Genomic DNA, 115,343 nt, shown 5'->3' with positions numbered 1-115,343 from the left:
GCACGCCGAGCTCCCGAACACCAGCAAAATCGGATGTTATTTCGTTAAACGAAGAATGTGGAAAGAAGTTATGATTATTTAAAGACAATATAAAGATTTGTCTTTTATGTTTGAGAGTCCGTATACTACAGTCAGGGAGCTTAAATATAGATCATGATGTGAGGAGATTGCGCGAATGAGAACATTAGAAGATTTGGATAAAGTCATGTCAACACCTTCACCTGCTTTAATACAGTTTATGCAGGAATTAGAGGGAGATATTATGCTGCTTGGTGTCGGTGGGAAAATGGGACCGAGTCTAGCTAGGTTAGCGATGAATGCCATTCGGGCAGCAGGTGTTGATAAAAAGGTGTATGGTGTTTCGAGATTCTCCGAAAGTGGCTTGCAGGAAGAACTACATTCCTTTGGGGTAGAAACAATTGCCTGCGACTTGTTAAATGATGAAGCTCTTCAGGCATTGCCAGACGTTCCTAATGTGATTTACATGGCTGGCACGAAGTTTGGGACTACGGGTAAAGAGCATTTCACTTGGGTGATGAATGCCTACCTGCCAGGTCGTGTAGCTGAGAAATATAGCAAGTCCCGTATCGTCGTATTCTCAACAGGGAATGTATATCCGTTCACACCGGTTGCGTATGGCGGGGCTCATGAAGCCATTAGTCCAGCTCCAATTGGGGAATACGGACAGTCCTGTCTGGGACGCGAGCGGATGTTCGAGCATTATAGTCACAAGAATGGAACGCCTGTCTTAATCTATCGTTTGAATTACGCCATTGATTTGCGTTATGGCGTTCTATTGGAAATTGCGAAGTCCTTGAAAGAAGGGCGCGCCATCGATCTTTCCATGGGGCATTTCAATTGTATTTGGCAAGGGGATGCAAATGAAATTGCGATTCGCTCCTTGTTGGCGACACAGAGTCCAGCTAATTTCTTGAATGTGACGGGACCAGAAACCGTATCCGTGAAATATGCGGCACAGCAACTGGGGCAAAGGCTTGGGATTGAACCAATCTTCAAAGGTCAAGAGTCGGAAACAGCGTTGCTTAGTAACGCGGCGAAGAGTATGCAGCTATTTGGATACCCGCGTGTATCACTTCTCCAGATGCTGGATTGGGTTGCGGAGTGGATCGAGCATGGGGGCAGTATGATTAATAAACCTACTCATTTTCAAGAGCGAGAGGGGAAATTCTAACTATGACGCAACGTAGGGAATTAAGTAATGAGCAACGCATAGCGTTGCATGATGGGCTTGTCATTCCTGCACATCCGCTTGCTTTAACCGCAGATCGTCTACTCGATGAGCAAAGTCAACGGGCATTGACACGTTACTATATGGCTTCGGGATCAGGTGGTATTGCAGTTGGTGTACATTCCACACAGTTTGAAATTCGTGATCCGAAATATAATTTGTACGAAAAAGTGCTTCGAATGGCTGCTGAAGAAGTGGATCGTGCAGGACTTACTCGACCATTTATTAAGGTTGCAGGCATCTGTGGACCTACCGAACAAGCGGAGCAAGAGACAGATATCGCAATATCGCTGGGCTATGATGCTGCCTTATTATCCATGGGAGGCTTGACCGGCTGGACAGAAGCACAAATCTTGGAACGTACAGCTCGTATTGCTGAGAAGATGCCTGTCATCGGCTTCTATCTTCAGCCATCTGTTGGAGGTAAGGTATACAGTTTTGATTTTTGGAAGCAATTCGCGAACATTCCAGGCATTATCGCGATCAAAATGGCCCCCTTCAATCGCTATCAAACGATTGATGTCGTGCGTGCTGTATGCTACTCGGAGCGCCGCGATGAGATTGCCCTTTACACAGGAAATGATGATAACATTATTACTGATCTATTAACTGTTTATAATTTCCAAGTTGAGGGTAAGAACATAGAGAAAAGAATAGTAGGCGGTTTACTTGGACATTGGGCAGTATGGACGCAGAAAGCAGTTGAGCTGTTAGACGAAATCAAGGGAATAAGAATGAACCCTACCCTCGCATCGGAATGGCTTACCCGTAATATCGAAGTAACGGAGACAAACGCAGCATTCTTCGACCCCGCCAATGGTTTTGCTGGATGTATTCCAGGTATTCATGAAGTGCTCCGTCGACAAGGCTTGATGAAGGGAACATGGTGTTTGAATCCGCATGAAGAATTGTCCCCAGGACAAACGGAAGAAATCGACCGCATGTACAAGGACTATCCACATTTGAATGATGATGCTTTTGTGAAAGCGAATCTCTCAGATTGGTTAGCCGAGTAGGAAGGAAATGATAGCCCACTAGAGCAGAATCTGTTACATTGAAAGAATGTAATAGTCATATTCTGGGAGGGATTTCTGTGCGTATTCGATTTGATCGGTTTCCACAAGGTGTCACCAAAGCTTTAACGTTAAGTTACGATGATGGGAGGGTACATGATCGCAGACTCGTGCGTATATTGAATGAGTATGGGATCAAAGGCACCTTTCATTTGAACAGTAGTTTCTTGGGGAAAGAAGGCTATATTGAGGCATCCGAAATCGCATCCTTATTTAAAGGACATGAGGTATCTGCGCATACCATCGATCATCCTTTTTTGGAGCAATCGCCGATGGATCAAATTGTTCGTGAAATTTCACAAGATCGCGAAGCGTTAGAATCGTTAGTTGGCTATCCTGTACGTGGTATGAGCTACCCCTTTGGGTCTTACTCTGATCAAGTCATTCAGGCGCTTCCTACATTAGGTATTGAGTATGCGCGGACAGTTGCTAGCCATGGCGGTTTTCAAATGCCCAAAGATTTCTTGCAATGGCACCCATCTTGTCATCATAAGAACATGCTCGAGCTTGCGGATTCTTTCGTACAGTTAGAACAAAGATTTTCACGCATGGCGCTATTCTATGTGTGGGGACACAGTTATGAGTTTGAGAACGACAACAACTGGGAGATCCTTGAGCAATTTGGCGAGAAAGTAAAGGGGAGATCCGACATTTGGTTTGCAACCAATGCCGAAATTGTGGCCTATATGAAAGCGCTTGAAAACTTGCGTTTCTCTGCCAATTGCCACATCATTCACAATCCTTCGGCCATAACAGTTTGGCTTAGTGCTGAAGGAGAAATTGTTGAAGTTCCAGGGGGTCAAATCATCAAAATTTAACATTTTCCTGTAAAATTTCGTAAATTCGTGTAATTTGCTAATAGTTTCTTAACAATATTCAATTATGATAAAGGTAACAAAACGTGTGAGTTATCCACAATAGGAATTTCGAAATCGGAGGGATCAATATGGGACATCGTTATGAGTTGGAAGAGAAGATTGAGGCATTACGCAATGAACTGAATCTTGCTAGTCAAACATACGGCCTATTGTCTGAAACGGTATTGGAACTTTCTATCGAGCTGGATGAACTTTTGAATACCTATTATCAATTTCTTTTTCTCCGAACCATCGCATGATTAGGTTGACCGAGTGTACACTTACGAGTGTGCATCTCGGTTTTTTTGTTTCTAAGTGCAGAAATTCCCCAAAGGGAGAAGTGGGATAACAACCAAATGGATTGGGAAAATGATGGGGATTGCGATTTTTTGCAGGTTCATTAATTAATGGTGTGAGGACCTCTTTATTTAATATTTCCAGATCAACTAAGCCTTCGACATAGATAACAAAAGCATGGGTCGTTTATTTTCGTAATACGTATATTTTTGTCCGAATTTTGTCATTATTTAAACTCATGTACGTAAAATGCATCACATCTTTCGTTGATATTGGTTGTACACTCGTTCCCTCGGACATGGTATAATTTGTGAGGAAATTATATCAATGATAATAGAAGCAGAAGTGGTAAATCAAAGGAGGATTCGTTCGAATGGCAGTATGGTTAGAGCAAGGAGATATCGTACTATTTCAAGGGGATAGTATTACGGATGCAGGGCGCATTCGTGAGAATGGCAATGATTTAGGCAAAGGCTACGCACTTATGACAGCTGCTCAATTTTCAGCGAAATATCCAGAGAAACAAGTTAAATTCTTAAACCGCGGGATTTCTGGCAATCGTGTGCCTGATCTTCAGGGACGGTGGCAAGAAGATTGTTTGGACTTGAAACCTAATCTCGTTTCGATTTATATCGGTATCAATGATACATGGCGCAGATATGATCGCAATGACGGGACTTCAACGGAGGCTTTTAAAGAGGGATACCGTCAACTCTTGGATCAAACCGCTAGCACAGGAGCGAAGTTGCTTCTTATCGAGCCTTTTGTACTACCTGTACCAGAAGATCGTAAGCTATGGAGAGAAGATTTGGATCCGAAGATTACCGCTGTGCGTGAATTAGCAAGAGAATTCGGTGCTCGTTTATTATGTTTAGATGGATTATTTGCACAAGCGTCGACACAAGCTGACAGCGCTTTCTGGGCACCGGATGGCGTACATCCATCACCAGCTGGACATGCATTAATTGCTAATGCATGGCTGAAGGCTGTCGGGGCAGCAGAGTAATTAATATGGTTGGGTGAACAAAGCTTCCGCTTGTTGCGTGAGGCTTTTTTTCTTAGCTGCGAATAGGTCAATTTTTGATGTATAGAGGTAAAGATAATAGCTAGTCCGCTGCAATCGTTTGTGGTTATATTGAAAGGTAAACGAAATCGTAAGTGCATAGGGAGGTAGAACGATGAATAGTCGATATCTATTAGATGCGTTGCTAGAAGCTGAAAGCGATCATGGCCGTTTATTTCACGAAGCTTTACAGGTAGCTACAATACCAATAAGGAATACGGACAGTCCATTACTTACTACTGTCTATAACGAGATTTCACCATTGGTCAAGGAGTTCGAGAGCAAGCCGATTGCAGCATTACCCTTTAGAGAGTGGGATTTGTATCGTTCAAAGGGAACGCGCATCGAATTCGAAGCACTCTATTTCGATCGTCGTCGACGGTTAGCGGCTTTGGTCGTAGCGGCGCTGAAGGATGGCGTTGAACCTTATCTGCCGGCTTTAGAAGATACAATTTGGGCAATTTGTGATGAATATACGTGGTGTCTACCTGCTCATCTGATGAATCATGATGCTGCCGTAGAGGGAGAAGAATATAAACATATTGATTTATTTGCCTCAGAAACGGCCCATGCGTTGAGTGAGACTTGCCATTTGTTCCAAGCTCAGTTAAATGGTCTTGTGGTAAGAAGGGTGCAACGCGAGATTATGGCGCGGGTTCTCGAGCCATACGTGACACTCAAGAGAGCTTATTGGTGGGAAACGTGCGATATCAATTGGTCCGCTGTTTGTGCGGGGAATATCGGTATGACGGCCATTTACCTCATTCAGGATTCGAAAACGCTGATGCCTGTCATTGCGCGAGTCCTCGCATCGATGGATTGCTTTCTTGAGGGGTTTTCAGAAGAAGGGGCCTGCTTGGAAGGCTTGGGTTACTGGTATTATGGCTTCGGCTATTACGTCTACTTTAGTGAACTTCTGAAGCAGCGTACAGGCGGCAAAGTGGACATTCTCCAATCGAGTGCCAAAGCTCGCAGAGTTGCTCAATTCCCACAAACCTGTTTCCTGCAGGGTAACCATATTGCTAATTTCTCTGACTGCTCACGGAACAATGGCATTCAAATTGGCATCTTCAGTCGCTTGTGCGAGCAGTTTGCCGAGATTCGGATTCCAACATTGGACAATCAGCCAGTGACGATTGACCATTGTGGTCGCTTCGCTAGTGCCGTACGGAACGTGGTGTGGTTGAATGAAGCTTTGCTTCGTGAACGTGAAGAAATGCCGTTGCAAACGGATTTCTTGCCAGAAGCACAATGGATGGTGAGCCGGGCGAAGGTGGGCAACAAGCTCGTTAGCTTTGCAGCCAAAGGTGGGCATAATGATGAGCCCCATAATCACAATGACATCGGACACTTCCTATGGATCGTGGATGGGGTCAGATGGTTGGAAGATTTGGGAGCTGGCCTATACACCAAACAATATTTTGGTGAGGAGCGATACTCGATCCTTTGTAACAGTTCGGCGGGTCATAGCGTGCCAATCATCAATGGTAAACACCAGGAAGCGGGTTTCCAGCATCGTGCACAGGTACTAGCTGCGGAATGTACGGATGCGAGTGACAAGTTCAAGCTTGAGCTCAGTCAAGCCTATGACGTGCCACTACTTGAGAAGCTTGAGCGAAACTTCGAGTTTGATAAATTGCAAGGCAAGCTGACGATCTTGGATTCTTTTGAGTTCCGTGAGTCAGGCGCTTCTGTAACGGAACGTTTCGTTACACAGCACAAGCCAGTAATCGTGCAGGAAGGTGAAATTCGGTTGGAGCTTGGTTTGGGTAAGCAACAGCAATTGATTCGATATGATGCAAAAGTGCTGAAGGCTTCGATTCAATCCGTGGAACATCAGAATCACGAGGGCGGGACAGAGCTTGTCTACTTAATTGATCTATCTGCGGCTGAGGTGGGAGAGCAGGTGAGTATAGGGGTTACGTTGGAGCTTGCGTAGACCAGCTTCTGCCTAAGCTGCCTTGGGGCGGCTTCTTTGCGGAAATAGCTGTAAAACATACAGCTGTTTTATCCGTTTTTAGTAGAGAATGACATTTAACTGGAAAACCTACAGCTATATTTCGGGTTTCAGCTGCAAATGCAGAGATCATCTCGAATTAGCTGTAGATTTTCCAGTTATTTCTATAAATCAGGAGAATTCGACGGAATTAACTGTCATTTTTCCATCTATCCCTCCACAATCCACAATTTACGTTCCGAAAGCCCATTCTAATCGTTCAACCATAGCCCAAATTGCTGCCGATATTGCAACGGAGTTAAGCTGGTTTTGATTTTGAACATGCGAGAGAAATAGTTCGCATTCTCGATGCCAAGCTCATAAGAAATTTGAGAAATGGGCTTCACGCTAGTCGCGAGGAGCTTTTTGGCTTGTTCAATTTTGATGCTGTGCACGAAATGGAGCGGCGCCTGTCCGGTTTGTTTGATAAACAATTTGCGCAAATGAGAATCACTCAGCTGAACAAGCTCAGCTAACTCCTTGATTTCAGGCATCTGTTGCGGATGTGCATGAAGAAAATGGATGATGGTATGGATGCGCTTGTCCAAGTGTGAGTAACTGGAGCTGGAATCCGCCACATTTTCTGTACGCAGAAGCTCATACAAAATTCGAAGCAATGATGACTGCTGCAGAAGATGAACATAAGCTGTTTCATCATTCTCAGGTATAAGCATTTCGTGGACAATACGCTCAATCTTGCTGGCCTTATCCTCAAATAAATTCGGAAGATTCAGAAGCTGCACCCAGCTGCGATTGCTAACTAAGGAGATTTCGGCATCGAAGTTAATGCTTGTTAGCAATAATTCATCCGAAATGGCATGAAAACTAATCGTGCTATGGGCTGGCAAAATGATGATCTGGCCTTCATTGCACCGCATGGAAGCTTGATCAATTGCAAGCTGGAAGCTTCCCTTATGCACAAACCACATCACACAGTGACGTAGTTTGCGCTCTTTGGCCTGCCAACGATAATCAAGTTGATACTGTGTAATATGCAGAAATCGAATCTCCAACGCCTCGATCATCATTTGAAAAGAATTCAATGCGCATCCCTCCGCACCACGGATCTTGTCTGTTCCTATTATTCTATCATGCTTGGATGCAGAGGTGGCAACGATTTCCTCTCTAATCCTGAGGCACGACGCCCTTAATATCTTCGTTTCGGTTCAACCGATCCTCGCCGTTCACGAGGAAGGTACGAATGCGCGAGGTGTCGCCGCCCCACTCGTCGATTTTGAACTTGACCTCTGGTGTTGTATAGCGAACTGAGAAGGCTACACGCGGTATATTCGATTTGTTATTTTCAGAACCATGGAAGGTAGCTTCATTGAAGAAGGCAATCTGACCCGGAGACATCTCAAGATCTATGGCTAATGATTCATCGATCGACTCCGCTGGCAATCCTTGCTCGAAAGCACTTTGATCTGTTCCCGTTGAAACATGCTCGACGATTGATTTGTGTGTGCCAGGAATCACGCGAAGACAACCATTTTCACGAATTGACCACCCTAAACTGACCCAAGCGGTCGCATTGATCGCCGGCTCCATCGGCCAATAATTGATATCTTGGTGCCACGGGATGAACTTATCATTATTAGGCTCTTTGTACCAGAAATGCATGGCCCACAACACCAAGTCATCTCCAAGAATCTGCTTCATCGCGTTAACGATGCTTGGATGCGTAGCTAGCGTATAGGCCCAATGATGCCGCTGATGCCAGGCTGACAGGTTCATTTTGGTAGGGCCAGGTTCAAATTTATTCTGTTCGATGACCTCAAAGAATCGGTTATAGTACATATCAGATTCTTCAAGCGAAAGTCCCTGCATTGGCCCACTATAGCCTTCGTTGACATATTGAGCGAGTGAGAATGGATTTCCTTTTGTTATCATGTGTGCAACCTCCCGTATTTACTAGCTTTTTATTACTTGCTTAAGGTAATTGTAAGCTTCTCGGTACTTTCGAATAAGGAGGTAAAACGATTATGATTAGCACAAAACGATTGTTTTGGTGGTAGCGGTCTATGCTACTTTGGTGTTAATTATTCATATCGCTTTATGGCTAGAATGGTGATTGTAGAATTACTTAGGAAGGATAAGAAAGATTAATGTCGAATAGATAGTACAATCGGCCCATAGTGGGCACAAAGCTTAGGTTATTCGGATAAAGGAGTCCAACGGATGACAATTCCTGCAACGACAACATTGGATTTGAATTTACTGCAAATGATGCTGGATGATATTGAAGACTCTATTTACATTATGAAAGTGACAGGTGCGGAGATCACGTATTATTACGTTAACAATGCCGCGACGAAATTTAGTGGAATCACGATGGATCAAATGGGAACTACTTTTTTTGAATCGAATTCGAGCCAAATGGCAAATTACTTATATAATAAATATGCCAGAGTAGTCGATGAACGTCGGCCGATTCGATACGAGGATGGCGTTATATTACCTAACGGGAATCTAAGCGGCGAGAGCATTTTAACACCTATTTTGGACGAACATGGGAATGCTAGTTTTATTTTTTCAGTGACACGTGATATTACAGAGCGCAAACAGCATGAGAATATTCTGTACAATTATGCCTATCAAGATGATCTCTCTAACCTGTTCAATCGTAGATATTTACTTGAGCATGTGGTGGAGCCGCCAACGATTTATTTAATGGACTTGGACAATTTCAAAAATATTAATGATACCTTCGGCCATCAGGCAGGAGACTCGGTGCTTGTTGAAGTCGCTTGTCGGTTGATAGAAGTATTTGGAGATAGCCGCTATTCACTTATTCGCTTAGGCGGTGATGAATTTGTAGTCGTGGATTCCGTACCTTCTACTCATATTGAAGTGACAGCGGAGCAATTGAGCGGACTTTTCCATGAGCCTTTTCGCGTTGATGAACATGCAGTGAAAGTGAGTGTGAGTATCGGAATTGCGGAGCGAAAGCATGATGAAACGATTCAAGATCTGCTAAAGCAAGCTGATATTGCTTTGTATACAGCGAAAGGAACAGGTCGCAAACGCTATCATTTGTACGAAGCCTCTTCTAAATACGATCATGTCGAAAATTTCATTCATGAGTTAGGTCTTTCACAAGCAATGGATAAGGACGAACTTCAGTTGCACTATCAACTTATTTATAATCCAGCATCAGCCAGGGCGATTGGTGCGGAAGCGCTTTTAAGATGGCATTGCGAGAAGGTAGGGTACATACAGCCGGCGGATTTTATTCCAGTTGCGGAGAAAACAGGGCTTATCGTGCCTATCGGCTATTGGGTTATTCGTCAAGCCTGCAAGGATTGGCTTCAGTTGAAGGATATTTACGGTCCCCTATTCAAAATATCAGTCAATATCTCACGCATCCAACTCAATGAATTGAATTTTGTGGATCAGGTCTTGCAAATTTTGCAAGAAGAGGGTGTAAACCCAACCGCCATGGAACTTGAAATTACAGAAAGTACGACATTGCATTCGCTGCAAGAAGTACAACTCATTCTGGGTAAGTTGCGAAATGCAGGCTTTACCATCGCATTGGATGACTTCGGAACGGGTTATTCATCGCTAAGTATGCTAACGCAGCTGCCGATTGACAAGCTGAAGATCGACCGCATTTTCATCGCAGATGGCAATGTACCATTGATCGCGGCTATTCTTGCCATGGCGAAAGCATTGAATTTACTCGTTGTTGCAGAAGGCATTGAAACGTGTGATCATTTCCATATGCTAGCCGACATGCAGTGCTGGGGTATTCAAGGCTATTACATCAATAAACCCGTGCCGTATACGGAACTGCCTGCACACTATGCTTTTATAACTCGTTAATATCCAAGTGTCTCCATTCGCTGAAGAGCGGTTGGAGGCACTTTTTTTTGGATCTGCAATCGGGTATGTTAAAATAACAACGGTTAATTAAGCGTGGGAGGTCACTTACTTATGAAAGCATTAATATTCGAACAATTCGGGGGTCCCGAAGTTCTCCAATATAAAGAGATTTCAGACCCTATCCTAGATAGGGATCAAATTCTGGTAAGGACGAAAGCGATAGGTCTTAATTTTGCGGACGTCTATCGTCGCAAAGGGAATTATCATTTGGCTGGGAAGCCGCCGTATATTCTCGGGTATGAAGGGGCTGGGATCGTCGAAAGCGTGCCCAAACACATCCATCATATTCAAATCGGTGATCGGATCGCTTTTGCCGACGTGCCCTTTGCTAATGCGGAGCTAGTCGCCGTTCCTGCCGATCGGGCGATTCCGCTGCCAGTGGACATCTCGTTTGAACATGCGGCCGGCCTGCTTCTGCAAGGTATGACAGCGCATTACTTGGTGAACGACAGCTACCCTGTCCAGGCTGGAGATGAAGTTCTGATCCATGCCGCGGCAGGCGGTGTGGGTCAACTTTTGATCCAATTGTGCAAAAGTAAAGGTGCTAGGGTGATGGGGCTCACATCTTCCGAAGTTAAAAAGCAAGTCGCACTAGACGCTGGAGCCGATGAGGTCATCCTCTATTCCGCGGACTGGGTTCAAGAAGTGTTACAGTGGTCATATGAAAAGAACGGTGTACAAGTAGCTTATGATTCGGTAGGCGCCACCTTAATGGATAGCTTTGCTGCAGTCCGAATCAAGGGCACTGTTGTTTTCTATGGCATGGCTGGCGGCGACCCAGCGCCTGTGGATCCAAGAACGCTGATGGATACATCCAAAACATTAACCGGCGGTGACCTGTGGAACCACGTGACTAGCTTGGATAATAGGATTAAGCGGGCTCATGATTTGTTTGGAGCACTTCGTGAGGGGAATCTGAACATGGATACGCTGACAACGTTCTCCCTGAAGGATGGCGCTGAAGCTCATAGATTACTGGAGAGTAGACAGAGTGTAGGCAAAATTTTGCTAATCCCATAAGCGAACAGCGATGATTCTTCCGGGCGATTTTGAACATATAGTCCATGGAGCTGCTTATCTTAGGTATTCTCGCTATGTCCAAAGCATGTTAACTTTAAGTAGTAGTTATTTAAAGGAGGCTGGAATGTGCAATGAGCATAAACAAATTGAGAATTGGTGTTATCGGTGCAGGTTCAATTTCAGATTTGCACTTTGCTTCATATACGAAATCCGAGGATGCTGTCATTGTTGCTGTCTGTGACCTTAATCGTGAACGAGCAGCCGCGAAAGCGGAGAAATATGACATTGCGAACATTTATACCGATTATAATGAGCTTTTGGCGAATCCGGAGATTGATGCGGTCAGTATTTGTACATGGAACAATACACACGCTGAGATCAGTATTGCTGCTCTTCATGCTGGCAAGCATGTTTTGGTTGAGAAGCCGCTATGTAAAACAGTAGAAGAAGCGCAACGAATTCAAGACGCAGTTCGTGAAACAGGGAAGATTCTACAAGTTGGATTTGTCAGAAGATATGATACGAATGCTCAGCTTGTGAAGCATTTTATAGATAATGGTCAATTAGGTGAGATCTATTATGCCAAAGCTTCTTGCCTACGTCGATTAGGGAATCCAGGCGGTTGGTTCTCGGATGTTGAGCGCTCCGGTGGCGGACCGCTGATCGATATTGGCGTACACGTGATTGATGTGTGTTGGTACTTGATGGGCAAGCCGAAACCTGTTGCGGTAAGTGGGCATACGTATAACAAGTTGGGCAATCGGAAGAATGTAAAGAACTTATCTTTCTATAAAGCAGCAGATTATGATGCGGAGCGCAATACGGTTGAGGATTTGGCCAATGTGTTGATTCGTTTTGAAAATGGGGCTTCCCTCATGGTGGATGTAAGTTTCACTTTGCATGCTAAGAAGGATGAAATCGCTGTCAAATTGTATGGTGACAAAGGCGGTGTTGAGCTTGAGCCTGAAATCGTATTCGTAACGGAGATTTTGGATACGATTACGAATGTGACGCCTCAAATCAATAACAAATCGATCGATATCAACAGCGCTTTTCAAAATGAAATCAATCATTTCGTATCTTGCTGCCAAACTGGCGAAACACCGATTAGTCCGGTTGAGGATGGTCTTGAAATAATGAAAATCCTATGCGGTATTTATGAATCTGCAGCGAAGGGTCAAGAAATCAGATTATAGTCCGAACGAATCGGAGCATAGGAGGAGCACATATGAAGTTAGGTGTTAGCACATATAGCCTGTATCAGGCATTAAAGTCTGGCGAAATGTCGATTATGGACGTCATCGATTGGATTGCGGATCAGGGAGGTGAACATGTCGAGATTGTACCATTGGGGTATGATTTACCGGGTAACTTTACGCTTGCGGATGCGATTCGTGAGAAAGCTCAGGCTCGAGGTATTGATATTTCCAATTATGCCATCGGCGCAAATTTCCTTACTGAGACTGAAGAAGAGTATCAGCAGGAAATCGAGCGTGTGAAGGGTGAGGTTGATCTTGCTGCCAGATTAGGTGTTACCAAAATGCGGCATGATGTTGCTCGAAGTGAGGATCTCTCGATCCGTAATTTCAACGCCAATTTGGATCGCTTAGCAGAAGCGTGTCGTCAAATTGCTGACTATGCGAACCAATTTGGAATTGTGACCAGCGTTGAGAATCACGGTTTCTTCGTGCAGCATAGTGAACGTGTTCAAGCCCTGATTCATGCTGTTGATCGTGCGAATTTCCGGACAACATTGGATGTAGGTAATTTTGTTTGTGTGGACGAGGATTCCGTTGCCGCTGTGACGAATAATCTTCCTTATGCTTCTATTGTCCATGTGAAGGATTTCTACATTCGTCCCTCCAATCAGAATCCAGGAGAAGGCTGGTTCAAGTCTTCCTACGGCACCTATTTGCGCGGAGCGATTGTGGCTCAAGGTGATTTGAATATTCCTGAAATTCTGCGTGTAGTCAAAAGCTCAGGTTACGATGGTTACATCTCCCTGGAATTTGAGGGGATGGAAGAGTGTAAGCGAGGCACATTGATCGGATTACAAAATATCCGTAGAATTTGGGACGAAATAAACTAACGCTAAGCTCGCGATAAGGAGTGTTTGAATTCATGATAATCAATCCAATCGGTATTATGGTAGATAGTTTGCGTCTTGGACTACGAGACGGATTAAAGAAATCGAAAGAATTAGGAGCAGATGGCGTCCAAATTTATGCGGTTTCTGGAGAGATGGATCCTGCGAACCTAACGCCGGGAGCACGTAAGGAGTTACGTGACTACATCGCGTCATTGGATCTTCAAATATCAGCCCTTTGCGGCGATCTAGGTGGACATGGTTTCCAAGATCAGTCTGTGAATGCCGCGAAAATTGAGAAATCCAAGCGCATTCTTGATCTTGCTGTTGAACTCGGTTCGAACGTTGTGACAACACATATCGGTGTTGTACCCGAGGATCGGAACGATCCTATCTATCAAACGATGCTGCAAGCGTGTGAAGAGCTGGGTGTATATGCGAGCAGCTTAGGCGCCTATTTTGCAGTAGAAACAGGACCGGAAACGTCGGCACATTTGAAGAGCTTCCTAGATAACCTATCTACCAAAGGTGTCTCGGTTAACTTTGACCCAGCAAATATGGTGATGGTAACGGGTGATGATCCGGTTCAAGGTGTTTACACGTTGAAGGATTATATCGTTCATACGCATGTGAAGGACGGTATTCGACTTCGTCAAGCTGATCCGCGTGAAGTATATGGTTCACTAGGCTATAAGCCGATGACACATGAGAACATCGCTGAGGCTGCGACATCCGGAGATACGTACCGCGAGTTGGCATTAGGCGAAGGTCATGTAGATTTCGGACGTTACTTCCAGGCGTTGCAAGAAATTGGCTACAAGGGCTACCTGACAATCGAGCGTGAAGTTGGTGCTCAGCCAGAGAAAGATATTGCAAGCGCAATAGCTTTTATTCAAAAGTATAAATAGGCATGGGAACCTCGCCGTTGGCGAGGTTTTTTGCATCTAGTAACTTCTATCGACGCTAGGATTATCAATAAATATTTACAAAATGGGCTTCTTAATCTTCCAGAATAAGAGTAAAATTAAAGGACAAGAGGAGGATTGATTTATGATGAGTACATTGAAGAGTTTCACGGATTCGGAACAGCAGATTTCGTTGGAGTTACGAGATGATCATTTAACAGTGCTTCGTTTCTATGGTGAAACATCCATCTACCCTTTCAAAAATATTTCACTTGCCTCTGAACCCATTCCTGAGTACCCCCTTAATCGCATTGCTCTAACTGTTATTGATTTCAACACGGGTGTAACCGATTTCAAATTTTCGTCGAATTTACTAGACTTTGAGAATTTCGTCCAAAAGCTACTCGAAGCGCATAGTGAATTCGTTCCTAATCATTAATTTTCATAAGCCATTGATTTCTAAAACCGCTGAGGCGGTTTTTTTGTTTGAGATGGAAGATTCGTACGATCTTAATAACACTACGTTCTCTGTATAACCTCACTAACTCTCTAACTCCACCAGCCCCATAACTCCAGCAACTCCACCAGATGGAGGTTTTCCAGCTATTTGGTGTAGTGGTGGTGGGAAGTGACTACACCTAGACAAGTTATTTCGCCTTACTTCAAATAAGGATGCCTGAATACATCCGGCGTTTGCCCAACGGCTTTGCGGAAGGTTGATATGAAATGCGATGCATCGAGAAAGCCTGTGGCCTCTGCGATTTGCTTCACGGTCAGATCAGGCTGCGCGATCAGCATTTCTTTGGACTTCTGCAAGCGCAGCTGGAGCAGGTATTGGTACGGAGAGAGTCCGAATGCGCGGCGAAATAACGTATTCACATGCTGGGCAGAGACACCGAGCTGAGTCGCCATCCAGCTAAGTCCGACATGAGCAGCGCCGAAGCTATGCTCTAGCTCAAGGAGCAGCGGCAGAAGCCGCTCATGACTTTGCGAGAAGGAGGCGCTTTTGTTGATAATGCCGTGCTTCTTCAGCAGCGTTAGGAATTGATAGATTTCCAAAGATCCGTTAGTGCCCGTAAAGTCGTGACTATCGCGATATTTATGGTAGTAATACTCATGAATACTAGCTAATGGTGTATCGATCCCCCAGCTAATTGGGGTAGTAAGCGGGATTTCCAATGCGTGCACAATAGAGGCAGCTAATGCACCATCGAAGGTTAAATACCAAGTCGACCAAGGTGTATCTGGGACTTGATAGGCATGTGGCACACCGCCAGCAAGCAGCATGCCTTGCCGTTCACCCAGCTTGACGGGGCCGCTGTCTAGAATAATTTCGCCACTGCCGGAGATCGTTTGCAGCCAATGAAAACAAGGGTAACCTTCTTCGCGTTCATAGAATTGCTGCTCGCGCTCATATCCGATCGTCTCGAGAATAAGAGGGAGCTTGCGGTCGGTTTCAGTAATGACAAAAAACTTTCTATAATCAATCGCCATGGAACAACCATCTCTTTCATTTTTTAATATCTCATGCGTTGTTTCTTATATTTTAAAAGAAATAATTGTCTTGTACAATAAGGTGGTAAGCTAAAATTGTTATCCAATAACGTAAAGTGAGGAATATCATCCATGGCGAATAAATTTGTATACACAGCTCCTGAAAACGGTTACCCCGAATGGAATAATAATCCGCAAATATATCAATTGAATCGCTTGGAAGCACACGCGACCCTCATGCCTTATCATACGGAAGCAGAAGCGCTGGCTGGCGTACGTGAAGCATCGCAATTTTATCAAAATTTAAATGGTACCTGGAAATTCCATTTTGCCGAAAATGCAGAAGGACGTCCACAGGATTTCTACAAAACGGACTTTGACACCAACAATTGGGTGGATATGCCCGTGCCGTCACATTGGCAACTCCAAGGCTTTGATTTCCCGCAGTACACAAATATTATCTATCCATGGGTCGGACATGAGGATCTTAAGCCTCCATTTGCCCCGGTAAAGTATAATCCGGTTGGTTCTTATGTGCGCAACTTTTCGATTTCAGAGGGATGGAACGGGCAGCCAGTGTATCTGAGCTTTCAAGGTGTGGAGTCGGCCTTCTATGTATGGGTGAATGGTGATTTGGTTGGCTTTAGCCAGGATTCGTTTACACCAGCGGATTTTGATATCACGCCTTATTTGATCGATGGTGAGAACAAGCTCGCGGTAGAAGTGTATCGTTGGAGCGATGCAAGCTGGTTAGAAGATCAGGATTTCTGGCGTTTGAGCGGGATTTTCCGTGATGTATATCTGTACACGACACCAATAGCACATATTGCTGATTTCAAAGTAAATACGAATCTGGACGCAGCTTGCGAGGATGCTGAACTGCACATTCAAGCGACGATCACCAACTATGATGTGAAGAGCCAAGGCGTACATCATGTGGAAGCGATGCTTTACGATGGTGAGCAGCAAGCTCTATGGGAAGAGCCGCTTCGTGTAGGTATTCAAACGAGTGGTACTGCGAAACAAGCCGTTGAATTGTCGACTCATTTGGATCGACCTGCCAAATGGAGTGCTGAGAATCCATATCTATACACGCTCGTTCTTCGTTTATGGAATGAAGAGGGGACACTCCTCGAGACAGAAAGCTGTAAAGTTGGTTTCCGCAAGTTTGAGATTGAAGATGGTTTGATGAAAATCAACGGCGAACTCATTGTGTTTAAAGGTGTGAATCGCCATGAATTTGACCGTGATCGCGGACGTTCCGTTGATGCGGAAAGTATGCTTGCCGATATTTTGCTCATGAAACAATATAATATCAACGCTGTGCGGACCTCACATTACCCGAATAATCCGCTATGGTATGAGCTTTGTGATCAATATGGTTTGTATGTCATTGATGAAACGAATTTGGAGACCCACGGCTCTTGGAGCTATCCGCAATTCGAATTAGGTGAAACGGTGCCAGGAAGTCGTCCTGAGTGGACGGGGGCCGTGCTTGATCGTGCCAACTCCATGATGCAGAGAGACAAAAATCATGCGTCGATTGTCATTTGGTCGCTGGGGAATGAGTCCTTTGGTGGAGATAATTTCTTCAAAATGCATGATTTCCTTCGTGAAGCCGATCCTTCTCGGGTTGTTCACTATGAAGGCGTGTTCTGGTGGCGTGAGTCGGAAAGAGCGTCGGACATGGAAAGTCAAATGTATTCCAAAATTGAAAAGATCGAAGAATACGCCAAAAACAATCCGAAAAAGCCATTTATTCTTTGCGAATACAGCCATGCAATGGGGAACTCTTGCGGCAATTTGTTTAAATATTGGGAGCTGTTCGATCAATATCCAGTTCTGCAAGGTGGATTCATCTGGGATTGGATCGATCAATCGATTCGTACGACGACGCCAGATGGCATCTCGTATCATGCCTATGGCGGCGATTTTGGCGACTCGCCGAATGATGGCAACTTCTGTGGCAATGGCTTGATCTTCGCTGATCGTTCGGTGTCACCGAAACTGCACGAAGTGAAGAAGTGTTATCAGAATGTGAAGTTCGAAGCGATAGATGCGGCGAAGGGACAAATCAAGGTAACCAATCAATTCTTGTTCACAAACTTGAATGAATATGATTGGACTTGGACGATTGCACGCAATGGTGTTGTAGAAAGCCAACAGTTCACTGGATCCTATGCGGTTGCGCCAGGTGAAACGATTGTGATTGAGCTGAAGCTTGACGGTGTTGAGCGTCTTTTCCCGAACGATGAATTCGTGTTATCACTGAGTTTGGTATTGCGTGACGATACGTTATGGGGAGCTAAGGGACATGAAATTGCATGGGAGCAATTTATTCTTCCAGCAGTGAATGCAGCATCCCAAGTACGCAACTGGGAAGTGGAAAAAGAATCCGCGGCTGCGCTCTCTACGGAGACTGCTGTTCAAGTCGTGTCTACAGCAGATCGTATCAGCTTGCAAGGGGAGCGTTTTGTACTCCAAGTTGACGCTGTAACTGGCGATATCACTTCCTATTTGTTTGACGGAGTTGAGTTATTCCAAACAGGTCCAGTACCTAACTTCTGGCGTGCTTATACGGATAACGATCGTGGGAATCAGCACCACATTCGTTGTGCACCATGGCAAAAAGCGGGCAGCGGGCGTAAACTCCTTTCACTGAACGCAAAATCATTGGATGCAGGACGTGCTGAGGTTCGTGTACGCTATGAATTGGAGACAACGCCTGCTTCTGAAGTTCAGCTTGTTTACACTGTGTCGGCAAGCGGGGAAGTTGAAGTTGGCATGCAATTAACACCGGGTGACAAATTGCCAGAAATCCCTGAAGTTGGTGTCATGTTCGAACTAGATGCTGCGTTCGAGAATTTAACATGGTACGGCCGCGGGCCGCACGAGAATCACTGGGATCGTAACGTAGGCGCAAAGCTTGCGCTTCATAATGGAACTGTCGCAGAGCAATTTGTTCCATACTTGCGTCCACAGGAATGCGGCAATAAGACCGATGTTCGCTGGGCGACCCTAACGAATTCGGCTGGGCGCGGACTGCGTATCGCGGGATTGCCAACAGTTGAGCTTAACGCATTGCCGTACTCACCATCCGAGTTGGAGGCGCACGATCACCCTTATAAACTACCTGCGAGTGATAAAGTTGTGGTCCGTGTGAATTACAAGCAGATGGGTGTTGGCGGAGACGATAGCTGGGGAGCTAGAACACATCCCGAGTTTACGTTATTCGCGAACCGAACGTATGCGTATGCGTTCACTTTCCAAGGTATTTAGTTGTTGAGAAAAGCCGTTCCAAGGGTGGTTATCCCTGGAACGGCTTTTTTGGGAAAATAAGGATTAGCTTGTTATGGGTTTGGTGTAAGAGAAGCAGATCCCTTGTTTATTGGGACTGAGGCGTGAAGTGAGGGGCGAATTTGTGCCAGTAGGAGAGAGATAGTCGAAAAAATCGACTATCTCGCGAGAAATCAGCACATGTGGAGTGAGATAGTCGAAAAAATCGACTATCTCGCGAGAAATCAGCGGCTGTAGGACTGAGATAGTCGAAAAAATCGACTATCTCACGAGAAATCAGCACTTGTGGAGTGAGATAGTCGAAAAAATCGACTATCTCCCGAGAAACAGCGCCAGTAGGAGTGAGATAGTCGAAAAAATCGACTATCTCACCAGATTTTAGGACCGTCAGGATGAACGTACCCTGAACGTTCTTCTCATCATTTATGTCCCTCGCTCGCATCCTCCAATTCTTATCGTAGGATCGAGTTGCTCTCATGGCATCGTTTGACCAGAAGGGAAGAGGGTGATAAGTTTAAATGGAGAAAAAAGTGACTACTACTAGGTACCTGGGAAAGGTGGATATATAGATGACAGCACATACGGCAAAACCAATCATAGGACTCATTGGCACAGGCGTGATGGGGAAAAGCATGGCAGGACATTTGATTCAGGCGGGATATGAGGTTCATGTATATACACGTACGAAAGCAAAGGCACAGGAGCTATTGGAAAAGGGGGCGATTTGGCAGGACACGCCAGGCGCATTAGCGCAGAAGTGTCAGGTTATTATGACGATGGTTGGATTTCCAAGCGATGTCGAAGACATCTATTTTGGGCACAATGGCATTCTTGCCCTGGCAGAGCCAGGTAGCTTCCTAATTGATTTAACGACATCGAGCCCGTCCCTTGCCAAACGGATTTATGAGGAAGCGCTGACGCGTCAGCTATTCTCCTTGGATGCGCCTGTCTCTGGTGGAGATATTGGGGCAAGAGAAGCGCGATTGTCCATTATGGTCGGTGGTGATCGTGACGTGTTCGAGCAGATGCTGCCTATTTTTCAAAAAATCGGCACGAATATCGTTCATCAAGGAGAAGCAGGAGCTGGGCAACATACGAAGATGTGCAATCAAATTGCGATTGCAAGCAATATGATGGGTGTCGTTGAAGCGCTTGTTTATGCGAAGAAAGCGGGGCTTAATCCGACGACTGTGCTGCAAAGTATTGAAACAGGTGCCGCTGGTAGCTGGTCCTTAAGTAATTTGGGGCCTCGAATGATTGCAGACAATTTTGCGCCAGGTTTCTATGTGAAACATTTTATTAAGGATATGAAGATTGCTTTGCAATCGGCCGAAGAAATGAAAGTAGAGCTTCCAGGTTTGACGCTTGCCAAATCTCTCTATGAACAATTAGCCGCAATGGGCGAAGAGGAAAGTGGTACACAAGCGTTGTATAAATTAATTAATAAATAAGATTGTGCTGTTCGACCTGGAGGTTGACTAATGAAAATCGTGATTGCACCTGATTCATTTAAAGGCAGCCTTAGTTCAGAAGAAGTGGCCAAAGCGATAAGAGACGGGATTCTACGGGCTATGCCCGCAGCAGATACCGTCCTCATCCCTATGGCAGACGGAGGCGAAGGAACCGTAGATAGCCTAATACAGGCGACGCACGGAAATAAGATCTCTGTTCCTGTACGAGGTCCGCTTCAAGATGAGGTGATGGCATCGTATGGCGTACTAGGAGACGGCATAACGTGTGTGATTGAAATGGCGTCAGCTTCCGGACTCGTGCTAATTCCCGAGGAGCACCGGAATCCGATGCTGGCGACAACGTATGGCACTGGTCAATTAATACGCCATGCACTCGATCAAGGCTATCGTTCCTTCATTCTTGCGCTCGGCGGCAGCGCAACGAATGATGGAGGAAGCGGTATGCTCCAAGCGTTAGGCTTACGACTCTTAGACGCGGATGAGCGCGAGATTGGTGCAGGAGGACATGCCCTGTCTCACCTTACACAGATTGATGCCTCAAAGTGGGATGAGCGAATCACCAATGAATCGCTGTTTATCATTGCTTCGGATGTTACGAATCCATTCGTTGGTCCGCAAGGGGCATCCTATGTCTTTGGACCGCAGAAAGGTGCAACACCGGAGATGGTGGAAGCCCTCGATGCAGCGCTCACCAACTTTGCAGATTTGATGGCAGCGCATACAGGAATTGCTGTGCATCATATGCCTGGAGCTGGCGCCGCGGGCGGACTTGGCGGTGCGTTTCAAGCGTTCTTCCCTGCAAGCACGAAGCGAGGGATCGACGTGGTCATCGAGATGACCAAGTTAAATGAGCATCTGCTGGATGCTGAGCTTGTCATCACCGGCGAAGGGCAGACGGATGCCCAGACCGCTTCCGGCAAGGCGCCGATGGGGATAGCGCAGGCGGCTTCGAAGCTTGGCGTGCCTGTTATTGTTTTATCTGGTTCCGTCGGGCAGGGAATTGAGAAGCTATATGAATATGGCATGACAAGTATTCACAGCATTGTGAACGGTCCGATGACACTTCAGGAGGCGATGAGTCGCACACCTGAGCTTTTAGCGCAGAAGGCAGAGCAAGTTATGCGTACTTTTTTGGCTGGACGAAAGAAGGAGGTATAGATGATGTCAACGAATAAACAAGAGGAAGACCAGTTGGTACTCCCCAGAGGCGTAGCAGCTCCAGCGAGGCGAGCTTTAGCAGGGGCAGGTGTTACGAAGCTCCATGATTTCACCCAAATCACGGAGACGGAGCTTATGAAACTGCATGGCATGGGTCCCAAAGCGCGAGATATAATTCGAGAAGAGCTAGCAGCGAAGGGCTTATCTTTTAAACCAGGCTCCTAGTGAATGAAAATGGTATACCGACAAGCTCCTAGTCATAAATAAGGGTATTATGATGTGTAAAGGAGTAAGCTCATGCTATTATCAACCCAATTGTATGTAGCGACAACCGGAAATGATGATCACGATGGAAGTAAAGAAGCGCCATTCTTAACGATAACCAAAGCTCAGATGACAGTTCGGACGATCATCCACAAAGGGATGAATCGCGATGTCATCGTCTTTGTGTCCGGTGGTACGTATTATTTAGGAGATACATGGAAATTAGATGAACGTGATTCGGGCAGAGATGGCTTTCGTGTAAGCTATTGTAATGTACCTGGTGAAGAAGTCAAGATCATAGGTGGAAGACCAATTACAAACTGGGAGCCTTATAGCGCAGACATGTGGCGGGCGTGGGTAGGGACGGATAGCAGCTTCCATACGCTATATGCGGATGGTGAACGTATGGCTAAAGCACGTTTGCCAGCAACAGGGTACTTTCAAGTAGATGGCGAACCTGAAGCAGCTTGCCGGGATGGCATTTACTATAAGGAGGGAGAAATTACAGAAGGGAGTGACCTTACACAAGCTCAAGTATTCATTTGGCCAGGGAAAGGGGAATGGAACTGGTTCTCAGAACTGCGATCCGTGAAATCTCATGATGCAGAGGCTAGATTTGTGTCATTTCAGCAACCTTCCTTTTGGGAAATAGGAGAAGGCTCACGCTATTTTATGCAAGGCTCACTCGATTTTCTTCAAGCACCTGGTCAATTCCACTTTGATGAAAAGGGCGGATGGCTCTACTACAAGCCGAGAATAGGTTCTCCGCTACACCAGGAGATTATCGCACCAACAGTCACAAGGCTGATTGAGATGAAAGGCAAAGATCAAGATGAGCCGATTCAACATCTTCATTTTCACGGACTCCAATTCTCCTGCACAGACTTCTGGTCGGATTATCAAATGATTCAAGATGACGAGGGAATGAGTAATGTAGAGCGAGATGAGCACCGAGAAGGATTGGTCTATATGCAGTATGCAACGGATATCGAACTATCGCATTGTCATCTCATTAATTCTGGAAGCTGCGGAATTTTCCTGGATCATCAAACGCGAAACATTCGGATACATGGCAATGTTATCGAGCATTTGGGGTATATGGGAATATGTGCCTCAGGCTATTCACCGCTTCAAGGCACATTTACTTCCGCAGGAGCCTCATATACCAATAAAGAGCATCGGATCACGAATAACGTGATTCGATATGGTGGTGAGCTGATCGGGCATGGCTGCGGAATTCTGTTGTATCAAAGTGGAGATAACGAAATTACTCATAATCGGATATCGCATATGCCGCGCTACGGTATCTCCTTGAAAGGCTTGCGTCACAAGGTCATGCCAGCAAACATTTACGGAATACCAGTTTCTTGGGAGAACCACTGGGACTTCCTGCATGCGCGCAATAATTACATTGCGTATAACGATATTTCGAATGTCATGATCGACAGTCAGGATGGCGGTATGATTGAATCCTGGGGTGTTGGGACGGGGAATACGATTCATGGGAACCGCTTACACGACAGTGGGATTCACTTTTCTTTCGGTTTTGGCATTTATTTGGATGATGCTTCCGACTACTTCACGGTTACCCAGAATGTGCTGACAGGTCTCTACAGTACAGGGGAAGGAAAGCTATGGATGCTCATTTTCTCCAAAGGTATTGGCAACCTCATTCAAGGCAATTTACTCGTATCCAATCCCGATGCGATCGCTGCTATTGGCACACAAGAGATGGCAGGCGAAGACAATAAAGAGGTTACGGTGAAAGGGAACATTATTTATAATTCAGGTTACCTCTACTATTTCGTCAATTGGCGGGAAGATAAGTTCGCGGAAGCGGATTATAATCTCTATTGGTCGGATCGGTCTCAGGGCGTTTGTCAGGTAGCAGGGAAACTACCCTTGCCATCGTCAGGAGCAGATTTGTTAGGGCGGGATGTTTATGACTGGCAGGCCTGGCGCTCCATACTTGGTGGGAAATTCGATGCACATTCGCTCATCGCAGATCCTCAATTGAGACAGTTGCCTGGTGGGAAGATTCGCCTTGAGATCACGTCACCCGCCTATTTGCTTGGTTGGGTTGACATCGATAATAAACAGATAGGACCACAGTAAATTCGTCATAATGAGAGGGGGCTTGGTACTTATGAAAGGATTTGGTTTTTATAAATCCAAGAAATATTTGCAGCGCGTACTAAGCTCGATCATGTTATCGATGGTTGTTGTCCTATTAGCTTCCTCATTTGCCAATACATATCTGTTGGAAAAATCAATGAAACGGATTCAGGAAGACTCGAATCTCAAAATTCTCACGCAAATGCAGTACAATTTCTCCTATATGAACGAAATCATTACGCACTTATCTTACTTTGTCTTAAAAGATAACTTGCTCATTCCTCTGATGTTCGATGAAACCTTACCCAAAATGGATTTAATCCAGGGCTATCAACGCATGTCTAGTATCATGGACAGTTCCTCCTTCTTACATTCCATGGTCGTCTATAATCATTCTCAGAATGAGATATACGGGACGACCACCAATTTCTTATTGGACGGCGGTGTGACCAAAAAGAAAATTATGAATTGGTTGCTCGATCCTGATCACCAGCACGAAACGTCCCGGCTCATTCCAGTCAGTCTGGACCGCGAGGATGGTCAAATAGATGCATTCGCGTTCGTCGTAACGGAATCCTTGAAGCCTTTTTCACGTGGTGAGTCCGCTATTGTTCTGTATATTAAGTCCGATTGGGTCTTCGACAGCTTGAAGAAAATGAACGATACAGGCAGCCGTTCGCAAGGGGATATTCTAATGGCAGACCAGGAAGGTCGCTTATATTCCTCTCACAATATAGATGCGTATGGCAGTAAAGCAACACAAGATACCATTCATACCTACATTAAGAATCATAGGACTCTAACAGATGAACCTTCCGGCTTCGTTATTGGCGATGTGGAAGGTGAGAAAAGCATGATTACCTATATGGCAGATCCGATTCCGAATTGGACGATTCTGTATGTACAATCATATGACCAATTGATGGCAGAAGTTACGCAGACCCGTGTGAAGTCATTAGTTGTCTCTGGCATTCTCCTCTTGATTGCTATTGGCCTATCGGTCTGGTTGTCTTATAAATTGTATCATCCGATCGAAGATATGCTGCATCGGATTCGGTTTCAGCATCCACGGGGTGAACCCACGAGGCGAACCGATGGGGATGAGCTGCACGCCATGAGCGAGAATTATTTGAAATTGTCACATACTCTGCAAGAAATCAGCTCGGAACACATCGTTAATAAATATTACATCCGTAAATTTATGACAGACGGTCAAATGTTCTCACATCACGATATGATGAGCTTGATTGACAAGCATCAACTGAATATTGCTTATCCCGCCGAAATCATTGTCAGTGTGCTTCGTTTGGATCATTTTCAGGCGTATGCGAATCATACAGCCGTTGCTTTGAAGAAAATGCATAGCTTTGCCATCACGAATATCGCGCAGGAAATGATGTCCAAAGTGTATCCTTGTGAAGCAGTGGAGGTATGGGGCGATCATATTATTCTTATTGTATCCCTGATTGACGCGCCTGCCACGTCGAAAACGGATAGGATTCTTCCCATCCTTCAAGACATCCAGCATACAATTGAGAAATATTACGATCTGAGCCTATCGTGTGGACTTAGTGATCCCATCTCGCAATTGACACAGCTGTCATCTGGCTATACACAAGCCTTACAGAATAGCTTATATACGCTGATTTTCGGCTACAAATCCATTATTACGAGTGAAATGGTTAAGGAGAACAACGCGAATAAGCGTGTGTCGATCCCAGAAGCCATCGAACGGAAGTTATCGGAGAGCTTGAAGAAAGGCTTAATGACAGAAGCAGGGATCGAGCTGGAGAAAGCGTTCTCCCTTTTTGCCACCTTTCACTATCATGATATTCATCGCGCTGTAACGAATTTAACATGGGTGATCAAGTATACCGTAGTTGAAATTATGGAAAATCGCGTAACAAAGATGAACTTCAATGTGGATTATATTCATCACATTCCGCAGGAGAAGGAAACGTTAGAAGAAATGTACGTAGCTTTATTAGCCTTATGTTCACAAATTTGTGAGGGTCAGAAGCCGTCTAATGTGGAACGGAATGACATGATTTTGGAAACAGTCAAAGAACTCATCCATCAAAAGTATGCGGATATTAACCTGAGCCAACAAACAATCTCCGCCACAGTCAAACTGTCATCCGCGTACTTGGGAAAATTGTTCAAGGATAGCTATCAAATTACACTTACGGAGTATATCAATGAAGTTCGGTTGCAACACGCCCAGCATCTTCTTGAGAATGGGGATCATTCGGTCCTAGATATTATGGAAAAATGCGGATATGCCAATCCGAGTTACTTTTTCCGATTGTTCAAAGCCAAATTCGGTAGTACGCCGAAGGAATATCGCATGAAGAAATCGATTTCCTAATAAGGGAAATGTGTTCAATCAACCGCCACTTCTTGCACCAATTGGTGCGTGGAAGGGCGGTTTTGTGCTTTTCAATGGGGGAAAGAGAGTAATTCGAACATTGTACACATACTTTCTACATGTTTTCGAACATCGTACGCTATGTAAACGCTTCATCCTGTGGCAAGATACGAATAGGGAGGGAGGAGCACAATGATGAAATCGCATCCCAACAAAAAACGAAGGCTATTCCAGGAATTCAAACACCTGTGGAAAAATCGAGAGCTGCTGTTGCTTGCGACTCCAGGTATTTTGTTTGAACTGGTCATTAAGTATTTACCCATGATTGGACTGATCTTAGCATTTAAGTATTTCAGGTATGATCAAGGAATTCTAGGGAGCAAATGGGTCGGCTTCAAAAATTTCGAATTTATATTCAAATCACAGGACGCCTGGCGTATTATTCGAAACACCCTTTTATACAACATGACCTATATCGTACTTGGAACGCTTGCTGCGCTCGTCCTTTCTATCTTGTTATATGAGGTTAGCGGCCGTATGGTGAAAGTGTATCAAACCACACTATTTTTACCGTATTTCATTTCATTAGTATTGGTCGGTTACATTGCGTACGGTTTCCTAGAGCATAAGAGTGGGTACCTCAATAGCTTTCTAAGCAACATCGGGCTTTCTCCGCACAAATGGTACTTCGAGACAACACCGTGGCTCTTTATTTTACCTGTGGTTGCTGTATGGAAAAGTGTTGGCTTCTCGACATTAATCTACTACGCTGGGATTGTTGGCATAAACACGGAATATTACGAAGCAGCCAAACTAGATGGCGCATCGCGTATGCAAATGATTTTCCGAATTACATTGCCGCTCATGAAGCCGTTGATTATCATTGTGTTTATTTTAGGCTTAGGCAATATTTTTCGCGGGGATTTCGGATTGCATTACTTTGTGCCGAATAATGTTGGCGCCAATTTCGCAACGACAGATATCATAGATACGTATGTCTATCGTGCCTTAGCGAAGCTTGGTGACATTAATTCTGGAGCAGCTGTAGGTTTTCTACAATCGGTTGTAGGCTTAATTACGATTGTGACAGCTAATGCAGCGGTACGCCGAATTGATAAAGAGAACGCGTTATTCTAATGGGGGAGGAGACTAGAAGCTTTATGGAGCTTGCCGTAGCTAAACCAGTGAAACCGGCATCCATGTGGGTTATCCATACGTTTTTCGCCGTGATATGTGTGTTGATGATCATCCCGTTTGTACTCGTGATTGCGGTGTCATTGTCGTCCGAGAATAGTCTGATCCAATTCGGTTATCGTTTTATTCCCAAAGAACTCAGCTTAGAAGCATACCGAATTGTCTTCAAGTCTCCCGACATCTGGCTGAAATCGTATGGGGTAACGATCGGAATCACCATTATTGGAACCGTGTTATCCCTGTTATTAACGACGTTGACGGCATATCCGATGTCACGACGAGACTTTCGCTATCATCGACCGCTTACGTTTTATATTTTCTTCACCTTGTTATTCAATGGGGGTACAATCCCGTTCTATATCCTAATGACACAATACTTGCATCTGAAAAATTCAATTCTAGCACTCATCATTCCGCTGCTCATGAATCCTTTCAATATTATCATTATGAAAAGTTTCCTCGATAAAATTTCGATGGAAATTATCGAATCCGCCAAGATCGACGGCTCCAGTGAGCTTCGCATTTTCTACCGTATTATTGTACCGCTTTCCACACCAGCGTTAGCGACACTCGGTTTATTCATTTCTTTTGCCTATTGGAATGATTGGTTTAATGCTTTGTTGTTCATTGATGATAACAAATATGTGCCGCTTCAATTGCTGCTTGTTCGCATTCTATCTCAGATTGAATTTCTGGCGAATTCGCCTTTAGCCGAGGCAGCGAGTAAATTACAATTTGCGAACTTCCCTACATTATCTGTGCGGATGGCGATGGCTTTGGTTGCTGGCGGTCCGATGATGATTATGTTTCCCTTTTTTCAAAAGTACTTTGTGAAAGGAATTACGGTAGGTTCACTCAAAAGCTGAGAGGAGGTGAGGGGCGTTCGTAAGGAAGATTTGATGTTCTGATGATACTAGGGGTACTTCATATGGAGGTGTGAAGGTTGATAAAAGGAAAAAAAATGTACCTGAGCTCTGCAGCCATTATGCTTCTGAGTATGTCCGTGTTAGCTGGATGCAAGACCGACACGGCAAGTGAAACATCTTCACCGGCAGCAACAACACCAGCGACAACGACAAGCGCGACGCCCGCTACACCTGCACCTAGCACACTGCCTGAAGTCAAATTGACGTTTTATTATCCAAGTAATCCACCTGGTAAAGATCAGGCACTCGTGAATGAGGAAGTCAATAAGTATGTGAAGAGCAAAATCAATGCAACAGTAGATCTGAAGCCGCTTTCCTTTGATGAATATGATCCGAAATTGAACACCATCATGGCGTCTGGTGAAGCCTTCGATGTAGCATGGGGCTCGAAATATTGGCTGCTAAGCTATCAGCCGAACATTGATAAGGGTGCGCTCTTGGAGCTGACCGATGCGATGATTAGCAAAAATGCGGCCGCAGCCCGGAAGAACATCCCCGATAAATTCTGGCCAGATATGAAAGCGACGGATGGTAAAGTGTACGGCTTCCCGGTTTATCAAATCGCAGCCAAGACGAAAAGTCTCGTCATTCAAAAGCAATTCGTGGATAAATATAAATTGGATGTTAATTCGATCAAAACGTATAAAGACATTGAGCCTTTCTTGAAATCAATCAAGGACAATGAAAAGGATGTTATTCCTTTCGGGATGGCTCAGAATTCATGGGGCCTCTATACAGACCCGAATCTTGTTGCCGCAGATGGTCTTGCGGTTGCTTACAAGAAGGATGACAAAACGTACACGTCCATTACGAAAATTCAACAGTTGCAAAATAAGAAGGACTTCTTCACGACGATGCATAAATGGTCATTAGCTGGCTATATCAACGAGGATGCACCGCTGCTCAAAAACATCACCGATCTCAAGAAGAAGGGGAAAGTGGCGGTAAGCCTTGAATTTACGACAAAGCCAGGCGGTGAAGTGGATGAAATGGCGAATAATGGCGGCAATGCTGTTGTGTATGTGCCGATTTCCGATTCCTACTTTACGGGTGTTGCGAGCGCGATGCAGGTGATTAGCAAAACCTCCAAAAACCCAGATCGAGCCCTTATGTTCATTAACCTTCTTAACACGGATAAAGTGCTGTATAATCTGATTTCCAATGGGTTGGAAGGCAAACACTATACGAAAAAGGATGACAAATATATTGAACCGATCAAGGATTCTGGCTATGCTCCGAATGTGGATTGGGTGTTCGGCAACCAATTTAACGCGTTCTTGAAAGGCGCTCAGACACCAGATGTATGGGACAAAACGATAAAATTAAACGAAAGCGCCATGGTGCCAGCTTCCTACGGCTTTGATGTGAATCGAGACACGATCAAATCTGAGGTTGCTAACGTGACCGCCGTAGATAACGAGTTCCAAGTCGCTCTTGAAACCGGTGCTGTAGATCCTGCGGATCAACTGCAGAAATACATCGACAAGCTGAAAGCGGCTGGTCAAGACAAGATCGATGCGGAAACAACGAAGCAATGGCAAGCTTTCTTGAAAGCGAAAGGCTTGTAAGTCGTGCAGTATAAGAAGCCGTCACTTGTGGTCATTTGACCTCAGGGGACGGCTTTTGCTGTCGCTGCATCATATTAGGCCAAGCTCTCGAATATAGATGAGTAAACGAGGAGATAAAGTCAGCTGCCTTTTCAAAGTTAAAGGATAGCTGTTTTTATTTTCATGCATATACTACTAACACAATGACAGGATTGAAAGAGGTGATCTTGGTGGGAACACGGCTTTTATCGGAAAAGTTAGTGAAAACTCGCTTTCCCCATTTAAGGTACATCCGAATTCACACTTCAGATAAATACAAGGCGACTATTTATGCATGGACGGAAGATTTGCAACTTTCTAAGCAAGATGCACTTTATGTGGAGAAGTATGCAAACGCTTACTTGTACCCGTATGTCGTTTTTCAAGTAAAAGCCTATTGTGCAGTCCGTGCAGATAAAGTACCGCTGTTGCAAGAAGTACCTGCGGATATTACGCAAACGGCGCTGCGCTCGAATTTAAATCAATATGGGATTCTAGCTGCGATCAATCGGCAATTTCCTTATGGGCGGTTGCGATTTAAGCATTATGACGTCATTAACAGCATCATTCATTTTGACTTCGATTCACTTAGGCGAATGGAGGAGATAGAGAAGGAACACATGCTGCGCTGCTTGCACGAAATGATCCCACTCGGCTGCTTCTGTGAGGTTCAATTCCTAGAAGATGAGATGTAACATCAGTTGATTCAAACTATTCATACTGTAGTCACACAATTTCACTTGATTTCACTTGAAGTCTCCGAGAAAAACGGAGACTTTTGTTTGCTTTTAAATATTTATGCTTGCCAACGCTATGCTTTAGTATGTATCTTTTTCCAAGAGGCATTTCAAGATTGTAGATGCAGTCCTCTTTTAGAAATACATAACGTCAACTTAAAGGAGATACATAGGCGATGTTGAAACGATCCCCGTACCTTTTATTAATACTGGCAACCTGCATTTGGGGAGGTAACTTTGTGGCGGGTAAGTCACTCGTAGTACATATTCCTCCCATCACGTTAGCAATGGTTAGATGGAGTATTGCGTTCTTGTGTTTACTGCCCTTTTTTGGCAAAGCAGCCTGGCGACTCAAACATGAATTTCTAGCGAATTGGAAAATGGTTGTATTCCTCTCCCTAACAGGAGTAGCGGGATTTAACTCACTCACGTATGTCGCTGTCCAATACACGGGCTCAATTAATGCCTCATTAATGAATTCGGCGACACCTATATTCGTTGTTCTCATCACTTGGGCAGTTATGAAGGAAAGACTTGCCTGGTGGGCATTACCTGGAATTGGCGTATCCATCCTAGGTGTGTGTTGGATTATTAGTCAAGGGGATTTGTCTGCCCTCCTCCGTTTGTCCGTCAATCAAGGTGATATGTACATGTTGATCGCCGTCTTATGCTGGGCTTTATATTCCGTAGGTATGAAAAAAATGGCTGGCCGCTTTCCGGCAAGCCCATTTTTACTGGTGCAAGTATTCGTTGCGCTTGTGGTATTGATTCCAAGTGCGTCCATAGAGTGGATCATCCAATCACCTGATGTGTCCTGGAGTCCTGGCTTGGTTAGCGGGTTACTATATGTGGGAATCTTCGCGTCCATCGTAGCTTTCTTGAGCTGGAATAAAGCAATAGAGCTAGCCGGTCCCCAGCGTTGCGCAGGATTTCTCAACTTCATACCCTTGTTTAGCGCGATCTTTGCAACCACCTTTACGGGGGAATCCTTGCAGCTATATCATCTGTTGGGAGCCTCCTCCATCGTGTTAGGTGTGTATTTGACGAATAGGGCTATGAAGAAGCAAGCTCGCCCCTTTTTGTCAAAGTGAATCAAACTGTTTGTAGGAATAGCGGTAAAATGGGTGAGAGTCCCACATTATAAGCAAAAACTTGTAATGAGATTACGATTATTGATTGGATTTCTCCTTTACTTTAATTCAAAATAGAATTAAGTGGAGGGGGAGATCAAAATGACAGGGAACATACTCAGCAAGTTGATTCGCCTATTTTGGACATTTCTTCGAATTAGCCCGCTTACATTTGGTGGTGGCTATGCCATGCTTCCTGCCATTCAACGAGAGGTCGTCATCATGAAGAATTGGATGTCAGACGCGGAAATGTCAGAGCTTCTGGCCATCTCCGGTGCAGCCCCTGGTGGAGTTGGTGTCAATGTGTCTGCGTTGGTCGGTTATCGTCTCGCAGGAATTGCTGGAGCTATCGCGGCCGTCGTAGGGATTACGCTACCGACCTTTCTGATCGTTCTCCTGCTAAGTGTGATTTATGCTTGGCTTGAGCATTACCCCAAAATGCAAGCCCTCATGGAGGGGATCCATGCTGCGATTATAGGTCTTATTGCGGCTGCCGCGTACAAAATGGCAAAATCATCGATCTTCGATCGGCTTACCCTCCTTATAGCAGTAGGAACTGTGATTGTCATGCTCGTCGTTCAGGTATCGCCTCTCGTGTTGATCACACTCGGCGTACTGGTCGGTCTCGTCACAACGTATCTTAAGAACAAATGGGGCATGACAAATCCTCCATCTCATACAGATACAACAACATCTAAGAACGTTGACAACAAGTCCGCTGAATGGTTTATGGCGGATGGGATCTAGAGGATGAGGTGATTCGTAGATGCTACTCCAATTATTTCTCGCATTTCTCAAAATTGGTCTCGTATCCTTTGGCGGGGGCTATGCCATGATTCCTGTCATCCAGCTTGAGGTTGAACGGCATCATTGGCTGACACAGGATGAATTTCATCATGTTATTGCCTTGTCTGGCACCAGCCCTGGTCCCATTGCAACGAATAGCGCCACGTTAATTGGCTATGAGACAGCGGGGATCCCTGGGGCCATTCTTGCGACGTTAGGCATGGTACTGCCGTCTCTGGTGATCATCATCCTCGCAGCGGCCTTCTTGTTTCGTTGGCACTCGCATCCGTGGTTCAAATCATCCTTTTACGGTCTCAAACCTGTTGTGACAGGATTTATCGTCTATGCTGCGCTGCATTTTGGCCAATCATCCTTCGGAACGGTAGATACAGGGGTCACGTGGAAACAAGTTGCAACGCTTCTCATTGCAGGCGGCGCTTTCATGGCGATTGTTAAATATAAGGTGCATCCATTTGTTGTTATTGTTGGGGCAGGTGTCCTGGGAATCGCTTTTTTCTTATAAAATATAGACTTTGAGGGAGTGTCTCGGCCATACTTATGGCTTTTGGGAAACTCTCTTTTTTGTCTCTAAGAGGAAATAGGTGATAAAAAATTCTTTTATAGGCAATAAACATCTTTATATTTCAGAGAATTGTTATATAATGTACAATATATAACAAATAGAACATACTATATAACGATATTTCATTGCTTTAGGAGGGAAACATCATCGAACTTACGGCTCGCCAGTTAGAAATAATTGATCTCGTCGGCAAATATGCGCCAATTACTGGAGAACGTATCGCTGAGCTGCTGGGGGTTAGTCGACCGACCATTCGCTCGGATTTAGCGGTCTTAGTCATGTTAAGTCATATCGATGCCAAACCAAAGGTGGGCTATTTTCTAGGAACAGCAGCACACGACGTCCACGCACCGAGCAAGTTGATTGAGTCCATGAAGGTGAAGGACGTAATGGGCATTCCCTTTTTGCTTCGGGAAACAGTAACCGTTAGTGATGCAGTTGTTGCCCTTTTTCTCGAGAATGTGGGGAGTTTGATGATTGTTAATCAGGAGGGTGTACTAGCAGGCGTGGTTTCACGAAAGGATTTACTCAAGGTTACATTAGGACATGCAACGGCAACGGCAATGCCAGTTTCGTTGGTGATGACCAGACAACCGAACATTATTACGGTGAACCCTGAAGATAGCGTGCTGGAAGCAGCTCGGAAGATGATTCATCATGAAGTGGACAGCTTACCCGTCGTTAAGGCAATTGAGGGCCGGGAAGGACTGGAAGTTGTAGGCCGAATTACGAAAACAACAATGACCAAATTGCTGCTGGATGTAGCGCTAGGTAAGTAAATCAGGGGGAATTTACATGGGAGAGAAGCTGCATACCATTTTCGTATGTTCGGATTCGGTAGGAGAAACAGCAAATACGGTTGTTCAAGCAACGATTCGGCAGTTTAATGCAAGTCAGGTTGTCGTTAAACGACATGGTTCCATTCGAACGGAAGATGAAGTACGAACGATCGTAGAGGAAGCCTCACGACTAAAAGGGTTTATCGCCTACACGCTTGTATTGCCTGAACTAAGAGAAATGATGCGGCAAGAAGCTATCCGATTGAGCGTGAATGCCATCGATATTATGGGCCCTATGATGCAAGCCTTTATTGACACGTTTAAGGATTCGCCTAAGCGTAAAGTTGGGCTGCTCTACCAGTTGGATGAACAGTATTATCAGCGTGTGGAAGCGGTAGAATTTACAGTCAATAGTGATGATGGCAAAGATCCTAGCACAATGAAACAAGCCCATATCGTCCTGCTGGGACCATCACGAACATCCAAGACACCGCTTAGCATATATTTGGCGCACAAAGGATTTAAGGTGTCGAATTATCCTTTAGTTCCAGAGGTTAAGCCTCCTAGTCTATTATTTGAGCTAGACCCGAAGAAGCTTGTCGGACTTACGATGAGTGTGGATAAGCTGATTGGTATTCGTACAGAACGACTGAAAGCCGTTGGTCTCCCTTTCGGTGCTAAATATGCGACGAAAGAGCGGATAGAGGAAGAATTAGCTTTTGCCATGAAACTTTATAGTGAATTGGGTTGTTCGATTATTGATGTGAGCGAGAAAGCAATTGAGGAAACAGCGGGCTTAATTTTGGCGGAAAGATCATAACGCATCAGACAACGAATCAAACCAATTTCGAGAGGGTGGATCGCTTATGCACAGAGACTTATCATTGGAAATCGTGCGGGTAACAGAGGCAGCAGCCATTGCATCATCTAGCTGGACAGGGAAAGGGAATAAGCATGATGCGGATGGAGCCGCAACTTCCGCGATGCGGGAATATTTTAGTGCTGTTCCTTTTCGGGGGACGGTTGTTATTGGTGAGGGGGAAATGGATGAAGCGCCAATGCTTTACATTGGGGAAGAGGTAGGCAGTGGCGTAGGACCTGAATTTGATGTGGCTGTTGATCCATTAGAGGGAACTGATATTGTGGCAAGCGGTCGGAATAATGCCCTATCTGTTGTGGCTATCGCAGAAAAAGGCAATCTCCTCCATGCCCCTGATATGTATATGGCGAAGCTGGCGGTTGGTCCACGCTTGGCTGGCAAGCTGAGTCTCGAAGATCCGCTTGAGGTGACCATTCAGAAAGCGGCAAGCATTCTGCATAAGGAAATTTCAGAGCTGACGGTCTCTATCCTGGATCGCAATCGACATGCCGAACACATAATGATCTTACGTAAACTCGGAGTCAAAATATATTTGCTCAGTGACGGTGATGTAGCAGGTGCGATGGCAGTGGCATTCCCGGAAACGGGGATTGACCTGCATGTAGGTTCAGGGGGAGCACCCGAAGGTGTCCTTGCAGCAGCTGCTTTGCGCTGTATGGGGGGCGAACTGCAAGGGCGTTTGCTGCCTGAGAATGAAGAAGAACATCAGCGTTGTCTAGCCATGGGTATTTCGGATCCATCGAAAGTGTTAAGCATGCGGGACCTTGTGGGCGATTCCGATATTATTTTCGCGGCAACAGGGGTTACATCAGGCGATTTCTTACATGGTGTCAAGTATGGCTGGGGCGGTCGTGCGCAAACCCACTCGGTAGTGATGAGAGCAGAGACACAGACTGTGCGTTTTATCCAATGCGTTCACCAGTTACATGAGGAGCAGCGAGGGAGCGCCTAATTCGCAAGAACAACAAAACTAGGAATTACAAGCTAGACATGTGCCAAGTTCCCCTCTGCATATACTTGTGTTGAGAAGATGCGAAAAGAGGGATAACATGAGCTTGTCTTCAATTGATTTTCTTTCCGTCGTCCGCAGTTGTATACCTGAGGAGGCCGAGATTGTCGTGCTGAAGCAGGAGGGAGATCCCGCGGCGATTCTATACGCCGATGTGGATGGTGATGGGTTTCCAGAAATCACAGCCCTATATAGATATTTAGACCATCAATATTTGTTCTCCTTGAAAGAGTACTCAGGCAATTGGTTTCCGATCGGGTCTGCATCAACTGGAAGAGATCTTGCAGTGAAAGACTTTGCTGCAGCGCCTATTTCACGCAAAGAAGGCTGGGATGTCCTTATTGGTTGGGAGCGGGCGGATGAACCCATAGCAGAACTGGATATTATTCAATGGACGCAAACAGGTTTTCAGCGCGTAATTCCACCTGGTACGACCTATTCACATCTGGAAATCGAAGATATGCCAACGCGGAATGGTCCAGATGGCCTCTGTGAAATTGCCCTTTGGACACAGGAGCAAGGTCAAGCGTACCAGGTAGAAACGTATCGCTGGGATCCCTACCGGCTTGTGCCGACAAGTGATGTGCATGGCTACTATTTCCAAAAAGTTGCACGCTACTACGAGAATTTAACACAGGAACAACCGAATGAGGGGCTATATCGAAGTTATTTGGAGGAAGCTCAGAAGCGCGCAGGTGGTAGTTAGGGAAGACCAAATAATAACCAGGAGAAATTTCCTTCTGGTTATTTGTCGTGTTTGAGGTCTCGGGGAAGCGGGGCTTACACCCTTAATTAATAAGTTGAGATGATGTGTGACAAGCTGATTGCGAGTAGAAATTGGTTTGAGTGAAGTAGGAGCAGGAATAGTGTGCTCGTTTGAGTAGCTAGCTTTCAAATAACTGTAAAAAATACTGTTAATATTGCCGTTTTATCTAAGATTTAACGAATAGATGGAAAAAATACAGCTAATATCAAGGGGAATCGCCGTTTGGTGGATTATTGCGGAAATTAACTGTAGGAAATCCATCTAATGCTCCCAGATGGGGAGAAGCAGTTAAATTAACAACATAAAATCCATTTATTTGTTTAGTGCGGCGTAAAAAGATGCTGGATGGGAGCGCTTAGATCCAGCATCCGCCTCACATGTCCACATCCATCTCCGTATTCGATGTCCACAACCAGTATCCCTATGACATGTCGTAATTTCTGAGTGAGATTTGTCCGAATGTTAGACTAAAAATAAGCGTTTTCATGTGCTACATTTAAGAGAGTTGTCTAGATATCATATATTTGTATGCAAGGAAAAAACCTACTGGAGGTCTTCACATGTCACGTAAGTATCGTATTGGTATTATTGGTTGCGGTGGAATTGCAAATGGCAAGCATTTGCCTAGTTTGAGCAAGCTGTCTAATGTTGAATTAGTCGCATTTTGTGACATCGTCCAAGAGAGTGCAGCAACAGCTGCAGCGAAATATGGGATTGAAGGCGCGCTCGTTTGCGAAGATTATAGAGAAGTATTGCAAGATGCCACGATTGATATCGTGCATGTATTAACACCGAATATTTCACATGCGGAAATTTCAATTGCTGCTCTTGAAGCTGGCAAGCATGTTATGTGTGAGAAGCCGATGGCGAAAACAGCAGAAGATGCGAAACGCATGGTTGAAACGGCGAAACGTACTGGCAAAAAGCTGACCATTGGTTATAACAACCGTTTCCGTCCGGATAGTCAGCATTTGAAAAACGTATGTGCTGATGGTGAGCTTGGTCACATTTATTTTGCTAAAGCACATGCGATTCGTCGTCGTGCTGTACCGACATGGGGTGTATTCCTTGATGAAGAGAAGCAAGGTGGCGGTCCGTTAATCGATATCGGTACGCATGCCCTTGATCTTACTCTTTGGATGATGGACAACTATAAGCCGAAGGTTGTATTAGGTACGTCCTACCATGAATTGTCCCATAAAGAAAACGCGGCTAACGCTTGGGGGCCGTGGGATCCAAGTAAGTTTACCGTTGAGGATTCCGCTTTCGGGATGATCGTAATGGAGAATGGTGCAACCATTATTCTTGAATCCAGCTGGGCGTTAAACACACTTGAAGTAGACGAAGCGAAGTGTTCGTTAAGCGGTACAGAAGGTGGAGCGGATATGAAAGGCGGCCTTCGCATCAATGGTGAGAAGCACAGTCGTCTCTACACAACCGAGGTTGATTTGAAAGCAGGCGGAGTTGCTTTCTACGATGGTAAAAGCGAAAGCGCTGCTGATGTAGAAATGCGTACTTGGATCAATGCGATTGATCAAGATATTGATCCGGTTGTTACGCCTGAGCAAGCTTTCGTAGTATCGCAAATTCTTGAAGCCATTTATGAGTCGGCTCGTACGGGCAAAGCTGTATATTTAAACCAATAGAAATGAAAATAATGGAAAACCATGAGGATGATAAGTCCTGATGGTTTTTTCTTTGCTGTTATTTCAGATGAGATTTGAAAAATGGCGCTGTGATGGCGTATGCTTATCTATAGATTGCTATTATTCTGTTATTGAGGGAAAGGAAGCGAACCATATGCAATTAGGCTTGCAAAATAAGGTGGCCTTAATCACGGGAGGAAGTAAAGGGATCGGACTTGCTACCGCCATTTCTTTATCCCGCGAAGGGGCGAAGGTGGCTATTCTTGCACGTAATGTAGAGCAGCTTCAAGAAGCTGCGGTCCACATTGCTAATCTTACCGAAGGTGAGGTTCTCACGATTCAAGCGGATGTGACGTCGGAAGCTGATTGTCAGAGAGCAATCGAAGAAACGGTTCAACGTTTCGGTGGTTTACATATTCTTGTGAATAATGCGGGAACTTCCGCTGCGGCACCATTTGAACAAGTAGGTTCAGCTGTATGGCGCCAAGATTTGGAATTGAAATTATTCGGGGCCATTCATTGCTCGCAATTTGCGATTCCACATATGCGCGAAGCAGGCGGTGGATCGATTGTGAATATTACGACATCCGCGGCTAAGACGCCTCCTGCCTCATCGCTTCCAACTTCGGTCAGCAGAGCGGCTGGATTGGCTTTAACGAATGCGATGAGCAAAGATTTGGGATCGGCACAGATTCGAGTCAATACCGTGTGTATTGGAACCATCCGAAGTGACCAAATCGAGAAGGTTTGGAAAAAGCGTGCTCCAGAGCTTACTTGGGAGGAATTCGCAAGTGACCCGCGGCATGATATACCATTAGGCCGTATTGGTAATGCGGAGGAAGCGGCGAATGTGATAACATTTTTAGCATCGGATGCAGCTTCCTACGTAACGGGGACCTCTGTGAATATTGATGGTGGAAAAGGCGCAGCCTTATAGAAGTTCAGTTCAAATAGAACAAAGCCTATGTCTCTCCGTTAACGGAAAGCCATAGGCTTTGTTCTTCTTCTATGTTTTTTAGGGCATGGTGCTAGGATTAAATTCTACGTTTCTTTCTTAGATACCAGATGATCTCAGAGATAGCGTCCCGAATTGAAGTGTTTTGGTGAAAAGCTAATGTCATTGTCATAAGCAAGAAACCTCCCTAACCCTGAAAGAATGTCATGCATGAATAGTATTACGTATGAAAATCGACGTTGGTTCTATTTTTTTTTAGTGGGTTAAGCCTATTTTTAAAAATAAAGTAGCTCAATGATTCTCTTCATGCATTGGTATTGTTTTGGGATCAACGATCATGTCCAAAAAGGACGTAAAGCCGTTAATTTTACTTGACAGGTTAAACGTTTCAATTTAATCTAAATATGAGTGTTAAACGTTTAACACGCTCGTGAAGTTGAAGCAGGTACTGAGCAACCTATAACAAGGGATACGGAGTGATTCTATCATGTGGAAACAAGCTATTGAGGATGCTTTGCAGAAGACGAAAGTGAATATTGAGCGTTTCGGGGATCAGTTCCCTCATGTCAGTGAGAACGATATTTATCATTTGAATCCGAATACCGATTGGACGGATGGCTTCTGGTCAGGGATATTGTGGCTGAGCTACCAGTATAGCGGTGACAAAGTATTCCAAGAGGCTGCACAGAAAACAGTAGCGAGCTTTAAACAAAGACTTGAGAATCATGTTGGTTTGGATCATCATGATATTGGCTTCCTATATTCCCTTTCCTCGAAGGCGCAGTGGATTCTTGAGAAAGATGAGAATGCGAAGCAACTTACCTTGCAAGCTGCAGATGTTTTGATGAAGCGTTGGAGACCGAAAGGCCAGTACATTCAAGCTTGGGGTCCTGAGGGTGACGCGCATAATGGCGGACGGATCATTATCGATTGCCTATTAAACCTGCCGTTGCTTTACTGGGCATATGAACAAACCGGAGATACGAAATATAAAGATGTAGCGATCATCCATGCGGATTTATCACGCCGCTACTTGGTGCGCGGTGATGACTCATCCTACCACACCTTCTACTTTGATCAAGAAACAGGAGAGCCGCTGCGCGGTGGAACGCATCAAGGTTATCAAGATGGATCGACATGGACAAGAGGACAAGCGTGGGGGATCTACGGGTTTGCACTTTCGTACCACTATACGAAAAATCCGCTCTATTTAGAGACAGCCAAACGCTTAGCGCGTTATTTCTTCGAGCGTTTGCCAGAAGATGACGTTGTATATTGGGATTTCAATGCACCAGTAAATGCCGAAACGAAGCGGGATAGTTCTGCTTCTGCGATTGCTTCTGCAGGGGCGTTAGAGATTCTTGAGCATTTGGCACCAGATGATCCGGATCGTGCGTATTTGGAAAATGGCGTGCAACGTTCGATGGCTGGACTAGTGAAATCATACGCTACGATTGGCAAGCCAGATGCGCAAGGATTCCTTGAGCGCGGTTCCTATAGTGTTCGCGGCGGAGCTGCACCGGATGATTATGTCATTTGGGGAGACTACTATTATTTAGAGGCTTTGCTTCGTCTAGAAAAAGGATTCAAGGGGTATTGGTATGAGTAATTCACAATCGGCGGTGGCAACAGATCGCGCTTATTGGGTTCAGACGATGCTTCGCATCGCTGAGCCTGTCCTTCGGGCGCTAGCAAGTAGACAACTTCGAGCCACAATGCCAGTTGAATGTAAAAAAGAAGAGCAACGCGCGTTCACGCATCTCGAAGCGTTCGGTCGTACGCTCGTCGGGATGGCACCTTGGTTAGAGACACCAGCGTTAGATGCCGAGGAGGAACAGCTTCGTCAGGCGTATGGTAAGCTAGCACGTGAAGCGATGGATGCGGCAACGGATCCGGAATCACCGGATTTCTTGAACTTTGCTCACGGAATGCAGCCAATCGTAGATACGGCATTCTTAGCGCATGCCATATTGCGGGCACCGAATACCCTATGGCATAGCTTGGATCCTCGCGTTCAAAAGAATCTCGCTGCCGCGATGAAAACCTCGCGGACTCGTAAGCCAGGCTTCAATAACTGGCTGCTTTTCGCAGCGATGACGGAAACCGCGCTAGGTGTCATGGGCGAGGACTGGGATCATATGCGTGTTGACTTTGCACTAAAGCAGCATGAGCAATGGTATCTAGGCGACGGCATGTATGGGGATGGCGTAGATTATCATGCGGATTACTATAACAGCTTCGTTATTCAGCCGATGATGGTGGATATTATTGAGCATGTGCATGAGCTGTATGCGGATTGGGGTAAAATGCGCGAGAACATCCTGAAGCGCGCGCAGCGTTATGCGGCCGTTCAGGAGCGCATGATTTCGCCAGAAGGTACATTCCCAGCGATCGGTCGTTCGTTAGCTTATCGCTTTGGAGCCTTCCAAGCGTTGGCGCAAACTTCACAGCGGCGCGAGTTGCCTATTGGCGTTCAACCGGCTCAAGTACGCGGAGCTTTAACTGCTGTCATTCGCAGATTGATTGAAGCACCAGGCACCTTCGATGAAGGCGGTTGGTTGCGAATAGGACTTTGCGGACATCAGCCAGAGCTGGGCGAACCTTATATCTCAACAGGAAGCTTATACTTATGCTCTGCGGTCTTTCTACCGCTTGGCTTGGCAGCGAATGATGCGTTCTGGCAAGGAGCGGATGTACCGTGGACCTCACAACAAGTTTGGTCGGGTCAGACGGTTGCAATAGATAAAGCGTTATATGAGTAGATTAGACATTTCAAAGCACGTACACGTCCCGATGGGATGGGTACGTGTTTTTCTCATTGAATGAATAAGTACCGTTCGATGTCTATGCAAATCGGGGGATTGCCTCATTGTTTGATGCATAGGCGAACCATACAATAAGAATTATGAAGCGAAGGTCAACTTCCCTACGACCACTAAACCGAGGAGAGATCTTAATGGGCCTATTGGATGGATTGTATCGATTTCAGGATTGCAAAACATTTCGGGTTTCGAGCTACGACCGATCGGGAGGAAATGACGATTATATTAAAATTAAGCCTGGAGAGACAGCAGTTCTTGCTGAGATGCACAATGCGGGGATTATCAAACATATTTGGATAACGATCAATGCGAAGGATCCCATGTACAACCGCAACCTAATTTTGCGCATGTACTGGGACGGCGAATCGGAGCCAAGCGTACAAAGTCCAATCGGCGATTTCTTCGGACAGGGCTGGGGCGAGCATTATTTATTTGCCTCCCTTCCGATGGCTGCGGCTCCAGCAGGAGGAAGAGGACTGAATTGTTACTTCCCGATGCCGTTCTCCGATGGTGCGAAAATCACACTCGAGAACGACTCGGAGTCCGAGGTCCCCTCTTTTTATTATTACATTGATTATGAGGAGCATGCTTCTATACCGGACGATGCAGGACGGTTTCACGCATGGTGGAACCGGGAAATAACCGAACCGTCATGTGAGCAAGAGAACGAGTGGGGACTTATGGGTGAACCACCGAAAAATCAAACGGATGAAGGCAATTATTTGTTTGCAGAAATTGAGGGACGTGGGCATTTTGTCGGCGTTAATTACTATGTCGATAGTCCAGGACCGATGTGGTATGGAGAAGGCGACGACATGTTTATGGTAGATGGTGAACCATGGCCGGGATCACTGCATGGCACAGGCACGGAGGATTTCTTCAATTCCTCTTGGTGCCCGAACGAGTTGTATGCCCATCCTTACTTCGGATACGCCCGAATACCGGATAAGCTAGGCTTTATGGGGCGTACGCATTGTTACCGTTTTTTGTTAGAGGATTCCATTCACTTCCGCAAGTCACTCCGCTCCAGTATTGAGCATGGGCATGCTAACGTGCTGACATTAGACATCGCCAGTGTTGCCTATTGGTACCAAAGTGAGCCGCATAAAGCTTTTCCAGCGATTCCGCAAAGATCATTGCGTCAAAATATGCCAGTAATCACGGCGAGCGACGTTCACCGCTGGCGCGATGCCTGGAGAAAGTCCAAAGGTTCTGGCAAGCTTTGGGGGAATGAGCTGGAATGAGTTATCCCCACTCGTATTAGTAATCTCCCTGTTCTGTATGGCATGACACGCTAACGCGGTTATGTATAACTTGTATCACGATAAGGAGGTAAGTATGAGGAGACTTAGCAGTATATGGATGTGCATGATGTTGAGCTTATGGATGGTACCTACAGGTATCCAAGCTATGGAAAGCGAACCGCTACAAAGCTTTGCGGGGACAGAAGGACTGCAAATTATTCGGCCGGTCTCGGCAGGTGCAGCTGCAGGAAGTCAATTTTTCCCGCTGGATAGAGCCTTTGACGGTCAACCGGATCTAGATGAGAATTCCGGCGTTCCTATTGGGGGCGTAGGAACTGCGGACGCCCCCGCTTATAACGGAGGCAGAGTTGGTTACTTGGACTTCGGAGCAGATTGGAGCAAGGTTAGGATCACGTCGACATGGACCAAATACAGAGCGTCCAGTTCGGGCGATCAGTCCCCCTATGCGGAACTCTGGTGGGATAATGATATTAACACGGTAATTGACAGCGTTTACACGGAAAGTCGCCTCAACTTCAATAGCGCAAAAGGTCTTTCAACGGGGTCCACGACACCATGGTTCATGGACAGTGATGTCAGCGATAACCCTGTTTCGCCAAAGGCTAGATATTTGCTGCTCCGTGGACCTGCGACGATGACCAATAGAGCCAGTGAATACGCAATGATTGGTTGGATCGATGCCAACGGCAACGGAGTTCAGGAGGCGCCGTTCCGCGCTGTATCCGGAATTACCGTCTCGGGTACAGGCGGGGCAACTAGCATGTTGACGAACACTGTACTGCAAATGTCGGCTGTCGTACAGCCTTTTACCGCAACCAATAAATCCTATGTGTGGTCCGTCCAGAACGGAACCGGAAGCGCAACCATTGATGCGAGTGGACTTCTTACTGCAGGCTCGGAAGGTACGGTGACGGTAAAGGCAACGGCACTAGATGGGTCAGGCGTGACAGGAAATAAAGAGATTGTCATTTCCAAGTACAGCCAGTTGATCTTGCCTGATCAAGGAAATACCAACATCTATTACAAGGACTTGCAAGCCTCTTTCAAAAATGTGAATTGGCAAACACTTGAGCGTTTGTACATTCCCTCGGGGGACTATCAATATATCAAATTGGGCAACCTCCCCAAACGTAGCGCCGATAATCCTCTGATTATTACCAACTATGGCGGTAAAGTAGCGGTTAGCGGTACACACGCCTATACCTTGTCCATCGAAGGCGGTGCGAACTGGATTTTGACTGGGGAATATAACGAAGAATTAAAAACCGGAGATGTCCACTATCAGGGACATAAGGACGGCAATTATGCCGATTCCGCTGGCAAATACGGTATAGAGGTCGGCCGAAATACGTCCAATGGGATTGGTGTAGGCAACGGTGCTACAAACTTCGAGCTTTCGTATATGGAAGTTGCTCATGCCGGTTTTGCGGGACTGTTAATTAAGACAGATGGTGTACCGACAGCAACTATGGACGGTGTTAAAATCCATGATATGTACATCCATGATGCGGAGTCTGAAGGGATGTATATCGGCAATACCAGCAGCGATCTCAGCAAACAGCATATTTTTACCAATCTGGAGATCTACAACAACAGGGTCCTGCGGTCAGGAACGGAAGGCATTCAGTTATCCAATATGGGGGATGGCATCAAAGTTCATAACAATGTAGTCGTGATGAGCTCTCTGGATTGGAAAGATCCATTCCAGCTCTGGCAGGACGGGGTCTTCCAGTATAGTCAACGCATTGGAAGCGCAGAAATCTCTGACAATGTGTTTATCGGAGGTGCTAGCAACCTTTTCACGCTAAGATTATCGGCAGCACCCGGAGAGCTACTTGATCCGACAGATGAAGTCGTGTTCCGCAACAATTACTTCTCCTATGGACGAGATATCCTTGCCTATGTTCATAATACGCCTTCCAACTACGCGTCGAAATTCCGGTTCGAGAACAATATCGTCCAGCAATTCAATTACCAATACGATGAGTTACCTGGCGAACAAGTAAATGCGAACAAATTACTTTATGTTCAAGACAATACACACAATTCGATGATTTTCCGTAACAATACCGTTGACGGCGAGCAAGTATTCATTGATGCAATTGGAGGAAATAACGGGACTACAAGCAACATATCGGCAACAGACAACAGCACGTTAGCTGATGCGGAACCAATTCTTTTCAGAGATGTGACGTTCCCTGTCGATTTTGACTGGAGTAAGGTGGAGAGATGGGACGATTACTCGGATTTGTATAAAGAGCCGATCTATTTCAATTATGGCGATTATGTTTATTATTTCCCAACCGGTGAATTGTACGAAAGCATTGAGCCGGGAACCCACACGGGTAAAAATCCTACGACGAATCCTTCAACCTGGAGGCTCTTGACGCGGATGAAGGAAGACTTTAGACTCGACCCAGCATCTCCGTATCAGGGCATAGGTCTGTTAGACGGAGGAACGGAGACGTTTGATTCCACGCCGCCAGTCATCGAATCATCGGAGCAGCTGTCGTTCTTGCAAACCGAATCAGTTGCTGTAGACATTACGGCTAACGATAACGGAGGAAGCGGCTTACATTCGCTTAAAGTGATTTTCAATGGGGAGCCAGTGGGGAGCACGATCGCTTTAAACGCTTATGAGTTGGGGGTCGGAACGTATCCGATCGTTGTTACGGCTTTAGACAGGGCTGGTAACCAAACCGTGGTGGAATTAGAACTTGTCATTCGAATGGATGCGGATCATTTGGAGGAATTGGTGGAATACGGAAGTACTAACGAATGGATTAGCAATAACGGTATCCGCAATAGCTTGATGTCTCACGTGAAAAATATTCAGCGAGATCAAGGCAATGCCAAGAAATTCGAAAACAGCATCCAATCCATGACTAATGCAGTAAGCTCGCAAAAAGGCAAACATATTAATGCAGCGTTCGCAGACGTCATTCTCGCGGACTTGGCGTTTCTTCAAAATACGATAGGTAACTGAACTGTCACGTATATTCGTCTTCACTCATCACCTGCATGAAAACCAGACTCGAATCGTTTGACATAGTCCGCTACTGCGGTTATGTATAGATTTCTATGAGGAGGTAAGTAGTGGATGAAAAAATTGCTCACGAGTACGTTGATTGTCAACCTGATGTTGCTTGCGTTTTTGCTCATGGGAAGCACTGTAATGGCAAATGGAGCGTTGCAGATGATTCAACCTTCCGCTGCCGGAGCGGCGACGGGAAGTACATTCTTTCCGTTAGAGAATGCTTTTGACAGTACGGATGCTGCGCTCGATGTTACCGGAGTGCCAGTCGGTGGTGCAGGACCGAACAATGCGCCAGCCTATTCCACGAGCCGGGTCGGATATGTGGATCTCGGCACGAATTGGGCAAATATACGAATCACATCTACCTGGACGAAGTATAGGACATCAAGTGTCGGTGATATGACCCCCTATACTGAAGTATGGTGGGACAACGATATCGACATGACCAATGACAGTGGATTAACGGAAACTCATCTTAACTTCAACAGTGTACAGGATCTCCCCAACACAGGCACTACAACACCTTGGATACAGGACAATGACGTAAGTCTCAGCCCGGTTTCGCCATCGGGACGGTATTTGATGCTTCGCTCTCCAATCAACATGACAAACCGAGCGAGCGAATATGCAATGGTGGGATATCTCGTTGAGGAGTCCTATAAAATCATTACACCTACTGTGGCGGGACAGGCGAGTGGAAGCCAGTTTTACCCTCTAGATAACGCTTTTGATGGTCAGCCAAGTCTCGATTCTCTAACGGGTCAACCGACGGGAGGCACAACAGCGGATGATGCGCCAGCCTATGCCGACAGGGTGGGCTATATGGACTTTGGAGCGGATTGGAGCAAGGTGAGATTAACGTCAACATGGACCAAATACAGAGCCTCTAGTTCAGGAAACCAGACACCCTATGCGTCACTTTGGTGGGATGATGACATTGACACGGTGAATGACAGCGGTTTCACGGAAACGCGAATCAACTTCAACAGTGCGCAAAATCTGTCAACCGGAGCAACGACAGCATGGGTGAAGGACAAAGATGTCACCAGCAACCCTGTGGTGCCGAAGGCCAGGTATTTGTTAGCACGCAGTCCTCTTTCGATGACGAATAGGGCCAGTGAATACGCGTTCGTTGGATGGATTGACGAGAATGGCAACGGGATTCAAGACTCACCCTATCGTGCTGTAAGTGGAATAACCGTAACAGGAGCGGGAGGAGCCACCAGCCTATTAACGGGTAGTACACTGCAGATGTCGGCTGTTGTGCAGCCTTTCGATGCAACGAATGCCAACGTCACTTGGTCGGTTGTGAACGGAACCGGAAGCGCTACGATTACTTCAAGCGGCCTGCTGACAGCGGAATCGGATGGGAACGTAACGGTAAAGGCAACTGCGCAGGATGGATCCGGTATATTTGGCACATTCGATCTGGCCATCTCCCAATACAGCCAATTGATATTGCCCGTTCAAGGGGCTACTTCCATCTACTACATTGACTTGCAAGCTTCTTTCCCAAATGTCAACTGGCAGACACTTGAACGGCTTTACATCCCTGCCGGGAATTATCAATACATTAAACTTGGGAATCTACCGCTAAGGACGGCCAGTAATCCGCTGATTATTACAAACTATGGCGGTCAGGTAAAAGTCAGCGGCACCTATTCGTATACGTTGTCCATCGAAGGCGGTAAACATTGGATTCTAACAGGCAAATATGACAGTGTGCTTAAAACAGGTCATGTCAATTTCCAAGGGCATCAGAATGGAAATTACTTGACTTCCGCAGGCAAATATGGAATTGAAGTGGGCCGCAACGATTCCAATGGCATCAGTGTAAGCAAGAACGCCACAAACTTCGAGCTTGCGCATATAGAGGTTGCACATGCCGGATTCGCTGGTCTATTGATTAAAACGGACGGTGTTCCGACGGCGACCATGGATGGCGTAAAAATCCATGATATGTACATCCACGATTCGGAATCGGAAGGGATGTACATTGGTAATACCAGCAGTGATATCAGCAAACAGCATATCTTCACCAATCTGGAAATCTTTAATAATCGGGTCTTAAGATCCGGTACGGAAGGTATACAATTGACCAATATGGGAGATGGCGTCAAGGTTTATAATAACGTTGTCGTCATGAACGCTCTTGATTGGAAAGATCCATTCCAGCAATGGCAGGACGGTACCTTCCAGTATGGTCAAAGAACCGGCAGTGCTGAGATCTATAATAACGTATTTATTGGCACCGCCAGCTCCTTATTTACATTAAGATTTTCTGCAGCTCCAGGAGAGACACCAGATCCTACAGATGAAGTTGTGATGCATGACAATTACTTCTCCCATAGTAGGGATATATTTGCCTATATCCATGATACGCCTTCCAATTATGCATCGAAATTCAGGTTTGAAAATAATGTGATTCGGCAAATCAATTTCCACTATGATGAAATTCCTGGTGGACATGTGAATTCGAACAAAATGTTCTATGTTTCGGACAATACGCACAATCCGATGGTCTTCACGAACAATACACGAGATGGCGGGCAAGTTTTCATTGACAGCATAGCTGGAAACAACGGGACATTAGGCAATATTACCGCAACGGGTAATACGACTAATGCAAGTTTAGCTCCGATTAAATTCAAGGATGTTGCGCCCTTCTCTTCTACCTTTGATTGGAGCCTAGTTGAAAGATGGGATGACTATTCGGATTTATACGCTGTCCCGATTTATTTCAATTACGGAGATTATGTGTATGATTTCCCAACAGGTAATCTGTACAAAAATGTGGAAGCAGGGACCCACACGGGCAAGAATCCTGCTACAAATCCAGCCACATGGAGTCTTCTGACACCAATGAAGGAGGATTTCAGGCTGGATGCGACATCGCCTTATCAGGGAACGGGTCTTCTGCCATAGTGAATCGGGATAGTTTATCCCTATGTATACTCAAGCCGTTCTGCGTAAGCAGGACGGCTTAATTTGTGTGAGAAGCCTGTTAACCCTATGCATTTCGGAAGATCTCCTCCTTGTTGGGTGCAGGCGCTAGCGATAGAATAGAGATAAAGGAACTTCTAAATTTTAGAAAGAAAAAGTCAGGTAGGGGGAATAGAGACAATGTCAGAAAAGCGGACGCTAATCTACGAAAATAAGCTGGCATCGATTGAGGATATTCAGGACTTCAAGTTGGAAGGCATGGCTAAAATCACATTTCCTAACGGCAGACTGCGGATGGAAAACGCGCTCGACGAAAGCTTGGAACAAATGGCCAATTATGTGTTCTGGTGTCCTGAAGAATTTCCTGGAGACATTCAGGTGGAGTGGGATTTTTGGCCAGTTAAGGAGCCTGGTCTGAGTATGATGTTTTTTGCTGCAGCCGGAAAGTACGGGGAAGATTTGTTCGCCACCAATTTGAACGAACGGTCTGGACAATATGCACATTACACGCACGGAGACATCAACGCGTTGCATATTTCTTATTTCCGGCGTCGGTACCCAGATGAAAGAGGATTTCATACATGCAATTTGCGCAAAAGCTATGGTTTTCATTTAGTAGCTCAAGGTGCGGATCCGATTCCAAATGTGGAGGATTGTATATCGCCCTATCATATGATGCTTCGGAAGCAGGGGGCGAAGGTCCGTTTTGCAATAAACGAACTGCCTGTATTGGAGTGGGAGGACGATGGCACAGAATATGGTCACGTTCTGGGCAGCGGCAAGATCGGTTTACGTCAGATGGCGCCTTTGATCGCTGAATATGCGAATTTACAAGTGTACCGTCTGGATGAAGACGAAATAAAAGAATAAGAATAATAGATAATCGTTCGATCTGTTCGTACAAATCCTGGAAAAAACGGGCTCATGAATTAATCAACCAGACAACCCAAGACGATTCCTATGCTTTTCGGTTGATCCCCTTATTGTTTGGTGTAAACGCTTCACTTACAATTTAAGTAAGAAGAGACCAAGATACATCTCAGCAAAGAGGGAGGCGAACTTCATGAGTAATGCACCGACAAGTGCGAAGGATGCGGCGCTTCAGAATAAGCACACGCGACTTGCCGGAATCCCAACATTTCGCTATATGAGGCGTTTTTGGCCGTTTTATGCGATGTTGGCACCAGGTATTTTATACTTTTTAATATTCAAGTATGTTCCTTTATTAGGAAGCATTATAGCGTTTCAAGAGTACAACTTGTATGGCGGCTTCTTGCAAAGCGATTGGGTAGGCTTCAAATGGTTTCAGCAGTTTTTCGAGTTTGTACACTTCCGACGGTTGTTATGGAACACGTTGGCCATTAGCTTTTATCAACTGATCTTTGCTTTTCCTGCTCCAATCATACTTGCCATTCTATTGAATGAGATCAGAAGCATGGCGATGCGCAGGACCATACAGACCATCGTTTATCTGCCTCATTTTCTATCGTGGATCATCATTGCAGGCTTCGGTTACATGCTGTTGTCCCCCCAGATCGGACTTATTAATCATATGGTAAAGGCCTTCGGTTACGAGCCGATCTTTTTCCTACAAGAGCCAAGCTGGTTTCGTACGATTGTCGTCAGCTCCGGAATGTGGAAGGAAGCGGGTTGGAGCGCAATTGTTTTCTTAGCGGCAATTGCGGGAATCAATCCTTCGTTGTACGAAGCTGCTCGAATCGATGGAGCAAGTCGCTGGAGGCAGCTCTTGCATGTAACGCTTCCCGGTATGATGCCAGCGATCATGCTGCTTCTGCTATTGAAAATCGGGCATACCCTCGATCTGGGCGTCGAGCAAATCTATGTCTTCCTGAGTCCAATTACGTATGAGGTTGGGGACATTATCGATACGTACGCATATCGGGAAGGCATTCTCAAAGGTGAATACAGCATGACTACGGCGATTGGATTGTTTAAGTCGATTGTCGGGTTCGGACTATTAATTGTTGCTAACCGGATCAGCCGCAGTACGACTGGCGAGCGTCTATTCTAAGAGAGGGGGAACAAGCAATGCGCTATCGTCTCACATTCGGAGAAAAAGTCTTCGATGCGTTTAACTACATCGTACTGCTAATTGCGTGCGCTGCTGTTATGCTGCCCTTCCTTTATATCATCGCAAGCTCGCTTAGTTCGCCGGAGGCGCTGATCCGGGGGGAAGTTACTTTTTGGCCTAAAGGTTTAAATGTTACGAATTATCAGGTAGTGATGGAAAATAAAGTGTTTTGGAGATCATTTGGCATCACCTTATTCATCGTCGTAGTCGGAACAGCGGTCAACATGTTCATGACAGTCGTAACCGCATATCCGCTCGCTAAGCAGGGTCTTAAAGGGAAAAATATCATTCTACTGCTGATTGTCTTCACGATGATCTTCCAAGCGCCAATGATTCCGACGTACTTAATTGTAAAAAATCTTCACTTGCTGAACACAGTATGGGCTTTAATCATTCCTGGTGCGATTTCGGCCTTCAATATGTTTATATGCCTGACCTTCTTCCGGTCGCTGCCAGAGGAACTGTTCGAGGCTGCCCGGGTAGATGGTATGAAGGAGTTCTCCATTTTGTGGCGAATTGCAGTTCCTTTATCAACGCCAATCATGGTGACTTTGATTCTCTTTTATGCCGTAAGTCATTGGAATAATTACTTTTCCGCTCTGCTGTACATCAATGATTTCAAACAGAGGCCGTTGCAGCTGTATCTTTATAATTTGATTGCACAGTTTAACATGAACGAGGAAATGGCTTCCCTTGTTGAATCCAACGTCGTCCTTTCCCCGCAAGGTCTGCAGATGGCAACGATTCTAGTCGCGACAGTTCCGATCCTTTTGGTTTACCCTTTCATCCAGAAGCACTTTATTAAGGGCGCACTCATCGGTTCGATCAAAGAGTAACACGCTTTGATTCATAAACAAGATCTGAGAGGAAGGTTAATATGAGAAAAGGGTTTAAGCAAACAGCATTTATATTGTCCGCTTTCTCGCTACTAGCTGCAGGCTGTGGAAACGGGGAAGACAATACGGTCAGCACGCCTGAAGCAACCAAAACTTCAGTGGCAACGCAAGCAGCTACCGCAACACCAGCGGTACCAGCGGCACCAGTTAAAATCCGGATGTTTGCTTCCGATCAGTCACTTCCTCCATTGGATGCGAATGATCCCAACATTGTCTACATGGAGAAGAAAACGAACACGGACATGGACTTGGTATCCTTACCCCATTCGCAGTATGAAGACCAGCTTAAGCTGAAATTTGCATCCGGTGATTTCCCAGATGTCTATCAATCTTGGTCAGGCCCTGAAGCTGATCTGATTGCCGCAGGCAAGGTTCTCGAACTGAACGATCTGATCGATAAATTTGGTCCAAATTTGAAAAAGAATATTCCTCAAGCTGCATGGGATGCTGTATCTGTAAACGGGAAAATTCTGGCCATTCCGCAGCCTTCCAGTAATTCGAATTCAACGCTTTACGTTCGTCAAGACTGGTTGGATAAGCTAGGACTGCAAGCTCCCAAAACTTCCGATGAACTGATGACTGTTCTAAAGGCATTCCGGGATAAAGACCCGAACGGAAACGGCAAGAAGGATGAAATCCCATTCTCCATGCGGGAGAAATTCACTTGGGGTGACAATATCTTCGGCATGTGGGGCGTCAATAACTCCTACACGGAAGTTTATTACAACAACGAAGTGATCATCCAGAATATTCATCCCAATATGAAGCAATCGCTTGGATTTATCAAATCGATGGTGGACGAAAAAGTAATGGATTCGGAGTTTCTGACCAATTCCAGGACGGTTTGGGAACAGAAAATCAAATCCGGGTTGGTCGGCATGTGGTCGCACACACAACAACTGGCATGGCAATGGCAAGCTGATCTAGACAAAACGATTCCGAACGATAAACCGAATGTCGTAGCCATTCCTACTCCGCGAGGTACAGGTTATGATGGTCCTCTCGGCACCCGCTGGAGCCCGGTTGCCAAAACGTACATCATCATGAAGAGTACCAAAAATCCGGAAGCCGTTATCAAATATTTTGATTGGCTGATGAGCGAAGATGGCCAGATGTTCACCGATTTGGGGCAAGAAGGAGATTCTTATAAAAAAGAAAACGGCAAGATCATAGTTGACACAGCGAAGATGGAGAAAAATAAAGCATTTAACGTGATCTTCAAGATTCATGGTACGAATCCTGCGGTAGAGGAAGCCAAACTAAGTAATCCTGCTGCTTTCGCCAAGTTGAAGGCTGCATGGGCTGTAGGCGATAAAGAAGGGTTCAAGAATGAGGCTGTAGGCATGCCGGCTGCCAAAAACACGTACAACATTGATACGATGTTCCTTGAAGAAGGCAGCAAAATTGTACTTGGCAAAGCACCTGTTGAACACTTTGACGAGTTCGTTAAAACCTGGCGCAAGCAAGGCGGCGATCAGATGGTCAAGGAGCGTACAGACTGGTACAATAAAAATAGGAAAAAATAGGTCATTGGGTTTGGAAAGCAACCCTCGACCGGGTTTCCCGGAAGAGGGTTGTTCTTCACTTGTATGGGGGTGTAGATGCAGAAGTGTGGAAAAAAATACATGCCTCCTTAAAATGGAAGCTGGTTAGCCTGCTCATCGTTATCATTGTGTCAATGGTGTCGATGATCGGGTTTTTCAGCTATTACGATACGTCCCGAACCATCCGGCAGGACGTTTCTCATTTCAGCGAGCAGATTTTGCGTCAAGCCAATCTCAATCTGAACCGACAATACATGGAATATGAGCGTGGACTTCTGGTTCTTGGAACAAGCAATGAGTTCACAGAGTGGCTCAAAGTTGATCCAATGGATCGCTTCGAGCTCATTTCCGGTTTTCATTCTTTGGAGCGTAATTACTTGCGGTCTTTTCTTGTGCGCCAGCCTGAGATCATGTCCATATCTATGTTATCGGATAAAGGCGGCGAATTTAATTACGCGCTCACTTCGGGGCTATCCAAGGATTATTCGATGGCAAACGAGCCATGGCTGAGTGAAGTTGGTCGGCTCGAGAAGGTTCATCATCGTGTCGTTCAAAGTACCGCATATGTGAATTATAAAAGTAATCCGGAGCAAGTACTTATCTTGTCGATGGCTGGCCAATTTGGCGAGCCTGATGCCAAAGGGTTCCTGAAGATGGATATCTCACTGGAGCCGGTGCAAACCATTCTCAACCAGATGGAGCTTGGAGATAAAGGTATAGGACTTATTGCCAAACCAGATGGAACCATTTTGGTTCATCAGAATCAATCGCAAGTGGGCAGCGTTCTGGAACCCGATATTACCGAACAATTGACTGCGCAAAGCGGTACGTACCTTCGAAAAGAAACGCAACAGCTGATTGTATTCGATACGATCCCTTACACCGGTTGGAAAACGGTCGCGATTCTTTCCAATCAAGATATCACGTCCAGCATCAATAGGGTTCGTAATGTCACGATCGGGATCGCATCGACAGGTATCCTTCTTGCGATCATTCTTGTCACTTTGGTTGCCACTTCGATTACAAGTCGTTTGTCCAAGCTCAGGTCCCATATGAAGCGGGCTCAGTATGGGAATTTCAGGGATCGCATTCATATTGAAGGTTCGGACGAAGTATCGGATTTAAGCCATTCCTTTAACCGGATGTTGAATGAGCTCGAAGACTCGATCCTACAGTTGACGGAGACACAGTTGATGCAGCAACGAGCCGTATTCTCTGCGATGCAGTCCCAGATCCGCTCTCATTTTTTATATAATTCACTAGAATCTATTAATTCCATGGCTCATTTAGCTGGACATACTGACATCGAGAAGACCTCCATTTCGTTATCGCGCATGCTTAGATACACATCCAACTACCAGGATATGCTTGTGAAGTTGGAGGATGAGATTGCTCATGTCAATCACTATATGAATATAAGCCGTATCCGATTTGGAGAGGAAGTCAGCTACCACATTCACATACCGGAGGACTGCCGTGAGGTGCTTTGTTTAAAAGTCATTCTACAGCCTATTGCGGAAAATGCCATAAAGCACGGCATTGAAACCACAGGTGAGCTGACATGTTTGGAGGTATCTGCGCAGCGGGACGGTGACTTCGTCTCGATCATTTTTGAAGATAATGGAAAAAACTACGACGAGGAGCGGCTGGAAGCTTTCCGGACTCGACTGCTACAGGTGACGCCATCGCAAGAAGAATACGCCTCGCTCACGAATGTCGGTCTCTTAAACGTTCATTTCCGTTTGCAAGCCTTTTACCAGATGAATGGTGTAGGTGTCGAAATTAGTAAAGGAAGCCGTCTTGGAGGCGTTAAGGTCACCGTAAGAATTCCCTATAGATTGAACAGCCAAAAGGAGCGATAGCCGAAATGTTCCGTGTACTTATCGCAGATGACGAGCACCTTATTCGGTCGAGTTTAGCAAGCAAAATCGAGCAATTCAGCGAGGAAACCGTTGTTTCTGGCTTGGCAGCCAACGGTGTGAAGGCTCTGGAATGGTTGGAGGAACATTACGCGGATATCTGTGTGACGGATGTCAAAATGCCGCTGATGGGCGGGCTGGATCTGATTGCGAAGGTCAACGAGAGATATCCGTGGATGATTTCTGTGGTCGTTTCCAGCTATGACGAATTTGAATTTGCCAAAACAAGTATGCAGCTCGGAGCCATCGATTATATTATCAAGCCTGTGGACCAGGAGCAGCTGAATGGAGCTCTTGCCCGAGCAATCGGTGAGGTGGCCACGCAGCGGCGAGCGGAAGCCGCTATGCTGTTCATGCGATCGATTCCTCATCATCAGGACATGCTTCAGCGATGGGTACTGCACATCCAGACCGTTCAGCTCGAGACGCTTCCGCTCTTAGTCGTGGATACCTTGGATATGTTGGAGAGTCTGGCAGGAGACCGATTCTATTTGTTAAATCCCCTTTCCATGGCATGGTTGGAAATGATTGTGGAAGAGCTCAAGAAAGAAAAGGTCAAAATTGAGCTGCAAGAGGGCAAAGATTTAGGCCTTTGGGAAAAGACGATTCTGCAAGATAAAGTTCGCAGCTATTTCCGCTTGTGTGCGGTTCGCCGTCTGGAGGAAGGGGCACAACGGATTTTTGCAGTCACACAAGCCGTTAAGGACCAACCGTCCCGCAGGGCGATAGAAGAGGTAAAAGCATTCATAAACGACCATTACGCAGATAAGCTGAATTTGCAGGAAATTGCGGATCAGGTTGCGATAAGCAGGAATCATTTCGCCCATTTATTCAAACAGGAAACCGGAACGACGGTTTGGAACTATTTGATTCAAATACGGATGGGGAAAGCGAGAGAATTGCTGCTAGGCACCGATAAGCGAATTTATGAGATTGCACACGATGTAGGATACGATAACAGTGTTCACTTTTCTCAGGTATTTAAAGAACAGTTTGGCTTAACTCCCGCCGAATTCAAAAAACGAATGGAGCGTTAAGTCAGATTCAGTTTCCGACTATTCCGATCTATATCGTGCCATGCCCTCATTGTGACGGAGAATCGATTCCCCTAAACTGAGAATAAAGCGTTCTTATTCATTAGCTCTTAGGAGGAGTAGCATGAGTCAACTCTATAAAGTTGGGCAATTTAATGGGAATTGGGCGTTTATTTCGCCGGAAAACACTCCTTTTTATTCCGTTGGTGTAAATGGTGTGCATAATCAGATCGTGGATCAGGCACATTGGCTGAAAACGGATCTGGTACACAAATATGGCGGGAATCGTGAATGGTTTCCCAAATGGGCTGCGGAAAAGCTGAGCCAGATTGAGCAGTTCGGCTTCAACACATTAGGCGCTTGGCACGAACCCTTCTATTGGGGAAACGGCACACCGAAAACAGTTGAAATCCGCATGTCCAGATTTGCGCCGAAGGTGAATACGGATTGGGGGACAGGCTTCCCTGATGTTTTCGACCCCAAATTCCATGCTTCTGTCGAACGTGCATGTCTGGATTGCTTTATGAGCGGGCGTGGTGAAGCCCTATTGAACGATCCGGGTGTTATTGGGTATTATACCGATAATGAAATACATTGGTGGGGACACGGGGGCAAATGGGGCAACAATGACCCTGGCAACGGTGCTAATGATACGAGCCTAGTTGACGACTATTTGGAACAGCCGGCAAGAGGGTACGGCAAGTTGGCTTGGATTGAGATGTTGAGGAAACACCATAGCTCGATTGAGAGTTTGAATGAGACATGGGGTTCCGAATATATGGGTTTCGAAGATTTGGCGCATATTGCGGTTTACCGAGCGGATCATCCTGAAGCGCTGGAAGCGGATAAAATGGCTTTCCTTCGTCTAATTGCAGAGGTGTATTACCAAACGACATCGGCTGCGCTCAAGCGATATGATCCAAACCGACTTAATCTGGGTGACCGGATGGTTGGAACGAGTACACCAGAGATTGTTTTTGATGTGATGAAAGACTATGCCGATGTCATCACGTTGAACTTTTATAGTTTCGACCTGCCTGAACGTTGGATGAGTCACATTCACGATAGAACTGGCTTGCCATTTATGATAACTGAATTCAGCTTCTGTGCGGGTAGGGAAGCGGGATTCCTGATCAATACGAATGGAGCCCGTAATGTCCTTGTTAGGAATCAGTCCCGCAGGGGAGAAACGTATCGGAACTTTGTGGAAGAAGCGGCCCGGTTGCCCTTCGTTGTGGGAACGCATTGGTTCGCCATGTACGACTATGGGAATCCGCAAGGCTTGATTGGGAATTATGGGCTGCTGGATCTTGCAGACGAACCGTATGAAGAGTTCGCGGAATTGGTCCGTCAAGCGAATGAAGATGTGCTTCGGATCAGAAATTCGATAGAACTGTAATTGGGAAAAGTTGATTGTACATGTGGCTCATACGCCGTTAGCTCATTGTTCTAAGAGCTAGCGGCATTTTCATGTTTGAAGGAAGCATTCGGATGTTGGCGTAGGAATATGAATCTTATTAGATTTTCGTGTACACTGAAAATGTAACTAATTGAACGTATGCATTTTATATCCACAAATACTCTATGACGAAGATTGTGGATAACTTTTAGAGAAGATTAGATCGAGAACGAGTAGAGAGAAGTGAGTTTACATGCATCAAAACTATCAATTAACCGTTGAAGAGATATTAGCACGCCCCTCATTTCAACATGCTTATATCGCGGCTGGCAAAATGGGCTTAGGACGATTGGTACGCTGGGTTCACATTATCGAGGTGATTCAGTTTGAACAACTGTTGCAAGGAGGCGAGATGATCCTAACGACAGGTGCCGCATTTAAGAACGATACGAAATCGTTCATGACCTATCTAGAGCAGTTAATCCACAGAAACGTAACCTGTCTTTGTATCGAGATGGGACACTATATAAGTTCAGTTCCCCAAGAATGGATGGATGCGGCCGAGGCTCACGATTTCCCGCTCATTATTTTCCCAGAAGCGGTTCGATTTATTGACATCACGCAGGATATCCATGCTCATATTATTAATCAGCATCATAAGGCACTTCAGGATTTGGAGAAAATATCGCGTGAATTTCATCGGATGACGTTATCTTCCCAAGGTGTCACGCATGTACTTGCTTTATTGCAAAGCAGCACCAAAGGTCAAGTTATTTATGTGCCAATCGATGCTGGGCCGAAATTCACTCCGCCGCTTGGCAAACGGGAGTCAGCGCAATGGCTGACTTTCCTTGCAAGCAGAAGTACAGAAAGCGGGTATGACGAAACAGGAGCAGGGTTGTATTTTGAAGACATAGAGGGACAATCCGTAATCGTTCAGCCTGTTGGGGCTATGGGTAAAACCTGGGCCCACATTATGCTCGTGCTTGATCGTAAGCCGCAGGAGTATGAATATTTAATTCTAGACTCAGCCTCTCTGTCTATTGCACAGGATTTGTTGCGGAAACGGTACATGGAAGAACGGAAATTGTATTCCCAAACACTGTGGGTAGATGATCTGCTTCATATGCGCATTCATCAGGAGGAGCAGATCAAAGATCTAATCGGTGGTGAATTTAAACGTCTGAATGCGCTAACGTATCAGGTTCTCTTGATCGAATTTGAGCAGGAGCAAGAAGATGGTATGACTGCGGAAGAGGAAGGAATCGAATCTGCGGGTCTTCATTTGTCGCTTGCGGCTAGATCGATTTTTGAGGGGCAGCTATTTTATCCCATCATTACGTTAAAACATAACAGACTTGTTGTTCTTGCATTCGATAAAGCTCCTAAAAAGCCAGCTAAGGAGCGTTTGCAGCATGTGCTTGAGTCGCTTCAAGGGATGAAGGATCACGCGGGGACTCGGTTGAAGATCGGTATTGGACAGCCTATTCAAAGCTTTTTGAACGCCTATCGCAGCTATCAGGAAGCGCTTCAAGCGTTGTCATTAACAGTTACGCTGCAGCAGAAGAACGTCATGTTTTATGATGAGCTAGGCGTATTCGAACTGTTATTTCATATCGCGGACAAAGGAATACTGGCGTCATTCGTCCGATCCTATCTCGGTCCAATTATTGATCACGATAATCTAAAAGGCAGCGAACTGCTGCGAACGCTTAAAGTGTATCTCGACCATGATGGATCGAAGCAAATCGCTGCGCAGCAGCTTTTTATCGTGAGACAATCTCTCTATTATCGATTGGACAAAATTGAAGAGCTCCTAGGCGCTGATTATATGCTTCCTGAGAAAAGATTGGCGCTACAAGTGGGAATCAGAGCCTATCAGCTCCTTCATCCAGAAAAGAAATTGTGAAAAGAAAAGCGGTAGTTTTTTGACAAAATGTCTAATGGCATGTGCCACAATCTCTCTTATACTTGGAGACAAGTAGAGAGCGATCCTTTCATTAGGGGGTCCTCAAGAGAGGTTGATGGGGCATGATTATTGGCGTTCCGAAAGAAATTAAAAATAATGAGTTTCGCGTTGGCATGACACCAAGTTCGGTGCTTTCATACAAACAGGCAGGACACGAAGTGCGGATCGAAACGTTAGCAGGGCACAGCATTGGTTTCACAGACGAGGATTATGCAGCGGCTGGTGCAACAATCGTTGCAACCGCAGCGGAAGTATGGTCATCGGACATGGTCGTCAAAGTGAAAGAACCACTGCCTCAAGAATATGGTTACTTTCATGATGGTTTGATATTGTACACGTATCTGCATCTTGCTCCTGAAGCGGAATTAACGCATGCCCTGGTTAGTCAAAATGTAACAGCCATCGCCTACGAAACGATTCAACTCGAGAACGGGAGCTTGCCGCTCCTAACGCCGATGAGCGAAGTGGCTGGACGCATGTCTGTGCAGATCGGTGCTCATTTTCTAGAGAAAGCTCATGGCGGCAAAGGCATTCTGCTTGGTGGTGTCCCTGGCGTTGAAACAGGGAAAGTAGCTGTGATCGGAGGCGGCATCGTCGGCGCAAATGCAGCTAAAATGGCCATCGGGCTCGGTGCTGACGTAACGATCATTGACTTGAATGCCGACCGGCTTCGTCAATTGGATGATCAATTTCAGGGCCGTGTGAAAACGATCATGTCCAATCCCTACAACATCGCTGAAGTAGTACGCCGTGCGGATCTCGTTGTTGGCGCGGTACTGATTCCTGGCGCTCGCGCACCTCGACTCGTCACCGAGGAAATGGTAAAAACGATGAGTCCAGGCAGTGTGATCATCGACGTTGCCATTGATCAGGGCGGATCGATTGAGACGATCGACCGCATTACAACCCATGATCAGCCAACCTATGTGAAGCATGGGGTCATCCATTATGCCGTAGCCAATATGCCGGGAGCCGTGGCGCGTACCTCTACATTAGCGTTGACGAATGTGACGACCAGCTATGGTCTACAAATTGCAGGCAAAGGTTTCGTGCGTGCAGCGCTCGATAACAAAGCCATCGCTAAGGGGATTAATGTGACACAAGGACATGTCACGTATCAAGCCGTCGCTGAGGCTCATGGCTATGCGTACACGGATATTTATTCGCTGATTCGATAGATCAGAATTTGGGGCCTCCGCAGGTTTGCGGAGGTTCTTTTTCATGGGCAGGGGATGTTTAAAGTCAAAATGGAATTGATGAAAGTGACGATAAGCTTTCCTAGAGTAAGCGATGAGGTGCTTTAAATAAGATTTGTACGCTCCGGATAGATATAGATGGATTTTATACAGTTAATGCTTAGGCAATTCCGTTGAAATGGAAATTAGATGGATTTTCTGAAGTTAATTTCAAGAAATTTGACTGTATTGAGGAAAACTGAAGAAATTAAATACATTTTTTACATCTAATCTGATTTTCCAAGGGGATATAAGCGAAATAGCTGTACAATTTCCAGTTAATCTGTTAACACTAACTCAGGAGACGAAAGGGAGCCCCTTGAAGCAGTGTAAGCAACCCAACCCAACCCAACCCAACTAGCATCCCTATCCTAGCAAATTCGCATTGACGCTACATTTATTAACATATAAAATTGGTGAAGTGAAACGTTTCAACACGTGTTTTGAACTTAAAAATGTTCTTCACTTGACTATGTTACTCAATAGGAGATGACAACTTGACTACGATACAGCAACGCCAAGACGAAATTATTGCGAATATTGCGCATGCAGCTTATAAACAGCCAGTTCTGAGCAATGGTTTTCTATTCGAAGGGGACGTGCGTGACAATTTCTATTACGCATCCTATCTATTCGCTGCTTCTGTGGATCCCACGATCACCTTCGAAGGCGATCGTAAGGAAGCGAGGGATAAAGCAGAGGGTGTTTTCCTTCATCTACTTGAGATTCAAGATCAAGATCCAGCTAGTAGCACTTATGGTCACTGGCCACTTAATTTAAGACCAACGCCTCAAGAGGCGTCTAAGAATACATTGCCAGTTGAGCTCATGGGGAGCTTGATGGTTTATTTTGCCCAGCGATATCAAGAGCAGTTGAGTGAAGCGCTTCGTGTAGCATTTGATAAGACGCTTCGCCATATTTACGACAGCAACTTTTATCGGAAACCGCTAACAAGTTATGGTCATCACGAAGCCAAATATACGGCTGCGAAGCTGATTTTCGGACAACGCTATGAAGATGCCGTTTTAGTCCAAGATGGTTACGAAAGTCTGCAATTAACACTCAAACGAGTCACAGCCAATGGGATGACAGAATACGGTGGTCTCCCGTGGTTCTGGCATTGGGTGCAGGCTTTCACCTGTGCGTGGCAGTTGATCCAAGATACAGCAATCCGAAGTGAGCTAGCTCGCATGCTGGATTATTTGTGGAGCGAGCGAGCGACGTTCTACTTGGGTGGCGCTTGGGCAGGTCCGCACGCGCGGATTTGGCCGCATGACATGCCTAAGGATACGAATGTGCTGCACGATTATGTGCAATACGGGGACTTCAAACTGCCGGCGAACATGCCAAGAACCGAATATGCGGGATTCCTTGAATATAAAGCGCCAGCCCAAACCATTCAAACTGCCTTGCATCGGTCATCAGTCCCCGTCGAAATTAAACGACAAATTCCTAAACAAATCGGTCAAGCTCAGCATGAGAATGATCATCTCCATAGTTATGTATACTTCACAGAAAGCTTTGCAATGGGCGGTATGTGGGAACGAATTCGCGAGTTCGATAACGAACAGCATCGCTGGGACATTGCGTTCCCGCTTGATCACGTACAAGGTGTGAATCATGCTTATTTTTTCCATCCAGATTTGGAGCAGCCAGAAGGAGATTTGCGTCATCAAAGCGAATACACAGAAGTGCTTTTTCATAAACAAGTTATTATGGCTACCTATTCCATACCAGAAGACCAGCCTACCTACATCAAAGGGTGCTTGCCGCTAGGTGAGTGGGTTGAGTCACCAAACGGACTATTTGGACGGGTAGGTAACGCTTTAATGGCCGTATACATCCAGCAACCATATCATCGTGAAGTTCTGGAGGATCGTTGTTTTGTCACTAGTCGAGGTAGAACAAATGCAGTCGTCGTCGAATGCGTTGATCAAGCAAATGCAGAGTCACTCGGCATTCGCGATGTTCACCATTTTGCAGAAATGATGAAAGCCAAGCAACCTACATACGGTGCAAATAACACGATTACATATACTTCCTTGTCCAATCAAACATTGTTGTTAAGCGGCGATCCAACGAAGGAAATCCGTAAACTCATTGATGGTGAGGTCATCGATTTCACTTCGTATACGATCGCTTAAATTCATAGAAATGAGGATGGACACATGCCAGCAGTTGATTATCCATTAGAAAAGCTTCTTTCTTACGAAGGACGAAATCCAAGACCCGAAGATTTTGATACGTATTGGGAGCGTGCAATCGCTGAAATGAAGGCGGTAGATCCGCAAATCGAACTTCGCCCTAGTGAATTTCAAGTACCGTATGCGGACTGCTTTGATCTGTATTTCACAGGTGTTAAAGGTGCTCGCATTTACGCGAAATATATTCGTCCAAAGAATGTGACTGAGCCACATCCAGCGATTGTGCAGTTCCATGGGTACTCCGGTAATTCGGGTGATTGGAACGATAAGCTTTCTTATGCAGCGCTTGGCTATTCCTTCTTCTCCATGGATTGCCGTGGTCAAGGTGGATTCTCGGAGGATGTTGGCGGAACCAAAGGGACGACTCTAAGAGGACACATCGTTCGTGGATTGGATGATCACCCAGATCAGCTCCTGTTCCGTGATATTTTCTTAGATACCGCACAGCTTGCTGGCATTGCGATGAGTATGCCTGAAGTAGACCCTGCACGTGTAGGCGCAATGGGGGGGTCACAAGGCGGTGCTTTAACGATTGCTTGTGCAGCACTTGAGCCACGCATTAAGAAATTAGCACCCGTCTATCCATTCCTGAGTGACTACAAGCGCGTATGGGAGATGGATTTGGCAAAGGATGCCTACCAAGAGTTGAAAGACTTTTTCCGCCGTCATGACCCACAGCACAAACGTGAGGAAGAATATTTCACGAAATTAGGCTATATTGATATTCAAAACCTAGCTAATCGTATTCAAGGTGATGTGATGATGGCCGTAGGTCTCATGGACACGGTATGCCCGCCGTCTACCCAATTTGCGGCTTATAATAAAATCACTGCAAACAAAAAACTAGAAATCTTCCCGGATTTCGGACATGAAGGACTGCCAGGTTTCGGTGATTTGACTTTCCAATTTATGTTAGATCTTTAACAAATTAAAAAACCACTCTCATTCAATTGATGCGAGTGGTTTTTTGCGCTCAGCTTGCTGCTGGCGGTATTGACGCGGTGTGACACCGATCATTTTTTTGAAAAGCTGATTGAAGAATTTCATATCTTGATATCCAACACGCGCAGCGATAACGCTGATCTTATCAGTGGACTCGCGTAAATACTGACAACACGCTTCCAACCGTGCATGCTGCACATAGGTTGTGTAGCTCATGCCTGTGAGCTTTTTCAATTGTCGTTGGAGCTGGCGTTCACTCAATGAAAGCTTTGCAGCTGCCTCGACTAACGTAATCGGATCGCTGCAATTCATCCGAATATAAGTCAGCAAATTTTCGATGCTTTTCATGCTAGTGTGAGGAACAGAAGAATCCGGATCGAACTTCGCTCGATGCATGTAGACGAACAGCTGCTCAACACACGACTGCATAACAGTAATAAAACCAGCTCGTCGAGCTTTATACTCGAAATGTAATCGTTCAAACAACGGTTGAAATTCACCATTTTGTTCATGAAATGATAGGAATTCTACACCGCCATGAGGATCGGTTGCTTTTTGAAAAAAAAGTGGAATTTCTTGCTCTCCCATTGTCACTGCATGCTGAAGTAATTGGTTCATCCATGCCTGTGTGAAAATACAGTTATATACGATGAGCGGCTTGTTCTGATTCGTAGATGCGGGACGAAACACATGGGATATGCCAACAGGCAGGAAGAAGAGGTCGCCTTTCGTAACATTCATACTGACATTTTCTATATAATGGGAACCTCTGCCTTCTGCCACATAGCTGATTTCAATGAAATCATGGGTATGCTGTTGCAAGTCGAAGGACTCATGAACACGATTTACATAAATGGGCAGTTCGGGAACGAAATATAAGTGGCCACCCGATTCCGTAATGATGCGCTTCATCGTCATGCTATTTCACTTTGAAATGAACAACAGCGCTATATAGCATTTTCCCCGCATTCGGGTCGAATACGATATTGTGCTGAATGGCATAAACATCGAGCATTAGCGCCTTGTTGTTGTCGACTTGATCATTGATTTTCTTTTCAAGTGTTTTTAAATCATAAGCCTGAAAAAACTCAATTTTATTTTCGATACGATCTAAAATAAAGTCCATGATCCTGCGCCTCCTATAGGTCTATGTAAATTTATGACGACTTCTCTTATTATAACGTCAATATCTGATATAGGAAGTGGAACTGAATAGGCGTATACTGGAAAATGCGTGGATCGGACGTTTTTAATACATGGAGAAAGACTTACAAGCGAGTCAAAATTGTAATAGGAAGTGATGTCGTTTTGAAGCCGACACGGTTATTGGTTGATTTCTTGCTTAAGAATTGGCTGGTGTATGTCATCGCCGCACTCTTGATTTCGGTAGGGAATATTGTGCACTCGTACTATCCCAAACTGCTAGGCATGTTTACGGACCAGCTCCAGAAGGGTGGACTCAGTAAAAGTTTAATTGCGCAGTACAGCGTGCAGCTGCTTGTAATTGGCGTGACTTTTGGCGTATTGTGCGCGATAGGACAATACATGATTATGCGGAGCGGTCGACGCTTCGAGTTCGAAACGAGAAATCGATTATTTGATCATTTTACCCGGCTTGGAGCAACTTTTTATTCCCAAAATGGTGTCGGTAAGCTGCTAAGCTATGTGATGAATGATGTGACAGTTATTCGAGAGTCCATCTCACTCGGGATCAACCAGATTACGAACTCCGTTATTTTAATAGCTGCCGCTATCGTTTCGATGTTGTTTAGCTCCATTCCGTTGTACGTCATTCTGATCTGTATCGTGCCCTTATTACTAATTCCTGTGTTATCCGCTAAGTTTCAGCCAGTCATCAAGCAGCGCTCCTTACAAGTTCAGGAAGCATTAGGTACGATGACTGAGTCAGCCGAAGAGCAATTTGGAGGCATCCGTGTTGCAAAGAAATTCGCGGTAGAACCGATCATGATTAGCAGATTTAGCGAAACGGTCGATCGGATTCGAGACAACCAACTTCGGTTAGTACGACTTTCCTCTTTATTTGAAGCGTTAATTCCGTTTCTGGGTGCGGTATCGCTAATTATTGCGATTGCCTTCGGGGGCTATTTGACGATTCATGGGCGTATTACGATTGGTCATTTCGTTGAATTAACGTTGTATATTCGGATGATGGTGAATCCCTTACAGCAAATTGGGCGTGTCATTAATGCGCTGCAGCGTTCACGAGCTTCCTTGGAGCGGGTTAATGAGTTACTAGCGAAGGAATCTGACATTAAGCAGAATGAGCTTGCTCAACCTACGCACCTAGATCAGGAAGAGATTCGTATTGAGCATCTGTCTTTTGCATATCCGGATGATGAGGATGAAGTGCTTCATGATATCTCACTGACCATTGAACCAGGGAAATCAATCGGTATCATTGGCAAAACGGGCAGCGGGAAGTCTACGCTGATGAAAATCATGCTGCGAATCTACGATCCGCCGGAAGGAACAGTCTGGATCGGAGATAGCGATATCCGTGATGTGACGCTTGAAAGTCTGCGGAATCAAATCGCTTACGTGCCGCAAGAGGGCTTTTTGTTCAGTACATCCATTCGGGATAATATTGCCTTCTTCAAAAGGGAATCCTCTATAGAACAAGTGGAACGTGCTGCCAATAAAGCACAAATATTGTCCAGCATCGTGTCTTTTCCAGAAAAATTTGAGACGAAGCTAGGTGAACGCGGGGTAACCTTATCAGGGGGACAACGTCAACGAACGAGCTTAGCAAGAGGAATTATCAAAGATTCGCCTTTAATGATTCTAGATGACAGCGTCAGTGCCGTAGATTCGGTAACGGAAAAGCACATTATTGATGCGATTCGGAAAGAACGAACGAATAAGACGACGATCTGGATTGCACACCGGATTTCTGCTCTTAAGCACACCGATGAAATCATCGTGCTGCATGAAGGAAGAATTGTTCAGCGGGGCACCCATCATCAACTGTTAGCCCAAGACGGTTTATACGCGGAGCTGTATGCTATTCAAGAAGGAGGTAACGACGATGTTCAAGCGGAATAAACGTCCACAAGACCAGAGTCAATCGAAAGCTTCCTTTCGTTCGTTAGCTGTGTACGCCAAACCGCACAAGCTCACGTTTGCTGCTGTTGTTGTATGTGCCTTATTAGGTATCGCGGCAGATTTATTTCAGCCATATTTGGTCAAAATTGCAATCGACGACAATCTCATGATTGGGAAAAATGATTTCAACGCACTGATCAAGATTTGCTTGCTGTACGGGGTATTATCTATTTCTAGCATGTTTTTCAGTTACTTACAAAATAATTTGCTGCAATTCGCAGGTCAAAGCATTGTAGCCAAAATCCGTAAAGATTTATTTCAACATATTTTCAGGCAGTCGATGTCCTACTATGATAAAACGCCGAGCGGAAGCCTGATCACGCATGTGTCTAGTGATACGGAAACGTTGAACCAGTTTTTCACCCAAGTGCTCTTAAGCTTAGTACGTGACAGCATGACATTGATTTTCATTATCGTGCTCATGTATCATTTGGATCCGATGCTGACGTTGTATAGTATGATCGTCATTCCTATCATCGTCCTCATCGCGGTAGGTTTCCGTACATATATGCGCAAGACGTACCAGCTCTCACGATCCAAGTTATCGCAAATGGTAGCGTTCACAGCTGAAAACTTATCAGGCATGCACCTTATTCAAGCGTTCCATCAAGAGAAGGAGCAAATGAGTCGCTTTACGGATAAGAACACTGGGTATTTCAGAGCCAATCTAAGAGAGATTCGAACAAGTGTGTTATTTAACCGCTCTTTTGACATATTGGGGAATTTATCGATCGCTTTTATTACTTGGGTGGGTGGTATTGCTGTCTTCGATAAAGCGATCGAGTTTGGTGTGCTTTACGCGTTTATTACGTATATTAGACAGTTTTTTCAGCCTATTAATAACATCACTCAGCAATGGAATACACTTCAATCTACCCAAGTATCCATGAGTCGGATTTGGAATATTTTCTCGGCGCAACCGGAAGTAAAGGACCGAGAGGTTTCAGAATTGATTCCGCTTGTTAATGTCCAAGGAGACATTCAGTTTGATCATGTTCATTTCGGGTATCAGAAGGATACGGCAGTCATTGAAGATTTGGATTTACATATCGCTCCTGGGGAAATGATTGGTGTTGTAGGCACAACAGGTGCGGGCAAAAGCTCTCTGATCAGTCTACTGTGTCGCTTCTATGACGTGCAGGGAGGCGCCATACGGTTAGATGGTATTGATATTAGGGACATTTCACAGACAGATCTCCATCGAACGATTGGTTTGGTCCAGCAAGAACCTTATTTATATGCGGGAAGTATTTTTGAAAATGTAAGGATGTTTGACACTGCGATTTCACGAGAGACGGTCATTGAAGCTTGCAAATTGGTCGGAGCAGATGCGCTCATTTCACGGATGAAGGACGGGTATGACTCCCGGATTTCAGAGAGAGGCAGCGGGCTGTCGGCAGGTGAACGGCAATTGATTTCTTTTGCGCGTATCATTGTATTCCAACCCAAGGTTCTTATTCTAGATGAGGCTACGGCTAATTTGGATTCACAAACCGAGCAGCTCATACAAACGGCCCTGAACATTGTTGCTGAAGGAAGAACGTCCATCGTGATTGCGCATCGGATATCAACAATTATGCATGCCGACCGTATTATCGTGATGAGTCATGGGGAAATTGTTGAAGAAGGCACACACACCGAGTTACTCGCCATGCAAGGCATTTATGAACAACTCGTGCATCATTCACAAGGAAGTCATGCTCAAGAGAATGAAGCAGATGGTCGTATTTCATCCATAGGCTAATGATCAGGTACTAGGAATAGATAGTACTTCTCAAATCAGCGATCTCCTGTAGAATTAGAAGCATAGTAAGAGAGGAGATGAATAGCATGAATTCCAACAAAACCATGGTTCAACTTGGTTATGTTCTGGGGGCTAGTGCTCTTTTAACTGCTATTGGTTACTTCTTTGCTTCTAACTGGGAGAAGTTGAACCGATTAGAGAAATTTATTCCTATATTTGTCCTTATATTGGGGTTTTACGGGCTATCCGTTTGGCTTTCCCGCCAAGTGGGAAGAGAGTTTTTAAGTAAGTTAAGTTTGTTTGCCAGCTGTATTTCTTTTGGAGTTGGGGTCGGGTTGATCGGCCAAACCTATAATTCACACGCGGATAGTTATAGTTTGTTTCTAGTGTGGTCTCTACCAGCAGTTCTGTATGCGATCCTTACAAGGTGGCAGCCCTATTATGTCTTGAGTTATATACTTGGACATCTCGCATATGGACTGTTTTTCTTTCCTAAATGGGGGAGTTTTTCCGAAGCCGAGGGAACTACACTTGTTATCTGGTTAGGGCTTGCGATCGTGAACGGTACCTTGTTCGTCTTGTTTGAGAAGGGCATCATACATTCCCCATTTCTCAAATGGGTGACCTTTCAAGCGACACTTTGTATTTTCGTTATCATGTCGGTATCTCATATGTTCGAGAATTATGGGATTTGGATGAACTTGCCGCTCATTGCAGCGCTGGCAGCAGCCGTCCTGTATGCACATCGAACACAGAGTAAAGTTTATCTGCTGTTCGCAGGGCTTTGGATTTCAGCCGCGATTACCACGAAGTATATTGAATTGATTATCGAGTACCATAATGAACTCTTTTTTATCGTGAGCTTGTTGTTCGTGATCGTGTTTATCGGTGCCAATGTGATGTTTATGAACTATGTGCGCGCTTGGAAGCCATCATCTGAGAAGAATGAAGCGGGAACAGATGTGGACGCAACGACGGAAACCAAAGGCGATGGAGACTTCACCAAGTGGATCGTACGCGTTCTTACCATTTCTGTCATTATCATCGGTTCTCTGTTAGGAAGTTTCACGCTGATTGGGCTCGTGACTGTTGTGTTAGGGTTTGATGAACCTGCTAATATTTTAATCGGATATGGCTTAGTAGCTGTGATTGGGATGTTAGCCGCGCGAGGGTTCAATGTATTAGCTCGCTTTACTATCTTGATAAGTGGACTTATGTTGGGGACTGGTGCAGCCGTTGTCACAGACAAATCGTTAATGCTGCTCATCTATTTAGCTTTAACACTTGTGGCTTTTGTATTTTTAAAGGGACTGATTACAAGGATCCTGTTCTTCCAAGCCTCTGTAATTATCTTAGCTTTTGTCTTATATGATTGGAACCATAGTGGCGTTGCTGTTCTTAGTATTCTTGCGGGTTTACTCTTCCTGCTCTTCGCAGGTGGTCAGGTGATTCGTCTATCAACCTACCGCGAGCCCGTCCTATACAGCAGCTATCCCACTTTCTTATTAGCACTGTTTGCCCTAACCTTTATCACAGAATCAGGGTGGTACTATACGACGAACGTGCTTTTCTTTGTACTCGTTCTAGCGGCCATTCTGATAAGCAGACAGCTTCATATCAAATGGCTATTTGATTGGTCGATGGGGTTCTGGATCGCTTTCCTTGTATACAAATATTACGATTTGGCGTGGAAGCTTCTGCATAAATCCATTAGTTTCGCGATTATCGGTATTTTGATCATTGGAATTACAGTGTGGATTGAGAAGAAGAAGGGACTCGACACAGACGATGCTTCGCTTCTGCAAACGGGTTATGGTTCGAATCGTTGGATCATTGCCTTATTAGTGTTACTTCAAGTAGCGGCTATGTCTTTGCAAATTGGCAAGAGTGAGTATCTTCTTAGTCACGGGAAGCTGATCAAGTTGCAGCTGCAGCCGTTGGATCCGCGTTCTTTAATTCAAGGGGACTATGTTCGTCTACGCTACACGATTTCAGAGCCTCCAATCTATCAAGACAACGTAGAAGAACGGACTTCCAATGGAAAAATAGCCGTTGTTCTAGGCCCAAGCGGAGCTTCAACGGTGTATGAGTTCCGAAGGGAGTACAAAGATGGAGATCAACTTGCCCCTGATGAAGTCCGCTTGAATGGTGAAAGAGAGGGTTATGAAGGAATTAAGTATGGTATCGAGAATTTCTTCATCCCAGAAGGCACTGGAAGAACGTATGAACAGAATGCCAAGTTCGCTGAGGTCAAAGTATCCGCCAACGGGGATGCGATATTAGTACGATTAACAGAGAAATAAATCAATATTTTTAATAATGAAAGAATGAGGAAACGAACATCATGTGGTTACTATTTTCCGTCCTCGCGGCGCTATGTTTTGGGCTGCGAGGAATTTTATATCATTGGTCTAGTCAGCAATCGCTAAATCGAAACGTTCTACTCTGTGGCACATTTGCAATGGGAGCGGTCGTAAGTTTAGCATGTGCCCTAATTTGGCAGTCGGAATGGGAAATATCGGCGTTTATTGGGATTCAAATGGGGTTGTTCTCCTTTGGAGCCAACGCCAGCATGTTCAAAGGCTTCGCAGTCGGCAAGGCTTCCTTAGTTGCTATTTTGACAGGATTGCCATCGGTTGTAGTTGTACTATTTGCATATATCCTGTGGGGTGAACGGCTGAACTTGCTTCAGCTGTTTGCTTTTGTTGTAATTGTCATTGGCATTTTATTCGTCAGGTATTCCAACGATATTACTTTGAAAAACCTACAAGGTGCGGGTTGGGGTGTGATCGCACTCCTCTTATTTGCAGCCAACGACTTGTCCAGTAAATGGACAACTCTCGTGCATGCTTCGCTATTTCCGACCTTGTTCTTTATGTTTGCAACAGGCACGATTTGCTTCGCCATCTGGTGGTGGAAAGATAAGAAGGTGGGCGCTGCGCAGCAAACAGGGGGAAGTGCTTGGACAGAACGCAAAACGTTCCTATTTGGAATGGGCGTTGGTATTACGAATGTCATGGGAATGATTCTTATCATACATGGATTTGCGAACGGAATTACCGGATTGGTTTCGGCGGTTGTCGCTCTGAATGTACTGATCGTACTGTTGTATACGCGATTTATTTTGAAAGACAAATTCTCAAAACTTGAACAATCCGGTTTAGCAATTGCGATGGTTGGCATCCTTATGATGAAGCTAGTTGCTTCTTGAGAGTGCATTTCGGCATGTAAATTACAACATATACTTTCTGAACTGGCGTAAATGCGTTACAATAGAAATATTCGTGCCATTAAGAATGATTCAGGAGGCTATAACGACAATGACAGACAAAGATATCGAAACACAAGCAACTGAAGAGATTGAACATGATCCAGAACGTGATCAAGCCCAAGTCATTATTACATGGTTTCAACATATCCAAGAAATTGTGAAAGAACAGTTCCCTGAGTATGAAGTTGATGGACAAATTGGCAATAACCCAACCTACGGTCCGATGTTTGCTTTTACACTTAAAAAAGACGAAAAGTCCACGGCATGCGGATTTTTCTTGAATGAAATTATGCGAAACTTCCAAACGAATCCAAATGCAGGACTATGGATGTCCTCATTTTTCGTTGATTTATTGAGAAGCGAAGAAAGTCATCTTCTTCCGAATCCGCCTCAATCCGAAGATGAAGCCAAAGAACTGTTGGACAAGCATATTGTTCCTTACTGTGCGGCAGCCGTTCGTGAGGAGTTCCCTGAACAGAAGATCTACGTAGATCTAGAGCTTCATGAGGAGCATGGTCCTGTACTAGAAGCTGGATTTGTTGCTGTCGAAGACGGTAATAACACTTGCGCACTTCCGCTTCAATATTTAATGACATTATATTTATTGAATCGTGACCCAGCAGAACCGTTGATTCAAGCGATGTACCGCTTGTATGAAGAAAATAATTTAGGTCAATAAGATAGCAATGATTCATGCGTGAAGCACACGCCGCTAGCTCCTGTTTGTAGGAGTTGGCGGCGTTTTTATTTGTTTAGGAGGCGATTGATTTGTTTGAGAAGGAGTATGAGGTCTTTTGGAATGAGCAAGTTCATCATGCACAAGGTCAAAGGCTGGAGATGTTGCGTAGGGATTTGACGGGAACGAAGATACTTTTAAAGGAGGTGCTGTTGCCTGTATTAGGCTCGTTTGATGGGTTGGAACTTGAATATGAAATGTTAAGTTTGTCAGGTGTGAAGATATATGGGGACGTTTGTCATCCCACATTGCGGATTGTGTTCGAGGAGGACAGCTTCATTACGCACGCTGAGAAAATAACAAGAGACCGTTTCTCATTCGAAAGGGCACGTGCTCGAAGTGTTGCGATGCTCGGGTATACCTATTTCCCATTTAACCGAGATGAGCTTGAGAAAAAACCGAGTTTCTGCCAAAGAAACCTGTACGAATGGATAGGCCGATTCGGTAATGCGCAAGCAGTAGGTTTGCACGAGTTGCCGGTTTATGAGCGGGAGATTTTGAGGTTTGCTTTAACAAGTAATAAGCCTTTAAATGTAAAGGAAGTGTGCCACTGGTTGCAGCTTACGAGAGTAACTTGTAGCAAAATATTACGAGGCTTGCTATCCAAAGGCTTACTGAGCCCGAGTGGTGGAAGTCTGACAAGAAGTTATCAATTCCTGATCACTGAAAAAGCCATAGCACTTTTGCATCGCAGCAAGTGAGGGGTAGGCATTGAGATAGTCGAAAAAATCGACTATCTCCAGCCCGAGGGAAGCAAAAGGCGCGGAGATAGTCGAAAAAATCGACTATCTCTGGCCCAAGAGAAGCAAAAGGCGCCGAGATAGTCGAAAAAATCGACTATCTCTGGCCCAAGAGAAGCAAAAGGCAGTGAGATAGTCGAAATAATCGACTATCTCAGGCCCAAGAGAAGTAAAAGGCGCCGAGATAGTCGAAAAAATCGACTATCTCCGGCCCAAGAGAAGCAAAAGGCGAGGAGATAGTCGAAAAAATCGACTATCTCCAGCCCGAGAGAAGCAAAAGGCAGTGAGATAGTCGAAAAAATCGGCTATCTCCGGCCGGAGAGAAGCAAAAGGCAGTGAGATAGTCGAAAAAATCGACTATCTCCGGCCCAAGAGAAGTAAAAGGCAGTGAGATAGTCGAAAAAATCGACTATCTCCTGCCCCACCATCAAACAAAGCTAAATGTTCCGATAAAGCATAAAGTCATCGTATGTCCGAATGATAGGAATAGCCGCACTTGTCCCAAGCTTTGCATACTTCATCGCATGCGAAGTGTTGAAAAGTACCACGGTGTCCGTGGGGCGAAGCCAGCCTTGATCACTAAGGGCAAGCATCGCTGCCCAAGTTGCCGCGCCTTCGGGAGATGAGGAAATACCTTCCGAGCCTAAGCTATGCGTGGCTTGGGCAATTTGCTCTTTGGACACCGCGATGGCAGTTCCACCGCTTTGCTTGACAATGGACAGAAGCAGTTCCAAATCCGGCGGATTCGGAACACGCATTCCTGTTGGATTGGGAATAATTCTATCCCCAACAGGCAGCGAAGCCGTGTTGCTTACACTCGATCCCCTCAACGATTTATTCAAACCATCCACAATAGGCTGACAGCCTTCCTCTTGTACACAAACGAATCTCGGCATGTCGCAATCAATGAAGCCTAATGCCTTCAACTCCAAGAATGCTTTCCACATGCCAATAATGCCGGAGCCGCCGCCCGTGGGATAAATAATCACATCGGGGAACGTCCAGCCCAACTGCTCCGCAAGTTCAAGCCCCATCGTCTTTTTGCCTTCTACACGGCCGGGTTCTTTCAATGTGCCGACATTCACCCAGCCTTGCTCGGTGCGGCCAGACTCAATGATCGCGGCAGCATCATGAATAAAGCCATCGACGAGTACAGTCGTTGCTCCGTACATCGGGCATTCATCTACAATGAGAGAGGGACAATCCATAGGGATGAAAACAAACGCTTGAATGCCGGCTCTTCCTGCATAGGCGGCTAAAGCGCTGGCTGCATTCCCGTTGGACGGAACTGCAGCTTTCGTTGCTCCGGCTTGTTTCAATAGGGAAACCGCGACCGAGAATCCGCGTGATTTAAAGCTGCCTGTTGGATTTTGTTCTTCTCGTTTGATCCATAGACGTTTGAGCGATAGCTTGTTCTCCCAATCGGGTAGTCGCAGTAGAGGCGTCCAGCCTTCACCTAAGGAAACGATATGGGACGGATCGTGAATGGGAAGTAGTTCGTGATATCGCCACATAGAAGGATAACGCAGAGTAAGGGATGTTTTCGTGAACGTTTGTGCAACGTGCTCAAGATCATAGTTAACCAATAAAGTGCCGCCGCATGTGCATTTCATATCTTGATAGCGGAAGGGCAGTTTTGCAGAACATCGTGAGCAATGCAGCTCCCATTGTTTCATATCTGGACCTCCTCAGCATCTCTAGTAGGAGCGATCATGTTTGCTTCCTACGTGCATGAAATGATTTGATTGTACGGTAGGTAGCTTTATTAGGCAGCTTTAAGAATAATTCGAGCATAGGAGCGAAGTTTACTTCAATTATCCAAACATGTCCTTGCTTATCGAAGGCCATGTCGATCCCCATCGTTTTGACCCAACGATAGGAAGGACCTAGCTGATCGGCTGAACGGAGTGCAACGGCATGCAGCTCAGCAAGGAGCTCAGAACTCTGCATGTCCTTAAGTTCAGAGCCACGGATAGCATTCTCTACAGTAACTACACGGCCACCGCTCATGCGAATATTCGTGACAATAAAGCCTTTGCCGGCCACCTTCGCGAGCATCCCTGTCACTTGCCAACTAGACTTCGTGTGTCGTTGAACCATCACTCTCATATCAAAGGGACGGCCATTCTTGGTGGCAAGGCGGATACGTTGTTGGACGATGTAGTTTTTATTTGCTTTCTTCTTAACAAATGCATTGATCTCATCTAGCTTCGTATACGTTCGGCGTTTGGCACCATCATGGACCTCATAGGAAGAGCTTCCTACGGTTTTGACCCGAATAACGCCATTCCCGCCATAACTGCCAGTCGGTTTTAGAATGATTTGACCATATTTGGTCAGCATGCGCCAGAAGCTGCTCTCACTCAACCAATCTGTTTCAGGCAGAAACGCTTGAAGTTTTTTTGATTTGCGCAGTAGTTTATATTTCGTCCATTTACTCGTGGATAGATTACTCATTAGCTTTCTCTTCTTGCCTTTGAATGACGAGATCATGTTCTTCCACTTGAAGTAGTTGATTATGACTATCAACGAAAACGACCTGTGGTTTGAGCACACGTATTTCCTCTTCATCCATGAGTCCCATGCTGAGAATGATCACGAGGTCTCCGGGAGAGAAGAGGTGGGCCGGCGGACCGTTTAATCCGATTTTGCCGCAGCCTTCTGGAGCGGGAATCGCATACGTTTTCCAGCGGGTTGCATTGCGCAGGCTAGTGACTTGAACCATTTCATACGGATGGATATTCGCCTTGCGCATCAGTAGTCCATCAATCGTAATACTGCCTACATAATCCAAATCGGCTTCCGTTACAGTCGCACGATGTATCTTCCCTTTACACATTAGTCGCTGCATGTGCAGTAGCGCTCCTTTATGATCACATGTTGTTCTTCACAGCGTATGAGTGAGGGTCGTATCACGGTGTAGGTATGAGCCTATTTGTATGGAAAAATGGGCGCGGCATAGCAGGAAATAATTCTGCTATTTCCCGGGAAACCGCAGAATCCGACAGGGGGGGGGTCTCCTCTTAAACAAAAAAAAGCAAAGCCTATGGCTCTGCTGCAACTTTAAATTAATTTAAGACCGCTAATTAATACTAAGGTGGCAATAATCGTACGAAGTACAGTTGTAGGTGCTTTCGTTGCGAGCATACTGCCGATGAGTACACCAGGGATCGAACCAATCAGAAGATTAAAGACGAGTGTGTAGTTCACATTCCCCATACTGGCATGTAGAATACCTGCTGTCGAGGAGAGTAGGAAGGCATGCGCGATATCCGTACCCACGAGCTGAGCGGGAATCATTCGGAAAAAGTAGAGCATGGCAATCGCATATAAAGAGCCAGAGCCAATGGACGTTAGCCCAACAATGAAGCCAAGAACGGCGCCAATCGTAATCGTCAACCAGCGCTTCTCTTCTAAAGATTGGAGCTGCCAACGATTTTCTTTCAGTCGATGCCCGAAGAATACCTTAAATAACGTTGCGAAGGCTACCAGAATTAACACATAGCCGAGAGCGTGCTTGATGATCACTTCTTGATTATCGAAGAAAGAATCGAATAATTTCAGGAACACAACGGCAAGAACGACACCTGGAATACTGCCTAGGGCAAGCATTTTCACAAGTTTAAAGTCGATTGTTTTCTGCCGCCAATGCTGGACCGTACCGAAAAGCTTCGTAATCGAGTTATAAAGAAGATCTGTTCCTACAGCAATGGAAGGATGAATGCCAATTAAAATTAATATGGGAGTCAGCAAGGAAGCGCCGCCAACACCTGTCATTCCGACCAGAAATCCAACAATTACACCCATTAGAATAATACTCAAAGTCATGTTGTCATGTCCTCTTTTCATTACCCACTAAACATATTGGATTAATTTTAGTCCTGCAAAAGGTATTTGTAAAGAGAAATTTTCCAGGCTCGTCACTATCCCGAGTAAATCGCTTGCTATTCATCATTTCTGGAATCAGGTACAATGGATAGATGTGTCAAAGTCAGCTTAGGGAGGACAATTCATGCGTAATCGAACTACCGTGATGGTCAGTATCGTACTGGCCATGTTAGTCGCGTCAATGGACACGACAATTGCCAATACAACGATGCCGATCATTGTGAATGACATTGGTGGAAACAGCCTATATGCCTGGGCATTTACCTCTTATATGGTACTATCTACGGTGCTTGCCCCTTTAGCAGGGCGTTTATCGGATTTATTTGGGCGCAAACGGATATATGCCGCGGGTATATTGTTATTTCTAGGGGGCTCAGTCCTCTGCGGATTAGCAGATAGCATGGTACAGCTCATTATTTTCAGAGCGATTCAAGGGATCGGTGCTGGGGTGATGATGCCATTCCCATCCATTATTGCCGGCGATATTTACCCAGTGGAGCAGCGTGGGAAGGTTCAAGCCTTTTTCACAGGCATGTGGGGATTAGCGGCGATTCTAGCTCCTACGTTAGGTACGTTTTTTGTAACCTATTTGAACTGGCGCTGGATTTTCTTCGTGAATGTTCCGATATGTCTCATTGCTTTACTTGCGTTGCTCCCTTACAAAGAAGTGTATCAACCGAAGAAAGCGGTAATCGACTACTGGGGTGCACTATTATTTGCCGCGGGGATATCGTCCTTACTTCTAATAACCGTTGTACATTCCTATACATACATCTATGGAGCTATTGGTGTGGTTCTGCTTATTGCATTTTTCCTCTATGAAAAAGGGCATGCTGCCCCGATTGTTCCCATGACGTTGATGCGCAATAAGCCTGTGGCATTGATGATAGGCGGCTCTTTTCTCAGCTGTGCGGCTCTTTTCGGAACGTCCAGTTTTATTCCTTTATTTTTGCAAAATCAAGGGCATTCGCTATTTGTAAGTGGAATTGCGCTGCTCGGCACATCGATCGGGTGGATGGTTGTCGCAATCCCGAGTGGGAAATGGGTGATACGCTTCGGCTATAAACCATTGCTGTTAACGGGGAACGCTTTACTTGTCGTCACAGCCGTTTTACTATTCTTTATCCGTGAAGGCACCTCGTTCGGCTACGTGTTCAGCACGCTTACCATGCTGGGACTCTCTTTTGGACTTTTGTTTACGGTGTCAACAATCGGTGCTCAGCAGTTAGTCGAGGCCCATCAGAAGGGGATTTCGACCTCGCTGCAGCTTTTTGCACGTAACATTGGAACGGCGGTCAGTGTCACGGTAATGGGCTCGATTGTAACGAAAGCAGACATCTTCTACACCGGCATTCATGGGATGTTCGTTTATGGGTTAATAGCAAGCATAGTTGCTTTTGCTGTGCCACTAGCCATTCGAACTGTGAAGCAAGCGACCTTGTCAGGATAGATAGCATGCCAATTGGCGTAAGTTGACAGTCATCACCCATTAGTAGAATATTAGAGATATACGAATATAGAAAGAAGTGAGTGTACGTGCTGTTAAATGTGAAATCCCGCCTTCACGAGGGTGATATTCAACAATTACTTGGCTATAGTGTGTTTCCAGATCCTGAAAGTCTTCAAGAAGCCCTCAGTCAATATGAAAATAATGAAAACACATGGTTATTTGCCTATGAATCGGAAGGTTTACCTGTTGGCATTATTGGCTTTGAGTTGAATGAGAAGCAAGAAATGACGCTTCGGCATCTCGCAGTTGAACCTGAAAGCAGGGGAGAAGGTTTCGGACGCGGTATGCTGCTTGAAATTATTGATGATATGCAGCCAGTTCGCATTACGGTGGAAACCGATGAAGAGGCTGTGCAATTTTATCGCAATGTTGGATTCGTCATTCGCAGTCTGGGTGAGAAATATCCAGGCGTAGAGCGGTTCCTGTGTACGTATGAAGTTGAGGAAGAAGACGAAGAGTAATCATCAAAGGCGAGCAAAGAGAAATCCCGAGGAACTGCGAATGGCAGCTTCTCGGGATTTTTTGGCTTTTAGGAAGATAAGTGCTTACATGCGGGATTTGACCGTTCTAGCATATTCGGATGGACTCATTAGCGTTGCTTTCTTAAATGCTTTGGAGAAATAGTGAACGGAGCTGAAGCCCAATTGCCTAGATATCTCTGTGAAATTATACGTTTCTTCGCGAATTAGGATTTTGGCTTGGTCGATTTTCAATTTGGCGAAGTATTCCATGAGCGTATAGTTCGTATGTTTTTTGAACAGCTCCTTGAGCTGTGTTTTGCCTACACAGAACACTTGGCTGATTTCGTTTAGCGTTAGATGAGCATCGATATGCGCTTCCATGTAACTCATGACTTTGCTAGTCAAATCATGGACTGACTTCTCCTTAGCAACCGTAGAGAGAGGCGTATCGGATTCCGCCTGAGCAGATTTCCGCAGCAGACGCACTAAGAGAATTTCTAGGTAGCTTTGAATCATTTGTTCACTACCAACAGGCGCATCCTGTCTGCGAACAAGGGGATGACCGAATGGGAATTCGAAGGCTTGTTGTCCCTCACGTACGATTTGGGCAAGGAGATTACGTTCCTCATCTTCTAAATGCAGCACTTTTTGCTCAAAAAATTGCATAGCTTTCGAATGACAATCGAACGTCATGACGATCAGATTGGGCGCTTTTCCTTTGGTCGCATAGAAGCTATGAAATTCATTGGGTTTATGAAAAATGATAGATCCCTGTTTAAGTAAATAGCGCTGAGCATCGGCATGAACTTCCACTTCGCCACGATCAACATAGAGAAATTCCCAGAAGTCATGTTTCTCCCCATTAAACGAATAATCTTTACCAAACTCGAAGTAATGCATCGTAATGACTTTTTGGATTACCAGACTCATCCTCAAATGTGTCCGCTGATACTCGGTCGTGTTCGTTTCGCTTATCGTCATGGGTGTCACTCCTGATCTTTCGATGCAATTCGTATAGGTCTATCATAACACAGCCGAAATTACAAAAAAATCGGCTTTCTGGACAAAGAAAAGCCTCAGTACTTCTTTTATAATCAAGGTATCGCAAAGTTCGAGGGGGAGCTAGCATGAAGATAGGTGTAATTGGATATGGACTTAGAATTAGTCATGTGATTAATGAAGTATTGAAGGCAGATGCGGACTGCCGAATTGAAGCGATTGTTGATGTACGTAAAGATCAGATTAAAGCCAAGTTACTAGAGCAAGGCTGGGATCACATTAAGTACTATGATACGCCGGAACAAATGCTGGAGACGGAACAGCTAGACGGGGCCATGATTGGCACTCGCTGTAATCTCCATACAACAATGGGGTTGAAAGTATTACAACATGATCTACCTCTTTATATCGAAAAGCCAGTAGCTACAAACTACGAAGATCTTCTTCGTTTGAAACAAGGATACGAGGCATCCAAATCGCCTGTCGTGGTATCCTTCCCATTACGCGTAACCTCCATTGTGGAGTTGGTTAAGGAGATCATTGAATCGGGTAAAATCGGCACAGTAGAACATGTCCAAGCGATTAACAATGTACCTTATGGCCGTGTATATTTTCAAAGCTGGTACCGAAACGAGGAAGAAACAGGGGGGCTATTCCTCCAAAAAGCAACGCACGATCTTGATTATATTCAAGCTATACTTGGGCAAAGGCCGATTACAGTCTGTGCGATGACATCGAAGCAAATTTTCAAAGGTCATAAATCCGCTGGGCTCAAATGTGTCGATTGCGAAGATAATCGCACCTGCTTGGAGAGCACAGTGCATACAGCCGAAGTGCTAGATCCATCATGGCAGTATTGCTGCTACGCCAAAGATACGGGGAATGAAGATTCCGGAAGTGCGCTGTTTCAATATGAAAGCGGTATGCATATGTCCTATTCACAGAATTTCTTTATTCGAAATGGTGCTGCAGCACGTGGAGCGCGCTTTATGGGGTATAAAGGTACGGTAGATTTTGATTTCTACACAGGCATAGTTAAAGTGCATATGCATCATACGGCGCGGGTGGAGACCTATGAGATCGCTGCGGGAAGTAATCATTTTGGCGGTGATGAGAAGCTGGCACGTAATTTTACAGAAATCATGAAGAAGACGGCTAGCTCCATCTCGACGCTTGATGATGGTTTGATGAGTGCTCTGATGTGTATCAAAGCACAAGAGTCTGCAAAAACCGGGACATTCCAAACTTTAAATTGGGATTAAATGCCCCTTTTGAATCTTCTAACAATGGAGGAATATGCACATGGACCCCAAGGATACTTTTCAAACCATTTGCTTAAGCTCGTTATCCAAAGTATTTGCAGATGAAGCTCCACAAGAAGCGCCGTACAAACAAGCATCGGCACTGAGAGGAGAGCACTTTGCTTTCCAAATTGCCTTTACCTCCAATCAACTATTGAAAAACATCGGTGTAGAGGTCAATTCGACACTGGGTCTACCTTTTACAATTCGTGCTGTAGGTCTTGTTCCTTCTGAAATGCCTTGCTATGCGAACCATGATCAGCACGTTCTGCGAACGACGCCGGGGTTGTATCCCGACCCCTTGTATCCACTTGAGGATTCAACCGTAACCGCACTTCCTGGCCAATGGAGATCTGTCTGGATCCATGTTGAATTAGATTCATCTGTTCTTGCGGGCACGTATAACGTGCAGGTAGGCTTCCTTTCGCCACAAGGGGAGAAGTTAAGTGAAGAAGTCCTGGAACTCACTGTACTCGCAGCAACACTTCCGAAACAGAAGCTTATCCATACGGAATGGTTTCATACGGATTGCCTTGCGACACATTACAACATTCCTGTATTCAGTGAGGAGCACTGGTCGCGCATAGGGCAGTTTCTAGAAACTGCGGTAAAACACGGAATCAACATGATTCTTACGCCGATCTTTACCCCACCGCTAGATACCGTAGTAGGGGGAGAGCGCCCAACCGTACAGTTAATTGATGTAAGTGTTGATGATGGTAAGATCGATGGCAGCACGACGTATGCTTTTGGGTTTACAAAGCTAGAGCGTTGGGTAGCACTTTGTCAGGACAAAGGTGTTGAGTACTTTGAATTCTCGCATCTGTTCACCCAATGGGGGGCTAAACATACGCCGAAGATTGTGGCTTGTATTAGCGGGGTAGAGCAACGGATTTTCGGTTGGGAAACAGATGCCGCCGGGGAAGACTACGCTCATTTCCTCGGGCAGCTCATACCAGAACTTGATCGCGTCATCCATCGACTTGGCATCGCGTCCTGCAGTTATTTTCATGTGTCGGATGAGCCTACCCAAGCCAACTTGGATACGTATAAAAAGGCGAGTGATCTCGTTCAGAAACTCCTTCCTTCCAATTACCCGATTATCGATGCGCTGACGGAGATCTCCTTCTACGAGCAGGGGATTGTTCAGAAGCCGATTCCATCGAACGATCATATCGAGCCTTTCCTCAAGGCAGGTGTCCCTGATTTATGGACCTATTACTGCTGTGTACAGTACAAAGAAGTGTCGAACCGTTTCTTTAACATGCCGTCTGCACGGAATAGGATCATTGGCTTGCAGTTGTACAAGTTTGGCATCCAAGGGTTTCTGCATTGGGGATACAACTTCTATTACTCCCAGTATTCCATTCAACAATTGGATCCGTTCAAAGTGACAGATGCCTTGCATACGTTCCCTTCAGGAGACAGTTTTGTCGTTTACCCAGGTGAAGCGGGGCCAATTGAGTCGATTCGGTTGGAAGTATTCCATGAAGCGCTGCAGGATTTGCGAGCCTTACAATTGCTCGAGACGAGGATCGGCAAGGAGAGAACAGTTGCCTTGCTTGAAGAAGGGTTGTCAGAGCCGCTTACGTTCTCCGTTTATCCGCGTAGTACAGAATGGATGCTTGAAGTGCGCGAGCGAATTAATCAGGCGATTGCAGTAAACAGTTAAATGGGATTAAAATATGAAAAAAGCTGCTCCCGCTAGTAAAGGGAGATCAGCTTTTTTTTTGTATTGACACTATTATGGGTGTTGATCTATAGTTATACCAATATAAAACCAAGTTAATTAATCGGAATAATAAGTTTTATTGCCTATTTGATGAAAGGGGTGCTCGTATTGAACATTGAGAATATCGAAGCCTTCGTCTACGTTATTCATTATGGCAGTTTTAACAAAGCGGCGGAAGTGCTTTTTTTATCCCAGCCATCCGTCACAGCACGCATACAATCCTTAGAGCGTGAGCTGGATTGTCGACTGTTCGAGCGGATTGGGAAGCAGATTTCGTTGACGGATGATGGGAAGAAATTTCTCCCATATGCCCAACAACTCTTGCAAACTTTTCAGAAAAGTAAAATTCAATTGAAGCAGAAACGTACACTGCCAAACGAGTTGCGCGTAGGTTGTACCGTATCCGTTTCGAACTATATCATCCCAACCATTATTCCAAAGCTTAAGTTGAAATATCCAGATGTGAACTATAAGCTGACTACGGCTTCGTCCGAGGAGATCATTAATAAGGTGCTGAATCGAGAGCTTGATTTCGGCTTTGTACGGAATATTAGTCACCCGAATCTCCTATCTGCCAAAGCTTATGAAGATCCAATTTGTCTATATGTCTACGAAGGCCATCCCTTAATAGCGAACGAAGCTATTTCTATTGATGATATAGGTGAATATCCCCTTGTCTTCTTTGAATGCGGATCTCTCGACTGGATGCGAATACACCGGCTATTTGCGAGTATGAAGCAGCCGCCGAACATTGAATTTCAGACGGATACGTTGGAGACGGCGAAGAAATTAGTGCTAGGACGTGTTGGTATTGCGTTTCTTCCTAGTCTATGTGTCGAACAGGAAGTCAAGGAGGGGAAGCTGTTCCCGATTCAGTTTCCGGAAATAACAGGTATTTCCCTGCAAACAAACATGATTGTGTTGAATGGTGAGAACGCCTTGTTTTTCAACTCTTGCTTAGATATATGTAAAGGAATCGCTCAGTCGATTCGGGATACGATTTAACTTCTCGATATGCATATAGAAAAACTCTATTATCCAGTTCGACAACTTGATGATAAATTAAAGGCATAACAATAATTCATACAAAACAAGTAGGAATTATAAGGATTAATAAAAAGAAAATTCGGAGGGGTTCACAATGAGAAAATTCACAACACTTACGGTAACAACATTAGCATTAACTTTGGTAGCGGCAGGCTGCGGTGCGAAAAGCGAGACAACGAATGCTTCTCCTAAAGCTGCTGCTGATGCATCAAAAGTGCCAGTAGCCACTGGGGCTGCAACGGCTGCACCTGTGAAAGTAAAGAAAATCATCGTTGGCACAGGGACACAATTCCCGAACGTAGCCTTTCTGGATAAGGACGGAAAACTAACAGGATACGATATTGAATTAGTGAAAGAGATTGATAAGCGGTTGCCCGAATATGAGTTCGAGTTTAAAACGATGGACTTCGCCAACTTACTGCTTAGCTTAGAAACGAACAAAATTGATTTTGTTGCACATGAAATTGAGAAGAACAAAGAGCGTGAGCAGAAATATTTGTTCAATAACGAGCCCTATGCGTATTGGAAAACCAAAGTCATTGTAGCCAAAGATAACACAACTGTGAAAACGATCGATGATTTGAAAGGCAAGAAAGCATTAACGACGGCTACAAGTGCAGAGGCCACATTGCTGGAGAACTATAACAAAGCCAATGATAATGCGATCAAAATTGTCTATCAGAGTGGCGCAGCCAACGACTTGGTCACCCAGCTTACAACAGGACGTGCTGATGGAGCACTTGGAGCGGATTTCTTACTTCCACTCGTAGATCCGCAAAGTAAATTAAAAGTAGTTGGCCCGATTATTGAAGAAGCTGAAGTGCGTTTCTTATTCCGCAAAAATGATAAAGACGGACAAGAGCTTGCGGACAAAATTGACGTCGCTCTAAAAGCTGTCAAAGCAGATGGCACACTATCGAAGTTGAGTACGCAGTGGTTAGGCGGAGACTTTACGAAAAAAGAAGATAGCAAATAAATAAGCATGTCATGACTTTATGAAAGGTGAGATCACCATCATGGCAACCCAATTCGATATCACCTATGTATTTGATTTTCTGCCCAAATTACTGAACTACATTCATATCAGCTTATTCATAGTTGTTTGTTCGATGGTGCTCGGGATCGTCTTTGGATTTCTCATTGCATTGCCCCGGCTTTATCAAATACCAGTTGTGCAAAGGTTATCACAGATCTATGTTTCCTTTTTTCGCGGAACACCAATTCTGATTCAGTTATTTCTGATCTATTATGGTTTACCTGAACTGCTGAAGGCCATCCATGTGGATGTCTCCAAAGCCCCTGTCTTATCATTTGTTATTCTCACATTTGCTTTACACTCTGGCGCTTATATTTCTGAGGTCATCCGTGCAGCGGTAAAAGCCGTAGACAAAGGGCAAGTAGAAGCCGCCTACTCTGTAGGCATGACGGGCTATCAAGCTTTTACCCGCATTATTATGCCGCAAGCACTTGCGATTTCGCTGCCCAACTTTACGAACCTGCTTATTGCCAACTTAAAGGATACCTCATTGGCCTTCTCGCTTGGTGCCATGGAATTGATGGGGAAAGCACAAACGCTCGGAGCGGCAACACAGCATTTTATGGAAACGTACATTTCCTTATCCATCATCTATTTCGTCATCTGCTTTGGACTGGAAAAGCTATTTATGTACATCGAGAAACGCATGCTCCTACACGAGCAACCGCTTGTGACAGAAGAACGTCAACCATTATCACGCCGATGGTTCAAAGGTGTATGGTCCTCGCAGCCGGATAAAGGGGGCTTCCAAGCATGAGTATCGACCCTGGATTCATATGGACGGCTTTTGTTCAATTGCTTTCTGCACTGCCTACTACACTGATTATTACCGTAGTTTCTGTCTTTTTTGGATTCTTAATAGGTGCTTCCGTAGCTTTAATCCGACTATACCGCGTGCCTTTTATTCATTATCTCGCAACAGCTTACGTGACGTTTGTTCGCGGTACACCGATGCTTATGCATCTGCTTCTTATCTATTTCGGATTGCCAATGATCATTGACTCGATTGCGGTTGCTTTCGGTTGGAGCTTCCGCTCAGTGTCTATACCCATGATCGGCTTTGCCTTTCTCTCTTTCTCGATTACCGCTGGCGCTTACCTTTCGGAGGTCGTCAGATCAGGCATCGTGGCGATTAATCGGGGGCAAATGGAAGCTGCTTATTCGATCGGGATGACGACGACACAGGCATTACGTCGTATTATTTTGCCACAAGCATTAGCCGTAAGTTTACCGAACTTATCCAATACGCTAATTGGCATGCTGCACGGTTCTACACTGGCCTTTACCGTATCTGTAGTGGAAATCAACGCCAAAGCACAAATTGTCGCAACGACGAATTGGAAATTTTTCGAAGCTTATATTGCAGCAGCCTTACTGTTCTGGGGTATCACCTTCTTGATTGAACGAGCCACAGGCTTACTAGAGAAACGAATCAATCTGTATAACCGAGGTGGCGTGTCATGATTCAACTGACGAATATCACCAAATCGTTTGGTAAAAACGACGTGCTGAAAGGAATCAACCTTACCGTGCAAAAAGGAGAAGTCGTCTGTATTCTTGGCCCCAGCGGTTCAGGTAAAACAACGTTGCTCCGTTGCTTGAACTATTTGGAAAAGCCGAGTCTCGGTGAAGTGACGATCGGGGATTTCACCGTGAATTGCAAGCGCCCCAGCAAAGGTGAGATTCATGCACTCAGGCAAAAAACAGCGATGGTGTTCCAGCATTACAATTTGTTCAAGCATAAAACGGTCCTCGAAAACGTTATGGAAGGCCTTGTGATTGTTCAAAAGCAATCGAAAGTTACGGCAAGAGAAACTAGCGTAAAAGTGCTGGAGAAAGTGGGGTTGGGAAGCAAGTTAGACGCCTATCCAAGCCAACTGTCCGGTGGACAGCAGCAACGTGTTGGAATTGCCCGTGCGCTGGCTCTGAATCCTGAAGTCATTTTATTCGATGAACCGACATCCGCACTCGATCCTGAACTTGTTGGTGAAGTGCTGGATGTGATCCAGAAGATTGCGAAGGAAGGTATCACGATGATTATCGTCACCCATGAAATGGGCTTTGCCCGAGAAGTGGCTAATCATGTGGTCTTTATGGATGAAGGTGTCATTGTGGAGGAAGGCAAACCGAGGGATATTTTCAGCAATGCCAAAGAAGAGCGGACGAAACAATTCCTGAAGCGTATTACGCCTGAATGGAGCTACAACATCTAGCATCAACTCAGTTATGGAAACGGAGTGTATGAACATGGGGATTAAATTGAGCATTTTAGATCAAAGTGTCGTATTTCCAGGCGAAACGGCTTATGACGCTTTTCAGCATACGATTGAGCTTGTACAGAAGGCAGAGTCGCTCTCTTATAACCGATTCTGGGTATCCGAGCATCACGATTCCGAGCAAGTAGCGGGTTCTTCACCCGAGGTTTTAATTTCACATTTACTGGCCAAAACAGAGCGCATTCGCATTGGCTCCGGCGGCATCATGCTGCAGCACTACAGCCCTTATAAGGTGGCAGAGAACTTCAATGTGCTAGCTTCTTTAGCACCAGACAGGGTAGATCTCGGCATTGGTCGCGCACCTGGCGGCTTACCTCGTTCAACGAAAGCGTTGCAGCAAGGAATTACCGAAGCAGCTACTTTGACGGAGAAGTTAGAGGATTTACAACAATTTGTGAAAAATCAACTGCATGATGAGCATCCCTTGAAGGGATTGAAAGTCTCTCCAATTCCAAGTGTGCCTGTGGAGATTTATATCCTCGGAGCAAGTGCAGCGAGCGCGCAATCGGCTGCTGAGGCTGGTTTACCATATGTTTTTGCCCAATTCATTAATGGAGATCATGCGATTGCAGAAGCGGCATTTGAAGCTTATCATCAACATTTTAATACGGATAAAGGCACACAACCTAAGCTTCTCTTGGCACTCTCACTAATCGTAGCAGATACGGAAGAAGAAGCTATTGAGCTTGCAGGCGAATACAAGAATGTCAAAATTCATTTGGAAAACGGCAAGACGTTAACTGTCGGAACGCTTGAGCAAGCGGAAGAATATGGCCGCCAAACACAGGCCAAATTTACGGTTGAAGAGAAGCAAGCGGAAATTACGAAGGGTACGAAAGAGACTGTACGCCAAAAGCTGATCGAGATTCAGCAGAAATATAATATCGATGAATTTATCGTAACGACATCTGTGAAAGATTTTAGCAAACGCCTGCGTTCCTTTGAACTGCTGAGTGAAGCATTCGCGGAATTGTTAGTGTAGGCCCGAAGGAGGCATGTGAAATGAGTGCAATAACTTTCCAGCAGACGTCATCGGATTTGGCACAGAAGTTGGTGAATATTCGACGTCATTTACATCAGCATCCTGAATTGTCGCATGAGGAAATTCAAACAACTGCTGCGATTCATGGTTGGCTCACGGAAGCGGGGATTCGTATTGCCGATTTCCAGCTAAAAACGGGTCTTATTGCAGAGGTCGGAGGCTTGCAGAAAGGGCCAATTATTGCCATACGGGCTGATATTGATGCCCTTCCGATTCAAGAAGCTACAGGGCTTCCTTATGCGTCGCAGGTTGCAGGGAAGATGCATGCTTGCGGTCATGATTTTCATACAGCTGCTGTGCTTGGCGCTGCGATCTTGCTCAAACAGCAGGAAAATGAGCTAAAGGGAACAGTTCGATTTATTTTTCAACCAGCTGAGGAGAAGGCGCAAGGTGCGGAGCAGGTGATAAACAGCGGCGCACTTGAAGGGGTTCGCGCGATTTATGGCATGCATAACAAGCCTGATCTTCCTGTCGGAACGATAGGGATCAAAGATGGGCCTCTGATGGCGGCGGCGGACGGATTCGTGATCGAAGTCGAAGGACTTGGCACACATGCGGCTGTTCCTGAAGCGGGGATCGATCCCATTGTAACTGGAGCGCATATCATCACGGCACTGCAATCTATCGTTAGCCGCAATGTTAGTTCGTTGCAGAGTGCAGTCATTAGTGTGACACGCATCCATAGCGGAACAGCATGGAATGTCATTCCTGATAAAGCCATACTAGATGGCACATTGCGCACATTTGATGAGAATGTCCGAACACTTGTTATCGAGCGATTGGAGCAGGTTGTGCATGGTGTTGCCGCTGCTTATGGGACGAAGGCTGCTGTTCGGTGGATCAAAGGACCACCATCTGTGTTCAATGATAAGCAATTAGCGCTGTTGGCGAAAGAAGCTGCAGAACAAGCTGGTTTGAATGTCATTACACCTGTGCCGTCACCAGCAGGCGAGGATTTTGCTTTCTACCAGAAGAAAATTCCCGGAGTTTTCGTATTCATGGGTACATCAGGCCCGCAAGAGTGGCATCATCCTGCTTTTGATATTGACGAACGAGCTTTGCCGATTAGTGCGCGATATTTTGCTATTATAGCTCAGAAAGCCTTAGAAGACCTATCATCTGACGAACCTTTGGAGGTATCCATATGAGTACAACAATTCCTGACTTATCCCTCTATTTGCATACCCATCAACAACTTCAGGAAGCGATCCAGGGACTGAGCGAAGAGCAATTAGTTTGGAAGCCAGCGCTGGATAAATGGAGTGTAACAGAGGTTCTGTCCCATTTGGCCGACCATAACATTGTCGTTTCCTTCCGAATCCGTGCTATTATTTCTGGCTCATCAGCCATATTGCCAGCTTTTGATCAAGATCCATGGGTCAGCAGCGCCAAAGCCAATGAAGGTTTAGCGTCCGATATTTTAGTTTTATTTCAGTCATTACTCGTGTATAACCATGAGCTATTTGGACGATTATCACCCGATGATTGGGAGAAAACAGGCGTAAATTTCAAAGGACAAACACTTACACTTAAAGATGTTGTTAACTCCTTTATCGCACATGTGCAGGTTCATTTAGCACAAATTGCACGAATCAAGAATGCGTTGGAAGCGCACGTATAGGAGGGATTCGGTATGGCGGATGCAAAAGAGATTCACATTCGGGAAGCCAATGAGGGTGACCGCGAAGCGATTCGAAAAGTTCTAGAAGATGCCTATGGTCAATATCGGGAAGTACTGCCTCCAGAAGGCTGGGATCAATATAAAGAAAATATTATCGCATCTGTGGATAGTAGTAAGCCCATCGCGCGGATTATTGCACTAATTGACGATGAAGTTGTGGGTAGCTCTCAGTTGTTCCTATCCTCCGAAGCCGCTTACGGCGCGCCAGAGCTTGAGATTGAGTCACCTATCCTTCGTTTACTAGCGGTTTCGCCAAGTGCCAGAGGCAAGGGAATCGCTACCGCATTGATTAAAGAAAATGTAAGACGCGCTGCCGAGTTAGGTGCTGCTACACTTCATTTGCACACCTCGGATATGATGGAGTCCGCTGTGAAGCTTTATGAACGATTGGGCTTCGAACGCGCTTATGACAAGGATATTCAAAAAGGTGAAATACTCGTGAAAAGCTATCGGTTACACATACAGACTGCAGCGATATTGTGAAAGGACGGAGAGAACGATGACGAAACAAAAGCAAATCAAATTAGGTGCCATCATTCACGGCGTAGGTGGTCATGTGTCAGGCTGGAGACATCCTGAGGCGATTACAGATGCCAGTGTGAATTTTGGCTTTTATAAACAACAAGCACAGAAAGCCGAATCCGGTAAATTCGATCTTGTATTTATCGCAGATGGCTTATATATTACAGAGAAATCGATCCCGCATTTCCTAAATCGATTCGAACCCATTACCATTCTTTCAGCGTTAGCCTCGGTCACCTCGCACATTGGACTGGTGGGAACATTATCGACGTCATACAGTGAACCATTCACGGTGGCCCGTCAATTTGCTTCCATTGATTTGATCAGTGACGGACGTTCCGGTTGGAACGTTGTTACCTCTCCACTTGAAGGTTCAGCGAAAAACTATAGCAAAACAGAGCACCCATCTCATCCAGAGCGCTATCGGATCGCTAATGAATATTTGGAAGTGACACGCGGACTATGGGATTCGTGGGAAGATGATGCTTTTGTTCGTGATAAGGAAAGCGGTGTGTTTTTTGACCCAAGCAAGCTCCATACATTGAACCACAAAGGTGAATATTTCTCCGTCCAGGGGCCGTTGAATATCGCTCGTTCAAGACAAGGACAGCCGGTCATATTCCAAGCAGGCGCTTCCGAGGATGGCCGAGCGTTTGCTGCGAAAGTCGCGGATGCGATTTTTGCAGGACATGAGTCGATTGACGAAGCGAAAGCTTACTATGCTGATATCAAAAAGAGAGCTGCCTCCGAAGGCCGTAATCCGGATGAAGTAGTAATTCTACCGGGCATAGCCCCGATAATCGGACTTACAGAAGAAGAAGCTGAGCGCAAATATCAAGAAGTCGCGAACCTCGTTACCATTGACAAAGCGTTGGATTACCTAGGCCGATTCTTCGAACATCACGATTTCTCTCAATATCCGTTGGATGAACCATTTCCAGAGCTGGGGGATTTCGGGAGCAATAGCTTCCGCAGCGGAACTGACAAAATTAAGCAAACTGCCAAAGAGAAGAACCTAACGCTGCGCCAAGTTGCTTTGAATGTGGCTACGCCTCGTAACGAATTCACAGGCACACCTGAATATGTGGCAGATCGCGTGCAAGCATGGTTCGAAGAAAATGCCGCAGATGGTTTTATCATCGCCGCTGCATTGCCAAAAGGCTTGGATGACTTCGTTGATCACGTAGTGCCAATTCTACAGGAGCGCGGATTGTATAGAACCGAGTATGAAGCAGATACACTTCGTGGAAACCTCGGCATACCTGTACCTGCGAATCGATACACGAAGGTGAATGTGTAGTTAAAATTTGACCACTAGGTATCTGTAGACTGTCCACATGGCTGAAAAGCCAGTGGGCAGTTTTTTCTCTGTACCAAAAACGTATCCAAAACATAGCAGCTAACTTAATTACTCACCCGATTCGATTTACCCAATCCACGGATCCCACGGACCCCACGTACCCTACGGGCCCCACGTACCCTACGGGCCCCACGTACCCTACGGGCCCCACGTACCCTACGGGCCCCACACCCCGCGCACCTACGCACTCCCAACACTCCAAACACTCCAAACACTCCCAATACTCCAAATAATCCACTCAACCTAGCTCATCTCACGCAACTAATAGACGCACCCCACGGTGTCCCCTCCCCTAATTTATCGAGAGAAACCATTTTCTGTGGTATCTACAATAAATAATTGGAGCTAGAAGCCTCCTTTGGAAAGAACGATGTATGTCTTTTCGAGCAAGAGGGGGAGCTAGATTTTTCGGAAATAGAATAATAATTAAGTTTACTTTAGCGAGTTATTGAATTACCTTCATGTCACTTGTAGATACCACAGAAAATGCCTTTCAGTGAAATAGTCTATCGAACATGAGCATGCAGATTGAGAAGAACTTCCCAATATTGTGCTAAATGGAAGTCGTTACGGGCTTACTTTACCTTGTAGATACCACAGAAAATGCTTTGCAGTGAAATAGTCAGTCGAGCATGAGCATGTATTTCAATTTTTTCAAGACTTTAGTCAAGTTCCTTATCTTCGCGCATATACTGTGTTAGATTCTTATCTTTATGCTTGTTCGAAAGGCAATAAATTGCTCTGAAAGCGATTACGCATCGACATTTACGTGACAAAATTCACAATGATGACAGGCCCTCCGAGGCCTGTGGTAAACATGCAAGCCACTTCCCCGCAGAAATAGGAGGGTGCAGAGATGCTGCATATTGTCGTCTGTATTAAACAAGTACCGGATTCTAGAGAAATTCGCATTGATCCCAAGAATAATACACTCATTCGTCAAGGTGTTCCAAGTATTGTGAATTTCTATGATATGCATGGTTTGGAAGAAGCATTGCGCATTAAAGATGAGCAAGGTGCACGTATTACAGTTGTCACGATGGGACCGCCACCCGCTGAAAAAGGACTTAAAGAATGTATTTCTTTAGGCGCTGATGATGCTGTGTTGGTGACGGATCGCGGGTTTGCAGGAGCGGATACGCTAGCGACCTCGTACGTTGTTGCTCGAACAATTCGCAAAATTGCGGAAACGTGGGGGCCGGTGGATATCGTATTTTGTGGAAAACAAACGTTAGATGGTGACACCGGACAAGTTGGCCCAGGCGTAGCCTGCCGATTGGATTTGGAACAACTTACCTATGTCAATAAAGTGGTTAAGGTCGATGAAGAAAAACGCAAAGTACGCGTTCATCGTTTGCTGGAGGATGGCATTGAAGTGGTTGAGACAAGCATGCCAGTACTGATCACAGCACTAAAAGAACTGAATAAAGTGCGACGAGCATCTTTGCCGGGCATGATTCGAGCGGCTAGATATAAGCCTACAGTATGGACTACGGCAGATTTTCCAGATTTGGAGCGGGCAAAGATTGGACTCAAAGGCTCGCCAACGATTGTTGCCAAAACGTGGGTACCCGAGATCAAAGCGGTGAAAACGCAAATGATCACTTTTGATAGTCCAGAAACTGGCGCAGCTCAGCTGGCCGACAAGATATTGACGAAGGACATGCAGAGCCTATTAGATTGGGCTTAAAAGTTAGGAACGGAGGATGACACAATGGCAAGAGAAACAGAACAGGTTGATCCATCGATGCCGGACTGGTCGGCATATCGTGGGGTTTTGATTGTCGTTGAGCAGCGCGAGGGCATCGCGAAAAAGGTGTCCTGGCAGCTGCTAGGCGAAGGCAAAAAGCTAGCAGCAAAGCTGGAAGCGCCGCTCATGGCGCTCGTCATCGGCGAGAATGTCGCACATCTCGCTGATGAAGCCGTGGCCTACGGCGCGGATCGGGTTTACCTTTGCGAAGCCTCGGAGCTTCGCAATTATAGGACCCGGCCATACAGCCGGGTCTGCTTGAAGCTGATCGAGGAAGCGAAGCCTGAGATCGTGCTGTTCGGCGCGACAGCGACAGGTCGCGACCTAGCAGGTGCGATTGCAACGCACCTGCCGACGGGGCTGACGGCCGACACGACGCAGCTCGACGTGGAGCCGCCGCCGTCGCGGCTGTTGCTGGCCAGCCGGCCTGCTTTCTCCGAGAAGATGATGGCTACCATCCTCTGCAAGCAGTACCGGCCGCAGATGGCGACAGCGCGCGCTGGCGTGTTCCAAGCGCTGCCGAAAGACGCGGAGCGCCAAGGCGAGATCATCCGTATCGAAGCTACGATGCGGGAGGAAGAGATTGACGCGCAGGTGCTCGATTTCCTGCGCGAAACAGGGAAGCTCAATCTCGAGGACTGCGAGATTATTGTTGCTGGGGGCCGTGGACTTGGCGGGCCCGATGCTTTCAAGCTGCTCGCCGAGCTAGCGGACGCGCTCGGCGGTGTCGTTGGCGCGTCACGCGCTGCTGTTGATGCGGGCTGGATCAGCCATGAGCATCAGGTGGGGCAGACGGGCGCGACGGTACGGCCGAAGCTCTATTTCGCCATCGGCATCTCCGGCGCTGTGCAGCACACGGTCGGGATGAGTCATGCCGATGTCGTCGTTGCGATCAATAAAGACGAGAAAGCGCCTATTTTCCAATTCGCCCATTACGGTCTTGTTGGGGATTTATTCAAAATTGTTCCTGCGATTACAGAGGAATTCAGGAAACGGCGTACGCTTTTCGGCATTCACCCTCAGGTGGTTGATGCCTCAATATCTACTACACAGACGCAGTCAGAGACGACCTTCGCCCGAGAAAGGAGTGAAGCGAAATGAATGAAAAATTCGATGCCATCGTCGTTGGCGGTGGTCCCGCTGGAGCGGCTGCAGCGTTAACGATGGCCCGAGCTGGGTTATCGGTTGTATTGCTCGAAAGAGGCGAGTTTCCAGGCGCTAAGAATATTTTTGGCGGTGTCCTCTATCGGAAGCAAATCGAGGAACTTGTTCCTGAGTTTTGGACAGAGAAGAACTTTCCGATGGAGCGCTATATTGTTGAACAGCGGATCTGGATGATGGGTAAAGAGTCCATGGTCACGTTCGGCCATCGCAATGAAGCCTACAAAGAGCCTTACAATTGCTTCACAGGTCTGCGGGTCAAATTCGATCAGTGGTTCGCTGAAAAAGCTGTAGCAGCAGGCGCGATTCCGATTTACGAAACCGTGGCACTGGATGTTATTCGTGAAGGTAACAAGGTTGTTGGCGTACGAACGGACCGAGATGATGGCGATTTATATGCGGACGTTGTCGTCATCGCTGATGGCGTTAACTCCTTGCTCGGTAAAGCCATGGGGATTCATAAGGAATGGATGCCGGATGAGGTATCATTAGCGGTCAAAGAGGTTATTGCACTGCCACGAGAGAAGATAGAGGACCGCTTTGGACTTGAGGGGGACGAAGGTGTCACCATCGAATTTATGGGCGAAACCTCGCTCGGTATGGCGGGTATGGGCTTTCTATACACGAATAAAGAAACGATCTCGTTAGGGGTCGGTGTGATGGTGAACCATTTGCGGGATAAAAAGGTGAAGCCATACGCTGTACTTGACGCGGTTAAACAGCATCCGATGATTCGGAAATTGATTCAAGGTGGGGAGACCAAGGAATATTCCGGTCATCTTATTCCAGAAGGGGGCTTTCATTCAATACCGACCCTTTCTGGTGATGGCTGGTGTGTCTGTGGGGATGCCGCGCAGTTGATTAACTTTGTCCACAGGGAGGGGACGAATCTCGCTATGACCTCGGGCCGATTGGCCGGGGAGGCCATTATTGAAGCGAAAGCACGAGGGGATTTTACAGCCCCAACGATGCATCTCTACGATAATAAAATCAAAGAATCTTTTGTGCACAAGGATCTGCAGAAGTACAAGGGAATGCATCAATTTTTGAAAGAGCAGGATCCTGAGTTATTGTTCGATCGACTGCCACGTGCTGTAAACGAAGCCGCTTACAATATGTTCCTCGTGGATGGAATTACGAAAGCCGAAAAGCAAAGAATGGCCATGAAGCTCATCAAAAATGCCGCTGGCGGTACGGTAAACTTGATGAAGCTGGGCTATAAGGGATGGAGGGCGATGAACGGATGAGCCAAAGTGATATTTCAGATAAACTGTTCACCATTCGTTACAAATGCGATGATAAATCCCACCTTGTAATTAAAGATAAACAAACCTGCTTGAATTGTGTGACGAAGGACTGCAATTATTTCTGTCCTTCTGATGTGTATGAGTGGGAAAAAAAGCTTAAGATCACAACTGTTGCATTTGAAAACTGTATTGAATGTGGTACGTGTCGCATAGCGTGTCCTTCTTATAACATCGATTGGGTGTATCCGAAGGGCGGCCATGGGATGACGTATAAGTACGGTTAATTGAGCTAAGTTGATAAAATAGAGCCGAGACCGTTCAGAGGTCTTGGTTCTATTTTTTGCGAAAAAACGACATTCCTCCATATGTAGGTGTAGTTTCTCCATAGTTTTGTTTCCTTCTGGACACGATAATAGAGGATAGGAGGGATTTATAATGACGATTTCTTTTGAACCTGTACAAGGTATATTTCATTTGCAAAATAAACATATGAGCTATGTGATTCAGCTTATTAATGGTTCCTATCCAGCACACGTGTACTGGGGCCGCTCTATACGATCTGGTCAACTCGGCACGGTGATTCAATATAAGGAACGAGCTTCTTTTAGCCCGAATCCGGTTAAGGAAAATAGAAAGATCTCCTTCGATACGCTTCCACAGGAGTATCCTGCTTATGGGACAAGCGATTTCCGCGAGCCTGCGTATCAAGTTGCGCAACCCAATGGTTCGACGATTACTGAGCTTGTCTATGACAAGCATCGTATCGTGCAAGGAAAGCCAGTACTAGATGGCTTACCATCTACGTATGTAGAAGCAGATCATGAAGCTGAAACGCTAGAAATTGAGCTTGTTGATAAAGTAGCCGGCTTGCGAGCCATTCTTTCGTACACGATTTTCGCCGATCATGCGGCTATCACGCGTTCTGTTCGTTTCATAAATGAAGGAACGGCTGAACTTAAGCTTTTGCGAGCATTAAGCTTGAATGTAGACTTTCCGCATGCCGACTGGGATCTGTTGCAGCTCTCAGGTAGTTGGGCGCGTGAGCGTCATATTGAAAGAAGAGCCTTGGCTCCTGGTAAATTAACCGTTGAAAGCCGACGTGGATCAAGCAGTCACTCCCATAACCCGTTTGTCGCTTTGCTTGCCAAGGATGCTAATGAAGACTATGGGGATGTATACGGTTTTAATCTCGTGTACAGCGGTAACTTTGCGGCACACGCGGAAGTGGATCCTTTTGCAACAGCACGTGTGTCTATCGGGATTAATCCTTTTGATTTCAGCTGGCTGCTAGAGCCAGGACAACAGTTCCAAACACCTGAGGCTGTTATGGTGTATTCCGGTCAGGGGATTGGTGAGATGTCCAGATCCTATCACCGCTTATACCGTTCGCGACTGTGCCGCGGTGAATTCCGTGATCGTGTACGACCTGTCCTAGTCAACAACTGGGAAGCGACGTATTTCGATTTTAATGCAGATAAAATTGAAAGTATTGCTCGTGCCGGAAAAGAGCTTGGAATTGAGCTTTTTGTATTGGATGATGGTTGGTTCGGCAAAAGAAATGATGATACGACCTCACTTGGGGACTGGGTTGTCGATAAGGCGAAGCTCCCTGGTGGACTTGAAGATTTAGTAGAGCGAGTGAATAAGCTAGGCTTGGAATTCGGTTTATGGTTTGAACCAGAGATGGTATCACCAGAAAGTGAATTGTACCGAAAGCATCCTGATTGGTGTCTCCATGTACCGGATCGTCGACGTACAGAGGGTCGTGGGCAGTTGATTCTTGATTTTTCACGTCAAGAGGTTTGTGAAGGCGTGATGGCCATGCTGCGCAATATATTGAGTAGTGCGCCAATTACTTACGTCAAATGGGATATGAATCGGAATATGACGGAAATTGGCTCCGCGGCCTTGCCACCTGAACGTCAAAGAGAGACAGCACATCGCTATATGCTTGGCTTGTATCGCGTAATGGAAGCCATTACTACCGAATACCCGCATATCTTGTTTGAAAGCTGCTCCGGCGGTGGTGGGCGTTTCGATCCAGGTATTCTGTATTACATGCCACAAACGTGGACGAGCGATAATACGGATGCCGTATGCCGTTTGAAAATCCAATATGGCACCAGTATCGTGTACCCTGTAAGTTCCATGGGGTCGCATGTATCTGCTGTACCTAATCATCAAGTTCATCGCATGACGTCCTTGGAAACCCGCGGTCATGTAGCCATGTCCGGTAACTTCGGCTATGAGCTTGATCTGACGAAGTTCACAGAAGAAGAGAAAGAGCTCGTCAAACGTCAGGTTGCCGACTACAAACAACTTCGACCGCTTGTTCAATTTGGCGATATGTATCGCCTGTTGAGCCCGTTCGAAGGGAACGACACCGCGTGGATGATTGTCTCCGAGGACAAGACACAAGCCATGGTTGTGTTCATCCGAGTGCTTGCAGAACCGTATGCGCCGTTGAAGACGTTACGCTTAAAAGGACTCAACCCTGACTTCGATTATGAAATCGAAGGTTCGGAAGGGCTCTTCCCTGGCGATCATCTGTTATACGCCGGTATTCCTGTCGTCGGATTGCATAACGACTTCCAGAGCAAAATCTGGCTGCTGAATGCTAAGCAGCAGTAGATGTAAACCCCTATTTCCCGTTATGGGAAATGGGGGTTTTGTTCGAATAGAGTGTTTTGTAGATACCTCAGAACATCGTTTCAGTGAAATAGGCGAGGGTGACAATAACTAGATTTTACTCAACTTACATAGGAAGATGATTCATTTTTTGGGAATTTTGCGATATGATAGATAGATTCAAACCATCATAAAAGTGAAGGGAGACAATTCTAACATGCTGCAACGACCAAGTCATGACGAATATTCATCCTACTATACGGGTTATATCGGGCTGGTGCCCGAAGGGGATTATGTATCCATTTTGAATAGTCAAGAAAAGGCACTCGTATCCCTATTTTCACAATTAACAGAGGAGCAGGCTTTATCTCGATATGCACCAGGGAAGTGGAGTTTGAAGGAAGTACTGGCTCATATTACGGATACAGAGCGAATTATGAGCTATCGATTACTCCGCATTGCTCGTGGAGACACGACGGATTTACCTGGCTTTGATCAAGACATTTTCATTGCCAATACATCTTTCGACGATGTGGCTTTAACGGATTTGGTGAAGGATTTCCAAGCCGTGCGACAAGCTACGTTGGCGTTGATGCCTACCATTACCGAAACAGCTTGGACACGTTTGGGGACAGCGAATACATTCGCAATTTCTGCCCGTGCTATTGCTTACGTGATCGCAGGTCATGCCCAGCATCATCTTAATATCGTAGAGCAGAAGTACTTATGAGAAAACCCCTATCGAGGCCATTCAATGATGATCGCCAATAAGAAAGCTGTTTTCGGGTCTGAAAACTTATACTTTCTTATGTGGTAGTAAAAAAGCCTGAAATCCACTGATGGATTTCAGGCTTTTTTTAGTAAAGTGATAAGGCCAACGAATCTCGTTCATTCAATGAATGAAGAATCGCTTCGCACCCGACAATCTCGATGCTAATGATTGAATCCAGACATTTCTTGAGTGTTGCTCTACCTTTGGTGACCTTGGCCTCAAGTGCTGACTTCAGTAAATTGAACTTCTTTTTATTTTTCTCATCGGAGTATACGGGTACAGGTTTGTTATGAATCGTTATAAACATTTTCATGAGTTCCACCATCCTAAGAATTGGATATAGTACTAGCATATCGGATTATTATTAATAGAACCTTAAAATAGTTTTACAATTTTAAGACAAATAAGAGATTGCTATGTATTTTCGTATATAGATAATACGATTTAGCGGCTGAAAATGTTTCATACAATAGCTAGAAAAATTGAATATTGTGTGAATTTAATCAACTAAGTGTGCTGCATGTTCTGTCGATAGGCTTTGGGTGACGTACCAAAACGTTGTTTAAATGCACGATGAAAGTAAGGGTAAGAACCAAATCCACAGCTAAGAGCAATTTGTTCTAAGGACATGGAGCTATCATGCATACGTTCAACTGCACTGGATAGGCGTACTTCTGTGGCATATTGGATCATTGTTTTACCAAAATATTCTTTGAACAAATGGACAGCTCGGGAGATACTAAGTCCTACATGATTTGCGACATCTTCAATTTTGAACGCTGCAGTAGCATGTGCCTCAATAAATCGTTTCATGCGAGTGCCAGTGAAAGGGCGACCTTGTACTGTTTCTGTTGCTGCTCGTTCAAGATAAAGGCAGAGCGCTTGGAGCAAATAACTGCTTAGCTCGGGATTCTCTTCTTCCATTCTGCGTTTCTCGAGGCTTAATTGCCGCCATAGTGAGATTAATCTGGGGTCGAGGTCAATGCGCATGCAAGTAGGTTTGTTGTTGCGTTTCCACCACGCATCAATCCAATCGCCTTTGCAAAATAAGTAGTAATCGCCGCTGGCGATTTTCTGATCAGGTTGCGTCTTCGCCTGTTCGATTCGCAGCTCGTAAGGATCACCGGGTTTAAACAAAAGCAGATGACCTGCTTCTATCGGGACCATACGGCCATCAACAAGGGCTTCACAACTGCCTTCTGTCTGTAGTCGAAAAAGATAATAAAGTAGTCCTGATTTGTTACTGTTATAAAACGGGTCCATATGAAAAGAATACCCACAAGTTAAGAGTTCAGCTTTCATGTGATTTCGCCTTTCGTAGCCAAATAAGAGATGTTTTAATTATATCGTGAATGGTCATAATAGGCTAATCTCGATTATACTTATGCCAAGATTACTATTCATGATTTCACTATGAGAAAAGAGGAGAACAAATGGGACGTTTAGGAATTGGACTTCAATTGTACACATTGAGAGATGATATGGCACGTGATATGGAAGGTACACTTCGCCATGTTGCGAAGTTAGGATATGAGGGTGTTGAGTTTGCTGGCTATTATGACATGCCTGCGGATAAGCTTAAAGGTTTGCTTGATGAGCTAGGATTGAAAGCTTTCGGAAGTCATATTAGCTTGCAAAGATTCCGTGAAAATTTCCAAGGTGAAATCGATTATTTGAAAACAATCGGTGCTACATATGCCATCTGCCCTTATGTTGGTGCAGAAGAGCGCGAATCCGTTGACCAATGGAAAGCCCTAATCGCGGAGTGCCAAGCACTAGCGGTTGAGACGCAAAAACAAGGTTTGCAATTCCTTTATCACAACCACGACTTCGAATTCCATTACAAAGTGGAAGATGAGTTTGTTTTCGATGCTATGTATGCGAATAACGATGCTATTAAAGTCGAAATGGATGTATGTTGGGTACAATTTGCAGGTCAAGACCCACTAGCTTATATTGCTAAATATGCTGGACGTCTTCCTTTGGTTCATTTTAAAGATTTCACAAAGGATGCTGATGGTAAACTAGTTACTTTGGAGCTAGGCTTAGGCGATGTTCCGCTAGATAAAGTTATCGTTGCTGCCGAGCAAGCTGGCGTAGAGTGGCTTGTCGTGGAACAAGATAACTGTCAGAAGGCGCCTTTAACTAGTATCGAAAACAGCTTTAACTGGGTTAAAGAGCATTATTTAAACGTTCATAACTAATTTATTCTTATAATTGAAGGAGCACTTATCACATGAGTAAAATTAAAGTAGCCGTCATTGGCTGTGGTTCCATTTCCAAACATAGACATATCCCAGAATACGCAAACAATTCAAATGTTGAGCTAGTTGCATTCGTTGATCCGATCATTGAAAGAGCACAGCACTACGCTGAATTGCATGGCGGTAAAGCTTATAGTAACTATGTTGACATGTTGAAAGCAGAGAAAGTTGATGCGGTTAGCGTTTGTACACCAAACTACCTTCACGCTGAAATTTCCATCGCCGCGGCTAATGCTGGCGCGCATGTGCTAGTTGAAAAACCAATGGCAACTACAGCTGCTGAATCCGAAGCGATGATTGAAGCAGCCAAGAAAAATGGCGTATTCTTGATGGTTGGTCACAACCAACGTCTAATGCCTCCACATGTGAAAGCGAAAGAAATCTTGGAGTCAGGTAAGCTTGGGAAAGTTCTTACATTCCGTACGTCATTCGGTCACCCAGGTCCTGAGGGTTGGAGCATTGATGGTCGTGAGAGCTGGTTCTTCCGTAAGGAAGAAGCCATTATGGGTGCAATGGGTGATCTAGGCGTACACAAATCAGATCTTATCCGTTGGTTGCTTGATGATGAAGTTGCACAAGTAGCAGCATTCGTTGGTACGCTTCACAAAGAGGGTACAGACGTTGATGATAATGCGACTTGCTTGCTTCGTATGAGAAGCGGCGCTACAGGCTCCCTAGTAGCAAGCTGGACTTACTACAAAGGTCAAGACAACTCCACAGTTCTATGGTGTGAGAATGGTGTTATCAAAATTGATACAGACCCTAACGATCAAGTGATCGTTGAGCTTCGTAATGGTACAGTTGAGCGTTACAAAGTAGGTCAAGTAGCAACGAATGAGAAACAAACATCTAGCGGAGTTATCAGCGAGTTCGTTACTAGCATTCTAGATAACAAACCACCTCGTATTTCTGGCGAAGAGGGCTACCAAGCATTGAAAGTAATTCTTGCAGCGTTCGAATCCGAAGCGACTGGCAAAATCATTAATCTTTAATATATAAAGTTAGTAACGAGAGCTCATCCCATCACGGGATGGGCTCTTACTTATTTTCAGCGGCAGGTTAATAAGAAAAAGCCCCTGATCCTCAAAGTGAGAATCAGGGACTGGCAACAAGCTTTATTAACGTCCGCCGATATCGATGGAAACCGAATTTGATTTGCCTACAATCGTTTCTTTGGAGTCTTTGACTTGTACTTGGATATCCCAAAGTCCTGTTTTAAGTAGAGCCCCTTCAACTAACCCGGTACAAGTATGTTCGTCTTTCCAAGTTGTAGGTATTGCTTTGCCGTTCAAAGTTACGTAACCCAGAGGTGGAAGATTGTTCCCGGTAACAGTAAGTGTCAAATTTGTACGACCTGAAATATCCTGAGAATCAGCTTCTACCTTATCTAAGCTAATTGGGCCGAAACCAAGCATATATTTAGGATCAATAATTGGTGTTAGATAGTTTTTGTATGCGTGTCGATCTCCGAAAAGAATATCATACTGCAAGGTTTCGTAATTCTTCAAATCATCTTCTTTGATATTCATTTCAGCAAAATGATCTTTAGGTGGGATGACTGGATACTTTTTAGCCAATTCCGTTAAGAAATTTGTATAATAATTGCCTTGTTGCTTCGATAATTCGATTAAATAAGGACCTAAGAAGGAAGGGCTTATATTCAAATTGTCTTTACGTTCGGTATCGAAGTTATTCCATACGACCAATGGGACACTGTACATTTTTTTCAAGAAATCAGGATCATCTTTACCACTAATATATTTCGTGTCAATATACGTTGCGTAATCATCACCAAGCGCTGGCAGATGGTCGCCCCAGAATGCAATAATCGTAGGCTCGCCTTTTTTCTCGTAGTATTCCACTAATTGCTTCAACATATTGTCAGACCCATTAATACCTTGAGCAAGCGTTTCAAGCATCCCAACGGAAGAGGCGGAGAAGTTGCCTGTTACGTTAAACGTGTTTTTCGGGAACTTGCCAGGGAAGTAATGAAAGTGATTCTCCATCGTGTTCGCAAACACGAAATCCGAGCCTGTACTTTGCTCAGTTGCATGAATAATGTTAGCAGCAACTTCACTATCTGCGATATAAGGACCGGAATACGTCGGTTTAAAATATTCAATCGGAATATATTTAGAAAATCCGAAGTCTTGATAAATTTTATTACTGTTGAAATACCAGTTATAAAAAGGACTAATAGCTGTTGATGTATAACCCTGACGTGCATAAATACTCGCTAATGAATCGACTTCATTTGAAATATATTGATTATAGGCAATAGAGCCTTGTGGTAAGAAACGCATTGAGTTCCCCGTAAGAACCTCGAATTCCACATTCGCTGTTCCACCGCCATACTGAGGTGAAAGCATCGTTCCACTTGTTCCCGACTTCTGTAGCTTATGGAAGAAAGGAATCGGATCTTTATCGAACTTAGCGCCTGAGATAAGGGTAGGATCCCAGAATGATTCACTTAAAATGACAATAACGTTCGGTTTAATTGGTGTTGTTGAATCCCCAACTTTGATAGGTGGCTTGGGTGATGCATTCACGATAGCTTCAATGGCTTTATCATCATAACCTTCTTGGCTATTTGAGAACATTTCTTTGGTATTCAATACTGTAGCAAGCGCATATCCGTTTGTTTGGGTGTTCTGCACTTGATTCCAGACAGCTGCTTCGATACCAAACCACTTCTGAACAGGCAGTGGCAGATCCGTATAGACAGCTAAAAACATAACTAAACCAATTCCAGCAAGAATTGCTCGTTCTTTTAAGGCTACTTTTTTAATAAACATGGTTGTACGGTAGAGGATGAAGTAACTGCCAACAAGGAACAGGAGAATGACAGATAAGACGTTAAATGTCAAAATGTTGGATAAATACTTCACCATATCAGAGGCTTCGCCTGCTACAACTAAATCCCATGGCGTCAAAGGTACGCCTAGTATTTTGAGCTTTACGCCGCTAATAAGGGCCAAGATAACGAGGAAACCGGCAATGACCCAATATGCGATCCGAGTTCGCCCAATGATGGCAACGAATAACAACAGAAGGCTAAATACGATCCATTCGTTGAAAAGTAGCTCTAGAAAATGCTTGAAGCTCCATGACAACATTTCAGTGTAGTTCCCGCGGCTCAAGATTTCCATGATCAGAACTGGGATTAGTGCAAGAAGTAAAAGTGGCAGTCTTGGCCGAATTACCAATAACAATCGTTCAATGTGTTGTTTCATAGATTCTCCTGTACAAATATAAGTTAAAAGTCCTTTGAACACCTGATATTATACCATGCCTTTCGACATTATTCGATGGTATCTCTATGAAAAATAGATAGAATGCAGGAAAATCGTGGCTATATCAAGAATACTTATAAAGAGGAGATAAGTTAGGGGGGAATCGCGTATGGCCAAAGAACAAATGCAGCTAAAAAGAGAAGCAGTCATGCAGCTTCAACATCGAAAAATGACAAAAAGTGCGTTTTTTCGTCGTGGATTGTTCTTATTCATTGGTGCCGTTTTAATGTCTGTGGGGTTAGAAATTTTTTTAGTGCCGAATCGAATTATTGATGGAGGCATTACGGGAATTTCGATCATTTTATCTTATTTAACACAAGGGCCGATCGGTGTGTTCTTGTTCTTATTAAATATTCCTTTTTTATTCATTGGTTATAAATTGATTGGTAAAACTTTTGCATTATCTACACTTTTCGCTATTCTTGTCATGTCGACAGGTACGGCCTTGCTTCATCCTGTGAAGGAACTTACGAACGATCCGTTGTTAGCCGCGGTATTCGGCGGGATTATTCTTGGCATAGGCGTGGGGATGGTTATTCGTTTCGGGGGATCACTGGATGGTACAGAAATCGTTGCGATTCTCGTTTCGAAAAAAATTCCTTTCTCTGTTGGCGAGATCGTTATGTTTTTCAACTTATTCATTCTTGGAAGTGCAGGGTTTGTCTATACGTGGGATCGTGCCATGTACTCGTTAATCGCTTATTTTATTGCTTATAAAATGATTGATGTCACCATTGAAGGGTTCGATGAGTCGAAGTCGGTGTGGATTATTAGTGACCACTTTAGAGAGATAGGCGGGGCTATTATGGATCGCTTAGGACGCGGCGTCACCTATTTAGAAGGTGAAGGCGGATTCTCTGGGGATAACAAGAAGGTTATCTTTTGTGTGATTACACGCTTGGAAGAAGCCAAGTTGAAATCCATCGTGGATGGACTTGATCCCAAAGCATTTCTTGCAGTTGGCAATATCCACGATGTCAAAGGCGGAAGATTCAAGAAGAAAGATATCCACTAATCGGATTTCTCCTTCTTGATTTCATTGTCCTTTTGTGAAGAACCTCGCTCGAAAAACCCTAAATTTCTTAACTGCTGAGCAGCATCCTTGCTGCTCGGGCTTCCGAGCTTTTTCAAAATATGCCCAACATGAATTTTAACTGTTCGTAATGAAATGAAGAAACGGTTCGCAATTTCCGTCTGTGTATGGCCTTGATCGATCATATCAAGAACTTGAAGCTCCGTTGGGGTGATGAGATCCCGGACTTCTTTGATCTTGAATTGCTGCTCCAGCCGTTTGAGTCTGCGGAACTCCTCGCGCATTTGTTCAGAAACAGCTGCATTAATAGCGGACTGGCGCGCATGAGCAGCCCGAATAATACCGGGGAGCTCCTCGAAACGAGACTTAATTTGATAATCAATCGCTCCTGCCTGAAAGGAACGGAAAATGAAATCCTTTTCTTCCATGGAGGTTAACATGATGACTTTGGCTCCCCAAGACAAGAAGGCTTGCTCCGCAAGACTAATGCCCGCGGGTTCATTTTGAAGCATAATATCCATAAGTACGACATCAGCAGAAGGCGCGGCCTGACTAAATAACGCTCGAGCATCTTCTGCTGTAGATCGGCTCTCTACGACAGTCATATCTCCTTGACGATTCAAGTAATCCGTCAGACCGCGCAGCCAATCTAGATCATCTTCCACGATGAGTATGCGAATTACATCCATTCTGATACTTCCTCTCCTGAGCAAGTCTAACGCTGTCCCGGAAAAGTCAAATAGACACTTGTACCTTTACCGGGTTCACTGCTAATTTCCAAACTACCACCATGTTTTTTCATGACACTATAGCAATAAGCTAGGCCTAGACCAAAGTTATTTCGGTTACCACTTTTTGTCGTGTAGAAAGGTTCTACTGCTTGCTTGAGGACGGATTTCTCCATGCCCATGCCTGTATCTTTAATTTCAAGAACCATATTTTTTTTGTTTGAAAAAGCTTTAATAGAAAGCTCCCCACCGCTGCTCATCGCTTCGATGGCATTCATAAGAATGTTTGTTAATGTTTCTGTGACTTGGATCTGATCAAGTTGAAGTTCGAGCCGATCAGGCAACTCAACATGTACTTGGATCTTTCCTAAATAAACTTCAAGGGATTCTAGCACATCTTGCAGCAACTGAACAACGTCAACCTGTGAAATGCGCAGAGGCAATTCTTGTGTTTGCTCATGTACACGGCTAATCATTTCCTGAATATGCCTAGAGGCGTTCATGACCACGTGAATGTCCTGTATAAGTTCGGTTTGCCCTGTGTCTGCTGCGTGTTGGTTCATCTTCTCCAGAAATAACCGCATTTTTCCTACATCATTTTTGATGGCATGGTTAAGAATGGCCGTACCAGACGTAATGGCGCGGAGCGTAGAATCCAGCTTACGGCGCTCAATGAGTAGCCGGATACCGAGAAACCCATATTTGAAAAACGTAAATACAAAGAAAGGGACCACAAAGGCCAAAATCCATACATGATAGATCCACAATCGATAGAACCCGAAGCTGGGCATGACATAATTGAGCACACCAACACAAAGTACGGGCGGAATCAGTGCAAGGCAGGTGAACAAATGTGTTCGCCTCATGGCCGGGAGATGTTCCTTTTTGAGAGCAATCAGTAAGGATCCTATGATGATGTATGGGAAGGCCCATGTCGCGACTATGCGGAACTCTATGGGCATATCTTCGGTATACCCTGGCAATAAGATCAGACATACAAGTGGCGGTACTAGTAATACAAGCGGTAACCATGTACGTAGAAGAGGCTTCTGCCAAGTGGAATGATAAGCTAAAGATAGCATTGCGAAAGCGTAAGGTAAGCCATAATAGGAAAGCAAAGAGCAGATGCTCATAACACGATAAAAGAAAGAAACTAGTGCTGGATTTGGAGATGTTAGCTGAAAATAGGGGATGATATCCGCTGATATGACAGCTGCTAAGGCGCCAGAACCTCCTGTAAAAGCAACTGCGCTCATCCAACGCATGGTGCGTGAACCGGGATCTACAATAAGTAGTCCTGATGCGATAAACCAAAGTGCAAAAAGGACAAAAAGCATGTGTTCCCCCTCAATCAAGTCAATAGATAGTCTTATTGTGGCATGACGTAATCGTTTGCACAAGAGTTTCCTTTCTAAGAAATGGGAGGAATTGGGCATAAATTCTCGAATTGTTCAAAGACGAAAGGAGTGAACCGAAATCGAAGTGAAGAAGAGAAGATCATTTCCAATCCTTCAGATTGTGGGGAAAGTACTGCTAACCCTCATTTTCATCATCGTTATTACGGTCATTTTATCTATTGCTGCAGCTGTCTTTGCCGTGAGGTTAAACCCTGATCTTATCGTAAGTATGGAGGCTGTCACGCGTAATCCCTTTTTTATTAAAGCGTCACTATGGGCACAGATTGTAGGTTTTATAAGTGGTGTATGTTTGGGTTTCTATTTATTTGAGCGAAAAAAGGGATGGAAATTAGGACTGCACACGGTTCAGTTCGGCCGTCGGTTTGGAGAAGGTTTCCTATGGGGGGCCGTGCTGATAACCCTTAGCAGCTTAGTGATATGGCTATTCGGAGGCATTCATTTTGTTCAAGTGGAATGGAGCTTATCAAAGGGTTATGCAATAGGCGGGAGCTTTCTTCTCTTTATTGGCGTAGCGATCAATGAAGAACTATTTGCGCGAGGGTATTTACAAGGTCTTGTGAAAAATCGCTTTGGGCCGATAATAGCTGTAGGGGTGTCGACGATTGTTTTCGCCCTGTTGCATAGCTTTAATCCAGGGATGTGGACGACGGCTCTTCCTTTTATCAATATCCTTTTGGCAGGACTTTTGATGGGGTTGTGTCGTGAGTTGACAGGTAGTCTATGGATGCCCATAGGGCTGCATTTAGCATGGAATTTCATGCAGGGATGTATATTTGGCTTTGATGTTTCGGGGATTCCGATGTCATCCCTGATTACGACTGAAACGAAAGGTGCCATCGTCGTATCTGGTGGAGCTTTTGGGGCAGAAGGAAGCTTAATTACGAGCTTTATTCTTGTACTTGGCATCATAATGATTTATAACTATTATCAAACGCGAAATCGTTTAATCCAAACAACGCAACCTATTATAAAAGACAACATGTAAAAAGGGGGACTCATCTTTGAGCCAGTATGAAGTTATACATAGTGAATGGGAAGGGGAGTCGACGCTCCAACTCGTCGACCACATGAATGAGGCCGTGGCCGAAATTATTCCGGCCGTCGGTCTACACCTGTTCCGCTTCGATGTGCGGAACCACAGTTACATCGCGAGGCCCGACGTTTTGTCGGAGCTTCGCGTCAATTCCTCGCGCTACGGCGTGCCCATTCTGTTCCCGCCGGGGCGTGTAAAAGAAGCGGCCTTCACCTTCGGTGGCCGCGAATACCGGCTCCCGGCGAATCGGGAGCCAGATCACGCCCACGGCCAGCTGCGCGAGCGGCCGTGGAAGGTCGTTGCCAGCGGCGCGGACGCAGCTGGCGGGGCTTATGTCTCCGCGGAGTTTGACATCGCGGAGACACCGGACATGCTGGCGTATTTCCCACACGCCGCATGCTTCCGCTTTACGTACCGTCTGCAGGACGGTACGCTGTCGCTCAGCGGTGAAATCGCCAACCGAGGCGGCAATACCATGCCGCTTTCACTTGGCTTTCACCCGTACTTTGCGTTCGCGGAGGGCGAAGCCGACCGCGTGCGGGTAACCATTCCCGCGGCAGCAGAATGGCCGCTGTCCGCGGGTGGTTTTGCGGCAGGGGAGCCTATGCCGACGGCGCTCACAGCGGCCTTGCAGGATGGCGCGAGGGTCTCATCGCTGCCAGGATATTCTGGCGGGTCACAGATGCTGAGCATCGCGCCTGGGTCACAGATATGCGAGATTGCATACGAAGCTCGCAACACGAAACTTATCTTTGATATGGGGGACAAATTCCCAATTCACGTTCTATTCACAGCGCCATGGACGAACGCAGTTTCCCTTGAACCTTACACAAGCATCATGAATGTGTTCAATGAATCATATCCGGCTGAAATCTCAGGTGCGCAAAGCTTGGAACCAGGTGAAACCTTCACATTCAACTGGGCAATTCGTATTGAAACGAAGTAAGCTACCAAGGTTCATATCCAAAACCGATTGACGAATAACCTTGATAAGTATGCTGATGGAGCTCTACAATGATTCCTTCCATTTGTGCAGATTTAGCAAGGGCACCGCGTCTTCCAGTGTTGTACAGGTTAAGATCCACAACACCTTGGAGCAAATGAATGTGATCTCCGTTCGTTACAGCAATTGGCGGGCCAGTAACGCCATAAAAAGCGTGATAATGACCATATTTAATCCCTGAAATACCTTGATATTGATGGACATGCTGGTCATAAGAAGAACCGTTCACATTGAAAGTGTACAGTCGCAAAAGATGATGATGCCCTAATTCTTCCGAAGTTACCGTTGTGAAGAAATGTACATGAGCTGGTGGAATGCTCCTCATCACACAAAAGCCCCCTATGAGTAGGATATGCTTCATCCTATTCGTAGGGGGCTTTTGTCATGACGATGGCAAAGCATAAAGATTGGATTGGCCAATTTTCATCTTTTTATCATCATATACACGTACTTCAACTTGTTGCGACTTACCTAGTTCAATTACAGGATTAGATGCAATATCAACATAAAGCGTATCTTTTCCATCGAAATTAGACTTAACTTCCTGCCCATCAATATACACATTACAGGAAGAGAAAAATGGTGAACCTGTTACTTTAACTTTTTTGTCTACTACCGTGACTTTTGAAATGATAGGATCACCATATCCTAACGTATACGCGGGTTGGACAATCGTATCTTTGTATCCTTTCGCTTCATAGCCGTATCTGCCCCCGAACAGATTATCATACTGCAACTTCTCGTACCCAGTGAGATCGCTCTCTTTAATGTTAAATGTCGACCACATGTCTTGCGGAGGAATGACTGGTATTTTCTTTGATAAATCATATAAATAATCCGTATAATAACTTCCCTTTACACCTGCCAAATGCAATAGCATAGGCCCCAAAAAAGAAGGACTAGAAGTTAGATTCAGTTTCTCTTGGTCAGCAGGAACGAAGTTATTCCATATCACAAAAGGCGTGTAATGTGTCTTCGTATACAGATCGGGGTCATCAGGCAGTACATATTTGGCATCGCGATATACTTTATAATTTTCCTCAAAGAATGGGAAATGATCCCCGAAAAACAAAATAATCGTCGGTTCTGACTTTTTTGAATAATAATCAACTAGAGATTGCAGGGCCTGATCCGTAGCTGTAATACCTTGTGCATAAGTTTCTAAAATGCTTTTTGACTCTGCCGAAATATCTCCAGTAACCTGAATCGTATTTTTACTGAATTTATCGGGAGGGTAAGGATGATGATTTTCCATCGTATTAGCAAAAATGAAATCAGGCCCAGCGCTTTTTTCTGATTCCTCAATAATTTTGTTCACAACAGCGTGGTCCGCATAATTAGGTCCTGAGAAATCATTTGGGAAATATTCACTCGAAATGAACCGGGAAAAACCAAAATGTTTATACACTTTTCTGCTATCAAAGAAATAACTGAAGAATGGATTAATTGCTGTTGCCGTGTATCCTTGTCTTGTCGTAATGCTTGCTAAAGAGTCGACACCGTGATTCATATATTCGATATAGGGAATTATTTTATCAGGTGATTTTCCAAAAAAACGCATGGAGTTCCCCGATAAAACCTCAAATTCAACATTTGCTGTACTACCCCCGAATTGAGGAGATAACATCTTACCGCTTGTGAATTTTTTCTGCAACTCATGCAAATGTGGAATAGGATCGCGGCTAAAAGTTACATTTTTCATCGTCGTCGGATCAAAAAAGGACTCTCCTAGCAAAACTATAATATTTGGTTTTTTGTCATTTGTAGCTGGTTTTTCTGGGATTTGGTCCAGAAGAGACGTAATTGCTTTCTTACTATATCCATCTGGTTTCGCTACATGTAAAAAGGTAAGCATTTGAACAGTTGAGTACAAATAACCATTTTCATCATAGGTAATCGTTTGATCCCAGGGGACCGTGTAAACCCCATATAGTTTTGTAAACGAAAGGGGCTTATCCGCATATAAACTGGTTGCCATAACAACAGCGATTACACCGTAAACAGAGCGTTCGATCCAGTGAAACTTCATTTTACGATTGCGTAAAATGAGATGAAACAGACAAGCCACAATAATGATAAAGAGCAAGGTATAGGTAACAATACGATTCGTAAAATATTGGCTCAAAAACTTCCTATACTCCATAAGTTGGTTATTAAAATAAAGATCCCATGGATAATAAGGTGCGCCAATCGCCTTTAACTTACTGCCGCTAATCGCCCCAAGTGGCAACAAAAAGGCACACAGGATCCAAAACGACAGCTTAGAACCACCAGTAACAGCGATAAGAAACAAATACATGGCTCCAACAACGAAATATGCAAGCACCATGGCTAAAGGATACGTAGTCATCCAATGATGGAACTCCTTGTAAGTGCCCCTTTCCAAATATTCAACCATGCACATCAATAAAAACGGAAGTATCACAATCATTGCGCGAGTAGGCAGCTGCTTAAGTGCCTTAAGTAAAGTAGTCATTCGTAAAACTCCTATTTATCAGCTTATAAAAACCCGACTCTCCAGTGGAGATGCCGGGTGATATTGAACTTTAGATCACGCTTCATCCGTACCCTCTGCACTAATTTGCTCCAATGCTTGCAGAAACGTTGCTGCGGGTTGAGCACCTGTTAACGCATATTTACGGTTAATTACGAAAAAGGGGACCCCTGTTACGCCGGCTTGACTGGCAAAAGCAAGGTCATCTTCAACCTGCTCAAGACCTTGTTTAGCAGCAAGTTGGATACGAGTTTGATGCGGATCCATGCCATGCAGACTTGCAGTTTCAAGGAGGTAATCGATGTGACCGATATCTTTTCCATCCTCAAAATAAGCCTTGAACAAGTCGTCAACAAGCTGCTGTTTGACTTCTTCAGGTGCGATCGCAATGAGCTGATGCGCTTTTAACGTATTTGGCATTTTCGTGATTTGCGCAAAATCAAAATGTAAACCCGATGCCTGTCCAGCCTGAGTCACTTGTTGGAGCATTGCTTGCAGTTTGCTCTCATCAGCGCGAAATTTAGTGCGCATAAGCGTCGCAAAATCTGCACCTTCGACGGGTGTCGAAGGATCAAGTTGATACGCACGATAATGCAGCTCAACAGGTTCAGCTGTAAAATCTTCTAGCGCATCCATCAAATTCTTCTTCCCGATGCGGCACCAAGGACAGACTAAATCTTGAAATATCTCAATTATCATCTCGAATAAACCCCTTCAATCATTGCTTTAGCTCCATTCAACATTATAACCCAAAGATGATAAATGTCACCATGTAACACAAACCATAAATCGACCTTATATGCGAACAGCCATACAAAACATCTTCAACACAGCATTCACAAGCAAAACCATCCAAATCAAACTAAAGCATAGCGCACCTTTCCCTAACCCAAACCTTGAAACAAACTGATGCACCATCGAAGCCCTAAGCAGTTTTACCCACAATCTATTACCGGAATCTGAGATATCTACAATCCTTTTTTTACAAATCGAATCGCTGTTGAAATTTTAACCTTAGGTGATCACCTATAACCTTGAGGGAAGATATTCCGCAAAGAACGAAATTCTGTGCTATCTACAAGTCACGGCAGATTGAATTGAACATTTCAAGTAGTTCAAATAGTCGAAGTTAAAAGATTTGTCGAACTTAAAAAATACTGAATAACTATTCTA

Annotated in this window: 96 protein-coding genes; 78 read left to right on the top strand and 18 right to left on the bottom strand. The window is 45.2% G+C overall.

All coding sequences use genetic code 11. The features are described from left to right. Positions 1 to 175: 175 nt before the first annotated feature. From ASL11_RS13925 to ASL11_RS13905, 6 genes are all read left to right on the top strand, one after another. The gene (locus tag ASL11_RS13925; protein ID WP_056615028.1) at positions 176 to 1,192 is read left to right on the top strand and encodes an NAD-dependent epimerase/dehydratase family protein; all 1,017 of its coding nucleotides are present in this window, start codon (positions 176 to 178) and stop codon (positions 1,190 to 1,192) included. 2 nt (positions 1,193 to 1,194) lie between these two features. Next, complete coding sequence (locus ASL11_RS13920) at positions 1,195 to 2,265, top strand: dihydrodipicolinate synthase family protein (protein WP_056615027.1); 1,071 nt, start codon at positions 1,195 to 1,197, stop codon at positions 2,263 to 2,265. A 77-nt stretch (positions 2,266 to 2,342) separates the two neighbouring features. Continuing rightward, a complete protein-coding gene (locus tag ASL11_RS13915) occupies positions 2,343 to 3,140 on the top strand; it encodes a polysaccharide deacetylase family protein (RefSeq protein WP_056615025.1) in 798 nt (265 codons plus the stop codon). A 128-nt stretch (positions 3,141 to 3,268) separates the two neighbouring features. Further along, complete coding sequence (locus ASL11_RS35830) at positions 3,269 to 3,439, top strand: aspartyl-phosphate phosphatase Spo0E family protein (RefSeq protein ID WP_082595432.1); 171 nt, start codon at positions 3,269 to 3,271, stop codon at positions 3,437 to 3,439. A 410-nt stretch (positions 3,440 to 3,849) separates the two neighbouring features. Continuing rightward, a complete protein-coding gene (locus tag ASL11_RS13910) occupies positions 3,850 to 4,482 on the top strand; it encodes an SGNH/GDSL hydrolase family protein (protein WP_056615022.1) in 633 nt (210 codons plus the stop codon). Positions 4,483 to 4,654: 172 nt separating this feature from the next. Further along, a complete protein-coding gene (locus tag ASL11_RS13905) occupies positions 4,655 to 6,478 on the top strand; it encodes a heparinase II/III domain-containing protein (protein WP_056615011.1) in 1,824 nt (607 codons plus the stop codon). A 269-nt stretch (positions 6,479 to 6,747) separates the two neighbouring features. On the opposite strand, the gene ASL11_RS13900 is transcribed toward ASL11_RS13905, so the two are convergent. Both ASL11_RS13900 and ASL11_RS13895 read right to left on the bottom strand, forming a co-directional pair. Next, positions 6,748 to 7,578, bottom strand: a complete 831-nt coding sequence (locus ASL11_RS13900) for a helix-turn-helix domain-containing protein (RefSeq protein ID WP_056615010.1) — start codon at positions 7,576 to 7,578, stop codon at positions 6,748 to 6,750. A gap of 82 nt (positions 7,579 to 7,660) precedes the next feature. Next, positions 7,661 to 8,425: a phytanoyl-CoA dioxygenase family protein gene (locus ASL11_RS13895; RefSeq protein ID WP_056615009.1), complete on the bottom strand. Its 765-nt coding sequence runs from the start codon at positions 8,423 to 8,425 to the stop codon at positions 7,661 to 7,663. 288 nt (positions 8,426 to 8,713) lie between these two features. Between ASL11_RS13895 and ASL11_RS13890 the strand changes: the two genes are divergently transcribed. The 6 genes from ASL11_RS13890 (at position 8,714) to ASL11_RS13865 (ending at position 14,870) form a co-directional block, all read left to right on the top strand. Beyond that, the gene (locus tag ASL11_RS13890) at positions 8,714 to 10,360 is read left to right on the top strand and encodes a putative bifunctional diguanylate cyclase/phosphodiesterase (RefSeq protein ID WP_063795567.1); all 1,647 of its coding nucleotides are present in this window, start codon (positions 8,714 to 8,716) and stop codon (positions 10,358 to 10,360) included. Positions 10,361 to 10,471: 111 nt separating this feature from the next. Then, on the top strand, positions 10,472 to 11,440 hold the full coding sequence (locus ASL11_RS13885) for a quinone oxidoreductase family protein (protein ID WP_056615008.1): 969 nt from the start codon (positions 10,472 to 10,474) through the stop codon (positions 11,438 to 11,440). Positions 11,441 to 11,571: 131 nt separating this feature from the next. Then, positions 11,572 to 12,636, top strand: a complete 1,065-nt coding sequence (locus tag ASL11_RS13880) for a Gfo/Idh/MocA family protein (protein WP_056615002.1) — start codon at positions 11,572 to 11,574, stop codon at positions 12,634 to 12,636. A 32-nt stretch (positions 12,637 to 12,668) separates the two neighbouring features. Then, positions 12,669 to 13,529 carry a sugar phosphate isomerase/epimerase family protein gene (locus ASL11_RS13875; RefSeq protein ID WP_056614999.1) on the top strand — a complete coding sequence of 287 codons (861 nt, stop codon included), beginning with the start codon at positions 12,669 to 12,671 and terminating at the stop codon, positions 13,527 to 13,529. Positions 13,530 to 13,561: 32 nt separating this feature from the next. Beyond that, positions 13,562 to 14,434, top strand: coding sequence for a sugar phosphate isomerase/epimerase family protein (locus ASL11_RS13870; RefSeq protein WP_056614996.1), 873 nt, complete (start codon positions 13,562 to 13,564; stop codon positions 14,432 to 14,434). Between the two features lie 142 nt (positions 14,435 to 14,576). Beyond that, positions 14,577 to 14,870 (top strand): hypothetical protein, encoded by a 294-nt coding sequence (locus ASL11_RS13865; RefSeq protein WP_056614992.1) that lies wholly within the window; start codon positions 14,577 to 14,579, stop codon positions 14,868 to 14,870. Between the two features lie 218 nt (positions 14,871 to 15,088). On the opposite strand, the gene ASL11_RS13860 is transcribed toward ASL11_RS13865, so the two are convergent. Beyond that, positions 15,089 to 15,925, bottom strand: coding sequence for an AraC family transcriptional regulator (locus ASL11_RS13860; protein WP_056614989.1), 837 nt, complete (start codon positions 15,923 to 15,925; stop codon positions 15,089 to 15,091). A gap of 132 nt (positions 15,926 to 16,057) precedes the next feature. Here ASL11_RS13860 and ASL11_RS13855 point away from each other — a divergent pair, with 132 nt between their 5' ends. The 35 genes from ASL11_RS13855 to ASL11_RS13680 all read left to right on the top strand — a co-directional run bounded on the left by ASL11_RS13855 (position 16,058) and on the right by ASL11_RS13680 (position 64,859). Beyond that, positions 16,058 to 19,204 (top strand): glycoside hydrolase family 2 TIM barrel-domain containing protein, encoded by a 3,147-nt coding sequence (locus tag ASL11_RS13855; RefSeq protein WP_056614987.1) that lies wholly within the window; start codon positions 16,058 to 16,060, stop codon positions 19,202 to 19,204. Between the two features lie 587 nt (positions 19,205 to 19,791). After that, positions 19,792 to 20,673, top strand: a complete 882-nt coding sequence (locus ASL11_RS13845; protein ID WP_056614982.1) for an NAD(P)-dependent oxidoreductase — start codon at positions 19,792 to 19,794, stop codon at positions 20,671 to 20,673. 30 nt (positions 20,674 to 20,703) lie between these two features. Next, the gene (locus ASL11_RS13840) at positions 20,704 to 21,852 is read left to right on the top strand and encodes a glycerate kinase (protein ID WP_056614979.1); all 1,149 of its coding nucleotides are present in this window, start codon (positions 20,704 to 20,706) and stop codon (positions 21,850 to 21,852) included. After that, positions 21,853 to 22,077, top strand: a complete 225-nt coding sequence (locus ASL11_RS13835) for a DNA-binding protein (protein ID WP_327205102.1) — start codon at positions 21,853 to 21,855, stop codon at positions 22,075 to 22,077. A 72-nt stretch (positions 22,078 to 22,149) separates the two neighbouring features. Continuing rightward, complete coding sequence (locus ASL11_RS13830; RefSeq protein ID WP_056614976.1) at positions 22,150 to 24,231, top strand: right-handed parallel beta-helix repeat-containing protein; 2,082 nt, start codon at positions 22,150 to 22,152, stop codon at positions 24,229 to 24,231. Between the two features lie 31 nt (positions 24,232 to 24,262). Continuing rightward, on the top strand, positions 24,263 to 26,599 hold the full coding sequence (locus tag ASL11_RS13825) for an AraC family transcriptional regulator (RefSeq protein ID WP_056614973.1): 2,337 nt from the start codon (positions 24,263 to 24,265) through the stop codon (positions 26,597 to 26,599). Positions 26,600 to 26,791: 192 nt separating this feature from the next. After that, a complete protein-coding gene (locus tag ASL11_RS13820; RefSeq protein WP_056614971.1) occupies positions 26,792 to 27,736 on the top strand; it encodes an ABC transporter permease in 945 nt (314 codons plus the stop codon). Positions 27,737 to 27,759: 23 nt separating this feature from the next. Further along, complete coding sequence (locus ASL11_RS13815) at positions 27,760 to 28,659, top strand: carbohydrate ABC transporter permease (RefSeq protein ID WP_082595430.1); 900 nt, start codon at positions 27,760 to 27,762, stop codon at positions 28,657 to 28,659. A 77-nt stretch (positions 28,660 to 28,736) separates the two neighbouring features. Beyond that, positions 28,737 to 30,287 (top strand): ABC transporter substrate-binding protein, encoded by a 1,551-nt coding sequence (locus ASL11_RS13810; RefSeq protein ID WP_056614968.1) that lies wholly within the window; start codon positions 28,737 to 28,739, stop codon positions 30,285 to 30,287. Between the two features lie 209 nt (positions 30,288 to 30,496). Further along, on the top strand, positions 30,497 to 31,000 hold the full coding sequence (locus ASL11_RS13805; protein WP_056614963.1) for a hypothetical protein: 504 nt from the start codon (positions 30,497 to 30,499) through the stop codon (positions 30,998 to 31,000). Positions 31,001 to 31,218: 218 nt separating this feature from the next. Beyond that, complete coding sequence (locus tag ASL11_RS13800; protein ID WP_056614960.1) at positions 31,219 to 32,133, top strand: DMT family transporter; 915 nt, start codon at positions 31,219 to 31,221, stop codon at positions 32,131 to 32,133. Between the two features lie 141 nt (positions 32,134 to 32,274). Further along, positions 32,275 to 32,919, top strand: a complete 645-nt coding sequence (locus ASL11_RS13795; protein WP_056614957.1) for a chromate transporter — start codon at positions 32,275 to 32,277, stop codon at positions 32,917 to 32,919. A gap of 19 nt (positions 32,920 to 32,938) precedes the next feature. Then, positions 32,939 to 33,481 carry a chromate transporter gene (locus ASL11_RS13790; protein WP_056614956.1) on the top strand — a complete coding sequence of 181 codons (543 nt, stop codon included), beginning with the start codon at positions 32,939 to 32,941 and terminating at the stop codon, positions 33,479 to 33,481. A gap of 203 nt (positions 33,482 to 33,684) precedes the next feature. Beyond that, positions 33,685 to 34,320: a helix-turn-helix transcriptional regulator gene (locus ASL11_RS13785; RefSeq protein WP_056614947.1), complete on the top strand. Its 636-nt coding sequence runs from the start codon at positions 33,685 to 33,687 to the stop codon at positions 34,318 to 34,320. Positions 34,321 to 34,336: 16 nt separating this feature from the next. Beyond that, complete coding sequence (locus ASL11_RS13780) at positions 34,337 to 35,140, top strand: pyruvate, water dikinase regulatory protein (protein ID WP_056614944.1); 804 nt, start codon at positions 34,337 to 34,339, stop codon at positions 35,138 to 35,140. Positions 35,141 to 35,186: 46 nt separating this feature from the next. Further along, positions 35,187 to 36,152 carry a class II fructose-bisphosphatase gene (glpX, locus tag ASL11_RS13775; protein ID WP_056614942.1) on the top strand — a complete coding sequence of 322 codons (966 nt, stop codon included), beginning with the start codon at positions 35,187 to 35,189 and terminating at the stop codon, positions 36,150 to 36,152. 97 nt (positions 36,153 to 36,249) lie between these two features. After that, positions 36,250 to 36,915: a hypothetical protein gene (locus tag ASL11_RS13770; RefSeq protein WP_056614939.1), complete on the top strand. Its 666-nt coding sequence runs from the start codon at positions 36,250 to 36,252 to the stop codon at positions 36,913 to 36,915. A 620-nt stretch (positions 36,916 to 37,535) separates the two neighbouring features. Further along, a complete protein-coding gene (locus tag ASL11_RS13765) occupies positions 37,536 to 38,621 on the top strand; it encodes a Gfo/Idh/MocA family protein (protein ID WP_056614937.1) in 1,086 nt (361 codons plus the stop codon). Positions 38,622 to 38,775: 154 nt separating this feature from the next. After that, positions 38,776 to 39,558, top strand: coding sequence for an SDR family NAD(P)-dependent oxidoreductase (locus tag ASL11_RS13760; RefSeq protein ID WP_056617007.1), 783 nt, complete (start codon positions 38,776 to 38,778; stop codon positions 39,556 to 39,558). Between the two features lie 505 nt (positions 39,559 to 40,063). Then, positions 40,064 to 41,185, top strand: coding sequence for a glycoside hydrolase family 88 protein (locus ASL11_RS13755; protein WP_056614935.1), 1,122 nt, complete (start codon positions 40,064 to 40,066; stop codon positions 41,183 to 41,185). Further along, positions 41,178 to 42,338, top strand: coding sequence for a DUF2264 domain-containing protein (locus ASL11_RS13750; RefSeq protein ID WP_056614933.1), 1,161 nt, complete (start codon positions 41,178 to 41,180; stop codon positions 42,336 to 42,338). Before ASL11_RS13755 ends, ASL11_RS13750 begins: the two co-directional genes overlap by 8 nt. Positions 42,339 to 42,532: 194 nt before the next feature. Continuing rightward, complete coding sequence (locus tag ASL11_RS13745) at positions 42,533 to 43,642, top strand: glycoside hydrolase family 172 protein (RefSeq protein ID WP_056614931.1); 1,110 nt, start codon at positions 42,533 to 42,535, stop codon at positions 43,640 to 43,642. A gap of 94 nt (positions 43,643 to 43,736) precedes the next feature. Beyond that, on the top strand, positions 43,737 to 46,649 hold the full coding sequence (locus tag ASL11_RS13740) for an Ig-like domain-containing protein (protein ID WP_162261635.1): 2,913 nt from the start codon (positions 43,737 to 43,739) through the stop codon (positions 46,647 to 46,649). A 114-nt stretch (positions 46,650 to 46,763) separates the two neighbouring features. Next, positions 46,764 to 49,625, top strand: a complete 2,862-nt coding sequence (locus ASL11_RS13735) for an Ig-like domain-containing protein (RefSeq protein WP_056614926.1) — start codon at positions 46,764 to 46,766, stop codon at positions 49,623 to 49,625. A gap of 198 nt (positions 49,626 to 49,823) precedes the next feature. Next, complete coding sequence (locus ASL11_RS13730; RefSeq protein WP_056614925.1) at positions 49,824 to 50,513, top strand: DUF1961 family protein; 690 nt, start codon at positions 49,824 to 49,826, stop codon at positions 50,511 to 50,513. Positions 50,514 to 50,706: 193 nt separating this feature from the next. Then, a complete protein-coding gene (locus ASL11_RS13725; RefSeq protein WP_056614922.1) occupies positions 50,707 to 51,675 on the top strand; it encodes an ABC transporter permease in 969 nt (322 codons plus the stop codon). 17 nt (positions 51,676 to 51,692) lie between these two features. Then, on the top strand, positions 51,693 to 52,571 hold the full coding sequence (locus ASL11_RS13720) for a carbohydrate ABC transporter permease (protein WP_056614920.1): 879 nt from the start codon (positions 51,693 to 51,695) through the stop codon (positions 52,569 to 52,571). Between the two features lie 41 nt (positions 52,572 to 52,612). Beyond that, positions 52,613 to 54,157, top strand: a complete 1,545-nt coding sequence (locus ASL11_RS13715) for an extracellular solute-binding protein (RefSeq protein ID WP_056614918.1) — start codon at positions 52,613 to 52,615, stop codon at positions 54,155 to 54,157. An 83-nt stretch (positions 54,158 to 54,240) separates the two neighbouring features. Further along, a complete protein-coding gene (locus ASL11_RS13710; RefSeq protein WP_157256924.1) occupies positions 54,241 to 56,037 on the top strand; it encodes a cache domain-containing sensor histidine kinase in 1,797 nt (598 codons plus the stop codon). Positions 56,038 to 56,042: 5 nt separating this feature from the next. Continuing rightward, the gene (locus tag ASL11_RS13705) at positions 56,043 to 57,131 is read left to right on the top strand and encodes a helix-turn-helix domain-containing protein (RefSeq protein WP_056614912.1); all 1,089 of its coding nucleotides are present in this window, start codon (positions 56,043 to 56,045) and stop codon (positions 57,129 to 57,131) included. A 121-nt stretch (positions 57,132 to 57,252) separates the two neighbouring features. Further along, entirely contained in the window at positions 57,253 to 58,527 is a 1,275-nt protein-coding gene (locus ASL11_RS13700; RefSeq protein WP_056614910.1) for a hypothetical protein, read from the top strand. 253 nt (positions 58,528 to 58,780) lie between these two features. Then, positions 58,781 to 60,436 carry a PucR family transcriptional regulator gene (locus tag ASL11_RS13695; RefSeq protein WP_056614907.1) on the top strand — a complete coding sequence of 552 codons (1,656 nt, stop codon included), beginning with the start codon at positions 58,781 to 58,783 and terminating at the stop codon, positions 60,434 to 60,436. Between the two features lie 122 nt (positions 60,437 to 60,558). Further along, positions 60,559 to 61,674 (top strand): alanine dehydrogenase, encoded by a 1,116-nt coding sequence (ald, locus tag ASL11_RS13690; RefSeq protein ID WP_056614905.1) that lies wholly within the window; start codon positions 60,559 to 60,561, stop codon positions 61,672 to 61,674. A 554-nt stretch (positions 61,675 to 62,228) separates the two neighbouring features. Beyond that, positions 62,229 to 63,875, top strand: a complete 1,647-nt coding sequence (locus ASL11_RS13685; RefSeq protein ID WP_056614903.1) for a hypothetical protein — start codon at positions 62,229 to 62,231, stop codon at positions 63,873 to 63,875. A gap of 24 nt (positions 63,876 to 63,899) precedes the next feature. Continuing rightward, complete coding sequence (locus ASL11_RS13680) at positions 63,900 to 64,859, top strand: acetylxylan esterase (protein ID WP_056614897.1); 960 nt, start codon at positions 63,900 to 63,902, stop codon at positions 64,857 to 64,859. An 18-nt stretch (positions 64,860 to 64,877) separates the two neighbouring features. On the opposite strand, the gene ASL11_RS13675 is transcribed toward ASL11_RS13680, so the two are convergent. Further along, positions 64,878 to 65,795 (bottom strand): AraC family transcriptional regulator, encoded by a 918-nt coding sequence (locus ASL11_RS13675; RefSeq protein ID WP_056614894.1) that lies wholly within the window; start codon positions 65,793 to 65,795, stop codon positions 64,878 to 64,880. A gap of 1 nt (position 65,796) precedes the next feature. Beyond that, positions 65,797 to 66,003, bottom strand: coding sequence for a YrzA family protein (locus tag ASL11_RS13670; RefSeq protein WP_056614891.1), 207 nt, complete (start codon positions 66,001 to 66,003; stop codon positions 65,797 to 65,799). Positions 66,004 to 66,185: 182 nt separating this feature from the next. Here ASL11_RS13670 and ASL11_RS13665 point away from each other — a divergent pair, with 182 nt between their 5' ends. The 6 genes from ASL11_RS13665 (at position 66,186) to ASL11_RS13640 (ending at position 74,452) form a co-directional block, all read left to right on the top strand. Further along, complete coding sequence (locus tag ASL11_RS13665) at positions 66,186 to 67,940, top strand: ABC transporter ATP-binding protein (RefSeq protein ID WP_056614888.1); 1,755 nt, start codon at positions 66,186 to 66,188, stop codon at positions 67,938 to 67,940. Beyond that, positions 67,924 to 69,744, top strand: a complete 1,821-nt coding sequence (locus ASL11_RS13660; RefSeq protein ID WP_056614885.1) for an ABC transporter ATP-binding protein — start codon at positions 67,924 to 67,926, stop codon at positions 69,742 to 69,744. The genes ASL11_RS13665 and ASL11_RS13660 overlap by 17 nt, the downstream gene beginning before the upstream one ends. A gap of 77 nt (positions 69,745 to 69,821) precedes the next feature. Next, positions 69,822 to 72,047: a GDYXXLXY domain-containing protein gene (locus tag ASL11_RS13655; protein ID WP_082595426.1), complete on the top strand. Its 2,226-nt coding sequence runs from the start codon at positions 69,822 to 69,824 to the stop codon at positions 72,045 to 72,047. A gap of 41 nt (positions 72,048 to 72,088) precedes the next feature. After that, positions 72,089 to 72,955 carry a DMT family transporter gene (locus tag ASL11_RS13650; RefSeq protein WP_056614879.1) on the top strand — a complete coding sequence of 289 codons (867 nt, stop codon included), beginning with the start codon at positions 72,089 to 72,091 and terminating at the stop codon, positions 72,953 to 72,955. Between the two features lie 109 nt (positions 72,956 to 73,064). Beyond that, positions 73,065 to 73,694 carry a hypothetical protein gene (locus tag ASL11_RS13645; protein ID WP_056614876.1) on the top strand — a complete coding sequence of 210 codons (630 nt, stop codon included), beginning with the start codon at positions 73,065 to 73,067 and terminating at the stop codon, positions 73,692 to 73,694. 89 nt (positions 73,695 to 73,783) lie between these two features. Further along, on the top strand, positions 73,784 to 74,452 hold the full coding sequence (locus ASL11_RS13640) for a hypothetical protein (protein WP_056614874.1): 669 nt from the start codon (positions 73,784 to 73,786) through the stop codon (positions 74,450 to 74,452). A gap of 476 nt (positions 74,453 to 74,928) precedes the next feature. On the opposite strand, the gene ASL11_RS13635 is transcribed toward ASL11_RS13640, so the two are convergent. From ASL11_RS13635 to ASL11_RS13620, 4 genes are all read right to left on the bottom strand, one after another. Continuing rightward, a complete protein-coding gene (locus ASL11_RS13635) occupies positions 74,929 to 76,167 on the bottom strand; it encodes a threonine synthase (protein WP_056614872.1) in 1,239 nt (412 codons plus the stop codon). Between the two features lie 34 nt (positions 76,168 to 76,201). Beyond that, complete coding sequence (locus ASL11_RS13630) at positions 76,202 to 76,948, bottom strand: YheC/YheD family protein (RefSeq protein WP_056614871.1); 747 nt, start codon at positions 76,946 to 76,948, stop codon at positions 76,202 to 76,204. Further along, the gene (gene panD, locus ASL11_RS13625) at positions 76,941 to 77,342 is read right to left on the bottom strand and encodes an aspartate 1-decarboxylase (RefSeq protein ID WP_056614869.1); all 402 of its coding nucleotides are present in this window, start codon (positions 77,340 to 77,342) and stop codon (positions 76,941 to 76,943) included. The genes ASL11_RS13630 and panD overlap by 8 nt, the downstream gene beginning before the upstream one ends. Before the next feature lie 212 nt (positions 77,343 to 77,554). After that, positions 77,555 to 78,319 carry a sulfite exporter TauE/SafE family protein gene (locus ASL11_RS13620; protein WP_056614867.1) on the bottom strand — a complete coding sequence of 255 codons (765 nt, stop codon included), beginning with the start codon at positions 78,317 to 78,319 and terminating at the stop codon, positions 77,555 to 77,557. A gap of 184 nt (positions 78,320 to 78,503) precedes the next feature. On the opposite strand from ASL11_RS13620, the gene ASL11_RS13615 reads away from it, so the two are divergent. Both ASL11_RS13615 and ASL11_RS13610 read left to right on the top strand, forming a co-directional pair. After that, entirely contained in the window at positions 78,504 to 79,829 is a 1,326-nt protein-coding gene (locus ASL11_RS13615; RefSeq protein WP_056614865.1) for an MFS transporter, read from the top strand. An 86-nt stretch (positions 79,830 to 79,915) separates the two neighbouring features. Next, positions 79,916 to 80,350, top strand: coding sequence for a GNAT family N-acetyltransferase (locus ASL11_RS13610; protein ID WP_056614863.1), 435 nt, complete (start codon positions 79,916 to 79,918; stop codon positions 80,348 to 80,350). Between the two features lie 84 nt (positions 80,351 to 80,434). Here the strand turns inward: ASL11_RS13610 and ASL11_RS13605 are convergent, their stop codons facing one another. Next, positions 80,435 to 81,331, bottom strand: a complete 897-nt coding sequence (locus tag ASL11_RS13605) for an AraC family transcriptional regulator (RefSeq protein WP_056614861.1) — start codon at positions 81,329 to 81,331, stop codon at positions 80,435 to 80,437. A 146-nt stretch (positions 81,332 to 81,477) separates the two neighbouring features. On the opposite strand from ASL11_RS13605, the gene ASL11_RS13600 reads away from it, so the two are divergent. The 18 genes from ASL11_RS13600 to ASL11_RS13515 all read left to right on the top strand — a co-directional run bounded on the left by ASL11_RS13600 (position 81,478) and on the right by ASL11_RS13515 (position 100,862). Next, positions 81,478 to 82,611 (top strand): Gfo/Idh/MocA family protein, encoded by a 1,134-nt coding sequence (locus ASL11_RS13600; RefSeq protein ID WP_056614859.1) that lies wholly within the window; start codon positions 81,478 to 81,480, stop codon positions 82,609 to 82,611. Between the two features lie 40 nt (positions 82,612 to 82,651). Beyond that, positions 82,652 to 84,322, top strand: a complete 1,671-nt coding sequence (locus ASL11_RS13595) for a DUF4091 domain-containing protein (protein WP_056614856.1) — start codon at positions 82,652 to 82,654, stop codon at positions 84,320 to 84,322. 168 nt (positions 84,323 to 84,490) lie between these two features. Then, positions 84,491 to 85,387 (top strand): LysR family transcriptional regulator, encoded by an 897-nt coding sequence (locus ASL11_RS13590; RefSeq protein WP_056614853.1) that lies wholly within the window; start codon positions 84,491 to 84,493, stop codon positions 85,385 to 85,387. 136 nt (positions 85,388 to 85,523) lie between these two features. Beyond that, entirely contained in the window at positions 85,524 to 86,405 is an 882-nt protein-coding gene (locus ASL11_RS13585) for a transporter substrate-binding domain-containing protein (protein WP_056614850.1), read from the top strand. A 40-nt stretch (positions 86,406 to 86,445) separates the two neighbouring features. Next, positions 86,446 to 87,222, top strand: a complete 777-nt coding sequence (locus tag ASL11_RS13580) for an amino acid ABC transporter permease (protein ID WP_056614847.1) — start codon at positions 86,446 to 86,448, stop codon at positions 87,220 to 87,222. Then, a complete protein-coding gene (locus ASL11_RS13575; protein ID WP_056614843.1) occupies positions 87,219 to 87,929 on the top strand; it encodes an amino acid ABC transporter permease in 711 nt (236 codons plus the stop codon). Before ASL11_RS13580 ends, ASL11_RS13575 begins: the two co-directional genes overlap by 4 nt. Next, positions 87,926 to 88,678 carry an amino acid ABC transporter ATP-binding protein gene (locus tag ASL11_RS13570; RefSeq protein ID WP_056614840.1) on the top strand — a complete coding sequence of 251 codons (753 nt, stop codon included), beginning with the start codon at positions 87,926 to 87,928 and terminating at the stop codon, positions 88,676 to 88,678. The genes ASL11_RS13575 and ASL11_RS13570 overlap by 4 nt, the downstream gene beginning before the upstream one ends. A gap of 34 nt (positions 88,679 to 88,712) precedes the next feature. After that, positions 88,713 to 89,723 carry an LLM class flavin-dependent oxidoreductase gene (locus tag ASL11_RS13565; protein WP_056614836.1) on the top strand — a complete coding sequence of 337 codons (1,011 nt, stop codon included), beginning with the start codon at positions 88,713 to 88,715 and terminating at the stop codon, positions 89,721 to 89,723. 20 nt (positions 89,724 to 89,743) lie between these two features. Beyond that, positions 89,744 to 90,931, top strand: coding sequence for a M20 peptidase aminoacylase family protein (locus ASL11_RS13560; protein ID WP_056614833.1), 1,188 nt, complete (start codon positions 89,744 to 89,746; stop codon positions 90,929 to 90,931). Then, complete coding sequence (locus tag ASL11_RS13555) at positions 90,928 to 91,404, top strand: DinB family protein (RefSeq protein WP_056614830.1); 477 nt, start codon at positions 90,928 to 90,930, stop codon at positions 91,402 to 91,404. The genes ASL11_RS13560 and ASL11_RS13555 overlap by 4 nt, the downstream gene beginning before the upstream one ends. A 12-nt stretch (positions 91,405 to 91,416) precedes the next feature. Then, positions 91,417 to 91,947, top strand: a complete 531-nt coding sequence (locus ASL11_RS13550; protein ID WP_056614827.1) for a GNAT family N-acetyltransferase — start codon at positions 91,417 to 91,419, stop codon at positions 91,945 to 91,947. A gap of 16 nt (positions 91,948 to 91,963) precedes the next feature. Beyond that, entirely contained in the window at positions 91,964 to 93,286 is a 1,323-nt protein-coding gene (locus ASL11_RS13545) for an LLM class flavin-dependent oxidoreductase (protein WP_056614824.1), read from the top strand. A 916-nt stretch (positions 93,287 to 94,202) separates the two neighbouring features. Further along, positions 94,203 to 95,036 carry an electron transfer flavoprotein subunit beta/FixA family protein gene (locus ASL11_RS13540; protein ID WP_056614821.1) on the top strand — a complete coding sequence of 278 codons (834 nt, stop codon included), beginning with the start codon at positions 94,203 to 94,205 and terminating at the stop codon, positions 95,034 to 95,036. 24 nt (positions 95,037 to 95,060) lie between these two features. Next, on the top strand, positions 95,061 to 96,197 hold the full coding sequence (locus ASL11_RS13535) for an electron transfer flavoprotein subunit alpha/FixB family protein (RefSeq protein ID WP_063795566.1): 1,137 nt from the start codon (positions 95,061 to 95,063) through the stop codon (positions 96,195 to 96,197). Then, positions 96,194 to 97,504: an FAD-dependent oxidoreductase gene (locus ASL11_RS13530; RefSeq protein ID WP_056614817.1), complete on the top strand. Its 1,311-nt coding sequence runs from the start codon at positions 96,194 to 96,196 to the stop codon at positions 97,502 to 97,504. The genes ASL11_RS13535 and ASL11_RS13530 overlap by 4 nt, the downstream gene beginning before the upstream one ends. Continuing rightward, entirely contained in the window at positions 97,501 to 97,788 is a 288-nt protein-coding gene (locus tag ASL11_RS13525; protein WP_028554142.1) for a ferredoxin family protein, read from the top strand. Before ASL11_RS13530 ends, ASL11_RS13525 begins: the two co-directional genes overlap by 4 nt. A 151-nt stretch (positions 97,789 to 97,939) precedes the next feature. Continuing rightward, positions 97,940 to 100,135 (top strand): alpha-galactosidase, encoded by a 2,196-nt coding sequence (locus ASL11_RS13520; protein WP_056614814.1) that lies wholly within the window; start codon positions 97,940 to 97,942, stop codon positions 100,133 to 100,135. 214 nt (positions 100,136 to 100,349) lie between these two features. After that, on the top strand, positions 100,350 to 100,862 hold the full coding sequence (locus ASL11_RS13515; RefSeq protein ID WP_056614811.1) for a DinB family protein: 513 nt from the start codon (positions 100,350 to 100,352) through the stop codon (positions 100,860 to 100,862). A gap of 127 nt (positions 100,863 to 100,989) precedes the next feature. Here ASL11_RS13515 and ASL11_RS13510 read toward each other — a convergent pair whose 3' ends face one another. Continuing rightward, the gene (locus ASL11_RS13510; RefSeq protein ID WP_028554145.1) at positions 100,990 to 101,217 is read right to left on the bottom strand and encodes a hypothetical protein; all 228 of its coding nucleotides are present in this window, start codon (positions 101,215 to 101,217) and stop codon (positions 100,990 to 100,992) included. Between the two features lie 194 nt (positions 101,218 to 101,411). After that, a complete protein-coding gene (locus tag ASL11_RS13505) occupies positions 101,412 to 102,206 on the bottom strand; it encodes an AraC family transcriptional regulator (protein WP_056614808.1) in 795 nt (264 codons plus the stop codon). Between the two features lie 131 nt (positions 102,207 to 102,337). Here ASL11_RS13505 and ASL11_RS13500 point away from each other — a divergent pair, with 131 nt between their 5' ends. Next, positions 102,338 to 103,108 (top strand): sugar phosphate isomerase/epimerase family protein, encoded by a 771-nt coding sequence (locus ASL11_RS13500; RefSeq protein ID WP_056614805.1) that lies wholly within the window; start codon positions 102,338 to 102,340, stop codon positions 103,106 to 103,108. Between the two features lie 32 nt (positions 103,109 to 103,140). Beyond that, complete coding sequence (locus tag ASL11_RS13495) at positions 103,141 to 104,160, top strand: Gfo/Idh/MocA family protein (RefSeq protein WP_056614801.1); 1,020 nt, start codon at positions 103,141 to 103,143, stop codon at positions 104,158 to 104,160. A gap of 126 nt (positions 104,161 to 104,286) precedes the next feature. On the opposite strand, the gene ASL11_RS13490 is transcribed toward ASL11_RS13495, so the two are convergent. Further along, a complete protein-coding gene (locus ASL11_RS13490) occupies positions 104,287 to 106,401 on the bottom strand; it encodes an LTA synthase family protein (RefSeq protein WP_056614797.1) in 2,115 nt (704 codons plus the stop codon). Positions 106,402 to 106,609: 208 nt separating this feature from the next. Between ASL11_RS13490 and ASL11_RS13485 the strand changes: the two genes are divergently transcribed. Beyond that, a complete protein-coding gene (locus ASL11_RS13485) occupies positions 106,610 to 107,476 on the top strand; it encodes a YitT family protein (protein WP_235550490.1) in 867 nt (288 codons plus the stop codon). Here the strand turns inward: ASL11_RS13485 and ASL11_RS13480 are convergent. Then, positions 107,473 to 108,183, bottom strand: a complete 711-nt coding sequence (locus ASL11_RS13480; protein WP_056614794.1) for a response regulator transcription factor — start codon at positions 108,181 to 108,183, stop codon at positions 107,473 to 107,475. The genes ASL11_RS13485 and ASL11_RS13480 overlap by 4 nt on opposite strands. Positions 108,184 to 108,209: 26 nt before the next feature. Next, positions 108,210 to 109,559 carry a sensor histidine kinase gene (locus ASL11_RS13475; protein WP_056614792.1) on the bottom strand — a complete coding sequence of 450 codons (1,350 nt, stop codon included), beginning with the start codon at positions 109,557 to 109,559 and terminating at the stop codon, positions 108,210 to 108,212. A gap of 145 nt (positions 109,560 to 109,704) precedes the next feature. Between ASL11_RS13475 and ASL11_RS13470 the strand changes: the two genes are divergently transcribed. Next, complete coding sequence (locus ASL11_RS13470) at positions 109,705 to 110,625, top strand: CPBP family intramembrane glutamic endopeptidase (RefSeq protein WP_056614789.1); 921 nt, start codon at positions 109,705 to 109,707, stop codon at positions 110,623 to 110,625. Between the two features lie 82 nt (positions 110,626 to 110,707). Beyond that, on the top strand, positions 110,708 to 111,619 hold the full coding sequence (locus tag ASL11_RS13465) for an aldose 1-epimerase (protein WP_235550489.1): 912 nt from the start codon (positions 110,708 to 110,710) through the stop codon (positions 111,617 to 111,619). Between the two features lies 1 nt (position 111,620). Here ASL11_RS13465 and ASL11_RS13460 read toward each other — a convergent pair whose 3' ends face one another. The 3 genes from ASL11_RS13460 to ASL11_RS13450 all read right to left on the bottom strand — a co-directional run bounded on the left by ASL11_RS13460 (position 111,621) and on the right by ASL11_RS13450 (position 114,869). After that, complete coding sequence (locus ASL11_RS13460) at positions 111,621 to 112,001, bottom strand: YmaF family protein (protein ID WP_056614781.1); 381 nt, start codon at positions 111,999 to 112,001, stop codon at positions 111,621 to 111,623. A 57-nt stretch (positions 112,002 to 112,058) separates the two neighbouring features. Then, positions 112,059 to 113,969, bottom strand: coding sequence for an LTA synthase family protein (locus ASL11_RS13455; protein ID WP_162261634.1), 1,911 nt, complete (start codon positions 113,967 to 113,969; stop codon positions 112,059 to 112,061). A gap of 258 nt (positions 113,970 to 114,227) precedes the next feature. Then, a complete protein-coding gene (locus ASL11_RS13450; RefSeq protein ID WP_056614775.1) occupies positions 114,228 to 114,869 on the bottom strand; it encodes a DsbA family oxidoreductase in 642 nt (213 codons plus the stop codon). Between the last annotated feature and the right edge of the window lie 474 nt (positions 114,870 to 115,343).

The sequence above is a fragment of the Paenibacillus sp. Soil750 genome, assembly GCF_001428045.1.
In the GTDB taxonomy this organism is placed as follows: domain Bacteria; phylum Bacillota; class Bacilli; order Paenibacillales; family NBRC-103111; genus Paenibacillus_E; species Paenibacillus_E allorhizoplanae.
The sequence above is the reverse complement of the archived record's forward strand: the minus strand, read 5'-3'. Positions and strand labels throughout refer to the sequence as shown.

What these genes read in the sequence shown, in the direction of transcription:
- ASL11_RS13520 (WP_056614814.1), top strand. Translation starts at nt 97,940, where the DNA reads ATGACGATTTCTTTTGAACCTGTACAAGGTATATTTCATTTGCAAAAT.
- ASL11_RS13515 (WP_056614811.1), top strand. Translation starts at nt 100,350, where the DNA reads ATGCTGCAACGACCAAGTCATGACGAATATTCATCCTACTATACGGGT.
- ASL11_RS13855 (WP_056614987.1), top strand. Translation starts at nt 16,058, where the DNA reads ATGGCGAATAAATTTGTATACACAGCTCCTGAAAACGGTTACCCCGAA.
- ASL11_RS13645 (WP_056614876.1), top strand. Translation starts at nt 73,065, where the DNA reads ATGACAGACAAAGATATCGAAACACAAGCAACTGAAGAGATTGAACAT.
- ASL11_RS13695 (WP_056614907.1), top strand. Translation starts at nt 58,781, where the DNA reads ATGCATCAAAACTATCAATTAACCGTTGAAGAGATATTAGCACGCCCC.
- ASL11_RS13705 (WP_056614912.1), top strand. Translation starts at nt 56,043, where the DNA reads ATGTTCCGTGTACTTATCGCAGATGACGAGCACCTTATTCGGTCGAGT.
- ASL11_RS13555 (WP_056614830.1), top strand. Translation starts at nt 90,928, where the DNA reads ATGAGTACAACAATTCCTGACTTATCCCTCTATTTGCATACCCATCAA.
- ASL11_RS13760 (WP_056617007.1), top strand. Translation starts at nt 38,776, where the DNA reads ATGCAATTAGGCTTGCAAAATAAGGTGGCCTTAATCACGGGAGGAAGT.
- ASL11_RS13920 (WP_056615027.1), top strand. Translation starts at nt 1,195, where the DNA reads ATGACGCAACGTAGGGAATTAAGTAATGAGCAACGCATAGCGTTGCAT.
- ASL11_RS13845 (WP_056614982.1), top strand. Translation starts at nt 19,792, where the DNA reads ATGACAGCACATACGGCAAAACCAATCATAGGACTCATTGGCACAGGC.
- ASL11_RS13780 (WP_056614944.1), top strand. Translation starts at nt 34,337, where the DNA reads ATGGGAGAGAAGCTGCATACCATTTTCGTATGTTCGGATTCGGTAGGA.
- ASL11_RS13885 (WP_056615008.1), top strand. Translation starts at nt 10,472, where the DNA reads ATGAAAGCATTAATATTCGAACAATTCGGGGGTCCCGAAGTTCTCCAA.
- ASL11_RS13860 (WP_056614989.1), bottom strand. Translation starts at nt 15,925, where the DNA reads ATGGCGATTGATTATAGAAAGTTTTTTGTCATTACTGAAACCGACCGC.
- ASL11_RS13895 (WP_056615009.1), bottom strand. Translation starts at nt 8,425, where the DNA reads ATGATAACAAAAGGAAATCCATTCTCACTCGCTCAATATGTCAACGAA.
- ASL11_RS13615 (WP_056614865.1), top strand. Translation starts at nt 78,504, where the DNA reads ATGCGTAATCGAACTACCGTGATGGTCAGTATCGTACTGGCCATGTTA.
- ASL11_RS13655 (WP_082595426.1), top strand. Translation starts at nt 69,822, where the DNA reads ATGAATAGCATGAATTCCAACAAAACCATGGTTCAACTTGGTTATGTT.
- ASL11_RS13500 (WP_056614805.1), top strand. Translation starts at nt 102,338, where the DNA reads ATGGGACGTTTAGGAATTGGACTTCAATTGTACACATTGAGAGATGAT.
- ASL11_RS13450 (WP_056614775.1), bottom strand. Translation starts at nt 114,869, where the DNA reads ATGATAATTGAGATATTTCAAGATTTAGTCTGTCCTTGGTGCCGCATC.
- ASL11_RS13580 (WP_056614847.1), top strand. Translation starts at nt 86,446, where the DNA reads ATGGCAACCCAATTCGATATCACCTATGTATTTGATTTTCTGCCCAAA.
- ASL11_RS13635 (WP_056614872.1), bottom strand. Translation starts at nt 76,167, where the DNA reads ATGAAACAATGGGAGCTGCATTGCTCACGATGTTCTGCAAAACTGCCC.
- ASL11_RS13790 (WP_056614956.1), top strand. Translation starts at nt 32,939, where the DNA reads ATGCTACTCCAATTATTTCTCGCATTTCTCAAAATTGGTCTCGTATCC.
- ASL11_RS13750 (WP_056614933.1), top strand. Translation starts at nt 41,178, where the DNA reads ATGAGTAATTCACAATCGGCGGTGGCAACAGATCGCGCTTATTGGGTT.
- ASL11_RS13675 (WP_056614894.1), bottom strand. Translation starts at nt 65,795, where the DNA reads ATGACGATGAAGCGCATCATTACGGAATCGGGTGGCCACTTATATTTC.
- ASL11_RS13830 (WP_056614976.1), top strand. Translation starts at nt 22,150, where the DNA reads ATGCTATTATCAACCCAATTGTATGTAGCGACAACCGGAAATGATGAT.
- ASL11_RS13740 (WP_162261635.1), top strand. Translation starts at nt 43,737, where the DNA reads ATGAGGAGACTTAGCAGTATATGGATGTGCATGATGTTGAGCTTATGG.
- ASL11_RS13745 (WP_056614931.1), top strand. Translation starts at nt 42,533, where the DNA reads ATGGGCCTATTGGATGGATTGTATCGATTTCAGGATTGCAAAACATTT.
- ASL11_RS13575 (WP_056614843.1), top strand. Translation starts at nt 87,219, where the DNA reads ATGAGTATCGACCCTGGATTCATATGGACGGCTTTTGTTCAATTGCTT.
- ASL11_RS13535 (WP_063795566.1), top strand. Translation starts at nt 95,061, where the DNA reads ATGGCAAGAGAAACAGAACAGGTTGATCCATCGATGCCGGACTGGTCG.
- ASL11_RS13725 (WP_056614922.1), top strand. Translation starts at nt 50,707, where the DNA reads ATGAGTAATGCACCGACAAGTGCGAAGGATGCGGCGCTTCAGAATAAG.
- ASL11_RS13820 (WP_056614971.1), top strand. Translation starts at nt 26,792, where the DNA reads ATGATGAAATCGCATCCCAACAAAAAACGAAGGCTATTCCAGGAATTC.
- ASL11_RS13715 (WP_056614918.1), top strand. Translation starts at nt 52,613, where the DNA reads ATGAGAAAAGGGTTTAAGCAAACAGCATTTATATTGTCCGCTTTCTCG.
- ASL11_RS13735 (WP_056614926.1), top strand. Translation starts at nt 46,764, where the DNA reads ATGAAAAAATTGCTCACGAGTACGTTGATTGTCAACCTGATGTTGCTT.
- ASL11_RS13770 (WP_056614939.1), top strand. Translation starts at nt 36,250, where the DNA reads ATGAGCTTGTCTTCAATTGATTTTCTTTCCGTCGTCCGCAGTTGTATA.
- ASL11_RS13630 (WP_056614871.1), bottom strand. Translation starts at nt 76,948, where the DNA reads ATGAGTAATCTATCCACGAGTAAATGGACGAAATATAAACTACTGCGC.
- glpX (WP_056614942.1), top strand. Translation starts at nt 35,187, where the DNA reads ATGCACAGAGACTTATCATTGGAAATCGTGCGGGTAACAGAGGCAGCA.
- ASL11_RS13570 (WP_056614840.1), top strand. Translation starts at nt 87,926, where the DNA reads ATGATTCAACTGACGAATATCACCAAATCGTTTGGTAAAAACGACGTG.
- ASL11_RS13870 (WP_056614996.1), top strand. Translation starts at nt 13,562, where the DNA reads ATGATAATCAATCCAATCGGTATTATGGTAGATAGTTTGCGTCTTGGA.
- ASL11_RS13540 (WP_056614821.1), top strand. Translation starts at nt 94,203, where the DNA reads ATGCTGCATATTGTCGTCTGTATTAAACAAGTACCGGATTCTAGAGAA.
- ASL11_RS13800 (WP_056614960.1), top strand. Translation starts at nt 31,219, where the DNA reads ATGTTGAAACGATCCCCGTACCTTTTATTAATACTGGCAACCTGCATT.
- ASL11_RS13585 (WP_056614850.1), top strand. Translation starts at nt 85,524, where the DNA reads ATGAGAAAATTCACAACACTTACGGTAACAACATTAGCATTAACTTTG.
- ASL11_RS13825 (WP_056614973.1), top strand. Translation starts at nt 24,263, where the DNA reads ATGAAAGGATTTGGTTTTTATAAATCCAAGAAATATTTGCAGCGCGTA.
- ASL11_RS13480 (WP_056614794.1), bottom strand. Translation starts at nt 108,183, where the DNA reads ATGGATGTAATTCGCATACTCATCGTGGAAGATGATCTAGATTGGCTG.
- ASL11_RS13595 (WP_056614856.1), top strand. Translation starts at nt 82,652, where the DNA reads ATGGACCCCAAGGATACTTTTCAAACCATTTGCTTAAGCTCGTTATCC.
- ASL11_RS13730 (WP_056614925.1), top strand. Translation starts at nt 49,824, where the DNA reads ATGTCAGAAAAGCGGACGCTAATCTACGAAAATAAGCTGGCATCGATT.
- ald (WP_056614905.1), top strand. Translation starts at nt 60,559, where the DNA reads ATGATTATTGGCGTTCCGAAAGAAATTAAAAATAATGAGTTTCGCGTT.
- ASL11_RS13530 (WP_056614817.1), top strand. Translation starts at nt 96,194, where the DNA reads ATGAATGAAAAATTCGATGCCATCGTCGTTGGCGGTGGTCCCGCTGGA.
- ASL11_RS13835 (WP_327205102.1), top strand. Translation starts at nt 21,853, where the DNA reads ATGATGTCAACGAATAAACAAGAGGAAGACCAGTTGGTACTCCCCAGA.
- ASL11_RS13880 (WP_056615002.1), top strand. Translation starts at nt 11,572, where the DNA reads ATGAGCATAAACAAATTGAGAATTGGTGTTATCGGTGCAGGTTCAATT.
- ASL11_RS13905 (WP_056615011.1), top strand. Translation starts at nt 4,655, where the DNA reads ATGAATAGTCGATATCTATTAGATGCGTTGCTAGAAGCTGAAAGCGAT.
- ASL11_RS13795 (WP_056614957.1), top strand. Translation starts at nt 32,275, where the DNA reads ATGACAGGGAACATACTCAGCAAGTTGATTCGCCTATTTTGGACATTT.
- ASL11_RS13495 (WP_056614801.1), top strand. Translation starts at nt 103,141, where the DNA reads ATGAGTAAAATTAAAGTAGCCGTCATTGGCTGTGGTTCCATTTCCAAA.
- ASL11_RS13650 (WP_056614879.1), top strand. Translation starts at nt 72,089, where the DNA reads ATGTGGTTACTATTTTCCGTCCTCGCGGCGCTATGTTTTGGGCTGCGA.
- ASL11_RS13680 (WP_056614897.1), top strand. Translation starts at nt 63,900, where the DNA reads ATGCCAGCAGTTGATTATCCATTAGAAAAGCTTCTTTCTTACGAAGGA.
- ASL11_RS13755 (WP_056614935.1), top strand. Translation starts at nt 40,064, where the DNA reads ATGTGGAAACAAGCTATTGAGGATGCTTTGCAGAAGACGAAAGTGAAT.
- ASL11_RS13525 (WP_028554142.1), top strand. Translation starts at nt 97,501, where the DNA reads ATGAGCCAAAGTGATATTTCAGATAAACTGTTCACCATTCGTTACAAA.
- ASL11_RS13670 (WP_056614891.1), bottom strand. Translation starts at nt 66,003, where the DNA reads ATGGACTTTATTTTAGATCGTATCGAAAATAAAATTGAGTTTTTTCAG.
- ASL11_RS13600 (WP_056614859.1), top strand. Translation starts at nt 81,478, where the DNA reads ATGAAGATAGGTGTAATTGGATATGGACTTAGAATTAGTCATGTGATT.
- ASL11_RS13890 (WP_063795567.1), top strand. Translation starts at nt 8,714, where the DNA reads ATGACAATTCCTGCAACGACAACATTGGATTTGAATTTACTGCAAATG.
- ASL11_RS13700 (WP_056614910.1), top strand. Translation starts at nt 57,253, where the DNA reads ATGAGTCAACTCTATAAAGTTGGGCAATTTAATGGGAATTGGGCGTTT.
- ASL11_RS13465 (WP_235550489.1), top strand. Translation starts at nt 110,708, where the DNA reads ATGAATGAGGCCGTGGCCGAAATTATTCCGGCCGTCGGTCTACACCTG.
- ASL11_RS13510 (WP_028554145.1), bottom strand. Translation starts at nt 101,217, where the DNA reads ATGAAAATGTTTATAACGATTCATAACAAACCTGTACCCGTATACTCC.
- ASL11_RS35830 (WP_082595432.1), top strand. Translation starts at nt 3,269, where the DNA reads ATGGGACATCGTTATGAGTTGGAAGAGAAGATTGAGGCATTACGCAAT.
- ASL11_RS13485 (WP_235550490.1), top strand. Translation starts at nt 106,610, where the DNA reads ATGCAGCTTCAACATCGAAAAATGACAAAAAGTGCGTTTTTTCGTCGT.
- ASL11_RS13660 (WP_056614885.1), top strand. Translation starts at nt 67,924, where the DNA reads ATGTTCAAGCGGAATAAACGTCCACAAGACCAGAGTCAATCGAAAGCT.
- ASL11_RS13840 (WP_056614979.1), top strand. Translation starts at nt 20,704, where the DNA reads ATGAAAATCGTGATTGCACCTGATTCATTTAAAGGCAGCCTTAGTTCA.
- ASL11_RS13475 (WP_056614792.1), bottom strand. Translation starts at nt 109,559, where the DNA reads ATGCTTTTTGTCCTTTTTGCACTTTGGTTTATCGCATCAGGACTACTT.
- ASL11_RS13565 (WP_056614836.1), top strand. Translation starts at nt 88,713, where the DNA reads ATGGGGATTAAATTGAGCATTTTAGATCAAAGTGTCGTATTTCCAGGC.
- ASL11_RS13875 (WP_056614999.1), top strand. Translation starts at nt 12,669, where the DNA reads ATGAAGTTAGGTGTTAGCACATATAGCCTGTATCAGGCATTAAAGTCT.
- ASL11_RS13490 (WP_056614797.1), bottom strand. Translation starts at nt 106,401, where the DNA reads ATGAAACAACACATTGAACGATTGTTATTGGTAATTCGGCCAAGACTG.
- ASL11_RS13545 (WP_056614824.1), top strand. Translation starts at nt 91,964, where the DNA reads ATGACGAAACAAAAGCAAATCAAATTAGGTGCCATCATTCACGGCGTA.
- ASL11_RS13620 (WP_056614867.1), bottom strand. Translation starts at nt 78,319, where the DNA reads ATGACTTTGAGTATTATTCTAATGGGTGTAATTGTTGGATTTCTGGTC.
- ASL11_RS13815 (WP_082595430.1), top strand. Translation starts at nt 27,760, where the DNA reads ATGGAGCTTGCCGTAGCTAAACCAGTGAAACCGGCATCCATGTGGGTT.
- panD (WP_056614869.1), bottom strand. Translation starts at nt 77,342, where the DNA reads ATGCAGCGACTAATGTGTAAAGGGAAGATACATCGTGCGACTGTAACG.
- ASL11_RS13460 (WP_056614781.1), bottom strand. Translation starts at nt 112,001, where the DNA reads ATGAGGAGCATTCCACCAGCTCATGTACATTTCTTCACAACGGTAACT.
- ASL11_RS13910 (WP_056615022.1), top strand. Translation starts at nt 3,850, where the DNA reads ATGGCAGTATGGTTAGAGCAAGGAGATATCGTACTATTTCAAGGGGAT.
- ASL11_RS13605 (WP_056614861.1), bottom strand. Translation starts at nt 81,331, where the DNA reads ATGACGATAAGCGAAACGAACACGACCGAGTATCAGCGGACACATTTG.
- ASL11_RS13865 (WP_056614992.1), top strand. Translation starts at nt 14,577, where the DNA reads ATGATGAGTACATTGAAGAGTTTCACGGATTCGGAACAGCAGATTTCG.
- ASL11_RS13925 (WP_056615028.1), top strand. Translation starts at nt 176, where the DNA reads ATGAGAACATTAGAAGATTTGGATAAAGTCATGTCAACACCTTCACCT.
- ASL11_RS13720 (WP_056614920.1), top strand. Translation starts at nt 51,693, where the DNA reads ATGCGCTATCGTCTCACATTCGGAGAAAAAGTCTTCGATGCGTTTAAC.
- ASL11_RS13505 (WP_056614808.1), bottom strand. Translation starts at nt 102,206, where the DNA reads ATGAAAGCTGAACTCTTAACTTGTGGGTATTCTTTTCATATGGACCCG.
- ASL11_RS13765 (WP_056614937.1), top strand. Translation starts at nt 37,536, where the DNA reads ATGTCACGTAAGTATCGTATTGGTATTATTGGTTGCGGTGGAATTGCA.
- ASL11_RS13560 (WP_056614833.1), top strand. Translation starts at nt 89,744, where the DNA reads ATGAGTGCAATAACTTTCCAGCAGACGTCATCGGATTTGGCACAGAAG.
- ASL11_RS13550 (WP_056614827.1), top strand. Translation starts at nt 91,417, where the DNA reads ATGGCGGATGCAAAAGAGATTCACATTCGGGAAGCCAATGAGGGTGAC.